The organism is Rhodococcus sp. S3 (assembly GCF_058211795.1).
Window position 1 is genome coordinate 3,563,032 of record NZ_CM177074.1, and the last position, 114,130, is coordinate 3,677,161.

A 114,130-nucleotide genomic window follows, 5' to 3' on the forward strand; every position below is an offset into this window, starting at 1 on the left:
GTCGCGTGAACACCGCGGCGGCAACGGTTTTCAGCTTGATAGGGCTGACACCCTCACCGAGCGCGTGGTAGATCGCGATGCGGCCCTGCATGGCCGCGACCGACGCGAGCGGCAGCAGTCCGGTGCAGTCACCCGCGGCGTAGATGCCGGGGACGGCGGTGCGGGAGACCCGGTCGACGGGAAGGTAACCGCCCCGGTCGAGTTCGAGTCCGACCTTGTCGAGACCGAGATTGCGGGTGTTGGGTACCGAGCCGACGGTCATCAGCACGTGGCTGCCCTCGACGATCCGACCGTCGGCGAGGAGCACGCGGACGCCGTCCTCCGTGCGTTCGACCCGGTCGGCGCGAGCGTGCTTGACGAGGGTCACACCACGCTCGGTGAGGACTTCCTCGAGCACGAGGGCCGCGTCCTCGTCCTCGTGCGGCAGGATCCGGTCGCGGCTCGAGACGACGGTGACCTGCACGCCGACCTCGGTGTAGGCAGAGACGAACTCGGCGCCGGTGACACCCGAACCCACGACGACGAGGTGCTCGGGCAGCTTCTCGAGGTCGTAGAGCTGACGCCAGGTGAGGATCCGCTCACCGTCCGGCTCCGCGCCGGGCAGGATGCGCGGGCTCGCGCCGGTCGCGATCAGCACGACGTCGGCGTCGAGCACCTTTTCCTCGCCGGTCAGCAGCTTGGCGCGCACCTGGTGGGCGGCCATGCCGGGCTGGGTGTCGACGAGTTCGCCGTAACCGGAGTACAGCTTCACCCCGGCGGCCTCGAGCTTGGTGCGGATGTCGGCGGACTGCGCGCGGGCCAGGCTCTTCACACGGCTGTGGACCTGCGGCAGCGACACCTCGGCGCGTTCGAGTTCGATGCCCAGGTCGGCGGCGCGGCGCATGTCGGTGCGCACGCCGGTCGAGGCGATGAACGTCTTGGAGGGGACGCAGTCGAAGAGCACGCAGGCGCCACCGATCCCGTCCGAATCGATCAGTGACACCGTCGCGCCGTACTGGGATGCCACCAGCGCCGCCTCGTATCCTGCGGGGCCGCCGCCGATGATGACGATCCGGGTCATTGTTCTCCTCTGTATCGATTCCGAAGGGTGCCGGGTCGGGCTGCACGTGGGCGCCTGGTGGGCACACACGTCGGTCTCAACGCTATGCCAATGCCCCCACCTCGCGCACAGGGACCGGTGGACCCGGCCCACCGGAGTCCTCCGACACTCCTCGCCTGTCCCTGCGCCGCCCCTCCGACGACTCCGGTGGACGACGGGTTAGCCTTATCCTCGTGCCGATCTACGCCGCCTACGGGTCCAACATGCATCCGGAGCAGATGCTGACGCGCTGCCCGCATTCGCCGATGGCGGGAACCGGGTGGTTGCACGGTTGGCGACTGACCTTCGCCGGCGCCGACATCGGCTGGGAGGGTGCCCTCGCGACGGTCGTCGAGGATCCCGATTCCAAGGTGTTCGTCGTGCTCTACGACGTGCCGGAGGACGACGAGCGCAGTCTCGACCGCTGGGAGGGAGCCGAACTCGGTTTCCACCGCAAGATTCGCGTGCGCGTCGACACGGCCGACGGCCCGGTCCTCGCGTGGCTGTACGTCGTGGACGGATACGAGGGCGGCCTGCCGTCGGCACGCTATCTGGGTGTGATGGCCGACGCGGCCGAGATCGCCGGAGCGCCCGCCGACTACGTTCGGGATCTAAGGACCCGTAACAGCCGCAACGTCGGACCGGGACGACCCGACAGCTTCTAGCGCTCTCGGCTCGCGCCGAGCGCCAGATTCGTCATCACCCGCACACCTACGGCGAGCGCCCGCTCGTCGAGATCGAAGGTGGGCTGGTGGATGTCGAGTTCGGGCCCGACCCCCGGCCACACCCCGAGCCGTCCCATGGCGCCGGGGACGTGTTCGAGATACCACGAGAAGTCTTCTCCCCCACCGGATTGCGGGGTGTCCGCGAGGGCGTCGGGGCCGGTCGCGCGGATCGCGTCCTCGAACATGCGCGCCGACGCCTCGTCGTTGACCACCGGCGGGACGCCGCGGCGGTAGTTCAGTTCGTAGCTGACGCCGGTGGGCGCGAGCAGACCGTGAACGATCTCGCGGACCATCGGTTCGAGCAGTTCCCAGGTCTCGTGGTCGCCGGTGCGCACGGTGCCCGCGAGCATGCCGGTGCGCGGGATCGCGTTCGGTGCCTTGCCGGCGCTGACCGCACCCCACACCATCACGGTGCCGGTGCGCGGGTCGATGCGGCGGCTGAGCATGCCGGGAAGACCCGTGATGACGGCACCGAGGCCGTAGACGAGATCGCCGGTCAGGTGCGGCCGGGAGGTGTGCCCGCCGGGTGAGTCGAGGACGAGTTCGACGGTGTCTGCGGCCGAGGTGATCGCCCCGACCCGCATACCGACCTTGCCCGCCTCGAGACGCGGGTCGCAGTGCAGCGCGAAGATCCGCGAGACCCCGTCGAGCCCGCCCGCCGCGACGACGTCGAGCGCTCCGCCGGGCATGACCTCCTCGGCGGGCTGGAAGACCAGCCGGACACCGGTCGGGAGTTCGGGCATCGAAGCGAGGGCCAGGCCCGCGCCGAGGACGACGGTGGTGTGGGCGTCGTGTCCGCACGCGTGCGAGACGCCGGGGACGGTCGATTCGAACGGCAGGCCGGTGGCCTCCTGCATCGGCAGGGCGTCCATGTCGGCCCGCAGGGCGATGCGCGGTCCGTCGGCGGGGCCGAGATCGCAGATCAGGCCGGTGCCGCGAGGCAGGACCTTCGGGTCCAGCCCGGCCGCGCGCAGGTGCTTCGCGACGAACTCGGTGGTGGCGTACTCCTGCCGGGCGAGCTCGGGATTCGCATGGATGTGACGGCGCCAGAGCGAGAGGTCCTCGGTGTGGCGGTCCAACCACTTCTCGACGTACGGGTTCATCGGCGGCCGACCTGTTCGAGGAGCCGTGCCCGGTGGACCGGGTCTGTCGCCGCGCGTACGGCGGTCGCTGCGAGCGCGCGCGCTCCGTCGAGTACTGCCCGATCGGCGGACTCGGTGACACACGCGGCCGCGAATGCAGCCTGATGTGTCACCGCGCCACCGGAGTCGAGTCCGATGACCGGATGGATTCCCGGCACCACGTTCGTCACGTTTCCCATGTCGGTACTGCCCAGGGGGCGCGCTCCTTCCTCCTCGACGGGCAGCGGTCGGCGCCCGAGATCGATGATCTCCTCACGATATGCCTGCACCAGCCACGGGTCGGGAGTGAGTTCGGTATAGGTCGGCGAGACCGTCCGGATCCGGTGGTTGCATCCGGTGGCCAGCGCCCCGGCGGCGAAGCAGTTGCGTGCGCGTTCGACGAGGTCGTCGAGGAGTTCGCTCGTCCCGGCCCGCAGGTAGTACAGCAGTTCGGTGTGGCTGGGCACGATGTTCGGGGCCGTCCCGCCCTGCGCGACGATCCCGTGGATCTGTTGCCCGGGATGCAGGTGCTGCCGCAGCAGTCCGACCGCGACCTGGGCGACGGTCGCCGCGTCGGCGGCGTTGAGCCCGTATTCGGGGGCCGCGGAGGCGTGCGCCTCGCGGCCGTCGTACTCGACGGCGATGTCGGCGAGGGCGAGCGAGGTCGCCCCGGTGATGTCGAACGGGCCGGGGTGCACCATCATCGCTGCACCGACGCCGTCGAAGACGCCGCGTTCGAGCATGAGGACCTTGCCGCCGCCGGTCTCCTCCGCGGGGGTTCCGATGACGCGGACGGTCACGTCGAGTTCGTCGGCGAGCGCGGCGAGGCCGATCCCGGCACCCACGGCCGACGCCCCGATGATGTTGTGGCCGCACGCGTGCCCGATGCCGGGCAGCGCGTCGTACTCGGCGCAGAACGCGAGGACGAGTTCGCCGCTGCCGAACCGCGCGTCGAAGGCGGTGGGCAGGTCGGCGATGCCGGTGGTGACCTCGAAATCGTGGGCGCGCAGCACCTCGACGATCTTCGCGGCGCTCCGGTGTTCCTCGAACGCGAGTTCCGGTTCGGCGTGGATGGAATGCGACAGGCCGACGAGGGTGTCGGAAGCAGCCTCGATCGCCGTGGCGTAGTCGGTCGTCACGGGGTCCAGTCTGTCATGCTCACCGCGCCCCGATCGATCGGCGCGTGCGACCGGTTCGTCGACTTCGCGGCGGGGGCGATCAGCCCAGCCGGAAGTTCGACGCGTCGGTCCGGATCTCCAGCGCCGAGATCAGCGGTGCGTGCAGACCGCGCTTGATGCCCGACAGATTCGGTCCGCGGGTGGCGGTGAGCGCCGCGGCCCGCTCGACCGCCGCGGCGAGCACGTCGTCACCGGTGACGGCCTGCTCGGCGATGCCCGCGGTCACGGCGTCCTCACCGCCGTAGCGACGACCGGTGGTGATGGCTTCGACCGCCGTCTGGATCGGCAGACGGGAACGGATCAGCGCGGACATTCCGACGGTGAACGGCATGTTCAGCTGCACCTCGGGCAGGCACCAGTAGCCTCGATCGGCGCGCATCACCCGGAAGTCGTGCACGAGCGCGAGCATCGCGCCGGCACCGAAGGCGTGTCCTTGCACGGCCGCGACCGTCGCCGCGGGGAAGGTGAGCAGCCGCAGGTAGAGGTCGTGGACGGAGTCCAGATAGCCGGGCAGATCCGGCAGGTTCGCGCCGACCCAGTCGATGTCGAGTCCGTTGCTCCAGAACTTGCCGGTCGCCGCGGTCACAAGAGCTGCGGGCCCGTCGTGCGCCTCCACCTCGTCGAGGAGGGAGTGGATCGCGACGAGGCGGTCGGGGTGGAACCGGTTCTCGGAGACCTCCACATCGCGGTCACCGAGATGCAGGACGAAGACGTCGCCGTCACGTTCGAGGTAAGGCATGCGCGTGAGCATACCGCGCCTACTTACCCGCGAGTAACATGCTGTGAGCGATTAGGGTCCGATGCCATGGGAGAACCCGATCACGTCTTCGACCCCGCAGCGGCCGCCGACGCCGCAGCCGCCGCTCTCGCCGAACGGACGGGGGTCGCCGAACACTCCGTCGCCGTCGTCCTCGGGTCCGGCTGGCGGGCCGCGGTCGAAAGTTTCGGCATCCCCGTCGCCACGATCCCGATGAGCGAGCTGCCCGGCTTCGCACCACCGACGGCAGCAGGGCACGCCGGGAACATCCACTCGGTGCGCGCCGGTGACAACGCCGTCCTCGTCCTCGCCGGCCGCGTCCACGCCTACGAGGGGCACGATCTCGCCCGCGTCGTCCATCCCGTGCGCACGGCGGTCGCAGCGGGTGCCCGCACCGTCGTCCTCACCAATGCGGCGGGCGGCATCGATCCCGAGTTCTCCGTGGGGCAGCCGGTTCTCATCTCGGACCACCTCAATCTCACCGGTCGCTCGCCGCTGGTAGGTGCCCAGTTCGTCGACCTCGTCGACGCCTACTCACCGGAGCTGCGCGCGCTCGCCCGCGAGATCGATCCGTCGTTGCGCGAAGGGGTCTACGCCGGTCTGCCCGGGCCGCACTACGAGACACCGGCGGAGATCCGGATGCTGCGCACCCTCGGCGCCGATCTCGTCGGCATGTCCACGGTCCACGAGACCATCGCGGCGCGCGCGGCCGGCGCGCGGGTGCTCGCGGTCTCGCTGGTGACCAACGCCGCGGCCGGCATCACCGGTGCTCCCCTCGACCACACCGAGGTGCTCGCCGCCGGACGCGCGGCCGCGACCCGGATGGGCGATCTCCTGCGCGATCTGGCGGCCCGGCTGTGACGCTGCGATTCGGCACCGCGGGTCTGCGCGGCCCGGTCGGCGACGGACCGGACTGCATGAACGTGCCCGTCGTCGTCCGCACCACCGCCGGACTCGCGGCGTGGCTCGGGGCGAACGGGCAGGGCGACGGCACCGTCGTCGTCGGCCGCGACGCTCGTACGGGCTCGGCGGAATTCCACACCGCCGCCGCGGAGGTTCTCGCCGCGGCCGGCTTCGACGTCGTCGCCCTCGGAGAGCCCCTCCCCACGCCGGTGACCGCCTTCGCGGTGCGGGCGCTGGGCGCCGTTGCGGGCGTGCAGATCACGGCGTCGCACAATCCCGCGGCCGACAACGGGTACAAGGTCTATCTCGCCGACGGAGCGCAGCTGGCCGCACCCGCCGATCGGGAGATCGAAGCGGCGATCGACGCCGTCGGTGCCGCCGCGGACGTGCCCCGGATGCCGGTCGCGCCGTCGGGGGACGACCTCGTCGACCGCTATCTGGCCCGGGTCGCGTCGCTCCCCCGCTCACCGCACCGAGGGGTGCGTATCGCCCTGACGGCCCTGCACGGTGTCGGCGGCGAGACGGCGGTCGCGGCCCTGCGCGCCGCGGGATTCGACGACATCCACGTCGTGGCGTCCCAGTTCGCACCCGACCCGGCGTTTCCCACCGTCGCCTTCCCCAACCCCGAGGAACCGGGCGCGACCGATGCTCTGCTCACGCTGGCGTCCGAGGTCGACGCCGACATCGCGCTGGCGCTCGATCCCGATGCCGACCGTTGCGCAGTGGGTGTCCCGGGCCCGCAGGGGTGGACGATGTTGCGCGGCGACGAGACCGGGGTCCTGCTCGGCGACCGGATCCTCGCGTCGTCGCCGCCCGGCTCGCTGGTCGCGACCACCATCGTCTCGTCGACCATGCTGGGACGACTCGCGGCCGCACGCGGCGCGCGCTATGCGCAGACGCTCACGGGCTTCAAGTGGCTCGCCCGCGCCGGTGACGGCCTCGTCTACGCGTACGAGGAGGCGATCGGGCACTGCGTCGATCCGGACGCTGTACGCGACAAGGACGGCATCGCGACCGCCGTGGTGGTCGCCGACTACGCCGCGGACCTGAAGCAATCGGGCCGGACCTTGCTCGACGCACTCGACGACCTGCATCGCGAACTCGGTGTCCATGTCGGCGATCAGGTGTCGATCCGCGTCGACGACCTGCAGCGCATCGGCGCCGTGATGACGCGGTTGCGTGCGGATCCGCCGACGACCCTTGCGGGTCTGGATGTGACCGCGACCGATCTCGCCGGAAGTCCGGGACCGATGAGCACCGATGCGCTCGTCTTCGTCAGTCGCGCGGACGCCCCGGACGGAACGACGGTACGCGTGGTGGTGCGACCGTCGGGCACCGAGCCGAAGCTCAAGGTCTATCTGGAGGTGGTCACGGAGCGAGACCGCCCGACCGCGGAGGCGACACTCGACGCCCTGCGCGGATGGGCGGCCTCGCTCGGTGACGAGAGCTCCTGACCCGGCCGGACTCGACCGGGTCAGGAGCCGATTCGATCAGACCTGCTGCGGCACACCGTAGGTGACGACGGTGTTCCGGTCGGCGGTGACCGCCTTCAGGTACGGACGGATCATCACCGGTCCGATGGCTCCCGAGACCGAACCGTGCACGCCGGCGATCCGGATGGTCGTCGAGCTGCCGTCGAACTCGAAGTCCTCGACGATCGGGACGGATGTGATGCCGCCCGGTTCGAGCGGGATCTCGATCTCCTGGGACGGGATGATGTCGCCACTGAGCGAACCACCCGACTCCAAGCCGAGATCGAGCGAGGCCCCACCTTCGTTGTCGAGCGAGAGGCCGATGGCCGCACCGTTCTCCACGCCCCACGACAGGCTCGGGGTGATGACGGTGACCGTCGCACCCGGCAGTGCGACCGGGTAGCCGACCTGGAAACCGACCTCCACCGCCGTCCCGGCGAAGTTCGCTGCGTTCGGACCGGTGATCCGAACGGTCGCAACCTCGTCGTGGAAGAACTCGACACTCAGCGGTGAGCTGTCGAGCGGCGGCACCGACTGTGTCGAGGTGTCGGCCTGGATCACTTCGATCGCGTGCCCTCCGTCCAGCGGGAGGATGCGCGAGTTGTCGACAGCGGCCGCAGCCGTGCCGTGACTCGTCACGGCGGCGAGGACGGCGACCGCGCCCACCGAAGCCGCTCCGACACTTCCACGAATCAGTTTGCGGGAGAAGATTCTTGCCATCCCGCCGACCCCATCTCTGGCTGTACCTACGCAGTGGACTTCACACGGAGCACACCGAGCGCAAGAAGAAATCGAGACCTGCGGGTTGTTTTTCGATAACGAGATGACTGCGGTCGGATGTCACATCCGTACCGCCAGTCACACGAGTAACACGCGATGCGCGATCTACCGCGGTCCGAACTGCCTGTCCCCCGCGTCACCGAGACCCGGCACGATGTACTTGTTCTCGTTGAGACCTTCGTCGACCGACGCCGTGACCAACCGGACCGGATGACCCGAGGCAGCAAGGGCCTCGACGCCCTGCGGCGCCGCAACGACACAGATCGCGGTGATGTCCGTGGCACCGCGCTGGGCGAGGATGTCGAGGGTGTGCACCATCGACCCACCGGTGGCGAGCATCGGGTCGAGCACGAAGACGGGAAGACCCGACAGGTCCTCCGGCAGCGACTCCAGATAGGGCACCGGCTCGAAGGTCTTCTCGTCGCGAGCGAGACCGACGAAACCGACCTGCGCCTGGGGAATCAGGGCGTGGGCCTGTTCGACCATGCCCAGGCCGGCGCGAAGGACCGGGACGAGCAGCGGAGGCTGCTGCAACCGCACTCCCGTCGTCACCGCGACCGGCGTCTTCACGTCGAACGTCGCGGTGGGCGCATCGCGCACCGCCTCGTAGACGAGCATCTGGGTGAGCCGCCTCAACGCGTGCCGGAAAGCAGCGTTGTCGCTGCGTTCGTCGCGAAGGATGGTCAGGAGCGAAGCAGCGAGCGGGTGGTCGACGACGAGCGAATCCATGTCCGAAGGATAGAACGACGGAACCGATCGACAGTCGGGTGCGTCGAACCCGACAGGGACGGAACCGCCCGAAGGTGCCGAATCCCACAGCGACGACGCGAGAGGCGACGAGGTGACCGAGTACTCCGGTAGGGACGCGATACGGATCGACACGAGCGCCGTCGGCAGGTTCGGCGACGACGCCGCCGAACTGGCCGCGCGCCTGCACGAGGCCGCCGACCGGACACGGCACGGCGACCCCTCGGCGCTGAGCGCCGCACTGGGCCCGATCGGAGCATCCCTGCTCGCCGCGCTCACCGCCACCCACACCGCCCACGTGCGCGATCTCGGCCGGCTCGGCGACCTGCTCGGCGGGATGGGAGACGCCGCGAAGGCCTCCGCGGCCGCCTACGAGCGCACCACCGACGACACCGCCGCACGACTCGACTCCGTCGCGGAGTCACTGTGATCCCGGCCGATGCGCTCGTCGCACCGCTGACCGGCCTGCTCGACGCGTTCGGCACCGCGGCGCCACCCGGCGTGGATCCGGGTGAGATGGTGCGCATCGGTGCACAGTGGGCCGAGGAGGTACACGCGGCCGGGCGCGACGCCGTCGCCGAACTCGCCTGGGCCTGGGGCGGCCCGGCCGCCTCGCAGGCGATCGCGAGTGCCGAGCAGGTGCTCACCGACGTCCTCGCGGCGGCCGATCGCGGGTCGGCACTGGCCGGGATCGCGCTCGAAGCAACCGTCACGGTGGTCACCGGTGCGGCCGAGATCGCTCGTCTCGTCGACTCGTTCGTCACCTTCGCCGACCAGGCCGCACCCGTGACGTCGCTTCCGCAGGGTCAGCTCGCACTCCTCGCGGTGGCGATCGACCACCTCGTCGCCGGGCTGGACGTGCTGACACGGGTGACCGGAACCCTCGCGGAGCTGACCGATCGGGCGTCCGCGCTCCTCCCACCCGAGCCCTCCGCTCCCCCGATCGGCTCCGGCGACCACCGCGGCACCGACCCGACCGGTGACGAGCCACGCACGCTGCGCACCTTCGGTGGAGGGTTCTTAGCGGGCGTGGAGGTGCGACTCCCGGACGGCAGCGTCAGCCGGGCACCGAACGAGACCGCGGCGGCAGCGGTGCGTCACGCCCTCGCCCAGCAGGGCACCCCGTACGTGTGGGGCGGCACGAGTCCGGGCTCCGGGCTCGACTGCAGCGGGCTGACGCAGTACGCCTACGCGCAGGCCGGCGTCGAACTGCCGCGGTTGGCCCAGGAACAGGACGTCGGCACACGGGTAGATCCTGCGGCCGCCCTGCCCGGAGACCTCGTCGTGTGGGACGGGCACGTGGCGATGGTGGTGGGCAACGGCCTCATGGTCGAGGCGGGGGACCCCGTCTCCGTGTCGCCGATGCGCACCACCAACGGCGCAATGGCCTTCCACGGCGTCTACCGACCGACCGCCGGTTGATTCCGGAGAATTCCGCACCGGAGGGGAACCGGCCGGACTCGCGCTGCGTCCAACCCGATATGGACAGCACGACGACGGAACCGATCACGGCCACCGCCCACAACCGGGCCGGGACGATCTCGGTGCGGACGACGGACGGTGGACTGCCGGTGGACCTTCGCATCGACCCCCGCGAGTTACGTTACGGAGCACGGCAACTGGCCGATCAGATCCTCGCCCTGAACCGGCAGGCCGCCCTCGAGGCCGCGGTGGTCCGCGGCGAACGCCTCGCCGCCGAAGGTGTCCCCCGCGAGATCCTCGACCGGATGCGGCTGCCGTCCCGTGCCGACCTGGCGGACGGACCGACCGATCGTCGAGGAGGTCTCGTCCGATGAGCGAACGGATGGTGGAGGCGATCGTCGATCGGGCCCATGTCCGGCTCGATGCGCTCGAACGCACGGTGGAGCGGCTCGGTGCGGTGCGGGGCACCGCGAGCAGTCCCGACGGACGGGTGACCGCCCGCGTGGACGGTTCGGGAGCGCTCGAAGGACTCGAGCTGGCCGAGCCGATCGGCGGCACCGACACCCGCGAATTGGCCACGTTGATCCTCGCGACCGTGCACGAGGCCGCGCGGCAGGCCGCTGCCGCGCGTGTCTCCGCGATGGACGAGCTCCGCGGGGCCCTCTCCGCGAGCGACGACGGTCCGGTCACCGTCGGCGACCGTCCGGTAACGCGATGAAACCGATAGCGAGCCGCCCCCGGCTATATTCTCGGCGCCGACATGGCTAGGCTTCGCGCCATGGCTGGAGACATCGTCCCGATCGAGCTCGGTCTCACCGACGGCAACCTCGTGACGCTCTGGGCGCCGCGCTGGCGCGAAGGCGACGACGAGTGGGAGGCATTCCTCGGCCACGGCGACGATCTGTACGCCTTCCCGTCGGTCCCCGAGCTCGTCGCGTTCGTGCGTTCGGGTGCCGACAACGACCTCGTCGAGCACGAGGCATGGCCGATCGTGTCCAAGCTCGCGGCCTCGGAGTTCGAGCCCGACGAGCCGCACACCTACGACCTCGTCGGCGTACCCGAGCTCGTGGCCGACGACCCGGATCCCGTCTCGGTGTCCGAGCTGCAGGACACCTTCGACATCGTGAGCATCCTCGGCGACGTCTGCGATCTCGACGTCGTGTCGAAGTTCTTCGAACGCGAGGAGATCGACCTCCTGCTGCAGCACGGTGTCTCGGCCTTCCGCACGCGTGAGGGCCTCGACCTGTGGAATCGCGTCGGCACCGCGGTCGCGCAGGACTGGGACGGCGTGATCGACGCGCTCGATGCCGTGATCTCCACTCCCGACGTCGACGCCGCAGTGGTCGCCGAGATCGAATCCGAGCTCGTCGCGGTCGACGAGAACGAGGTCGAGGCGGACGACACGGTCGAGGACGTCGACGACGACGACGAGTACGAGTTCATCGACGGTGACGACGACGAAGAGGACGACGGCTACGAGTTCTGGACCCGGGTCGGCATCGATCCCATCCGGATCATCACGACCGCCGGCACCTGGTACTCGCTGCGGTGCTACGTGAACGACGACGCCGTCTTCCTCGGCCACGACGGCACGATCGACGTCTTCCCGTCCGAGCGCGCGCTGGCCCGCCACCTCGCCGACAACCACGACCACGACCTCGCGACGCTCGAGCCGTACACGGAGATCCAGCTCGCGGCCGTCGACGGATCGCTCGACGTGACGGTCACCGACGACAACGTCTACGTGCTCACCGGCATCGCCGACGACATCGCCGGAGGTGTCGCGGCCGTCGATCCCGATCAGCTCGAACTCGCGGTCGAGTTGTTCGTCGACGCAGCGAACTTCGCGGACGACGACTCGACGGAGGCCGCGCTCGCCGCGTCCACGGAACTCGGCTGGTTCGTCAACCACGTGATCGAACCCGATTCGGGACGCACGGCACCCAAGCCGCCGTTCGACACCGAGTCCCTCGCCTGGCGCGAACTCGAGCGCGAGTTCGAGGCACGACTGCGCCGGCACTGACGCGGGTCGCGTCGGGTCGGCACTGACGCGGGTCGACTCGGGCACTCCGGCGCGCGAAGTGGTCACAAGAGCGCGTTGGAGCGCGCTCCGATGACCATTTCCCGCTCCGCGCCCCATAGAGGTATCTGCGGGTCGCGGTCTCTACCCGACGAGGACGGCGTAGCCAGGTTTGATGACGTCGTCGATCAGGTCCAGCCGCTGGTCGAACGGGAGGAAGGCCGACTTCATCGCGTTGATCGTGAACCGTTCGAGGTCGACCCAGCCGTAGTCGAAGGTCTCGACGAGCCGCACCATCTCCTGCGTCATCGTGGTGTCGCTCATCAACCGGTTGTCGGTGTTGACGGTGACGCGGAAGCGCAGGCGGGCCAGCAGGTCGAAGGGATGCTCGGCGAGGGTGCGCACCGCGCCGGTCTGCACGTTCGACGACGGGCACAGTTCGAGCGGGATGCGCTTGTCGCGGATGTAGTTGGCGAGCCGGCCCAGAGTGGCGGTTCCGTCGTCGTGCACTTCGATGTCGTCGACGATGCGTACGCCGTGGCCGAGCCTGTCGGTGCCGCAGAAGGCGACCGCTTCGTGGATGGACGGGAGCCCGAACGCCTCGCCGGCGTGGATCGTGAAGTGTGCGTTGGCCGCGCGGGTGTACTCGAAGGCGTCGAGATGACGGCTCGGCGGGTTGCCCGCTTCGGCGCCGGCGATGTCGAAACCTGCCACGCCGCGGTCCCGGAAGCGCACGGCGAGTTCGGCGATCTCCAACGAACGCGCCGCGTGCCGCATCGCGGTGAGCAGGCAGCGCACCCGGATACGTCGACCTCCCGCCGCCACCTCGGATTCCCCGGCGCGGAAACCTTCGAGGACGTGCTCGACGACCTCGTCCAGCGACAGACCTTTCTCCAGGTGCTGCTCGGGTGCGAAGCGCACCTCGGCGTACACCACGCCGTCGTCGGCGAGGTCGAGGACGCATTCGCGTGCGACCCGTTCGAGCCCTTCTGCCGTCTGCATCACGGCGACGGTGTGCTCGAAAGTCTCGAGATAGCGCTCGAGCGACCCACTGTCGGCGGATTCGCGGAACCACCGGGCGAGATCCGCTTCGGTGTCCGCGGGCAACGACCACCCGCACGCGTCCGCGAGTTCGAGGACCGTCCGGGGACGGAGGCCGCCGTCCAGGTGGTCGTGGAGGACCACTTTGGGTGCGGTGCGAACGAGTTCGGGAGTCAGACGGCCGTTCATGATCGGGACGGTAGTCGGCGGCGGCCGGTTCCGCTCGGTCTCCGGCCGCCGGGACCCTACGCCCGGATCCGTTCGATGACGAGCGGCTGCCGGTCGGGGGCCGTGTCGGAGATGCGGACACCGCCGCGGAGGGCGGCGAGCGCGTCGAGGATACGTCCCGGGGTGTCGGTGTGCAGCGTCGCGATCGGTTGTCCCGCGCGGACGCGATCGCCGAGGACCGCGTGCAGTTCGATACCGGCCCCGGGCTGGACGTCCTGACCCTGCCGTTCGCGGCCGGCTCCGAGACGCCACGCGGCGATGCCCACCGCGTACGCGTCGAGCTCGGAGAGCACCCCGTCCGCGTCGGCGTGGAAGGTCTCGATGTGGGTCGCGACCGGCAACGGCGCTGTGGGGTCGCCACCCTGGGCGGCGATCATCGCGTTCCACCGGTCCATCGCGGTGCCGTCGCGCAGCCGGTCGGCGGGGTCGACGTCGTCGACACCGGCGGCCTCGAGCATCTCGCGGGCCAGGGCCAGGGTCAGCTCGACGACGTCGTCGGGTCCGCCGCCGGCGAGCACCTCGACGGACTCCCGGACCTCGAGCGCGTTGCCCGCCGTACGCCCGAGCGGGCTGTCCATGCGGGTGAGCAGGGCCGTCGTGGGCAGCCCTTCGTCGGTGCCGAGCTCGACCATGGTGCGTGCCAGTTCGCGGGCCTCGCCGAGTTCCTTCATGAAGGCACCGCTGCCGACCTTCACATCGAGGACGAGGGCTCCGGTGCCCTCGGCGATCTTCTTGCTCATGATCGAGCTGGCGATGAGCGGGATCGATTCGACGGTTCCGGTGACGTCGCGCAGCGCGTAGAGCTTGCGGTCGGCGGGGGCGAGATCGGCGCTCGCCGCGCACACGACCGCACCGACGGCCGGGTCGCTGAGGATCTCGGCGATCTCCGCGGTGGTCAGATCGGCCTTCCAGCCGGGGATCGCCTCGAGCTTGTCCAGGGTGCCGCCGGTGTGACCGAGACCGCGGCCCGACAGCTGCGGGACGGCGACGCCGCACGCCGCGACGAGCGGGGCGAGCGGCAGGGTGATCTTGTCCCCCACACCGCCTGTCGAGTGTTTGTCGACGGTGCGCAGGCCGAGCGCGGAGAAATCGAGGCGACGACCGGAGTCGATCATGGCGGTGGTCCAGCGTGCCGTCTCGGCCCGGCTCATGCCACGGAACCAGACCGCCATCGCCAGGGCCGACATCTGGGCGTCGGAGACGATCCCGTGGGTGAACGCTTCGATGACCCAGTCGATCTCGGCGCCGGAGAGTTCGTGGCCGTCGCGCTTGCGGCGGATGACGGTGACGATGTCAGGCACGGCGGTCCTCGTTCTCCCGCACGGCCGCCAGATCGTCGGGGCCGAACGCATCGGGGAGGAGCTCGGAGAGACGACGCGGGCCGCCCTGCGCGTCGACCTCGAGATCGGGGCCGCCGTGTTCGAGAAGCACCTGCCGGCACCGGCCGCACGGGGTCAGGACGTGGCCTCGGGAGTCGCAGACGGCGACGGCCCGGAGGCGGCCTCCACCCTGGGCGAACAAGTTACCGACGAGTACACACTCGGCACACAGACCCAGTCCGTGTGAGACATTTTCCACATTGCACCCGAGGACCATCCGACCGTCGACGGTGAGGCCGGCGGCCCCCACCGGGAACCCGGAGTAGGGGGCGTAGGCTCGACCCATCACCTCATGTGCTTTGGCGCGCAACATTTTCCAGTCGATGTCCGGCATGGTTCATCATCCTGTCACGGTGGCGTGGGCGACGGTAGGCGACCCCCACCGCGCCAGATCACAGTTGGAAAGGCAAACCTAACTTCGCATTTGGAGCCCTGTACGAATGGGGGCGGAGATTAGTTCCCGAGTTTGGGATGGGTCTAGAGTCGATCCAAGTCGGTTCAGGTTCACGTCGGGCCCGTACTGCGGAATCCCCCACAGGTAGGAGCAGCTCGACGCGTCCACCATTGACGTTGGAGGCACAGCACTCGATGAGCAGCACGACTGAAGCCGCCCCCGCAAAGGCGGGGCGCACACGGTCGCTTTACCGGGGAGACCCCGGCATGTGGTCCTGGGTATTGCACCGGATCACGGGCGTGGCGACATTCTTCTTCCTTTTCGTCCACGTCCTCGACACCGCACTCGTCCGGGTCAACCCCGAGACCTACGACGCGGTGATCGATACGTACAAGAACCCGATCGTCGGCCTCATGGAGCTCGGCCTGGTCGCGATGGTCCTGTACCACGCACTCAACGGCCTGCGGGTCATGCTCGTGGACTTCTGGTCGAAGGGCCCGAAGTACCAGCGCGTGATGCTCTGGACGATCCTCGCGATCTGGTTCGTGGTGATGATCCCCGCGGCCGTTCGCATCCTCTTCAACACGTTTGCGGGGCACTGACATGACCGAAGCGAAGACTCTGGGTAAGGAATACGACCGGCCCGCCGGCCTCGACAACCCGCGCACGCCGCGGCGTGCCGCGAAGAACAACTTCGAGCTCTACGCCTGGTTGTTCATGCGCCTGTCCGGCCTGGCCCTGATCATCCTGGTCCTCGGTCACCTCTTCATCATGCTGATGCTCGATGACGGCGTGCACCGCATCAACTTCGCGTTCGTCGCAGGCCGCTGGTCCAGCCCGTTCTGGCAGGTCTGGGACCTGTCGATGCTGTGGCTCGCACAGCTCCACGGCGGTAACGGTCTGCGCACCGTCATCGCGGACTACGCACGTAAGGACTCCACCCGGTTCTGGCTCAACACGATCCTCGTCGTGTCGATGATCCTGATCATGGGCCTGGGCACCTACGTGATCTTCACCTTCGACCCGAACATCCCGGCGAGCTAGGGGAGCCGACCCTTCATGCAGGAACATCGTTACGACGTAGTCATCGTCGGCGCCGGCGGCGCCGGCATGCGTGCGGCCATCGAAGCCGGCCCGCGTGCGCGCACCGCAGTGCTCACGAAGCTCTACCCCACCCGCAGCCACACCGGCGCCGCTCAGGGTGGCATGTGCGCCGCCCTCGCGAACGTCGAAGAGGACAACTGGGAGTGGCACACCTTCGACACCGTCAAGGGTGGCGACTACCTGGTCGACCAGGACGCTGCGGAGATCATGGCCAAGGAGGCCATCGACGCCGTTCTCGACCTCGAGAAGATGGGTCTTCCGTTCAACCGGACGCCCGAGGGCAAGATCGACCAGCGTCGCTTCGGTGGTCACACCCGCGACCACGGTAAGGCCCCGGTCCGTCGCGCGTGCTACGCCGCCGACCGCACCGGCCACATGATTCTGCAGACGCTGTACCAGAACTGCGTCAAGCACGACGTCGAATTCTTCAACGAGTTCTACGCGCTCGACATCACCCTCACCGAGACCGAGAACGGTCCCGTCGCGACGGGTGTCATCGCGTACGAGCTCGCGACCGGCGAGATCCACGTCTTCCACGCCAAGGCCATCGTCTTCGCGACGGGTGGCTCGGGCCGTATGTACAAGACGACGTCGAACGCCCACACCCTCACCGGTGACGGCCTCGGCATCATCTTCCGCAAGGGCCTGCCGCTCGAGGACATGGAGTTCCACCAGTTCCACCCGACGGGCCTGGCCGGTCTCGGCATCCTCATCTCGGAGGCCGTGCGCGGTGAGGGCGGCATCCTCCGCAACGCCGACGGCGAGCGGTTCATGGAGCGCTACGCCCCCACCATCAAGGACCTCGCGCCCCGCGACATCGTCGCCCGCTCGATGGTGCTCGAGGTGCTCGAGGGTCGCGGCGCCGGACCGAACAAGGACTACGTCTACATCGACGTGACCCACCTCGGCGAGGACGTCCTCGAGGAGAAGCTCCCCGACATCACCGAGTTCTCCCGCACCTACCTCGGTGTCGATCCCGTCACCGAACTCGTGCCGGTGTTCCCGACCTGCCACTACGTCATGGGCGGTATCCCGACCAACGTCGACGGCGAGGTCCTCCGCGACAACGAGAACGTCGTGCCCGGCCTGTATGCGGCCGGCGAGTGCGCGTGCGTGTCCGTCCACGGCGCCAACCGTCTCGGCACCAACTCGCTGCTCGACATCAACGTCTTCGGTCGTCGCGCCGGCATCGCCGCCGCGGAGTACGCCAACAGCACGAAGCACGTCGAGATGCCGGAGCAGCCGACGAAGTACGTCGACGACTGGCTCGATCTGATCCTGCACCAGGGCGGCAAGGAGCGGGTGGCCGACATCCGTACCGAGCTGCAGCAGACGATGGACAACAACGCGTCGGTGTTCCGCACCGAGGAGACGTTGACGCAGGCGCTCAACGACATCCACGAGCTGAAGAAGCGCTACAAGGAGATCACGGTCCACGACAAGGGCAAGCGCTACAACAGCGACCTGCTCGAGGCGCTGGAGCTCGGCTTCCTCCTGGAGATGGCCGAGGTCACCGTCGTCGGTGCGCTGAACCGCAAGGAATCGCGTGGCGGGCACGCCCGCGAGGACTTCCCGAAGCGCGACGACGAGAACTTCCTCAAGCACACCATGGCGTACAAGGTGGGCGAGGAACTGATCTCCGACATTCGCCTGGACTACAAGCCGGTGGTCCAGACCCGGTACGAGCCCATGGAGCGTAAGTACTGATGACAACCATCGAGAAGACCGACACGGGCGCGTCGACACTGCCACCCGTGCCCGAGGGCGCGACGATGGTCACCCTCAAGATCGCCCGGTTCAACCCGGAGGACGACAAGGGTCAGCACTGGGATTCGTTCCAGGTGCCGGCACTGCCGTCCGACCGTCTGCTCAACCTGTTGGGCTACGTCAAGGGTTACCTCGACGGCACGCTCACCTTCCGTCGCAGCTGCGCCCACGGCGTGTGCGGCTCGGACGCGATGCGTGTCAACGGCGTCAACCGTCTCGCCTGCAAGATCCTCATGAAGGACATGCTGGACAAGAACGGCAAGGACGTCACGATCACGATCGAGCCGATCCGTGGCCTTCCGGTCGAGAAGGACCTCGTCGTCGACATGGAGCCCTTCTTCGACGCCTACCGCGCCGTGAAGCCGTTCCTCATCGCCTCCGGCAACGAGCCGACCCGCGAGCGTATCCAGTCGCAGGCCGACCGTGCCCGGTTCGACGACACCACCAAGTGCATCCTGTGCGCGTGCTGCACCACCTCGTGCCCGGTGTACTGGAGCGACGGCAGCTACTTCGGCCCCGCCGCGATCGTCAACGCGCACCGGTTCATCTTCGATTCGCGTGACGAGGGTGTCTCCGAGCGTCTGGACATCCTCAACGACAAGGAAGGCGTGTGGCGCTGCCGCACCACCTTCAACTGCACCGACGCGTGCCCCCGTGGCATCCAGGTGACGAAGGCGATCCAGGAGGTCAAGCGCGCGCTCATGTTCGCTCGCTGATCACCTCGCACGACAGCAGGTCCGTCCCTTCGGGGACGGGCCTGCTGTCGTCTGTGCCCACTCCCCTGTGCCCCACTCGGCTGTATTCACTCGAGGATCCGGCGGAGCTGGCGCGCCTGGGCGGCGAGTTCGCCGTCGGCCGTGAACAATTCGGTCTCGTCGACGCAGAGGTCCGCGGTCCACCAGACCGTCCGGTGCCGCAACCGGTACCAGGGCCCGGCGGTGGAGTGCGCAGCCGGGGTGAAGTGCACCGACAGTTCGACGGTGGGGATCGGCACGGACGTGGTGCGGATGGCGAACAGTCCCGGCGGCAGCGCGTCGAGCAGGACCGCTGTGCGTTCGGCTCCCGTGAACTCCGGATCGGACCGGAGCCTGATCCACACGTCGTAACCGGGGTCCTCTCCCCCGGCCATCGGGCGGGCCGCGTCGACGGGCCGGATCTCGATGTGCCGGGAGAACGGCACGAATTCGACGGGGATGTCGAGCACCGCGAAGCTCTCCGGATCGGCCCCGATATCGATCGTCGGGCTGTGGGAGGTCTCCGCCGAAGTGCGCGACAGACGTACCAGGGCGGTCGCCGCATCACCGATCAGCACACGCACCCCCGGAGAGCGACCGTCGCGGCCGGGTTCCACGGCGGGTTCGATCGGTCCCGGTCGGACGGGGGCGTAGAAGTGCGCGGCGGCCGCCATGGGGACGGCACCGGTGTCGACTGCCGCGGCACGCAGCATCGCGGCGAGCACCAGGCCGCCGTGGATGCCGTCGAAGGCGCGCCAGGTCTCGTCGAAGCGGACGGGGAACGGGGCGAGGGTCGTTGTCATGAGCGCAACTCCTGGGACGGAGGAGGAGCCCGACGACGAGCTGACTCCTGTCTTCCATAGTCAGGAGTGTGCATCCTGACTATGGATTACACAAGTCAGTAGTAGAGTGGATCCCATGGAGGCTGCACGGCTGGACGGATTCCTCTCGGACCGGGACGCGTGGCGACCCACCCAGTGCTCCATCGGCAAGGCCATGGACGTGGTCGGAACCCGCTCGGCGATCCTGCTGCTGCGGGAGGCCTATTACGGCACCACCCGGTTCGACCACTTCGCGCAGCGCGTCGGGATCACCGAGGCGGTGGCGGCGACACGTCTGCGCGAACTGACCGCCGAGGGATTGCTGGAGCGGCGGCCCTACAAGGAACCCGGGCAGCGCACCCGGTACGAATACGTGCTCACCGACAAGGGACGCGATCTGCTGCCGGCCGTCGTCGCGCTGATGCAGTGGGGGGACATGTATCTGCAGGGCGAACGAGGCGCCCCGCTCGCCCTGGCCGACGACCGGACCGGCGAACCCGTGCGGGTCGAACTGCGCACCGAATCGGGACGGCGGGTCGCGCTCGACGAACTGCGTATCGTCCCGAACTTCACCGAGGAACAGGCCCGCCGGTCGATGGAACAGGACTCCGCGCGCGGGTGAGCCGGAAGCGGGATCGGATCAGCGTCCGCGTTCGAACAGAAAGCCCGCGACCCACCCGACCGCGAAGACGACGACGAGCACCAGCCACAGCGGTGCCTGCAGCGAGATCCAGAAGAGGTCGATGCTCGTACTGTTGCGGTTCTGGAGGACGAACAGCGCGGCGAGCAGGACCAGGACGGCCGCGAGCACTCTGCGCGGAGTCACCCGGAACGAGCGTCGGGGCGCGACGGATCGCGTCTGTTTTGCCACGCCTCCATCGTCGCCCGTCCGCGGCACGATCGGCACCCCCGAACCGGGTTTTCACCCCGGGAGTTCGTTCATTTCCTCCGGAATCGCAGTCCGGCAAGGAGTCCACCGACCACACCCGCACCGAGGAGCGCAGCACCGCGGCGCGCATCGAGACCCTCGTGCACCTCGAGGCGGGGCGTGATGACCGCCCCCGAGGGCGCGGGATGGTGTGCGAGAGCGAGGCTCGCTCGGGACGTCGCCGCGAACGCGGTGCAGAAGAGCACCAGGCGGGCCGTGAGGTTACCGAAGACGAGGATGCCGAGGATCGGTCCGAACGCGACGCCGGCCGGTCCGTTGAGCACACGTTCGAGGTAGATCGAACCCGTCTGCTTGAGCAGTTCGAAACCGATCCCGGCGATCAGACCCGCGACGAGAGCGCTGCGGAACGGAACGGGTTCGCGGGGCAGGCGAGCGATCACCCAGGTGAACACCAGAGCGGTGGCGGCGGTGGCCGTCACCAGCGCCAGAACGCGCAGACCCACGCCGATACCGACGAGGTTCTCCATGTTGAGCAACTCGACGATCCTGCGCGCGATCGGCCCGCTGCTCAGCGCCGAGAGCCCCAACGACACGGTCATCGCGAGGCCGAGACTGAGGAGTGCGCCGCCGTCGCGCAGCTTCACCACGAAGAAGTTGCCCTTGTCGCGCGGGTGCTCCCACATGGCGGTGAGGGCTTCTCGGAGATTCGTGATCCAGCCCAGACCGGCATACGAGGCGGTGAGCAGACCGATGAGGCCGACCGCGCCGCGGGATTCGATCGCCGAGTCGATCAGGCTCTGCACGGTGCCGCCGAGCTGACCGGGAATGTTCTCGGAGATGATCTGGCGGATCTGGTCGAGCAGTTCGGGTCGCCCGGCGAGCACGAAACCGGCCAGGGAGAACACGACCATGATGATCGGGACGATCGCCAGCACCGTGAAGTAGGTCAGACCGGCCGCGTAGTAGTCGCCCTTGTTCTCCTGGTACCGCACCCCGGCCCGGAGGATGCGGTCGAGCACCGGATGGGCCGCGCGTTGACGCTCGAGAAAGCCCGGCTTCTCGTCGGGTTCGCCGGCCATCCGGGTGCTCCTTCGTCTAGGTCCGCGGCAGGAAACCCACCTTGTCATAGACCTGCGCCAAGGTGCGGGATGCGACCTCACGAGCGCGGTCCGCGCCGCCCGCGAGAATGCGGTTCAGTTCGGCCGGGTCGGCCAGGTACTCGTCGACCTTGGTGCGGATCGGCGTGACGAACTCGGTGAGGACCTCTGCGGTGTCGGCCTTCAGATCGCCGTAGCCCTTGCCCTCATAGCCGGCGACGAGTTCGTCGATGCTGCGACCCGACAGCGCCGACTGGATGGTGAGCAGGTTCGACACTCCGGGCTTGTTCTCGCGGTCGAAACGGATCTCACGCTCGTTGTCGGTCACCGCGGAGCGGATCTTCTTCGCCGAGACCTTCGGATCGTCGAGCAGGTTGATCAGGCCCGCGTCGGTCGCCGCGGACTTGCTCATCTTCGACGTCGGATCCTGCAGGTCGTAGATCTTCGCGGTCTCCTTCACGATCGTCGGCTCGGGGACGACGAAGGTCTTGCCGAAGCGGGAGTTGAAGCGCTGCGCGAGATCTCGCGTCAGCTCGAGGTGCTGACGCTGGTCCTCCCCCACCGGCACGTGGCTCGCGCGGTAGAGCAGGATGTCGGCGGCCATGAGGATCGGATAGGTGAACAGGCCGACGCCGGCGTGCTCGGTGCCCTGCTTGGCCGACTTGTCCTTGAACTGCGTCATCCGGCTGGCCTCACCGAAACCGGTGATGCAGCTCAGGACCCAGGCGAGCTCGGCGTGCTCGGGCACCTGGCTCTGCACGAACAGCACGGACTTCTCCGGATCGATACCGATCGCGAGCAGCTGCGCCACGGAGACGAGCACGCGCTTGCGCAGCAGCTTCGGCTCGTGCGGAACGGTGATCGCGTGCAGGTCGGGGATGAAGTAGAAGGCGTCGTTCTCGTCCTGCGCCGGAACCCACTGCGCCAGCGCCCCGAGAAAGTTCCCGAGGTGGAACGAATCCGAGGTGGGCTGGATGCCGGACAGCACACGGGGGCGGGCCTTCGGCTTCGTGGCGTTCTGTTCTGCAGTGCTCGACATGCCGTCGATGATTTCACGCAGGCCACGCCGCGCTGCGACCGAGGTGGGCACTTCTGCGGCGATCCGCAGAAGTGGTCAGCGATCGAAGGCCACCGTCACCGGTGCATGGTCGGACCAGCGCTGGTCGTAGCTCGCGGCGCGTTCGACGCGGGCCTCGGTCGCGCGGGCCGCCAGGCCCGGAGTCACGAGGTGGTAGTCGATGCGCCAACCTGCGTCGGTGTCGAATGCCTTGCCGCGGTACGACCACCACGAATAGGGACCGGCGACGTCTCCGTGGAGGTCGCGCACCACATCGCGCCAGCCCGCGTCGAGCAGGTCGCCGACCCAGGCGCGCTCCTCGGGCAGGAAGCCGGACTTCTTGACGTTGCCCTTCCAGTTCTTGATGTCCCGCTCGGTGGGGGCGATGTTCCAGTCGCCGCACACCACCATGTCGCGCCCTGCGGCCGTCACTACGGCGTACCGCTCGGCGAGATAGGTCGCGAAGCTCTTCATGAAGTGTTCCTTCTCGTCCTGCTTCGGCGTCTGCGCCTCACCGGTCGGCAAGTAGAGGCTTCCCACCGTCACGTCGCCGAAGTCGGCCTCGATGTAGCGGCCGGCCGACGCGAACTCGTCGACGTCGAATCCGACGCGAACGGCGTCCGCCGGTACGCCCGAGAGGATCGCCACCCCGGCACGGCCCTTGGCCGAGGACTCCGCGCCGACGCAGTGCCATCCGGCCTCGAGCGCCGGAACGATGGCGGCGTGGAACTGCTTCTCGGTGGCGCGCACCTCCTGCAGGCACACGATGTCGGCGGCCGACGAGGCGAGCCAGTCGACGAGACCCTTGGCTGCGGCTGCGCGCACGCCGTTGACGTTCACGGTGGTGATCACGAGAGGCACCGGGTCACCGTAGCCGACACCGGCGACGCGACTGTTTCACCTCAGGAGGAGCCTGCCGTGAGCATGGTGCACCCCACGGTCGGATGTTCCGTAGGACGGAACGGGTGCACCACTTTCTCTCATCCACCGGAACGCGCAAGAGTTCTTCCAGGGAAAACGCTTCAGTGATCCATTATGCGGATTGTCGAAACCGTTCTACGAACCTAGAGTGACTCGCATGACACAGGCATCGACGGTCACCGGAGCCGACGGCGGCGTGCGGAGCGTTGCCCGCGCGTTCGATCTGCTCAACGCATTCGACGCCGAGCACCCGATCCGGACGCTGCGCGAACTCGTCGAGATCACCGGACTCCCCAAGTCGACGGTGGTGCGCCTCCTGGGCACCCTCACCACGCAGGGGATCGTCGCCACCCGCGGTGACTCGACGACCTACAGCGTCGGCCCCGCCTTCCTCCGCTGGATCGGTCTGGCCGACGCGATGTGGGAAATCGGTGCCGAGGCACGGCGATCGATGACGCAACTGCGCGATCGATGCGGAGAGACCGTCAACATCTACATCCGCCAGGACCTGCACCGCCTCTCCGTCGCTCAGGTCGAGGGCACGACGACGGTCCGCAGTGTCGTCCAGGTGGGCGCGCAGTACCCGCTCGTCGTCGGCGCCGCCGGCCGGATCCTGCTCGGTGGCTGCCCGGACGACGTCCTCCAGGCTCTCGCCGAGCAAGAGGGCACGACGAGCACGGTGGACCTGAGGACCGAGGCCGCCGGAGCGTGGGAGGCGGGTTACGCCATCACCCACGGCGATCGGGAGCTGGGCGCTTCCGCGGTCGCCGCGCCGATCCTGTCCGCCGACGGGCGTGTCATCGCAGCCCTGTCGATCAGTGGCCCCACGTCGCGCTTCACCGCCGACCGGGTCGCCGCCTATGTCGATGCCGTAACCGACACCGCCCGGCAGATCAGTGCTGCCGGGCTCGGAACCGTGGAGGCCTTCCTGTGACAACAAACCTTCTCGAGGGCGTGCGCGTCCTCGACATGACCAACGTTCTGGCCGGCCCCTTCGCGGGTTACCAACTGGCCCTGCTCGGCGCGGATGTCGTCAAGGTCGAGACCGCCGGCAGCGGCGACCTGGCCCGCCAGCTCGGCGCCGATCCCGACCTCAGCGCCGAGTACATGGGGGTGTCCTTCCTCGCCCAGAACGCCGGCAAGCGCTCGGTCACGGTCAACCTCAAGACCGAGGGCGGCAAGAAGGTCTTCGAGCAGTTGCTCGCGGACGCCGACGTGCTGCTCGAGAACTTCCGCCCGGGCGTACTCGCCCGCCTCGGCTTCGACTGGGAACATCTGCACGAACTCAATCCCCGCCTGATCTACTGCGCGGTCTCGGGATTCGGCGCCACCGGACCGATGAGCAGCCGACCCGCCTACGACCAGGTGGTCCAGGGACTGTCCGGCATCATGAGCGTCACCGGCGACACCGAATCCGCACCGCTGCGCGTCGGATATCCCGTCTGCGACAGCTTCGGCGGTATGGCCGCGGCCATGACCGTGTGCGCCGCCATCGTCCGCCAGCGACAGACCGGGCAGGGCGCGTATCTGGACACGTCGATGCTCGACGCGGCCATCACGTCGATGGGCTGGGTGGTCTCCAACCATCTGGTGACCGGCAAGGAGCCGGTACCGATGGGCAACGAGAACATGACCTCGGCGCCGTCGGGTGCGTTCCGGACGGCCGACGGCGTCCTCAACATCGCGGCGAACAAGCAGGAACAGTACGAGATCCTGTGCAAGGTGCTCGGCCGCGAGGAGCTCGTCACCGACCCCCGTTTCGTCACCCGCGAGGACCGCAAGCGCAACCGCGAGATCCTGCGCGACGAACTCGAGATCTCCCTCAAGGAGAAGACGGCGGCCGAGTGGGACGAGATCCTGCTCGACACCGGTGTTCCCGCTGCGCCCGTCGCTCCGGTGTCGGAAGCGCTGCGCTCGGATCAGATCCGCCACCGCGGGCTGATCTCCGAACTGGACGTTGCGGCCGGATCCGGCACGGTCCAGGTCCTCGGTCTGCCCACGCACGTCGACGGCGAGTCGGTCCGTCCCGATACTCCGCCGCCGACGCTCGGAGAGCACACCGACGAGATCCTCCGTGAGATCGGTTTCAGCGACGAGCAGATCACCCGCTTCAGGGAAGAAGGCGCGGTATGACGACCGATCCCTTCCGGTCGCTGACGACCCTGGCCGTCGAGGATGGAACCGGCACTCCCCTGCACTACTTCAGCCTGGCCGAGGCCGAAGCGCACGGCGCCGGACCGATCTCCGACCTGCCATGGTCGCTGAAGACGCTCGCCGAAGGAATCCTGCGTCACCAGGGTCATCCGCAGGCGCTGCCCGAGCACGTCCACGCCGTCACCCGCCGCGACGAGACGGCCGCGATCCCGTTCTTCCCGGGTCGCGTGTTGTTCCAGGACGCCTCCGGGATCCCGGTGCTGGCCGACATGATCACCCTGCTCGAACGTGCCCGAGCCGAGGGTCTGGACACGTCCGCACTGGAACCGGCACTGCCCCTCGACCTGGTCGTGGATCACGCGCTCGAGGTGGACGAGTACGCGAATCCCGAAGCGGCACTTCGCAACATCGATCTGGAGTACGAGCGTCACCGTGATCGGTACCGATTCCTGCGCTGGGCGCAGGACCGGCTTCCCGGTCTTCGGGTCGTCCCTCCGGGGCTCGGAATCTGCCACCAACTGAACCTCGAGGTCCTCGCGCCGGTGGTGACCACGACCGAATCCGAGGGCCGTCACGTCGCAGCGCTGGACAGCCTGGTCGGCACCGACTCGCACACCACGATGATCAACGCTCTCGGCGTCACCGGCTGGGGCGTCGGCGGCATCGAGGCCACCGCCGCGGCTCTCGGGCAGGCCGTCATGATCCGCGTGCCCCGCGTCGTCGGCATCGAACTCACCGGGCGTCTCGCCCCCGGGGTGTTCGCCTCCGATCTCGCCCTCACCCTCGCCGAGAAGCTGCGCGCACTGAACGTCGTCGGCGCCGTCGTCGAGTTCCACGGTCCGGGCCTGGAGGCACTGTCGGTGCCCGACCGCGCGACCGTCGCCAACATGGCACCCGAACACGGAGCGACGATGGCGTGGTTCCCCGCCGATCGCCGGACGATCGAGTACCTGGCCGCGACGGGCCGCTCCACCGAGCGTGTCCGTCTCGCCGAGCAGTACCTGCGGGCCCAGGGACTGTTCCGCACCCCGAGCAGCCCGGCACCCCGGTTCGACAGCGGCCTGTCGATCGACCTCGGGAGCATCACCACCACCCTCGCCGGTCCGTCCCGACCGCACGACGCCTTGTCGCCTTCCGAGGTCCCGACCTCCCGCGGCGACGGCGGACCGCTCGATGGCGACATTGCGATCGCCGCGATCACCAGCTGCACCAACACGTCCAATCCCCGATCGCTGGTCGCGGCGGGTCTGCTCGCGCGCAACGCCGTCGCGGCCGGGCTGCGTCCACCGGTCTGGACGAAGACGTCGTTCACGCCCGGCTCGCGGGCTGCCGCCGACCTGTTGGCCTCGGCGGGTCTGCAGGACCACCTCGACCGGCTCGGCTTCCAGGTCGCGGGCTTCGGATGCGGCACGTGCATGGGCAATTCCGGGCCGCTCAGCCCGGCCCTGTCCGAGTCGGACCGGGCGAAGGACACCGCGCTCGCGGCGGTGCTGTCGGGTAACCGCAACTTCACCGGACGCATCCACCCGGCCGTCGCGCACGCCTACCTCGCCTCCCCCGCGATGGTCGTGGCCTACGCCCTCGCGGGCAACGTCCGCATCGACGTGACGAGCGAGCCGATCGGGCGGGCCGAGGACGGCACCGACGTCACCCTCGCCGACCTGTGGCCCTCCGACGAGGAGATCGACGCACTGCTGGCCGAGCACGAGGCCACCGCACTCGGGCGCGACGCGCACCGGGAACTGACCACCGCGCGCTGGCAGGAACTCGAGTACCCCCGCGGCGAGCACTACCGCTGGGACGGGGAGGCCGGCAGCATCCGCCGCCCACCCTTCACCGACCGGAGCTGACGTCGCCCACCCTCACCGGGGATCTGACCGCCCGGCCCCTGCTGGTCCTCGGCGATGCGGTCACCACCGACCACATCTCGCCGGTCGCCCGGGTCCTGCCCGACTCCGCGGCGGGGCGTTGGCTCCGCGAGCGCGGTGTGAGCGACCGGGCGTTGGGCACCTTCAGCTCCCGACGGCTCAACCACGACGTCATGATCCGGGGTGGCTTCGCCAACACCCGCCTCGCGAACCTGCTCGTGCCCGAGAAGCAGGGCGGCTGGACGCGCACCGCACCCGGCGAGGAGCCGGTGCCCGTCCACGAGGCCGCCGAGTACCACCGCCGGCAGGGCACTCCGGTCGTGGTGGTCGCCGGTGAACTCTACGGCGCCGGATCGGCGCGGGACTGGGCCGCGAAGGTCACTCGGCTGCTCGGCATCCGCGCGGTACTCGCCCGCAGCTTCGAACGCATCCACCGCACCAATCTGGTCGCAATGGGTGTCCTGCCGATCCAGTGGCAGGGACCTGCCCCGGAAAACTTCGACGGCAGTGAGGAGATCGACCTGCTCGGACTGGCCGATCTCGGATCGACCACCGAGATCACCGTCCGGGTCCGCCGTGCGGACGAGATCGTGTGGGAGGGCACGGCGCTCTGCCGGATCGACACTCCCCTCGAGTGGGAATGGCTGCGCGCCGGGGGTCTGTTCGGCCACCTGCTGACCGAGCAGACGGAGCGGCAGCGGGCAACGGAGCCCGAACCGGTGGGCGCGCACCGGTAGACGAGTGGATCGATGGGGACGTCCTCCGAGGAGGACGTCCCCATCGTCATGTCGGGTCCGCCGGAGCGACGCGGGCGACGGTGCGGGCCCGCACGATCAGATGACGGAGCGGCGGGACGGAACCCTCCGCTCGACCGTTCCTCCGGTCACCGTCGAGCTCGGCCCGCCGCACCCGGTACCGCTCGCGCAGCACCGCGGCGCGCAGGGCGGCGGTGACACCAGGGAAGCGACCGCGACGGCCCACTCCGACGGTGCCGAGGAGCAGGACGGCAGCCGGCAGCACTATCCAGGCGTACAGGACGGCGGCGGAGGCGATCGCCTCGGCGACGGCGTCCTCGTCGAGTGCCGCCCACACGATTCCCGCACCGACCACGACGTAGAGGGTGCCAGCCAGGGCCGCGGACAGGACGGCGCCGACGTATCGGCGGAGCAACCAGCAGCGGACCGTCCACAGCACGAGGACGACGGCCGTGAACATCGTGATCGCGGACGTGACCACCACGAAAGCGACGTCCGAGGAGTCCAGGAGGAGTCCGGAACCCGACTCGTCGTCGAACACCACGATCATGAGGAGCCCCGTCACCACCGTGACGACAGCCAGGATCGCGAGTTCGACGGCGAGCGCCGCGAAGGGGTGGCCGGCGACCCGCGGGTCGCCCGGTCGCAGCCTCGCTGCCGTGGCGAGCAATTCACGCCGGCGCAGCAGCGACGCCTCCCGGCGCAGACGACGGCGGGCACCGACGCCACGCTGGGTCGCGAGAAACAGGTCCTGGCTGAGCACGACGATCACGAAGACTGCCGGGAACAGCAGCAGCGCCGCCAGATCCACGGAGTGCGGGAGGCCGTCGAGCAGCGCAGCGACGAAGGTCATCGTCGCCCCGACGCCGAACACCGACCCGCACAGTTCGAGGTGTTCGAGGCGCAGCGCTTCGGTCGACCGGGACGAACCCTCCGCAGTGATGGCCGGTCCGAGCGACCACGCGATGAGATTGAGCGCGATGACGAGGGCGGCGAGCACCCCGAGGACGGCGGCGGCCTCACCCATCGTGAGGGTGGTGAGCACGCCGCTGCGCACCGGCGTGGACCGGTCGTAGGCCAGTTCGTCGGTGCGGCGGGCGACCGCGTGGATCAGATTCGGTGCGAGCGCGACGGGCAGGTAGGCGAGCGCCGAGCCGAACATCAGCATCCACACCCGGGTCCAGAACCGCCGGCGGGCGTGCGCTCCGCCGCGGGCTTCGGAGTCGGTGGCAGTGGTGGTCACGGCCGTCCTCCTCCCGGGCCTGACGGTGATGCGACTGACAGTGGTACACGAAACGGTAGCCGGTGCCGGGAGTGCTCGGGAACACGACACGGGACGCCCGATTCGGGCGTCCCGTGTACGTGCTGTCGAGAACGGAGCGGAAGGTCAGGCGCGAGCCTTCTGCAGGTTCTCGTCGAGTGCGGCGAGGAACTCCTCGGTGGTCAGCCAGCCCTGCTCGGGGCCGACGAGCAGGGCGAGGTCCTTGGTCATCTGACCGGCTTCGACGGTCTTGATGACGACATCCTCGAGCTGCTGCGCGAACTCGATGACCTCGGGGGTGTTGTCCAGCTTGCCGCGGTGCTCGAGGCCACGGGTCCAGGCGAAGATCGACGCGATCGGGTTGGTCGACGTCGGCTTGCCCTGCTGGTGCTGACGGTAGTGCCGGGTGACGGTGCCGTGTGCGGCCTCCGCCTCGACGGTCTTGCCGTCCGGGGTCATCAGGACGGAGGTCATCAGACCCAGCGAGCCGTAGCCCTGCGCGACGGTGTCGGACTGGACGTCGCCGTCGTAGTTCTTGCAGGCCCAGACGTAGCCGCCCTCCCACTTGAGGGACGATGCGACCATGTCGTCGATGAGGCGGTGCTCGTAGGTGAGACCGGCGGCGTCGAACTCCGCCTTGAACTCTTCCTCGTAGATCCGCTGGAACTCGTCCTTGAACATGCCGTCGTAGGCCTTCAGGATCGTGTTCTTGGTCGACAGGTAGACCGGGTAGTTGCGCTGCAGGCCGTACGAGAGCGAGGCGCGCGCGAAGTCCTGGATGGACTTCTTGTAGTTGTACATACCCATCACGACGCCGCCGTCCTCGGGGATCCGGCAGACCTCGTGCTGGATCGGCTCGCTGCCGTCCTCGGGCGTGAAGGTGATGGTGACGGTGCCCGGGCGGTCGACCTTGAAGTCGGTGGCGCGGTACTGGTCGCCGAACGCGTGGCGGCCGACGATGACGGGCTTGGTCCAGCCCGGCACCAGGCGCGGCACGTTCGAGATGATGATGGGCGCGCGGAAGATGGTGCCGCCGAGGATGTTACGGATGGTGCCGTTGGGCGACCGCCACATCTTCTTCAGGCCGAACTCCTCGACACGCGCTTCGTCGGGGGTGATGGTGGCGCACTTGACGCCGACGTTGTGCTTCTTGATGGCGTTCGCCGCGTCGACCGTCACCTGGTCGTCGGTGGCGTCGCGGTTCTCCACGCCGAGGTCGTAGTACTCGAGATCCACGTCCAGGTACGGGTGGATCAGCTTGTCCTTGATGAACTGCCAGATGATGCGGGTCATCTCGTCGCCGTCGAGCTCGACGACCTTACCTTCAACCTTGATCTTGGACATATGCGCTTCGTGTCCTCCTAGGACGTTTCTGTAGGTCCCCAATCGACCGCACTTTGTGGGTGCGGTCGCCGTCGGCTCGCGAGCAGCGAGCATGGCCGTGTCCACGTCCTGGACCGCGGCCAAACATGACAAGCGTACTGCTATTGCCGACGACCGCAAAGCACCTCGTCCCAGCCCCACGCCCTACCGACCGGTAACTTTCCTGCTGGTCAGGGATGTTCAGAGGGTGCATAAGACCCTGCGACGGAGAGTCGCTAGACTGCCGGGAAAGTCATGAGTGCCAGCGTCAAGCCCCGGCTTGCTGGCCGGCAACCCTCCGACCGGGGTGGGGTGCTCCGGGTGATGACACGGTCGGTGGAACCCCACCGACAAGCCTGTTGTCGGGAGGACTGAGATGATGATGTGCTGTCGCACCCAAGCCACGATCACACCTCCCATCACCGCCGGAAGGACACGATGACCGACATCCGCAGCCGGCGCTGCCAGCCCACCGCGAGCCTCGAGGCGGTCACCTCTTGACGGCGGGCACCGAGCGGCGTCGCGTCGAACTGCCCCCGGCGGATGGACGCCTCGACACCATCGACATCGGCGATCTCGCGCTCGAGAGCGGCGAGACGCTGCCGAACGTCACGATCGCCGTGCAGAGGTGGGGCGAACTCTCCCCCGCCCGCGACAACGTGGTGCTCGTCGAACACGCCCTCACCGGCGACTCGCACGTCACCGGCCCCGCCGGACCGGAGCATCCGTCCCCCGGCTGGTGGTCGGGCATGGTCGGCCCCGGTGCTCCGATCGACACCGATCGCTGGTGCGTGGTCTCGACGAACATCCTCGGCGGGTGCCGCGGCTCCACCGGGCCCGGCAGCACCGCGCCCGACGGCAAGGCCTGGGGGTCCCGCTTCCCGCTGATCACCGTGCGCGACCAGGTGGCGGCCGAGGTTGCGCTGCTCGACAAGCTCGGCATCGACGTCCTCGCCGCCGTGACCGGCGGATCGATGGGTGGCATGCGCACTCTCGAGTGGATCATCGCGTACCCGGAGCGGGTGCGGGCGTCGCTCGTCCTCGCCACCGGTGCCCGCGCGACCGCCGACCAGATCGGCACCCAGACCGCGCAGATGGCTGCCATCACGGCCGACCCCGACTGGCAGGGCGGCGACTACTACGGCTCTGGGCGGCGTCCCGAAGCCGGGCTCGCCATCGCCCGGACCATCGCGCACCTCACCTACCGGACCGAACTCGAACTCGACACGCGCTTCGGGAATCTCCCCCAGGACGACGAGGACCCGTGGCGTGGGGGCCGGTACGCCGTGCAGAGCTATCTCGAGCACCAGGCGCGCAAGCTCGTCGCGCGCTTCGATCCCGGTACCTACGTGGTGCTGTCCGACGTGATGAACCGGCACGACGTCGGCCGCGGACGCGGCGGCGTCGAGGCCGCACTCGCGTCCACCCCGGTCCCGACGATCGTCGCCGGCGTCGACTCCGACCGGCTGTACCCGCTGCGCCTGCAGCAGGAGATCGCCGATCTGCTCCCGGGATCGGGCGACCTGCGTGTGCTCGTCTCCCGCGACGGGCACGACGGATTCCTCACGGAGGCAGACGAGGTCGCGAAGCTCCTCGTCGAACTGATGAAGCTCGCCGAGGGCTAGTCGGTTCCCAGCGGGTCGATCGACGCGGCGAGCGCCACCACGATTCCGCCGACGACCATCATCGAGGCGACGTCGAACGCCTTGCCGCGTACCGCGAGGACACCGACCTTGTCCTCGTCGAGAGCCCAGCGGAACAGGCCGGCGAGGATCGTGGCGCCGCCGAAGACGAACGCTCCGCGTCGCCACCGGTCGGCGATCACCAAGATCACCGCTGCCGCGATCACCAGGGTGACCGCGAGCAGCGGCAGGTTCAGACGCGTGAATCGCAGAGCCTGAGCCATCTCGTCTCCCGGAGTCGTCGACCTGCTTATCGGGACGCGAGCTGCTCGGCCCGCTCCACGACGTTGGTCAGCAGGAAGGCGCGGGTCAGCGGTCCGACGCCCCCGGGGTTCGGGGACACGAAGCCCGCGACCTCACGCACGTCCGCGGCGACGTCGCCGCGCAGTCCGTCCTCGGTGCGGGAGACACCCACGTCCAGCACAGCGGCGCCGGGCTTGACCATGTCCGCCGTCACCAGGCCGGGAACACCTGCGGCTGCGACGATGATGTCGGCGCGGCGCACCTCTGCGGCGAGGTCGCGGGTGCCGGTGTGGCAGAGGGTGACCGTCGCGTTCTCCGAACGACGGGTCAGCAGCAGACCGATCGGGCGACCGACGGTGACGCCACGACCGACCACCACCACGTGCGCGCCGGCGATCTCCACGTCGTAGCGGCGCAGCAGGTGGATGATGCCGCGCGGCGTGCAGGGCAGCGGAGCCTCCTTGCCGAGCACGAGCCGGCCGAGGTTGACCGGGTGCAATCCGTCGGCGTCCTTGCCCGGATCCATGCGCTCGAGCGCCGCGTTCTCGTCGAGATGCTTCGGCAGCGGGAGCTGGACGATGTAGCCGGTGCAGGCAGGATCGGCGTTGAGCTCGTCGATCGCCTCGAACAGCTGTTCCTGGGTGATGTCGGCGGGCAGATCCTTGCGGATCGACGTGATGCCGACCTTCGCGCAGTCGTTGTGCTTGCCGCGCACATAGGCCGCGGATCCCGGATCGTCGCCGACGAGGATCGTGCCGAGACCGGGCGTGACGCCCTTGGCCTTCAGCGCATCCACGCGGACCTTCAGGTCCTCGAAGATTTCGTCGCGGGTTGCTTTGCCGTCCAGGATCGTCGCAGTCACGTCGTTCATTCTTCCAGGCGCCCGTCCGGCGTCGAATCGCGGCCGGTACCGGAAACCGTCCGCGCGCCCGGAGGCAGGCACTCCCGGGCCAGTTCCGCGAAGGCCTCGGCGAGATGCCGCTCGTACTGCCCGGGGTCGGGCATGCAGGAGTCCGAGGCCAGAAAAGACAAGGTGAGGGCCTCGCCGAGGGATGTCACGGAGTGGACGAGACCGTAGTTCCGGTTGAGCATCGGAGTACCGATCGCCTCGACGGCGGGACTGTCCCCGAAGCGGAGTCCCTCGACCGGCCCGCGGGGCACATTCGTCACGGTGGTGTTGGCCAGCGGCACCACGTCTCCCGTGGGCCCCACCCGCCCGCGGTGCGCTCGCCGGATCGTCATCGCCAGGTCGAACGCGGGCGATGCATCCACCGCCGCAACGGAGGCAGCCGCCTCCGGACGCCGGATGCGCTGTTTCTCGAGAGCGGCCGACTCGTGGACTCGGCGGAGCCGCTCGCGCGGATCAGCCCGATCGAGGTGCAGGTCGACATACATGAGCGTGACCTTGTTCTCCGACTCCGCTCCCGCTCCGTCCCGGAGGGATCCCGGAACGATCGCCGCCGGCGAGTCGGCGGGAATTTCCTCGTGGGATGCGAGGTAGGCGCGCAGTCCGCCCGAGACGACCGTCAGGATCACGTCGTTCACCGAGGTATCCGTGGCGCGCGCGACGGCACGCACCTCCGGCAACGGCATACGGACGACGCCGAACTGCCAGGGGCCGCCGGCGTCGGTGTCGAAGCGGGTGCGGGGACGCTGCGGCCGGGGCGCGGTGATCTCCCCCGAGGTGGTGAGATCACCCAGTGCTCGTCGAGCGCGACGTGCTGCGACCAGAGCCGGGAGCATCCTCGCGTACCGGAAGGGCAGCGAGACCGCCGCGCGGACCGGTCCCGGCACGGCGACGACGCGTCCTCCCGTCGAAGGGGCGGCAGCCGGATCGTCGAGCAGCGCACGAGCGATCTCGACGGCTCCGAGCCCGTCGGTCACCGAGTGGTGCAGGAGCAACGCGACGATGGTGGCGCCCTCGGGAAGGTCCTCGACACCGCGGATGTCGCTCAGGACGTGCACTTCCCACGGCGGTGCGGACAGATCGAGACGGCGTTCCTTCGTCGACGCGAGCAGCCGATGCAACTCGCTGCGCGAGGTCGGTCCGATCGTCTCGTACCGGACGTGATCGTCCGGATCGACGTCCGTCTCCACCCAGTAGGGGAAGTCGAGGTTCGCCGGCACGCGGTGCAGACGTCGGCCGAGCGCCGGTGCGCGATGCAGACGCTCCCCGATCCAGGTGACGGCATCCTCACGGGTGCGGATGGGGGCTTCGCCTGCCCGGGCGTCGAAGACGTAGAAACTCACCATGGTCGGCGGCGGGGCTTCGGGGTCGGTGTCCCCCACGAAGACGTGGAGCGCGTCCCGCGCGGCCAGTCGAATTCCGCGTCGGCGTGTCATCGCGATGGTTCTCTCCCGGGTCGCCCGCTGCTCGTGCCTCTCGATTGAACCAGTTACCGCTCGAGGTCACATCCGGTCGGCGATTCGCGTACAGGAACGCGGAGCGGTGTAATTCGGCCATGGCGCACCGAGTCGGATCGACGACCGGCAGCACACGAGGCCGGGCCGCGCGTCGCGTCCTGTTCTCGTTCGCAGGCGGCCTCGGCCATCTCGCACCGATGCTCCCGATCGCCGACGTCCTGCGCGGGGCCGGCCACCGTCTCGGCGTGTGCGGGGAGGCGGACGTCCTCGCAGGCGCCGAAGGCTTCGACGCGTACTTCCCCGAGGGGGACACGACATCTCCTTCCGGACGGTCCACGGGCACGCTCGCTCCTCCGGACCTCGACCACGAGTACTCGGTGATCGGCACCCACTTCGCCGGTGCGCTCGCGGCGCGACGATTCGACCTGGTCTGCGATGTCGTCGACCGTTGGCATCCGGATCTGGTGATCTGCGACGAGATGGACTTCGGTGCGATGACGGCGGCCGAACACGCCGCCGTTCCCCGCGTGGTGGTCGACGTGATCGCGTCCGGAGCGCTCACCCGGATCGACCGCATCCGTGAGCCACTGGGACGACTGCGGGCGACCCACGGACTCCCCTCGGATCCCGAGTTCTCCTTCCTGAAACGGGATCTCGTCATCTCACCGTTCCCGCCGTCGTTCCGCGATCCCGACTTCCCCCTGCCCGCCACAGCCGTCTCGATCGGGCCGGGCCCGTCGCTCGCGTCCCACGGACACCCCGCGATCGACTGGCTTCGTAGCGGCGAGAAGCCCCACCGCGTGTACGTCACGCTGGGTACCGTCTTCAACACCGAGTCCGGTGATCTCTTCGGCCGTCTCGTCCGGGGACTCCACCGACTACCTGCGCGCGTGCTCGTCACGGGCGGCCGCGACGTCGACCCGGCCACCCTGCCCTCACCGGGCGGCAACGTCCGCATCGAGCGGTTCGTGCCGCAGTCGGCGGTGCTCCCGCACGTCGATCTCGTCGTCAATCACGGCGGATCGGGCAGCGTCATCGGTGCGCTCACCCACGGCGTTCCGGTCGTCGCGCTTCCGATGGGCGCGGACCAGGAACTCAACGCCCGACGTCTGGTCGCGCTGGGCGCAGGGACCACGGTCGATCCCGTCACCGTAACCTCGGCGGAGATCGGAGGGATCACCCTCGACGCGCTGTCCTCGGGCTCTCTCCGCCGCGGGGCCGAGCAATTGCGCGTCGAGATCGCACGATTGCCTCCCCCGGCATCCGTGCTCGCGCTGCTCGAGGATCGGATGTTCCGGTCCCGGCTGCGCTGAACGTCTCCGCTCACACGACGGAATAACCGTCCGGTGGCGACGTCCGTCCGGTCAGGGCCCGCAGCACGGTCGTACCGTCGCCGAGTGCCAGCGCGATCCTCGTGGCCAGCAGGGTTGCCTCTTCGAGGACGTCGGCCGGAGGCGTGAAGGGGACGTCCGCCGCAGCTGCGATGTCGAGACCGTGGACGGCGAGCTCGAAGGTGCGCGTCGGCAGATAGGAGTGCAACCGGATCCCCTTGTCTCCGATCACCCGGATCAGACGGTCCTCGCCGGCACCGAGCCGTTCGATCACCGCGGTCGACAGGGCATCGATCGTGGCCACCGGGTCGTCGCCGAGGTCGGCACCGGCACGACGTCCGCGTTCGACGATGTCCTCCGCGCCGAGAACCGAGGTGAGTTCCTTGACGTGCACGTAGTACTGCTCCGCGCTCGCGAGGTCCTCGGTGTCGGCGGGACCGTCCAGATAGCTCGTGACGGTCGTCAACGAGCGCGAGGTGTGGCCGATCAGCGCTCGGAGGTCCCACTCACCCAGGCCGGGGCCGTCCCAGCGGTCGATCGGCACGACACGGACCAGCTCCGAGAAGCTGCGTACCGCCGAGACATACGTCGCTACCGGTGATTCCATGACATCTCCCGCGGTCGACCGGATCGAACCCGAGAATGAAAGCACGCGTCTCCCGGCTACACCGTCGGTGTGCGCACGCGGGTGAGCACGGATCGCTTGCGCAGCGTGAATCCCAGGTTCTCGTAGAGCCGGATGGCGGTCGTGTTCGCGGCCGATGCGTGGAGGAACGGGATCTCGCCGCGTGCGCGGATACCGGCACCGACGGCCTTGACCAGGCGCGTGCCGAATCCGCATCCCCGGAACTCGGCGTCCGTGCACACGGCACTGATCTCGGTCCATCCCGGCGGATGCAGACGCTCCCCCGCCATCGCGACGAGACGTCCGTTCACCCTGATGCCCAGATAGGTGCCCATCTCGACGGTTCGCAGCAGATACGGTCCCGGTCGGGTGCGGGCCACGAGTTCGAGGATCTCCGGGACATCCGCGGGGCCGAGGACCACGAGGTCCGGATCGGGTTCGACGACCAGGTCCGTCCCGTCCATCTGGACGAGCCCGAACGAGCCGAGCACCTCCCAGCCGGGTGGTGGTGTGTGCCCGGGTCCGCGCACGGCCACCTCGACCGACGGACCCACGAGCGCGGCCAGGTGCGTCCAGTCCTCGTCGGTCATCACTGCCGGGTGTCCGATGTGCCCCGCGACGTCGGGGTGGTATCCGCCGATCCGGCCCGACCACCGCGCGAAGCGCGCATGCACTCCACGCAGCGACTGCCGGATCGGATCGTCGAGCGGATGGACGTCCTCGTCCACCTCGACGGCGTCGACCGCCGGCGAAGCACCCGCAGTCATGTCAGAGACCGAGCCCGGTGCCGTGGACGCCGTACTCGTCGATGACGGCGAGCTCGTCGTCGGTGAGCGGCGGGAAGCTCAGCGCCTCGAGGTTGTGGTCGAGCTGCCAGGTCGAGCTCGCACCGACCAGCGCCGAGGTCACGGCAGGCTGCCGGAGCACCCACTGCAGCGCCAGTTGGGCCAGCGACTGCCCACGCGACCGGGCGAGCTTGTCGAGTTCGGTGACGCGCTGCCGGTAGGTCTCGTCGATCACGTCCGGGGAGAGGAACGCGCTGTCCACCGCTCGCGCACCGTCCGGGATGGTCTCGAGGTACTTGTCGGTCAGAAGTCCCTGTGCGAGCGGCGAATACACGACGAGTCCGAAGCCGTCCTGCTCGGCAGCATCGAGCAGACCGTTCTGCTCGATGCTGCGGTCGAAGATCGAGTAGCGCGGCTGATGGACGAGCAGCGGGGCACCGGCTTCCCGCAGGAGTGCCGCGGCCTCGCGCGCACGGTCCGGTTGATAGTTCGAGATGCCGACGTAGAGCGCCTTCCCCTGCTCGACCGCGGAGACGAGTGCCCCGACGGTCTCCTCGAGCGGCGTCGACAGGTCCGGGCTGTGGCTGTAGAAGATGTCGACGTAGTCGGTGCCGAGATCACGCAGGCTGTGCTCGAGCGAGCCCAGCAGCGACTTGCGCGACCCGCCCTTCTGGTAAGGACCGGGACCGATCGGGTTGCCGGCCTTCGTCGACAGGATGATCTCGTCCCGGTAGGGCGCGAGGTCCTTGCCGAGGATCCGGCCGAAGTTCTTCTGCGCGGCGCGGTGCGGCGGACCGTACCGGTCGGCGTTGTCGAAGTGGGTGATGCCGAGATCGAAGGCGTGGAGGATGATCTCCCGCTGCGTCTCGAACGGATAGTCCGTACCGAACTTCTGCCACAGGCCGAACGAGAAGGCCGGCAGGTCGAGCCCGGACCGCCCCGAGCGACGGTAGGGAATCGTCTCGTAACGGTCCTCGGATGCGGTGTACGGAGTTTCGACGGTGCCGTGCGACATCGGGCGGGGTTCGCCTTTCGGTTCCAGCGGAATTCGGGTCCACGCCACTCGATCACGGGCGCTTCCGGACTGTCACCGGTTCCGCTCAGGCTGCGCACAATGCACCGTCACCGGTGTTCGGATGTGACAGGCACACCCGAACACCGGAGCGCGCACTACTTGTCGCAGGCGATGCCGTCGTTGTCCTTGTCGAGACGCGATGCGTATCCGGGTTCCCCGCGCAGAATCGGGGCAGCCCCTGCTGCTTTCGCCTCGGAGCAGTTCTTGTACGACACCGACGGTTGCTGCACCGGAGGTGGCGTGTACGCAGGAGCGGGCGGGGGCGTGTACTGCGTGACCGGCGGCGGGGTGTACTCGGGCGTCGGGGGCGGCGTGTACTCCGTCGTCGCCGGCGGAGTGTATGCGGGAGCGGGCGGCGGGGTGTACTCCGTCGTGGTTTCCACGACGGTCGTTCCGACCTGGGGAACCAACGGCACCACGGCAGGTGAGTCGGAGGTCGTGGTGGGCGCCGGTGTCGTCGTCCGAGGCGTCGTCGTGGTCGGAGCCACCGAACTGCTCGTCGTGGACACCACCGAGGAGGTTTCCGTCTTCGGTTCCTCGTCACCGACAGCGGCACCGAGCGCCACGAGTCCGACGAGGCCGGCGCCGAGCGCCCACGGCCATTTGCGTCGCTTCTGCCCACCTCCGGCAGGAGGATTGCCACCCTGGCCGACAGCCCCGAACACCTGCGTGGGGTCGCCGCTGCCCTTGGGCCTGGTCTGGTTCGTCCACTGCTGACCGTCCCAGTAGCGATCGATGGACGGGTCGTAGGGGTCGGGATGCCAACCGGCAGGAGGATTCATGCTCGATCCGTTCTGAGGAATACGTTCCGCAGAACGTCGCCGGTACCGATCGGTGTGTTACACCGACGATTCGGAAACCTCACCGAGGCAGGTGGGAGGGGCGTGCGAGCCGGGCCACACAGTGCCGACTTGTTAACCTGCATCGTGTTCAGAGTGATGTTCCACGAGCCGCGCATTCCCCCCAACACCGGCAATGCCATACGCATGGTCGCCGCGACCGGCGCTGAACTGCACCTGGTGGAACCCCTCGGCTTCGACCTGTCCGAGCCGAAACTGCGCCGTGCGGGCCTGGACTACCACGATCTCGCGTCGGTCACCGTGCACAGCAGCCTCGATGCCGCGTGGGCGGCGCTGGCCCCCGAGCGGGTGTTCGCGTTCACCGCGCACGGCACGTCGAGCTATGCGGAGATCGAGTACCGGGCCGGCGACGTGCTGCTGTTCGGCCCTGAACCGACCGGGCTGTCGCCCGAGGTGCTCGCCGACCCGCACATCACCGAACAGATCCGTATCCCCATGCTGCCCGGGCGTCGTTCACTGAATCTGTCGAACGCCGCAGCCGTCGCCTGCTACGAGGCGTGGCGGCAGCACGGTTTCCCCGGAGGGGTTTAGGCGCCGCTCTCCACCGGACGACCCGAGCGGGCCCATCCGTCGGTGCCGCCCGCGACGGACACGGCGTCGACTCCGCGACCGGCGAGATACTGCGCGGCCTGCAGACTGCGGCCACCCACGGCGCAGACGACGTAGACGGTGCCCTCGGTGGGGATCTCGTCGATCCGCGCGACGAACTCGCTGAGCGGGATGTTCGTGACGCCGGGTACGCGCACCTGGGCGTATTCGTCGCGTTCACGCACGTCGATGACGGTCGCCCCGTCGGTGAGCGCGGATTCGAGTGCGGCCAGGTCGACCTCACGCATCGCTGTCGGTCCTCTCGGTATCGGGCGTCCCGGTGGTTCCGGACGAACGTTCCCGTCGGGTGATGAGCCGGATGACCAGGTAGAGGACACCTGCACACACGAACAGGAACGCCACCCACGGTAGCGCGGCGCCGATACCGACCACCGCTGCCCCCAGCGCGGCCCACAGGCTGTTCCATCCTGCGACCAGCCCGTCCCAGAAACTGTCCTGCTCGGAGGGAAGGCGATCGGTGGTGATGTCGACGGTGAGCGTGGACAGTTCGATCCGGTCGCCCAGCTGACGTCGCTGCGCCTCGAGACTGTCGAGTTCGGCCTGTCGTTCGGCCAGGGCGGTCTCGGCGGCGATCAGTGCCTCGACGTCGGCCGACGATTCGAGCAGTGCCCGCAGGCGGTCCACCGAGGCCCGCAACGCCCCTACTCGGGCTTCGAGATCGGTGTACTGCATCGTCACGTCGTCGCGGGTGGTGCTCAAGCTCGTGACACGGCCGAGCGTGCGGATCTCGTCGACGACCTCGTCGAGCCGCTCGGCGGGCACCCGCACCGTGAGCATGCTGCTCGTCTCCGGTTGTTCGGTGAGCGAGTCGACGCGCCCACCGGCCTCCTCGACGACCGTCACGACCCGGCGGCCGGTCGCCACGGGATCGCCGGCATCCATCTCGAGGTAGCCGGTGACGACCTCCTTGCGGTCGGACTCCTCGGCGGGTTGCGACTCGCGGAGACCGCCGTCGACGATCGCGGGTGCCGAGATCGCCGGCGCGGACGCCGAGGAGCCCTCGCCTCCCCCACCCTCGTCGCAGCCGGTGACGACCAGCGCGAACAGAGCCAACGACACCAGCGACAGGCGTTTCACACTCGGCGATGCTAGCGAAAGTCGCGTGATCTGCTCGGCATTCGCAGATCCATGGCTTCGAGATGGTCGGCGAGGAGCGTGACCACCCCCTCGGCGTTCTGGAGCCGGCCGCGGACGAGCAGGGCGGGAGCGGTGTGGGCCACCGTCCGGTAGCGCGCCCACAGGCCGACCGAGCACACCACGTTCACCATTCCGGTCTCGTCCTCGAGGTTGAGGAAGGTGACACCGGCGGCGGTCGCCGGTCGCTGCCGGTGGGTCACGGCCCCGCCGACGAGGATGCGTGTCCCGTCGGGGACCTGCAACAGGTCAGCGGCCGGGATCACCCCGAGTTCGTCGAGCCTCTCGCGCAGGAACTGCGTCGGATAGCTGTCGGGCGAGATTCCCGTGGCCCAGACGTCGGCGGCGGCGAGTTCGAGAGCGCTCATGCCCGGCAGGGCCGGAGCCGGCACCGTCCCGATCCCGGGAAGCCGTCCGGGGCGTTGTGCCGCGGCCGGGGCCGCACCCCAGAGGGCTTCGCGGCGGGTGACACCGAACGAGGAGAACGCTCCTGCGGTGGCCAGTGCCTCGACCTGCGCGGTGGTGAGACCGACGCGGGCGGCGAGGTCGGCGGGCGAGGTGTACGGGCCGTGGGCACTGCGTTCGGTCACAATGCGTTCGGCGAGATCGTCGCCGATGTGCCGCACCGTCGCCAGGCCGAGCCGGACCTCGCGACCCTCGTTCTCGAGGGTGGCGTGCGCGAGGCTCGCCCCGATGTCGGGGCCGTGGACGACCACACGGTGACGTCGGGCATCGGCGACCAGCGATTGCCGCGAGTAGAAACCCATCGGCTGAGCACGCAGCAGGCCCGCGCAGAACGCTGCGGGATGGTGCAGCTTGAACCACGCCGAATAGAACACCAGCGAGGCGAAGCTCTGCGAGTGGCTCTCGGGGAAACCGAAATTCGCGAAGGCGTAGAGCTTCTCGTAGATGCGGTCGGCGACGTCTCCCGTGATGCCGTGCAGGTCCCGCATGCCCTGATAGAGACGTCCTCGCAGACGCTCCATCTTCTCCGTCGACCGTTTCGATCCCATGGCGCGACGCAACCGGTCGGCCTCCGCCGCGGTGAATCCCGCGGCGTCGACGGCCATCTGCATGAGCTGCTCCTGGAAGAGCGGAACGCCGAGGGTGCGTTCGAGGGCATTCTCGAGGCACGGATGGTCGTAGGTGACGGGTTCGAGACCGTTGCGCCGCCGGATGTAGGGGTGCACCGAACCGCCCTGGATAGGGCCGGGCCGGATGATGGCCACCTCGATGACCAGATCGTAGAAGCAGCGCGGCTTCAACCGCGGCAGAGTGGCCATCTGCGCCCGCGACTCCACCTGGAAGACGCCCACCGAGTCGGCGCGGCACAGCATCTCGTACACCCCCGGTTCGGAGAGGTCGAGGTGCGCGAGATCGACTCGGACGCCTTCGTGTTCGTCGACGAGGTCGATCATGTAGTGCAGCGCGGAGAGCATGCCGAGGCCGAGCAGATCGAACTTCACGAGACCCGCTGCGGCACAGTCGTCCTTGTCCCACTGCAGGACGGTGCGCCCTTCCATCCGCGCCCACTCGACGGGGCACACGTCGGCGACGGGCCGGTCGCAGATCACCATGCCGCCCGAGTGGATGCCGAGATGCCGTGGGAGACCTTCGATCTGTTCGGCGAGATCGAGAACCGTCTCCGGGATCCGTTCGTCGGTCTCGACCCGCACCCCACCCCACCGGCCGATCAGCTTGCTCCACGCGTCCTGTTGCCCCTGTGAGTATCCGAGGGCACGGGCCATGTCGCGGACGGCGGAACGACCGCGGTAGGTGATGACGTTCGCGACCTGCGCGGCATTGATCCGTCCGTACTTGCGGTAGACGTACTGGATCGCCTCCTCGCGCCGGTCGGATTCGATGTCGAGGTCGATGTCGGGTGGACCGTCGCGTTCGGGCGACAGGAAGCGTTCGAACAGCAGCTTGTTGCCGACGGGGTCGACGTTGGTGATGCCGATCGCGTAGCAGACCGCCGAGTTGGCGGCCGACCCTCTTCCCTGGCAGAGAATGTCGTTCCGCTTGCAGAAGTCGACGATGTCGTGGACGACGAGGAAGTATCCCGGAAACCCCAGCCGGCCGACGACGTCGAGTTCGTGTTCGATCTGCCGATAGGCGTCGGGGCGGCGCTCGACCGGACCGTAACGGCGACGCGCCCCGTCGTAGGTGAGTTCGCGCAGCCAGGTGAACTCGGTGTGCCCGTCGGGAACATCGAAGGGCGGCAGTTTCGGTGCGACGAGACGCAGGTCGAAGGCGCATTCACGACCCAGTTCGGCGGCATGGTGCACGGCACCCGGAAAGGCCTCGAACAGCCGTGCCATCTCCTCCCCCGACCGCAGGTGCCCGCCGCCGGTCGGCGGGATCCGGCCGACGGCGTCGTCGAGACTCTGCCGGCCGGAGATCGCCGCCACGGCCATCGCCAGACGTCGCCGACGGGGGTGCGCGAAGTGCGCCGCCGTGCTCGCGATGCACGGAATGCCGTGTCGCCCGGCAAGTTCGAAGAGGGCTGCGTTGCGTTCGTGGTCGTCGGGATATCCGTGACGGGTGAGTTCGACGGTCACGCGGTCGGCACCGAACCGGTCGACGAGGTCGAGCAATGCCGCCTCGGCGGCAGGGACCCCGCCCGTGGCGAGCGCTTGTCGCAGGTGCCCCCGACGACAACCGGTGAGGATCTGCCAGTGCCCACCGGCAGCATCGGTGAGCGCGTCGTAGTCGTACGTCGGGTTGTTCTTCTCCCCTCCCGCGAGGTGGGCGTCGGCGATCTGCCGCGACAGGCGTCGATAGCCCTCCTGACCGCGGGCGAGGACGAGCAGGTGCGCATCGTCGAGGCCCAGCTCGGCTCCGAAGACGGTGCGGATGTCGAGTTCGCGTGCGGCTTCGGCGAATCGCACCGCTCCGTACAGTCCGTCGTGGTCGGTCACCGCGAGGGCCTCGAGTCCGAGTCGTGCCGCCTCCTCGGCGAGCTCCTCCGGCGTGGAGGCACCGTCGAGGAAGCTGAACGCGGAGTGGGCGTGCAGTTCGGCGTAGGGCACGACCGGTCCCTGCGGACGCCGGACCCGCGCCTCGTACTCGGTGCGGGTGCGCGACCACGCCGGGCTGTCGCTCCCGTCGCCGGGATGTTCGGCATCGCGACGGGAAGTGCCGGGTCGTCCCGAGAGCACACGTTCCATCTCCGACCAGGTCGGCGGACCGTTTCCCCATCCCACTCCGGCACCTCCTCGACCGGTCCAGTATCGCACATGTGTTCGAACAAGACGTTCGAACGCGTGCAGTTCTCGTCGACGTATCCCGGCGTGTCGCGACGAGAACTGCACGATCGACTGCAACCGGGGGGTTGCATCATAGGCGACATGGTGCAACCCTGGAGTTGCATTCCCATCGGAGGAGAAGTCATGACCGACGAACTCGACCGCATCGAACGCGACATCACCATCGACGCCCCCGTCGACCGGGTGTGGGCACTCGTGGCCGAACCCGGCTGGTACATCAACGACAACGAGTGGACCGAGCACCGCCTCGAACACGACGGAGATCTCACCACCGTGCACGATCCGGTCCACGGCGCCTTCGTCTTCCGCACCGTGACCCTCGACGAACCGCACTACGCGGCCTTCCGCTGGCTCGCCGACCACACCGATCCCGACAGTCCGTCGACCCTCGTCGAGTTCCGGCTCACCGCACTCGACACCGGCACGACCGAATTACGCGTCACGGAAAGCGGATTCGACTCCCTGCCCGGCGACGCGAGCGAACGCCGCACCCGCTTCGAGGAGAACTCCCGCGGCTGGACCACCGAACTGGAGATCGCCAAGCACCATCTCGAGAAGGACGGAAGCGTTGCCCGACGCTGAGTTCTCCGCCGACCTGCATCCCGTCTTCGCGGCCCTGGCCGACGACACCCGCTGGCGCATTCTGCAGCGACTGGGCCGGTCTCCGGCGTCGGCGTCCGGGCTCGCGGCCGAGTTCACGGTCTCCCGTCAGGCCATCGCCAAGCATCTGGCGGTGCTCGAACGGTGCGGTCTCGTGACCTCCGAGCGCGCCGGGCGGGAGATCCGTTTCTCCGCCGTCGGATCGCGGCTGAGCGCGGTCGGGCGTGCGATCGAGGCGGTGGGGGCCGGTTGGGACCGTCGCCTGTCCGTGATCAAGAAGGCGGCCGAACGGCCTCAGTAACCCGCGTTCGGATCGACCCGGGCGATCAACTCCTCGCCCGCGACGAACCGGCGCACGTTCTCCTCGAGGGTCGGCGCGAACGTCTGTGTCAGCCGACTGCGCGTGTTGGCGATGTGCGGCGTGATCACGGCGTTGTCGAGATCCCACAGCGGATGACCGTCGGGCAACGGTTCGGGATCGGTCACGTCGAGGACCGCCCCGGCGATCGCGCCGTCCCCGAGGGCCTTCACCAGCGCGTCGGTGTCGACGAGGTTGCCCCGCGCGACGTTCACGAGCCACGCCGACCCGGGCATCGCCGCGAGCGCGGCGGCGTCGACGAGATGATCGGTCTCGGCGGTCGCGGGTGCGGCGACGACGAAGTGATCGGCCATCGACCACACCTCCGAGGTGCGGTCGGCCGGCAGCGTGACCTTCGCGCCGTCGACGGGACGCCCCGAACGATTGACCGCGACGACGTCCGCGCCGAGGGCATGCAGGCGCGGGATCATCGCCCGGCCGATACCGCCGCATCCGACGATGGCCACCGTCGAGCCGTGGAGGGTCCGCACCCGCGGGTCGAGAACGTCCTTGGTCCACCGCTTCGCGGCGACCGAGGCGTGGAACTGCCGCAACCCCACGAGCAACGCTCCCACCGCGTACTCGGCCACGTTGTCGGCGTACACGCCGGACGCATTCGCCCACAGCCGCCGGTCGTCGATCACGCCCGCCCGGAAGAACGGTTCGATACCCGCGTAGGTGAGCTGCACCCAGCGGACCCGGTCGGGCAGATCCGGGAACTCCTCGGCGCTGCCGTCCCACACCAGGGCGTCGGCCTCGTCCAGTTCGGAGAGAGTTCCACCGCCGGAGACGATCGCGGCGGCGAGGTGTTCGTCGTGGCCCGGTCCGAGATGAATACGCATGCCGCGACCCTAACCTCGAATCGTTCGCGGAGGGATGTCGAGAATCCGGAAGCGACTCCGTCTCCTCCATGAACGCGGCCACAATGAGCCGTACCGCACGGAGGAGAACATCATGGCCAAGTACCTGCTGCTCAAGCATTACCGCGGCGCCCCGGCAGCGGTGAACGACGTCCCCATGGATCAGTGGGAGCCGGAGGAGGTGTCGGCCCACATCCGGTACATGCAGGATTTCGCCGCCCGTCTCGAGAGCACCGGTGAGTTCGTCGACGCGCAGGCACTCTCCCCGGAGGGTGCCTTCGTCCGCTACGACGGTGAGGGACGTCCCCCGGTCACCGACGGGCCGTTCCCGGAGACGAAGGATCTCATCGCCGGGTGGATGGTGATCGACGTCGACGGCTACGACCGGGCACTGGAACTGGCTGCCGAACTGTCGGCCGCGCCGGGAGCCGGTGGGAAGCCGATCCACGAATGGCTCGAGGTGCGCCCGTTCATGTCCGAACCGCCGACCGTCACGGAGTGACGTCATGGACACCGTCACGGAGTGAGATATGGACGACGCGTTGCTGCGCACGCTCGTCCCCACCGTGATCGGCATCCTCGTCCACCGCGGAGCGGATTTCGCGTCGGCCGAGGATGCCGTGCAGGACGCGCTCGTCGAAGCCCTGCGGGTGTGGCCGGAGGATCCGCCGCACGACCCGAAGGGCTGGCTGGTCGCAGTGGCGTGGCGCAGATTCCTCGACACCGTGCGCGCCGATGCGTCCCGCCGACGCCGCGAGATCCTCGTCGACACCGAGCCCCGGCCCGGTCCGGGCACACCGGTGGACGACACGCTCGCGTTGTACTTCCTGTGTGCCCACCCGTCGCTCACGCCCGGCTCGGCGGTCGCGCTCACCCTGCGGGCCGTCGGTGGGCTGACCACCCGGCAGATCGCGCAGGCCTATCTCGTCCCGGAGGCGACGATGGCCCAACGCATCAGCCGGGCCAAGCGCACGATCGCGGACGTCCGGCTGGATCGGCCGGGCGACGTCGCGACGGTGCTGCGGGTGCTCTATCTCGTGTTCAACGAGGGCTATTCGGGTGACGTCGACCTGGCCACCGAGGCCGTCCGGCTCACGCGCCGGCTGGCAGCGGTGATCGATCACCCGGAGGTGTCGGGTCTGCTCGCGCTGATGCTGCTCCACCACGCCCGGCGAGCGGCGCGCATCCGGCAGGACGGCAGTCTCGTCCCGCTCGCCGAACAGGACCGCAGCCTGTGGGACACGCGCATGATCTCGGAGGGCGTGGAGATCCTGCAGGCCGCGCTCGCCCGCGACCGGCTCGGCGAGTTCCAGGCGCAGGCCGCCGTCGCCGCCCTGCATGCCGACGCGCGCACCGCGGAGGAGACCGACTGGGTGCAGATCGTCGAGTGGTACGACGAGCTCCTGCAGTTCACCGACAACCCGGTGGCCCGCCTCAACCGTGCCGTCGCGGTCGGTGAGGCCGACGGACCCCACGCCGGTCTCGCAGCGATGGCCGAGCTCGACCCCAGCCTGCCCCGGTACACGGCGGCCGCGGCGTATCTCCACGAACGCGCCGGCGACACCGTCACGGCGGCCCGGCTCTATGCGGAGGCCGCGCACCTGGCGACCAGCATCCCCGAACGCGACCATCTCGTGCGGCAGGCGGCACGACTGCACCGCGTTTCCTGAGGTTCCGTCAGGGTTCTCCCCCACCACGAAATCCGGTGTCACGCCGGATGTGCCGACGGTGTGGGAGAACGAGCATGGGTGTCGTGAAACTCCTGGTGCGTCTGCTCGCCATACCCTTCGTGCTCTTCATCGCGTTCGTGGCGGTCATCGGTGGCCTGGCCGTCCACGCGTGGACCACGCGCGCGCTCGACACCACCGGACGCGTCGACTTCGACACCGCCCTGCGCATCCCTCCCGTCGAGTCGGGCACCGTCGACGCCGACGGCACGCGCGTGTTCGACCTGACCATGCGGCGCGGCACGACCGACCTCGGGCACGGCCCCGACACCCGGACGTGGGGCGTGAACGGCAGCTATCTCGGACCCACCCTCCGCGCCGTGCGCGGAGAGAACGTGCGCGTGAACGTCACGAACGAGCTCGGCGAGACGAGCACGATGCACTGGCACGGCATGCACCTGCCCGCGGCGATGGACGGCGGACCGCATCAGCCGATCGAGCCGGGAACGACGTGGTCACCGTACTGGACCGTCGATCAACCGGCCGCGACCCTCTGGTACCACCCGCACCTGCACGGTTCCACCGCCGCGCACGTGTACCGGGGTGTCGCGGGCATGTTCCTGATCGACGAGCCCGGCACGTCGCCGCTCCCCCACGACTACGGGGTCGACGACATCCCCCTCATCGTCCAGGACCGGAAGTTCGACAGCGACCAGCTCGACGACAGCAACGCGATCTTCGCCGATGTCGGCACGCTCGGCGACGAGATCCTCGTCAACGGCACACCGCGGCCGTTCCTGGACGTCGCTACCGAGACGGTCCGGCTCCGGGTGCTCAACGCGTCGAACGCGCGCGTCTACAACTTCTCGTTCGACACCGGGATGCCGTTCCTCGTCGTCGGCAGCGACGGTGGTCTGCTCGAGGAGCCGCGGGCCGTCCGCAGTCTCCAGTTGTCGCCGGGTGAGCGCGCCGAGATCGTCGTCCGGCCGGAAGCAGGTTCGAGGCACGTGCTGCGCAGCACCCCGCCCGAGCTGAAGGCCGGCTTCTGGCAGGACCGCTTCTCCGGTGGCGACGACCGCATGGACGTCCTCGAGCTGCGGGCGGCACCCGTCCTCAGGTCGTCGGCCGCGATCCCGGAGAGACTGACCACCCTTCCGGAGCTCGGGGAACCGAGCAGCACCCGCCGCATCGACCTGACCTCGTCGACGACCATCAACGATCGCGAGATGGACATGGGCCGGATCGACGAGGTGGTCGTCGCCGGCACCACCGAACTGTGGGAGGTGCGCAACGTCAGCGGCACGATCCACAACTTCCACATCCACGACGTGCAGTTCGAGATCCTCGGCATGACCGGGGTGAGTCCCGACCATCCGTCCCTGGCCGGTCGCAAGGACACCGTCTTCGTCCCGCCGGCGGCGACCGTACGGCTGCTCGTTCCGTTCGGTCGCCACACCGATCCGGCGATACCGTACATGTACCACTGTCACCTGCTCGAACACGAGGACAGCGGCATGATGGGGCAGTTCGTGGTGGTCGGCGCCGACGAGGTGCACGACGTGACGCAGGCGGCCGGCACGGCCCACCATGCCCACGACGGCGGGTGAACCCGGTCACGTCCGGCAGGGCCGGGAATGGATCCTTGCCCAGCCCTGTTGAGGAGTGTGGATCGGCGCGTCGCGTACGCCCCGGAGCCAATGAGAAACCGCCTTCGTGGAATACCGTCCGGCTGGAGCCACGTTGCGCAACGTGCCGTGAGGCATCCGGCGCGTCGGTCCACCTACTTCCTCCCCTGATCTCGCGGCCGTTCCGGCCGAGCAGAGTGAAGCCCTCCCACTCCACGCCAGTACAGTTGCCGATCGTCACAATCGTCAGCGGAACCGGGAGTGGGCATGAGTCGCTGGGCCGAGATCGTCGTCACCAGGAGCCGATGGGTACTGGCGATCGTGCTGCTCGTCGTGCTCTTCGCCGGCGCCTGGGGCGTCGGGATCTTCGGCAAGCTGACCGGCACGGGCTACTACGACCCGAACAGCGAGGCCGTCGAGGTCGAGCAGATCATCTACGAGAACTTCGGGTCGCAGGCCGCGGACATCATCGCGCTCTACACCGCACCCGAGGGACGCACGGTCGACGACATCCGTCCCGACATCGAGAGAACCCTCGCCGAGTTCCAGGACGCCGTCCCCGCCGAGTCGATTCAGACCTACTGGACCGCTCCGCCGCCGATGAACCAACTGCTGCTGTCCACCGACCAGCGCAGTGTCGCTGCCTCGATCACGCTCGGCGCGAACTCCGGACTCACCGCCGCGAGCTTCCCCGAAGCCCTCGACCTGCTCGAGGTGCCCGGCGTGGAATCGCAGTTCGCCGGCAACACCGTGGTCGCGATCGAGTTCACCGACACCCTGGAGAGCGATCTCGTCCGGTCCGAGCTCATCGCGGTGCCCATCACGCTGGTGCTGCTGGTGTTCATCTTCGGCGGGGTGATCGCCGCTGCGGTCCCGGTCTTCGTGGGTGTGCTCGCGATCTTCTCGTCCCTCGCCACCCTGCGCCTGCTGTCGAACTTCACCGAGGTGTCGTCGTACGCGCTGAACATCACGTCACTGATCGGTCTGGGTCTGGCGATCGACTACGGCCTGTTCATCGTCAGCCGCTACCGCGAGGAACTCGCGGCCGGTTCGGACGTCACCTCGGCGGTCAAGCGGACGATGTCCACCGCCGGTCACACCGTGATGTTCTCCGCTGCCCTGCTGATCTGCGCGTTCGCGGGCATGCTCGTCTTCCCGCAGACGGTGCTGCGGTCGCTCGGCCTCGGGGCCATGGCCGCCGTCCTCGGTGCCGCCGTCCTGTCGCTGACTGCCGTTCCCGCGCTGCTGACAATGCTCGGCCACCGCATCAACGCGTGGACCTGGGACCGTGAGACCTCCACCCGCGCCGAAGCGCGGGCGCGCCGCTTCTGGGGCGGGGTCGTCCGCAAGGTCGTGCGCCGTCCCGCCCTGATCGCGGTGGTGATCACCGGCGGTCTCCTCGTACTCGCGTCACCCGTGTTCGAAGCACGGTTCGGGGAGATCGAGTACACCGCGCTGCCCGAGGACAGCCAGGCTCGCGCGGCCACCCAGACCTTGCTCGACGAGTTCCCGAGCACCGGCAACGGCGCCACGCTCGTCCTGCGCGGTGAGAACGGACAGGCCCCGGACAGCGCTGCCGTGCGCACGGTGTCCACCGAGGTCGCCAAGGTCGACGGCATCTCCCAGACCGTCATCGTCGGGCAGGAGTCCGACGTGGTGGTCCTGCAGGGCCTCTACGCGCAGGGCGTGGACGGCACCGCACGGGCGAGCGAGATCACCGGCGAACTGCGCGCCCTGGACGTGCCGGAGGGCACCGACCTGCTCGTCGGCGGTGGCCGGGCCCTCGTCGACGACGCCAATCAGGCCGTCTCGGATTCGCTGCCCTGGATGATCACGATCATGGTGCTCTCGACCCTGGTGCTGCTGTTCCTGGCATTCGGGTCGGTGGCACTGCCGATCAAGGCGGTGCTCATGGCGGCACTGAGTCTCGCCGCGACCTTCGGCGTGCTGACCTGGGTGTTCCAGCTGGGCCACGGTGCTTCGTGGCTGCACGTCGTTCCCGCGGCGATGGAGCCGACCTTCGTCGTCCTCATCCTCGCCGTGGTCTTCGGCCTGTCGACCGACTACGAGGTCTTCCTCATGTCGCGCATGATGGAGGCCCGCGCGGCCGGGGCGAGCACGGTAGAAGCCGTCGAGTACGGCATCTCCCGCACCGGACGTGTCGTCACCGCCGCTGCACTGCTGCTGATCGTGGTCACTGGCGCCTTCACCATCTCCGGCCTGTCGATCATGCGGTTCCTCGGCGTCGGCATGATCGTCGCGCTGATCATCGACGCGACGATCGTGCGCATGCTGCTCGTGCCGTCGCTGGTCAAGCTCATGGGCGAGGCCAACTGGTGGGCACCGGCATGGATGAAGCGCGTGCACGCGAAGGTCGGGCTGGGTCATTAGACCGCAAGGCGGCCGGTGTTCGGGGTCGCTACAGCGGCGTGATCGTCGTCGCGACGACGGGACGCGCCGGCTTGGCCGCGGCACCGCAGCTCGCCGGCCGGGCCGGTAGTTCCGAGGTCTCCACCCCGACCCGCCATGCCCGGCCGTCGCGGTGACGCACGATCGGCTCGTCCCCGTCCTCGACCGTCACGGCGTCGATCGCGAACTCGTCGATCGCCTCGCGCACCGCGATCTCGGCGGACTGCCCGGCCGCACCCCAGGTGCTGCGACCCCGCAGGCCGGCCGCGTGGACGTGTCCGTTCCGGGCGTCGCGGACCGCGGCGAGACTGTCGTCCTCGTCGAGCCGTCCGTAGGTGTACCCGGTCGGCAGCATGATCATCGACGGCGCGAAACGGTGTCCGCCGGTGTGCGAGCACTCCCACACGTCCTGCCCGAACTCGGCGGTCAGAGCCGCCGCGATCGGACGCCCCAGCACAGCGCAGCACCGGTCCCGTTTGCCGTGGGCACACACCAGGGCGATCGGGTCCTGCACGGCGGCACCGATACCGGGGGCGGGACCCGCGAGCACGCGCGGGACGATGTCGAGCAGCTCCGCCGGCTCGGTGATCTCGAGCCGCTCGCACCAGGTGTTCCCCGGTTCGGTGCGGGCCAGCAGGACGGTCCGGGTCTCCCGCACCACGTCGCGGCCGGGTCTCCGGATGAACAGGATCCGCACGTCCGCGACCTTCGCCCGGGCGGACAGCTCGTCCGACAACTCTGTGCCGAGGGCGGTGCCGTCGAGCACGTCGCGTCCCCAACCCGTCGGCACCTCGAGACACACGTAGCCGGGCGCGGTGGCCGCCGTACCGGGCAGCGGCTCGTCGAGCGCGGACAGTGCGGAACAGGTGGGCGCGGCAATGGTGGTCACGCGGACATTGTGGCCCGGACACCCTCGTGACGGCCCGGCACCCCGCGGTGACCGGTCAGCCGCGGCGAAGAAGCCGCCGTGCCGCACCGCCCCACATCCGCAGGAATCCCTGCGACAGGTACGTGAAGCTGCCCAGCGCCAGCACCCACTTGGTGACGCTGACGGTCGAGGCGGCCCGGACCGTCCGGTCGTCGATCCGGGTGCGGTGATCCAGCAGGTACAGGCCGACGACGTTCTCGACGTAGTCCCCCGCCGCGGCGACGACCGGCGCCGCCATCAGGATCCGACGCGTGCGCGGCGACAGCGGGCGGTGCTTGTCGAGCGAGCGCGCACCGGCCCGCAGCGCGATCGCGAAGGTCGCCGGGTGGACCATGTCCCAGTAGTAGTGCTCCCGGTAGCGCTCGATCTCCTCGGGACCGAGATCGTCGAGGATCTTCCGGTACTTCGCGGCCGAGAAGGTGGTCTGGACGGTGCCCACCGTCGGCGCCGTGGAGCCGAGGACCCGGCCGATGTTCGCCTGGGACACGAGGAAGACGGCGGCAGCACCGATGAGGAAGCGGTCCGCCCGAGTGAGTGTCATGCTCGTGATGCTAGGGGCAGAGAATCCGCGACCCTACGGAAGGGAGACCCGTGCAGATCACCGGAGCAGTCCTGGAGGAGATCGGACGTCGACGCCGGTACGAGGAGTCCACCCCGCTCAGCGTGGACCTTCTCGAACTCGACCCACCGGGACCGGGTGAGGCGCTGGTCGAGATCGAATGCGCGGGTGTGTGCCATTCCGATCTGTCCGTGGTCGACGGCAACCGGCCCCGGCCGGTGCCCATGCTCCTCGGGCACGAAGCGGCCGGACGCATCGTCGAACTCGGCGACGACACCACCGGCTTCTCCGTCGGCGAGCGGGTCGTCATGACCTTCATGCCCCGCTGCGGCGAATGCGAGGGCTGCGCGAGCAACGGCATCCGCCCCTGCATCCCGGGATCGGCCGCGAACGCTGCGGGGACCCTGCTGTCGGGCGCCCGGCGGCTGCACCGCGACGGGAACGACGTCCACCACCACCTGGGAGCATCGGCCTTCGCGACCCACGCCGTCGTCGACACGCGGTCGCTCGTCGGTGTCGGCGACGACGTCCCCGCCGAGGTCGCCGCGCTGATGGGCTGTGCCGTGCTGACCGGTGGCGGTGCGGTCGTCAATGCTGCTCGTCCTCAGGCCGGGGACACGCTGGTCGTCGTCGGTCTCGGCGGAGTCGGCATGGCCGCGCTGCTCGTGGCGCTGGCCCACGACGACGTCACCGTGATCGCCGTCGACACCTCCCCCGACAAGCGCGACACGGCACGCTCGTTGGGAGCACAACTCGTGCTCTCACCGGACGAGGCCGTCGGACAGGGTGTGAAGGCACGACTGGTCATCGAGGCCGCGGGGAGCGTGCCCGCGCTCACCACGGCGGTCGCGCTCACCGGACCGGGAGGCACCACGATCACCGTCGGACTACCTGCGCCCGACGCCCGGCTCGAGATCTCGCCCACCGCTCTCGTCGGCGAGGGTCGCTCGCTGGTGGGCAGCTATCTCGGCTCCGCCGTCCCGGCCCGCGACATCCCCCGCTTCGTGGACATGTGGCGCGAGGGGCGACTGCCGGTCGAGCGGCTCGTCACCGACCGTCTGCCGCTGGACCGGATCAACGAGGCGATGGACGCCCTGGCCGACGGAACCGCCCTCCGTCAGATCCTCACCATGGACTGAACATCCATCCATGTCCCCGTCGGTTCAGATGTCGTAGTCCACGACGACCGGCGCGTGATCGCTGATCCTCCGGTCGGGCGCCGGATCGCGGTCGGTCCCTGCGGAGATCGCGGTCCGGGCCAATCGCGGGGTGGCGAGGTGGTAGTCGATCCGCCACCCTGAATCGGAGGTGAACGACTCCCCCAGCCACGACCACCACGAGTAGGGACCGTCGACCTCGGGATGATGCCGGCGGACGACGTCGACGAGCGTGCGCGGCGACAGCAGCGAATCGAACCAGGCGCGTTCCTCGGGCAGGAAACCCTCGGCCTGCCCGCGACGCCGCCAGTTGCGCACGTCGTAACGCGTGTGGGCGACGTTGAAGTCACCCATGATCAGGAACTCCCGCCCCTGGGCGCGCGCCGCGAGCCGGCTACGGGTCAGCTGCCGGGCGAAGGCCGACAGGAACCGCATCTTGCGCTGGTAACGCACCCCACCGTCCGGCTCGTCGCGCATGCGCCCGGGCTTCTGGAGGTGCGCCGGGAGCCCACCCTTCGGCAGGTACAGCGACGCCACGGTGATCGGCGCGTCGGCGAGATCCACCTCGACGTACCGCCCCTCGTGGGCGAATTCGGACAGTCCGCGAGCCAGCGGTCCCCGATCGAACTCGATCCGGTCGACGTGTTCCTCACCGGGAAGTCGCAGCAGTGCGGTGCCGCTCCAGGCGCGCACGGCGGCGGGTTCGTGCAGGGTCAGGATCCCGACGCCGTTGCGGCCGGGAAGGGTGCCCTCGTCGTAGGCGAGGTGGTACTTGCCGAAGACACCCTGCGGGATCGCGGCCGCCGGAGCACGTACCTCCTGCAGGGCCACTACGTCGGGGTTGCGCTCACGCAGCCAGTTCTCGAATCCGCGTCGCTGTGCGGCGCGGATTCCGTTGATGTTGAAGGTCGCGATGCGCACGATCGTCCAGTCTAGGCAACCGTTCGATCCGTGAGGAACGGGACGACCGCCGCCGCGAAATCGCGGGCACGGTCGCGATGGATGCTGTGCCCGCAGCCGACCTCCCGCACGGATGCCGAAGGCAGCGCCTCGACTGCCGCCGTCAGCAGGCGCGGGTCGACCATGCTGCCGCGCCGCACTCCGCGCAACAGCAGGGTGGGGGCGGTGAGGGACGGAAGGTGCTGCCACCACACCGGATTCGGCGTGTGGAACTGGGCGACGACCGACGGTGTCATCGAACGGTCGAAGGCGGTGACCGCGCGCGGGTTGAGCGCCATGCTGGTCGCGGCGTGCCACAGCTCCGCGGGAGTCGGGCGGTGGGCCGGCACCTCCGGAACCGGATCCCCCTCCCGCAGCGGCAGGGGTGTCTCCTCGAGGACGAGCCGTCGGACGAGGCCGGGATTCTGTTGCGCGACCAGCGATCCCACGTGACCGCCGAGCGAGTGTCCGACGAGATCGACGGCCTCGACGTCGAGGTGGGCGCACAAGCCGGCGACGTCGGCGGCGAACTCGCCGAAACGGTACGAGGGGGCCCGGCCGCTGCGTCCGTGCCCGCGCAGGTCGACGGTGACCACCCGTCGGCCCGCCTTCACCAGGGCTCCGGCGAACCGGGTCCACGTGCGCCCGTCGCCACCCATCCCGTGCACCAGCAGTACGGGCACGGAACGGGCGGCGGCAGCGGAGGGTGCGAACTCGCGATATGCGAGGGCGACCCCGTTCGGCGCGGCGGTGAGGACCGGAGATCTCATGATGCTCGAGCCTACTCAGTCGTAGACGCCCTCCACCCGCCAGCCGTCGGCACCGAAGAACACCAGCAGGGCCCGTGATTCCTCGAGCAGCACCTGCAGACGGGCGGCGCACCGGGCCGCGGCCGGATCCCACCAGTACTCGTCCACCGGCCACGGACCGGCCCATCCGATCACCGTCCAGCTGCGACTTCCCCATCGCAGCCGAGCAGGTGACCCGCTGAGCAGTCCGCGCTCGGTCACCGAGACCGGATTTCCCACGTCGTCGTCCAGCCGGATCGCGGGAGGTGTGTGCAACACCAGTGCGGGAGCCGGGGGCGGGAGCCGGCCCGGCCACGATGCGTCCGGGTCGGAGTGCGGTATCGCCTCGTCGCCGACGGGCACGAGGACGATCCGTTCGGTGGGTCCCCGGCCGCCGCCGAGCACCCCGATCCGGACGGCGTCCCCACCGAGCAGGCCCTGCACCCGGACGAGCGCCCGACGTGCCCGTTCGTCCTCGTCGCCGACACCGCCCCACAACCCGAGTTGCAGCGCACCGGCGGCGACGACCTCGACCGGTTCGAGACGCAGCAGCACGATTCCCGCCGTGGGCCGGTTCGTGTTGCGGCCGGTGAGCCATCCGTCGAGCTGCCAGCGCACACGATCGGCCGTGCCCTCGGGGGTGAGCGGTTCGGCGCAGCGCCAGGTGCGCGCGAGCTCCTCCCCGGCCCCGGTGCGTGCCGTCACGAGCAGTCGCGTGCACGCGACTCCCGCCGCCGCGAGCCGGGTGTGGAGCAGTTCGGCCAGTGCGCGACCGGCGAAGGCCGCGGCGTCGACGCGCTCCACCGGCGGGTCGCAGGGCTGCTCGACCGTCAGGTCCGGAGGGATCGGCCGTCCCGACGGAGGACGTTCCGGCAGGCCCCGTGCGCTCCGGTGCGCAGCGACGACGTCCGCGTCGAAGCGTGAGGCCACATCGATCGAGGACAACGCGGCGAACGCTCCGATGGTGCGGATACCGAGGCGACGCAACAGATCCACCGTGTCGGCCCGTCGAGGAGCCGCCAGCGCCGGTTCCACCGCGAGATACGAGACCGGCAGCGGCGCCAGGAACTCGGCGCATCTCCCCGTCGGGACCAGTGCGTTCCGTCGCGCGGCGAGGACCGCGGTGGACAGCTCGTCGGCGACACCGACCTGGCATTCCACGCCGGTCGCCGCGACCGCGTCGATCAGGGTCTCCGCGGCGGCCTCCTCCGAGCCGAACCACCGGACCACCCCGCGCGCGGCGAGGACCACCAGACCCGGGCGCAGCACCTCCACGCCCGGGGCCACCGCATCGATCGCGGCCACCACCGCCTCGAACGTCCGCGCTTCCAGGTCGGGATCCGAGCGGGCCACATGCAGTTCCGGGCAGCGGGCCTGCGCCTCACGCCGTCTCAGGCCGCGCCGGACACCCGCGGCCCGCGCCGAGGCCGAGCAGGCGACGACACGATTCGCCGAGACCACCGCCACCGGGACGGTCGCGGGCAGCTCCGCGGCGGTGGCGGCGGCGACCGCGGGCCAGTCGGGGCACCAGAGGGCCACGACCCGCGCGGGTGCCCGTCGGGAGGACGAGTCGTTCACCGGACCGCTTTACGGAAACGCCCGTCCTCCAGCCGATTCCGCTCCTCGCTCGCCCACTCGACGGCACTGCGGTCGGCGCACACCTCCACTCGGGTGGCGCGCGGAGGGAATGCCCGCCCGTGCGCTCGGACCGACAGACGGGTCGCGCACAGCCGGTCCCGGCCGGGACCGTCCACACCCCGGTAACCGTCGACCCGCGCCTCCAGTCGCACGTGGGCACCTTCCCAGCGACCGTCCGTGACCACGAGGACGGACTGCTTGCTCCGCGCCCGGGCGGCGACCGCACGAGTACGGGACGGGGGCACCGATGCCCCACCGAGTCCCAGCACCACCAGGTCGATCCCGTCGAGCAGCACCGCGGCGATCTCCACGGGATCCGGTCCGGGATCGGGGATCACGGCCAGCCGGTGCAGGCGGGCTCCCATCTCCGCGGCGGCGAGCAGACCCAGTCGGCGCTGACCGATCACGGCGGCATACCCGCCGGAGGCCGTCACGGACGCGAGCATCCCGAGGAGGAGGGAGGTGGCGCCGGACACCGAGACGACGCTGCCGCGCACCAGTCCGCCCTGCGGCAACAGTTCCGCGAGCGGAGCCGGGACGGGCAGGATGCGGTCGGAGGGGGCCTCGACCCGGCCTCGCGCGACGGACTGGATCTCGCCCCGCGCCGGCACTGCCGCGATCCGACGTCGCAGTGCCTCGATCCGCTCCGCGCGACCCGCTTCCTCGTCGTCCACCGGAAATTCGGCCACCTCGCCCACTGTCACCCCTGTCATCCGCCTGCCGTCTGACACACACGACCGGCCGACCACGGGGAAGTCGTGGCCCGGCTCGCACTCTATTCGAACATACTTTCGATCTTCATCAAGTAGAACCGACCCGAATCCTTCCCGTCAAGCCGGAAGCACCACCCCCGCCGGTGACCACAGTGCAGCTCACCCGTTTTTCGGCCGGGGCGAACACCTCCGATCGACTACTCTCGATCGAGTGGCGGAGCAGGCGTGGGTAGGACGGGCCGTAGGGCCGGATCACTTGGTGGCCGGTCGATATCGGCTCGACTCCAAGCTCGGCGGTGGCGGCATGGGTGCCGTCTGGCTCGCCCGCGACAACCGTCTGGGCCGCGACGTCGCCGTCAAACAGGTGATCTCCACCGCAGACCTCGATCCCGACGAGGCCGAGGATCTCCGCCGCCGCGCGCTCCGGGAGGGCCGGGCCGCCGCCCAGCTCGCCCACGAGCACGCCATCTCGATGTACGACATGGCTCTGCACTACGGCGAACCGTGGCTCGTCATGGAGCACCTGCCGTCCCGCAGCCTGGCGCAGGTGATGAACGTCGTCGACACCCTCCCGCCGTACGTGGTGGCGCAGATCGGCGCGAATGTCGCCGACGCCCTGACCGCCGCGCACGCCGCTGGGATCGTCCACCGCGACGTCAAGCCCGGCAACATCCTCATCGCCGAGCGCGGCCGCGACGCCGGCATCGTGAAGATCAGCGACTTCGGCATCGCCCGCGCGAAGGGCGACAACGACCCCGACGGCGTGATCATCGGCACCCCCGCCTATTTCGCGCCCGAGGTCGCGCGCGGCAACGACCCCACCGAGGCCAGTGACGTCTTCTCGCTCGGCGCGACCCTCTACACCGCGGTGGAAGGGCAACCACCCTTCGGTTTCGAAACCGACTCGATCGCGTTGCTGCACCGGGTCGCCCGGGCCGAGATCATCATGCCCACGCACACCGGTCCGCTCACCGAGCCCCTGCTCGAGATGCTCCAGCCCGATCCGGCGCGACGCCCGACGATGGCGCAGGCGCGCGATCTCCTCGCCCGCGTGGTCCTCGGACCGAGCGGATCGGCGGCGGCCCTGCGCGGCCGTCCCATCCAGAACGAGGACGGCACGATCCCGTCGTGGGCACAGCGTTCCGCGCACTTCGCCGAACCCGCACGTCCCCGCGGTTCCTTCGTCGACCGCCCCCTCGGTGCCGCGACGCAGGCCGCCGGTGGTCCGAAGAAGTCGGCGAAGGGTTTCGCCCCGGCGGATCTGCTCGACCGTCTGCTCCCGAAGGGTCCCGTGCCCGACAACCCGCAGGACCGCATCGTCGCCTATGCACCCCTGGCGATGGCGGCGATGGTCGCGGTGATCGTGGTGGCGCTGCTCATCGCCGTCATCATCGCGCTGATCGTCTGATCCGCCCCAGCTCCGCAGTTCTCGTCGACGATCTCGCGCGCGAGCGACGAGAACTGCACGCCGCCGGCATCGGCACGACGAGCACCGGTCACGCTCAGTCGATGCGGCGGCGGTGCGCCCAACGGGTCAGCGCGTTGCGGTTCGACTGCTGCGTCTTGCGCAGGACGTTCGACGCGTGGGTCTCGACGGTCTTCACCGAGATCACGAGTTCCTCGGCGATCTCGCGGTAGGTGTAGCCGCGAGCGAGCAGGCGCAGCACCTCGAGTTCCCGTGGGGTCAGCGAGTCGAGCTCGGGATCGAGGGGCGGTTCCGGCGCGGCCGACCGGCCGGTGAACGAGTCGAGCACGAAACCGGCCAGGCGCGGACTGAACACGGCGTCTCCCCCGGCGACCCGCCGGACGGCGTCGGCCAGATCCGGACCGGAGATCGTCTTCGTCACGTACCCGCGGGCGCCGGCGCGAATGACGGCGATGACGTCCTCGGCCGCGTCGGACACGCTGAGCGCCAGGCACACCGGGCCGTCCGGGATCCGCTGGAGGACGGCGACACCGCCACCGTCGGGCATGTGGACGTCGAGGAGCACGACATCCGGCTTGGTCGCCTCGATCCCGGCGACGGCCTCGGCGACCCCTCCGGCCTCGCCGACGATCTCCATGTCGGCCTCGCGCCCCAGTTCGGTGCGCACTCCGGAACGGAAGACCGCGTGGTCGTCCACCAGGAAGACACGATAGGGACGGTTGTTCTCGGTGGCATCGGACGATGTCGCCGGAATCGAAGTCACTGTGTCTGCTCCTCGGGGTGGGGGTCGTTCACCCCCCACTCTAAGGTCGACTCGGTGTCCTGTTCGCGTTCGGTCTCCGGCCGGCCGGCGCGCGGCACATGGATGCGCACCTCGGTTCCCTTTCCGGGACTCGACTTCACGACCGTCCGGCCGCCGCGACGTTCGATGCGCGCGCGGATGGACTTGGCCAGACCCTGCCGGTCGGCCGGCACCTCGTCGGGATCGAATCCGACGCCGCGATCGCGCACGAACACGCTCACCTGATGCGGTTCCACCTCTGCGAAGAGGTCGACGCTGTCCACTCCGGCGTGCTTGGCGGCATTGACGAGCGCCTCGCGGGTCGCGCCGAGCACGGCGGTCGCGGCCTCGGGGGTCAGATCGCTGTCGTCCGGCGCGACGTCGCCGACGATGACGGGTTGGACGGACAGGCCGTACTGGTCCTCCACCTCACCGGCGATGGTGCGCAGCGTCTCGGCGAGCGAGGTGCTCGGCGTCTCGTCCCCGCCGAACAGCCAGCGGCGCAGTTCGCGTTCCTGGCTGCGTGCCAGTCGCACGACCTCCTGCTGGTCGCCGGCCTGCTTCTGGATGAGCGCGAGGGTCTGGAGCACCGAGTCGTGCAGGTGCGACGCGATCTCCTCGCGCTCCTCGTTGCGCACCCGGGCGGCACGCTCGGTCTCGAGGGCACGCCACATCCGGATCCACAGCGGCACCGACAGCAGGGCCGCGCCGACCAGCGTGACCACCACGGCGACCAGCGACGAGCGCAGCGCCGCGACGTCGACCTGCGCGATGACCATCACCCCGAGTCCGGTGACTACGAGGGTCAGGCCGCCGAGTACGCGAGCCCACGTGAGGACCGTCGGATGCGCGGGCAGCCCGAGCACCGATCGGGGGCCTTCGACGTCGAATTCACGCCACACGAGCGCCGCACCGACGACCACCACGACGATCGGCAGCACCACGCCGGCGGCACCACCACTGAACAGCCACGAAAGACCCACCGCCAGCCCGATACCCATGAAGGCGAGACCGATGGCACGGCGACGTTCGGGGCCGGTGGGGCGATCGGTGTCGGAGCCGGGGGGCACGAACATCCACAGCAGGCCGTAGGCCGCGATCCCGAAGCCGCCGAGGGCGGCGAGCACCGTGAACGCGACCCGCACCTTGGTGGCGTCGATGCCGAGATGGTCGGCGACGCCACCGGCCACACCGCCCACGATGCGACCGCCCACCCGCCGTTCGAGGCGGGGAACGGTCACGGGTAGTCCAGGTACCGGTTGCACACCTCGATACTGGCACGGCGATCGCCGGCCCGGCATCGGGGACGAACCCTGATGTCCGGGTTCCGATCGGGCCCTCGGAAATCAGGGTCGGTCCCTGATGTGCCGCGCGCGGAAGCCCAGCAGGATGGGTGCCATGGACACGAGGAGCTTTCAGGACCAGGTGGCGGACATGTGGCGGACCCGCCCCGTGCGTCTGCCGAAGGAGGGGCACATCGCGGGTGTGTGCTCGGGTATCGGAGTGCGCTACGGCGTCGATCCCGTGCTGATCCGTGTCGTCTTCGTCGCGTCGGCGCTGTTCGGCGGTGGCGGTCTCGTCCTCTATCTGGCTGCCTGGCTGATGTTTCCCCGCCACGGCGACCAGGTCTCTCCGCTCGAATCGCTCGTCGGGCGGGGCGCGAGCTCGGACTCGACCACCAAGGTCGTCGTAATCCTCGTGGCCCTGGCGATCGCGGCGGGCGCCATCGGACCGGTGGGGGCGGGTTCGGGTGGTTCCGGATTCATCGGAACGCTCCTGTTGCTCGGCGGCTGGTGGCTGCTCTATCAGCGGCGTCCCGAACCGCCGGTGCTGCCGGCCCCCGAAGGAACATCCTTCCCCACCCAGGCGGCCTTTCCTCAGCCCCCGGTGACGAACTCGTACTGCTCCCCGTGGGGCGCACACACCGGTGCATGGAACATGCACGCGGGTCCGGCGGCCACGACGACACCGGGCGGGGAGACAGCAGGCACGGAGACAACCCCGCCTGCGCAGACCACCGATGCGACGGAGGTCGTGAACACCACCGACGCCTCGGGCACCGACACCCCCGCCTCGGGCACCGATACCCCTGCCTCGGGCACCGATACCCCCGCCTCGGGCACCGATACCCCTGCCTCGGGCACCGACGCCACAGCGCCCCCCGAGACGACGGAGAGGAAGACGTCCCCGATGCCCGACCTACGCAAGGACACCGACCGCACGGACACCGACGTTCCGCTCCCGGATGTCAACGCACTCTCGCCCCACCGTTCGGCACCGCCGGCATGGGATCCCCTCGGGGTCGCCCCGTTCGCGTGGGATCTGCCCGAACCGGCGCCGAAGCACGAACCCGCGGTCGTCACGAACAGGCGTTCGCGCCTGACCACGACGGTCCTCGGCCTGGCCGTGATCGCCGCTGCGGTGACCGGCGCGCTCGGTGCCGCCGCCGACCTGGCCTGGGTGACCCCCGCCCGGGTGGGCGCTGTGGCCCTCGCGGTCGTCGGTCTGGGCCTGCTGATCGGCGCGTTCCTGCACCGTGGTCACGGACTGCTCGTCGTCACCGGCCCCCTGCTGGGATTCGTCGTCCTCGCCTCGATCGCCGGACCGGTCGACACCTCGAACTGGGGCGACCGCACCTGGGCACCGACCAGCACCGACCAGCTCGAGTCCGAGTACAGCTTCCAGTTCGGGGCGATGACCCTCGACCTGCGGGGACTCGAACTCACCGAGGACCGCACCGTGCAGGTCGACGGCCGGTTCGGCAGCGTCGAGGTGCTGTTGCCGGAGAACCTGGACGTCCGCGCCGACTGCACGGTCGGCCCCGGTGAGATCAGGGGATGCCCCGCCCCCGGCATCGACGGCGGCGCCGACGGAGTCGACGACGGGCCGGTCCTGGACCTGAACGCGAACATGGAATTCGGATCTCTGGAGGTGCATCGTGGCTGATCACGAAACCGGAACACACACCGAGGATCGGACCGAGCGCACCCGCAAGGGACCGTCGCTCCTGCTCCTGCTCGCCGCACTGGCAGCGCTGGTCGTGAGCGGATGGGCCATGATCGGGCCGTTCTCCGTCGAGTTCCTCGCCGCCGTCGACCTCGGATGGGTCCTGGTGGGCGCGGCCCTGCTGATCGGAGCGGTGCTGGTCTTCCTCCCCACCCGCCGGAGGTAACCACCCCCACCTACGCGACGTCCCCCGGACCTGATCGGTCCGGGGGACGTTCGTCGTCTCACCGCTTCCGGCGAGCGAGGATCACTCCCACGCAGTCACACGCGAGTGAGGATCACTCCCACTCGGTCACACGCGAGTGAGGAATCACTCCCACTCGATCGTTCCCGGGGGCTTGCTCGTCACGTCGAGCACCACTCGGTTGACCTCCGCCACCTCGTTGGTGATGCGGGTGGAGATCCGCTCGAGAGTCTCGTAGGGCAGGCGCGTCCAGTCGGCGGTCATCGCGTCCTCGCTGGAGACCGGACGCAGCACGATCGGGTGTCCGTAGGTGCGGCCGTCGCCCTGCACGCCCACGCTGCGGACGTCGGCGAGCAGCACGACCGGGCACTGCCAGATCTGTCCGTCGAGGCCGGCGGAGGTGAGCTCCTCGCGGGCGATCGAGTCGGCGCGGCGCAGGATCTCGAGGCGGTCGCGGGTGACCTCACCGATGATGCGGATGCCGAGGCCGGGGCCGGGGAACGGCTGGCGGCCGACGATCTCCTCGGGCAGGCCGAGCTGACGTCCGACCGCGCGCACCTCGTCCTTGAACAGCAGGCGCAGCGGCTCGACGAGCTCGAATTCGAGGTCCTCGGGAAGTCCACCGACGTTGTGGTGGCTCTTGATGTTCGCGGTGCCGGAACCGCCGCCGGACTCCACGACGTCCGGGTACAGGGTGCCCTGCACGAGGAACTTCACGGTCTCGCCCTTGTCGGCACCCTCGCCGAGCACCTCGGAGACCGCGCCCTCGAAGGAACGGATGAACTCGCGGCCGATGATCTTGCGCTTGGCCTCGGGATCGGTGACACCGGCGAGCTCGCGCAGGAAGGTCTCGGACGCGTCGACGGTGACCAGGCGGGCACCCGTCGCGGCGACGAAGTCCTTCTCGACCTGCTGCCGTTCGCCCTCACGCATGAGGCCGTGGTCGACGAACACACAGGTCAGACGGTCGCCGATGGCGCGCTGCACCAGCGCTGCCGCCACGGCGGAGTCGACACCACCGGACAGGCCGCAGATGGCACGGCCGTCGCCGATCTGCTCACGGACCTGTTCGACGAGCGCGTCGGCGATGTTCGCTGCGGTCCAGTCGCCCGGGATCCCGGCGATGTCGTGCAGGAACCGGCTCAGCACCTGCTGGCCGTGGGGCGAGTGCAGCACCTCGGGGTGGTACTGGACACCGGCGAGGCGGCGGGCGCGGTCCTCGAACGCCGCGACCGGCGCGCCGGCGCTGGTGGCCGTGACCTCGAAGCCCTCGGGAGCCTCGGTGACGCCGTCGCCGTGGCTCATCCACACGGGCTGCGTCTCGGGCAGGCCGTCGTGCAGCACACCTCCGGACACCGACAGTTCGGTGCGACCGTACTCGCGCGAGCCGGTGTGCGCGACCGTGCCGCCGAGCGCCTGCGCCATCGCCTGGAAGCCGTAGCAGATGCCGAAGACGGGGACGTCGAGATCGAACAGAGAAGGATCGAGGCGCGGTGCGCCCTCCTCGTACACGCTGGCGGGGCCACCGGACAGCACCACTGCGCGCGGATTCTTCGCCGCGATCTCCTCGACACCGGCCGTGTGCGGCACGACCTCCGAGTAGACGTTGGCCTCACGAACGCGCCGAGCGATCAGCTGCGCGTACTGAGCTCCGAAATCGACGACGACGACCGGTCTGGACTGCTGGCTTTGCGACGACACCCGAACAGTCTAAGCGGCCGCGCCGGGTGTTCCCGACGCGGCCGCTCATCCGATCGTTTCCGGGTCGCTACGCGACGCCGCTGTGCTTGACCTCGACGACCGGCAGTCGCAACGCACCGGGCGCGTCGACGGGCACCACCGGGTTCTTCGGTTCGACCGGCGCGACACGACGGTAGGGCTGCCCCTGCTCGGGGCGCTGGTCGTCCTCACCCTTGTTGGGCCACAACGACGCAGCGCGTTCGGCCTGCGCCGCAATGGTGAGCGAGGGGTTCACGCCGAGGTTCGCGGAGACCGCGGCCCCGTCGACGACGCTCAGCGTCGGGTAGCCGTGGACGCGGTGGTACGGATCGATCACCCCGTGGTCGCGATCGGATCCGATCACGGCACCGCCGAGGAAGTGTGCGGTGAGCGGAATGTTGAAGATCTCACCCCACGTGCCGCCCGCGACACCGTCGATCTTCTCGGCGATGCGACGCGTGGCCTCGTTGCCGGCCGGGATCCAGGTGGGATTCGGCTGTCCGTGGCCCTGCTTGCTGGTGACCTTGCGACGGCCGAACAGACCCTTGGTCGTGTAGGTGGTGATGGAGTTGTCGAGGTTCTGCATCACCAGCGCGATGATGGTGCGCTCGCTCCATCGGTGCACCGAGAGCATCCGCAGCATCTTCACGGGGTTCCGCGCGACCTGCCCGAGGAACTTCACCCAGCGGGGAGTGCGTCCGTCGCCGTCGGTCATGAGCGTCTGCAGCAGGCCCATCGCGTTCGATCCCTTGCCGTACCGCACGGGCTCGATGTGCGTGTCGGGGGTGGGATGGAACGACGAGGTGATCGCGACACCGTCGGTGAGCTTCAGATCGGGGTCGATCCTCATCTTCCCGGCACCGACGATCGATTCGGAGTTGGTGCGGGTCAGTTCGCCGACCTTGTCGGACAGTTCGGGCAGCGCACCGGTGTCCTTGAGATGGTGCAGCAGGTGCTGCGTGCCCCACGTTCCGGCAGCGAGGACGACGTGCGCGGCCGTGTAGGTGCGCCGCCGCTTGCGGACCCACGCGCCGGTCCGTTCGGTGATCACGTCCCAGGTGCCGTCGGCGACCTGACGGAGATCGGTGACGGTGGTCAGCGGGACGATCTCGGCTCCCGCCCGCTCGGCGAGACCCAGATAGTTCTTCACCAGGGTGTTCTTGGCGCCGTGGCGGCATCCCGTCATGCACTCGCCGCACTCGATGCAGCCGGTGCGGTCGGGGCCCACACCACCGAAGTAGGGGTCGGCGACCGTGCGGCCGGGTTCGCCGAAGAACACGCCCACGGGCGTCTGGATGAAGGTCTCGCCGACTCCCATGTCGTCGGCCACCGACTTGATCACCTTGTCGGCGTCGGTCATCCGGCCGTACTGCACCACGCCGAGCATCCGCTTCGCCTGGTCGTAGTACGGGCTCAGTTCGTCCTGCCAGTCGGTGATGTGCGCCCACTGGCGGTCCTCGAAGAACGGCGCCGGAGGCTTGTACAGGGTGTTCGCGTAGTTCAGCGACCCTCCGCCCACGCCGGCACCGGCGAGGATCAGGCAGTCGCGCAGCAGGTGCACGCGCTGGATGCCGAAGCAACCGAACTTCGGTGCCCAGAGGAAGCGGCGCAGGTCCCAGCTGGTCTTCGCGAAGTCGGCGTCGGCGTAGCGGCGACCGGCCTCGAGAACGCCGACCTTGTAACCCTTCTCCACGAGGCGCAACGCCGTGACGCTTCCACCGAAACCCGATCCGACGATCAGGACGTCGTAGTCCGTGACCCGTTGCTTACCCATGGAACCTCCAGCGACGAGAGTTGTTACCGGCCAGTATGCACCTCGGCGGTGTGACTACAGGCACAGCCCCGACTCTACCCGTTACGTGGAGTTGCACGAAAACGAAGGGTGAAAATGCCGATGGCCGGTCACCGCGTCCTGCGACGCTGTGACCGGCCATCGGAATGTACCGGGAAGGTCCTTATCCGCGGACCGACAGACCGACCTTCTGGAATTCCTTCAGATCGGAGTAACCGGCCTTCGCCATCGATCGACGCAGACCGCCCACGAGATTGAGCGAGCCCGACGGGTCGTCGGACGGGCCGAACAGCACCCGGCCGAGGCCCGGTCGTCCGTCCTCGGCGACCCGGACGGCCGCGCCGCGCGGCATCGACGGATGCCCGGCCACGGACGGCCAGTACCAGCCCTTGCCCGCGGCCTCCTCGGCGAGAGCCAGGGGCGCGCCGAGCACGACCGCGTCGGCCCCGCACGCGATCGCCTTCGCGAGGTCGCCGGCATTCTCGATGTCGCCGTCGGCGAGCACGTGGACGTAGCGGCCCCCGGTCTCGTCGAGGTAGTCGCGCCGGGCCGCAGCGGCGTCGGCGATGGCCGTGGCCATCGGGATGCCGATGCCGAGCGAGGAGGACGTGGTGGTCGCCTGCTTCGTGGAGCCGAAGCCGACGATGACACCGGCCGCACCCGTGCGCATCAGGTGCAGCGCGGTGCGGTGGTCGCTGACGCCACCGGCGATGACCGGCACATCGAGCTCCGAGATGAACGTCTTGAGGTTCAGCGGCTCGTCCTCACCGTGGGCCACGTGCTCGGCCGAGATGATGGTGCCCTGGACGACGAGGAGATCGATGCCCGCCTTGACGAGCTCGGGTGTGAGGGCGCGCGCGTTCTGCGGGCTGACGCGGACCGCGGTGGTGACACCCGCATCCCGCACCTGTGCGACGGCCGCGGCCAGCAGATCGCCCTGCAGCGGAGCCGCATGCAGTTCCTGCAGGTAGCGGACGGCCGCACGCGGATCCGTGCTCGCGATCTCCGCGAGACGGGTGACGACGGCGTCGACATCGGCATGACGACCCCACAGGCCCTCGCCGTTGATGACGCCGAGACCGCCGGCCTTGCCCAACTCGATCGCGAAGGTGGGCGACACCAGCGCGTCGGTGGGGTGCGCCAGCACCGGGATGTCGAAACGGTAGGCGTCGATCTGCCAGGCCGTCGACACCTCCTTCGACGAACGCGTCCGGCGCGACGGGACGATGTCGACGTCGCCCAGCTCGTACGTACGTCGGGCCGTGCGACCCATGCCGATTTCAACGAGGTCGCGCACGCGCGCCCCTTTCTCCTCTTGGACGATGCTCCCGCCCTACTCGGAACGGGACCCTGCTGCGGACGCGAAAACTACCGGACCACGTAGTTCGGTGCCTCGGCGGTGATCGTGATGTCGTGCGGGTGGCTCTCCTTGAGGCCGGCGGCGGTGATCTGCACGAACTGTGCCTCCTGCAGCTGCTCGATCGTCGTCGCGCCGGTGTAGCCCATCGCTGCGCGCAGACCACCGATGAGCTGGTGCGTGACCTGCTGCAGCGGGCCGCGGAACGGCACGCGTCCCTCGATGCCCTCGGGCACGAGCTTGTCCTCGGAGAGCACGTCGTCCTGGAAGTAGCGGTCCTTCGAGTACGACTTGGCCTCGCCACGGCTCTGCATCGCACCGAGCGAACCCATGCCGCGGTAGCTCTTGAACTGCTTGCCGTTCACCAGGATCAACTCACCCGGGGACTCGGTGGTGCCGGCGAGCAGCGAACCGAGCATCGCGGTGGACGCACCGGCCGCCAGGGCCTTGGCGACGTCGCCGGAGAACTGCATACCGCCGTCGGCGATGACCGGCACGCCGTGGGCGCGCGCCACCGTGGACGCTTCGAGGATCGCCGTGATCTGCGGCGCGCCGACACCCGCGACGACACGCGTGGTGCAGATCGAGCCGGGGCCGATACCGACCTTGACCGCGTCGACACCCGCGCCGATGAGCGCCTCGGTGCCCGCGCGGGTCGCGACGTTGCCGCCGATGATCTGCACGCGGTCGCCGACCTCGCTCTTGAGCTTGGAGATCATCGACAGCACGTTGGCCGAGTGGCCGTGGGCGCTGTCGACGACGAGGACGTCGGCTCCGGCGTCGACCAGCGTCATGGCGCGGGTCCAGGAGTCGTCGCCGACACCCACAGCAGCGCCGACGAGCAGACGGCCGTCGCGGTCCTTCGTGGCGTTGGGGTGCTGCTCGGTCTTGACGAAGTCCTTGACGGTGATCAGGCCGGTGAGCTTGCCCTGACCGTCGACGATCGGCAGCTTCTCGATCTTGTGGCGACGCAGGAGACCGAGCGCGGCCTCGGCGGTGACGCCTTCGCGGGCCGTGACCAGCGGAGCCTTCGTCATGACCTCGGCGACCGGGCGGTTCTGGTCGACCTCGAACCGCATGTCGCGGTTGGTGATGATGCCGACGAGCTGACCCTCGTCGTCGGTGACCGGCAGACCCGAGATGCGGAATCGCGCACACTTCGCGTCGACCTCGGCCAGCGTGTCGGTCGGCTTGCAGGTGACGGGATCGGTGACCATGCCGGCCTCCGACCGCTTGACGGTCTCGACCTGCGCGGCCTGCACCTCGGTGGGCATGTTGCGGTGCAGCACGCCCATGCCACCGGCCCGGGCCATCGCGATGGCCATGCGGGACTCGGTGACGGTGTCCATCGCGGAGCTGACCAGCGGGATCCGCAGGCGGATCTCGCGGGTGAGCTGGCTCGACGTGTCGACCTGACTCGGGACGACGTCGGAAGCCGCGGGAAGCAGCAGCACGTCGTCGAAGGTCAGACCCAGCATTGCGACCTTGTTCGGGTCGTCACCGCCGGTGTGCACGCGCCCTCCGGTACTACTCATGCGGTTCGGACCCTCCGTGACAGTCGATGGGAGCGGACGGCAGAACCGTCCGGCAGCGGGAATGAATGAAGGCTGTGCACGCTCGTCGCACCGACGGGCGGTTGGAGAGCGGCACGCACCCATTCATGTTATCTGTTCCGGGGAACAAGCTCGGCTCCCACCCTGTTCCCCGATGTTCGTCACATCACCTCGTGTGATTTCACGGCGTGTCCCCTGGCGACCGCTGGCGCAGACCCCCTCGGTCTGCGTACCGTGGAGTCGTGCGTGATCAGTTGCCTCCCGGACTCCCACCGGACCCGTTCGCAGGAGACCCCGACGATCCGTCCGCAGCACTGGACGCGATCGAACCGGGCCAGCCCCTGGATCCTGCGGAGCGGCTCGCGGTGGAAGAGGACCTCGCAGACCTGGCCGTCTACGAGGCGCTGCTGGCTCCCCGCGGCGTCCGCGGACTCGTCGTGTGCTGCGAGGACTGCCACCAGGACCACTACCACGACTGGGACATGCTGCGGGCGAACCTGCTGCAGCTGCTCGTCGACGGCACCGTCAGACCGCACGAGCCGGCCTTCGATCCGTCCCCCGACGCCTACGTCACCTGGGACTACTGCCGCGGCTACGCGGACGCGTCCATGAACGAGGCTCTTCCCGTCGACCCCTACGGTCTGGATTCCTGAGTCCCCTGGATTCCTGAATTCCTCAGCCCACCGCGAACCACGCATCACGGCACTTCAACGAGAGAACGGGCCCGGCAGCATCTGCTGCCGGGCCCGTTCTCTCGTTGCTTCTACTCGCCTTCCGGCGTCGTGAGCGACGCCGGTGCCATATCGGCGGCCGGCCCGTCCTGCGTCGACCGCGGCGACGACGCGGTCGTGGTGGGTGCAGGGGTCTGGGACTCCGACGTCGCCGGCGGCGGCGGTTCGCTCGGCGCAGGTGACGGCTGCGTGCTGGACGACGACGACGGCGGCGGCGCGGTCTGCGACGGCGCGGACGTGCCGGTCACCGGCGGCGGCGCCTGCAGGATGGTCGGATCCACGGTCGTCGACGACGTCGGCGGCGCGGTGGTGCCCGTGCCGGTGCCCGTCGTGGGAGCGGGCTGCTGCCCTTCGGTGCCGGGCGTCGTGACCGGCGGGGGCACGACGGCACCGGGAACCACCGGAACCTCGGGTGCCACCGGTACCGCAGGCGGCGGAGGCACCTGCGGCACCAACCGGCCGAGTTCCTCGGCGAGGCGTTGCACCCAGTCGCCGAGCGCATCGCGCTCCTCCGCGTCCCGGACGTCGCCCGAACGGGACTCCGCGGACGTCAGCAACTCACGTGCTTCCTCCGTGTTGCCCTCGGCGATGAGTTGTTCGGCACGCTCCAGGGTCGATGTGGTGTCGATCCGGGCCTCGGTGGATTGCGCCTGCTCACTGAACACGACCTGCTTGACGCCCCACAACGGGTCGCCGGGCTCGGCGCCGTAGGACACGGCGGTCGCGCTGCCGACGGCGACGGCGACGAGCGCTGCTGCACCTGCGAGCGGACGGAGCAACCGGAGTTGCCCCTTCGATCTCGGGCGCAGAGGGGTGACCTCCGGGGCCGGAGCGAGCGTTTCCCGTGTTCCCAGTTCCCGGTGGACGGCGGCGACCACTTCGTCGAGGTCGGGGCCGGCGGGCATCGGTTCGGCGAGGATCTCTGCACGCCAATCGGCGAGCAGAGTGGCGAGTTCGTACTCCTCGTTGTCCTTCGTCTCGACGAGCCCGTTACCGGAGATCGCATCGATCAGCGCGTCGTCACGACGCACGGCGGCGAGGTCCACGGAGGTTTCGTCGTCGGGAAACTCGTCGTCGAAGCCGTCGCCCGAGAAACGCCCCCTACCCATTCCGCTCACCTGCTCTCGTGACTTCTTTCTTGAGTCTCGCGATGGCCCGGTGCTGGGCCACCCTGATCGCTCCTGCAGTACTTCCCACTGCTGCGGCCGTCTCTTCGGCCGACAATCCCATGACGAGACGGAGGATGAGGATCTCGCGCTGCTTCTCCGGGAGGATGCCCAGCAGCTGCTTCATCTGCCGGCCCGCCTCGGAGTTGATCGCGTATTCCTCGGGGCTGTCGTCGAGCGACATCACCTCCGGCACATCCGCCACGGGTTCCGCGCGGTTGCGGGCCGCACTTCGGTGCGCGTCGGCGACCTTGTGGGCAGCGATCCCGTACACGAACGCCATGAAGGGGCGGCCTTGGTCCTGATATCTCGGCAGAGCGGTCATCACGGCCAGGCACACCTCCTGTGCAACGTCGTCTGCAGAGAGCTGGCCGCGCTCTGCAGATCCGACCCGTGCGCGGCAGTACCGCACGACGAGGGGCCGGACACTTGCAAGAACCTGAGCGAGAGCCGCCCGGTCGCCTTGCGCAGCCGCAGCAACCGCGGAGTCCAACTCCTCACCCATAACAGTCATCGATTGCGCAAGTCCTGGCGTTACAGACGGCACCACCCCCCCGGGCGGGCTTCCACCTGACCGTGGAACACCCCCAGAGTAACTACAACGACCGACCGGTCGGGTCACCCCCCGCGCGCGAGTGGAACTCAGCAGGCGGACGAGGTCACGAACCGGCCCCCACGCCCGACGATGGTGGTCGCGCAGATATCACGGACGCGACCCGCATCGAGATCACGGACGCGACCCGCATCACCCCCTCCGAGTCCGTCGAGGAGCATCGCCGCGGCCCATTGCAACGGAACCAGTCCGTGTTCCTCCGCGCGCGCGAGGACGTCGGCGGCCAGTTCCACGGCCGGACCGTGGTCGGGCAGTCCGGTCAGAGAGGCCGCCCGCACGAGGTCGGACTTCACGGCGTGCCGGATCGATCCGAATCCGTCCGCGAGTTCCACCGCGCGGTCCGCCCGGCTGCGAGCACGGGTGAAGTCGCCTGCCGCGAGAGCGGATTCGGCCCCGACCCACGCGAGACGGATCCGCTGCCGAACGAAGGCCTTCTCCCCCGCTTCCGATTCGGCAGCGTCGAGCGCGGCTGCGCATCGGTCGAGGAGCGACCCGCAGACCGCGAGACGGCCCCGCCCGAGCGCATCGGCCGCCAACCCCGTGGCGGCGTCGCACCATGTAGCGACAGCAGCGGCGTCGCGCGATGCAGCGACAGTGTCGGCGTCGCGCCGTGCGGCGACAGTGTTCCCGGAGCCGGTTCGCAGCGACCCCGCCTCTACGAGAGCACGTCCGTCCAGCACTGCGGCGGCACGATGCCCACCCAACTGACGGAGGAGGGAGGCCTCGGTGCTCGCTCCGAACGACGACCACACTGCTCCGGTGCCACGCACTCGGGTGAGCTCGGCCCGCGCGGCGGCGTAACGCCCCTGCCCACCGAGCGCGACGGCCCGCAGCCAGCTCTGTTCGGGTCCGTGCGCCGCGGGGAGCGGATGTGCCCCCGGCGTCGGACCGAAGGCCGCGGCGACCAGGATCGCGTGGCGGTCGGACGGTGTCGGTGCCGCCTGCGGGCGGGCGTCGGGATGTGCCATCGCGGAATCATCGCACCAGCGGATTCCGGCGATACGCGGGGCTCCGGGGCCGACGCCGGGCATTTGTCGGAGAGAAATTCTCACCGTGAGCGCAAATAGTCTCGACGATTGGAACGCAGGGATGCACAGAAGACATTTCCGAACATTTTGTTAAACATCGCGTTAAAACATGCGTGGCGCATGTAAGGTGCCGACCCGGCCCTCCGAGCCCGAGTCGGAGCCACCTTCGGCCACCGAAAGTCCGGGTTACCAGCGAGTAAGGGACCTTCGACCCACGTCGGGAGCGGACAATACCCCGGATCGCCCCCGCCCGCAGCGCACAGGCACGACTCCTCACGAAAGTAAATATTTCCGCGGTTAAATCTTGGCCGTTCGGTTATGGACTATCCCACTCGTCGAAAATATTGACGACGAATCGATACAGATCCTACGGTGAGTTTGTTTGATTCGGATCACAGCGGGAATCCCGATGTGTCCACGGTCCGCTCGCACAACTCACGCGAGCTTGCTGCAAAGGAGTGCCACATGCCTGCACCACACACACTGCCCGGCCCCAACGCGGACCTCTGGGATTGGCAGATGCACGGCAAGTGTCGTGGTGTGGACTCCTCGGTGTTCTTCCACCCCGACGGAGAGCGCGGTCGTGCCCGCGCCCAGCGGGAGAACCGCGCGAAGGAGCTGTGCCGCACCTGCCCCGTGCTGGCCCGTTGCCGCGACCACGCCCTCGCCGTCGCCGAACCGTACGGCATCTGGGGTGGCATGTCGGAGACCGAACGGGAGATGTACACGAGGCAACGACGGCGGAAGATCGCCGTGTGAGGCGCTCACCCGCCCCGTGACGAAGCCGTCACGATCGTGACCATGTCGACACGACCGTGACGGTACGACCGGGAGGCCGGCTGGAGGAGATGCGTCGATACGACCGTCGATACGACGAAGGCCCCGCAGGGAATGCGAACATTCCTTGCGGGGCCTCGCTGTATCCGTGCCGACCGGAACGACTTTCACGTCCGGGGCGGCCTACGGACCCGCCGGGCGGGTCCGCGGCCGGTCGCTCAGTGAGCGTGACCGTGGCCGTGCCCGGCCTCTGCCTCTTCCTCCGGCTTGTCGACGACGGCGCTCTCGGTGGTGAGCACCATGCGTGCGACCGACGCAGCGTTGACGACGGCGGAGCGCGTCACCTTCACCGGGTCGACGACGCCCTCGGCGACGAGGTCGCCGTAGGAGAGTGTCGCGGCGTTGAAGCCCTGACCGCTCTCGGCAACCTTGCTCACGACCACCGCACCGTCGATGCCGGCGTTCGTGGCGATCCAGTACAGCGGCGCGGTGAGTGCGGAGCGCAGCGCGGCAACACCCGTGGCAGCGTCGCCGGAGAGGGACGCCTGGAGTTCCTCGAGCGCGCGCGAGGCCTGAACGAGAGCCGAACCACCACCGGGGACGATGCCCTCCTCGATGGCCGCCTTCGCGGCGTTGACGGCGTCCTCGACGCGGAACTTGCGCTCCTTGAGGTCCGTCTCGGTTGCAGCACCCACGCGGATGACGGCGACGCCACCGGCGAGCTTCGCCAAACGCTCTTCGAGCTTCTCGCGGTCCCAGTCGGACTCGGTGGCCTCGATCTCGCGACGCAGCTGGGCGGCGCGTGCCTCGATGTCCTCGGCTGTGCCGGCACCGTCGACGATCGTGGTGCTGTCCTTGGTGACGACGACGCGGCGGGCCGAACCGAGCAGGTCGAGTCCGGCCTCCTTGAGGGACAGACCCAGATCGGAGTTGATGACCGTACCCGCGGTGACGACGGCGAGATCCTCGAGGAAGGCCTTCCGGCGGTCGCCGAAGTACGGGGCCTTGACGGCAACGGCCTTGAGGGTCTTGCGGATCGCGTTGACCACGAGGGTCGACAGCGGCTCGCCCTCGATGTCCTCGGCGATGATCAGGACCGGCTTGCCGGACTCTGCGATCTTCTCGAGGAGCGGGAGGAAGTCGGGAAGCGAGCTGATCTTCTCGCGGTACAGCAGGACGAGCGCGTCCTCGAGGACGGCTTCCTGCGCGTCGATGTCGGTGATGAAGTAGGGCGACAGGAAGCCCTTGTCGAACTGCACGCCCTCGGTGACGACCAGTTCGGTGTGCAGCGTGGAGGATTCCTCGACGGTGACGACACCGTTCTTCCCCACGCGGGTCAGCGCCTCGCCGACCATCTCGCCGATCTCCTCGTCGCGCGAGGACACGGTGGCGACCTGCGCGATGGCGGTCTTGCCCTCGACGGGAGTGGCGGACGCGAGCAGTGCCTCGCTCACCTTGTCCGCACCCTGGGCGATACCGGCTCCGAGCGAGATCGGATTGGCGCCTGCGGCAACGTTCTTCAGGCCGGCCTTGACCAGCGCCTGGGCGAGAACGGTCGCGGTGGTGGTGCCGTCACCCGCGACGTCGTTGGTCTTGGTCGCGACACTCTTGACGAGCTGGGCGCCGAGGTTCTCGAACGGATCCTCCAGCTCGATCTCACGGGCGATGCTCACACCGTCGTTCGTGACGGTGGGACCACCGAATGCCTTGGCGAGCACGACGTGCCGGCCACGCGGGCCGAGCGTCACCTTGACGGCGTCGGCCAGCTGGTCGACACCGCGCTCGAGAGCCCGGCGCGCGGTCTCGTTGAACTCGATTTGCTTGGACATGTTCTGCGACTACTCCTGGACTCGGATGTTCCCCAACGTATTCCGCCCCGGGTCCGAAACGGGACACCGGGGCGGAATGCAAGCGGCCTACTTGGCGACGACAGCCAGGACGTCGCGCGCAGACAGGATCAGGTACTCCTCGCCGGCGTACTTGATCTCGGTTCCGCCGTACTTGCTGTAGATGACGACGTCGCCTTCCTTGACGTCGAGCGGGATGCGCTTGTCGCCATCTTCGTCCCAGCGGCCGGGGCCGACGGCGACGACGGTGCCCTCCTGGGGCTTCTCCTTCGCCGTGTCCGGGATGACCAGGCCGGAGGCAGTCGTCGTCTCGGCCTCGTTGGCCTGGACGAGGATCTTGTCCTCGAGCGGCTTGATGTTCACGCTCGCCACGATGAGCCCTCCACTTTCAGGGGTAATGGGGTCCGAGAACCGGTGTTCTCGAACACGGGTGTGTTCAGTCATCACGGTGACTCCGCACGCGTCCCGTCGTCGCGGGTGCCGGGCCGGCGCTCGGTGTCACTAGCACTCTATACACGCGAGTGCCAGCGCTCAAGGGCAACGGGTGCAAACACGCCGACCTGCATCGAACCCGGCGTCATGTTACGGTTGAATAACGGAAACCCATGAGCGTGATCGTTCGGTGGCCTCAGCCGAGGTAGGCCCTGGACGCCTGGTCGTCGATCACGCACGGAAGGTGAACAATGCCCACGTCGCTCGGCATCTCCGTCGGCGCCTCCGGCGTCGGCTCGGCCCTGCGCGTCGATGCTGCACACGCGCCCACAACGGAATTCCGCAGACTCGCCTCCGAGTCCCAGCCCGGGCGCGATCTCGGAGATCTCGTCTTCGACGCCGTCTCGCTCACGTCTCCTCGCGGAACCGCCCGCGGAGCCGACGGCCCCGACATCATCACGGTCGCATACCGCACCGAGGAGCAGGCGAACGAGATCCGCACGGCCGCCGAGCGGACGGGCCACATGGTCCGTCTCGTTCCGGAGACCACCGCCGCCCTCGAATACCTCTACACCGTGGGAGTCCGTCGCGAACCCGGCGCGATCGCGCTCGTGGACATCGGAGCCACCGGCACGACCGTCTCCGTCCTCGACCGCGAGACCGGCACCCTGCTGCGGTCCGCACGCACCGAGACCGTCGGCGGCGATGCCCTGACCGCACGTGTACTCGATCATGTCCGCAACGCCACCGAGCGGATGCGCACCCGGCGGCAGATCGACCCCGGCCTGCTGGCGGCCCGGTGCCAGGGTGCCCAGGAGGCCCTCTCCTCGGCGCCGACGACCCGCATCGACATCGCCGAGGCCGGTCCCGACGCGACGGTCACCCTCACCCGCGCGCAACTGGACGAACTGACGACCGATCTGGCCGACGAAGCGGCGGCGTTCACCCGGCGCATCTGCTCGAGCACCGATCCGGTTCCCGAGACCATGGCCCTCATCGGAGGTGCTGCCGCGTCCCCCGTCCTCGCCGCGGCGATCTCGGCGGAGTTCGACGGCGAGATCGTCACCGTCCCCGAGCCGGGAGCGGCTGCCGCGATCGGTGCGGCACTGTCGGCCGATTCCGCGTCCTCGGTCGGATACACCGTGGTCGGTGCCCTGTCGCGCACCGGCAACCGATCCTCGGGTCGTGTCTCCGGTGCGGTCGCCGGGCTCCTGGTGCTCAGTGCGATCATGGCCGGCTTCGCCACCCAGCACTTCACCGAACGCGAGAGCAGCGACGCCCAGGTCTCGCCGCGTTTCACGAGCGGCGACGTCCCCACGCAGGAGGCCGGTCCCGGCGAGTCGGCCGTCCCGTCCCACGACCCGCCGCCCGAACCCGTGACGTCCCGGAGCACCCAGGACGCACCCGCGCCGACGACGGTTCCCTGGCCGTTGCCGACCGTCGAGCACACCGTTCCGTCGACCCAGGATCCGTGGCCCACCGCGCCCGAGTCGACGAGCACCACGGTGACGCCCACCCCGATCGATCAGGTGCCGACTCCCGGGTCGACAGCGGAGGAAGAGTCCGAGACGGACCGACCGCTCACATCGCCGGATTCCGAGACCGCACCGAGGCCCGATCCGGACTCCACGGCTCCGGACACGACCTCTCCGGACACCACGGCACCGGACACCACCGCTCCCGACACCACCGCTCCCGACACCACCGAGCCGACGACACCGCCGGAGACGACGAGCCCTGCGCCCACCGATCCGGAGACGACCGAACCGAGCACCGGTGTGAGCCCGACACCCCCGTCGACCACATCGCCGACCGAGTCGCCGTCCGCATCGTCCACCGGTGCATATCCGACCGACGTGTCCTCGACGATCGCGTCCGTCACGGAGGAGAGCACGACCGTGCCGTCCACCGGACAGACCACGACGGGCGACACGACCACCGGAGAGACCACCACCGGCTCCGGGACCTCGGAGATCGCTCCCACCTAGGCAGCGCGCCCTCCTCGGGTGGCAGTCGGTCGGGAACGGTCAGGCCACGATCTGCGACACCGACACCGACAGGCCCGGATCCGTCGCAGCGCCCAGCGAGGACGGCTGCGCCCCCGCGGCGATGAGATGCGCGCCCAGCGACGCGATCATGACGCCGTTGTCGGTGCACAGCTTCGGTCGCGGCACACGCAGGGCGATACCTGCGGCAGCGCACCGTTCCTCGGCGAGTTCGCGGAGCCGGCTGTTGGCGGTCGCTCCGCCACCGAGGACGAGCGTGTCGACACCGAGATCCTGGGCGGCCCGCACGGCCTTCATGGTGAGCACGTCCGCCACCGCCTCCTGGAAACCCGCAGCGACATCGGCGACCGGCACCGGTTCGCCCGCACGTTCCTTCGCCTCGACGAAGCGGGCCACCGCGGTCTTGAGACCGGAGAACGAGAAGTCGTGACGCGCGTCGCGCGGACCGGTCATACCCCGCGGGAAGACGACCGCGGTGGGGTCGCCCTCCCGGGCCAGCCTGTCGACCTCGGGACCGCCCGGATAACCGAGTCCCAGAAGCCGCGCGACCTTGTCGAAGGCCTCACCCGCGGCGTCGTCGACGGTGGTGCCGAGTTCGACGATGGGCTTGCCGAGATGTTCGACGTGCAGCAGATGTGTGTGGCCACCGGAGACGAGCAGCGCCACGCAGGGCGGCATCGGTCCGTGCTCGAGGGTGTCGACCGCGACGTGGCCCGCGAGGTGGTTGATCGCGAAGAACGGCACGTTCCACGCTGCCGCGTAGGCCTTGGCGGCGGCGACACCGACGAGAAGTGCTCCCGCGAGGCCCGGCCCGATGGTCACGCACACCGCGTCCGGCTTCTCGATCCCGGCCTCGTCGAGGGCGCGCCGCATCGTCGGCACCATGGCCTCGAGGTGGGCGCGGGATGCGATCTCCGGCACCACACCGCCGAAGCGGGCATGCTCGTCCACGCTCGACGCGACGGCGTCGGCCATCAGCTCGAGGGTGCCGTCACCCACCCAACGGACGATGCCGACACCGGTCTCGTCGCACGAGCTCTCGATGCCCATCACGACGGGGCGCTCGGGCAGCTCGAATCGGGGGCTGATGGTGCTCACGCCGGTGACTCCTCTCGCGGGTCCGGACGACGCATCGTGTACGCGTCCGCGCCGCTCGGCTGGTAGTAACGCTTCCTGGTTCCGACGATCTCGAAGCTCTCACGCCGGTACAGGGCGATCGCCGCGTCGTTGTCGGTGCGTACCTCGAGGAAGACCGGCCCGCCCCAGCGGTCGGCGACGGCCAGTAGCTCCCCCAACAGGGCTCCGCCGATCCCCCGGCGGCGCGCCGCGGGGTCCACGCCGATGGTGTGCACCTCGGATTCGGGTTCGATGGCCGTACCGAGTCGCGCGAGTCCCGCGTAACCGATCAGCCGGCCCTGGGGGTCGCGCGCGGCGAAGTAGCGGTTGTGGGGCGAGGCCAGCTCCGAACGGAAGGCGTCGGCGCTCCACGGGTCGTCGCCGGGGAACAGGATCTGTTCCAGTTCGGCGCAGCGGGGTGCGTCCTCGGGGCGCAGTGCGTCGATGACGACCGCGTTCTCGGCGGCCGGATTCTCGTCGGGTGTGGCGTTCATGCTCGGCGGTTCGCGGTCTCCACCGCGTCGGGACGACGCAGGTACAGGGGCACGAGCGGCTCCGGTTCGGCGTCCGCGCACAGGGCGTCGGCGGCAACGGTCACCAGGCCCGCCGGGGACGGCGTCTGCACGTCCACCGCCGGAAGGTCGAACAGCGCGACGTGCGTCGGCGAGCCGGCCACCCGCACCGACGGCTCGGCGGGCACGTCGGCGGGCTTGCGCACCTCGGGTCCTTCGACGCGGCGGCCGCCGGAATAGCGTGCCCAGTAGACCTCGCGCCGACGGGCATCGGTGACGACGAGCAGATCGGCGTCCGTACCGTGTTCCCGGTGGACGTCCGCGGCGATCGCGTCGAGGCTGCACACACCGTGCACGGGGATGCCGAGAGCATCACCGAAGGCCGCAGCGGTGGCCATGCCGACGCGGAGACCCGTGAACGGGCCTGGTCCGATGCCGACGACGATCGCGTCGAGATCGGTGGGTGCGGCGCCGGCCTCGGCGAGACATTCGAGGATCTGCGGGGTGAGGACTTCGGCGTGCGCTCGCGGATTGTCGAGCACGCGCGCGGCGACCGTCTCGGGCCGGGGATCGTCCCGACCGCGGTCGAGACGGACGACTCCCGAGGTCACGGCGGGGGTGGCGGTATCGACGGCGAGCACGAGCACGATGTACCAGCCTACCCCGCACGACCTGCCCGGTCGGTGCGCAGTGACGGAAGCCACCGGCATGTGGGCTTCCGCTGGGTCAGCCGATCCACTCCCACGAGGCACGGCGGACGTCGGTGCCCGGGTCGCGCCGGAGCCGGACCCTCAGATGCCGTTCGGCGAGCTGTTCGACCAGGCCACCGCCCCATTCGACCACCACGACGGTGTCGGTCAGGTCGGTGTCGAGGTCGAGCGCGTCGAGTTCGTCGAGGGCGTCCGGGCCGTCGCCGAGACGGTAGGCATCGACATGGACGAGCCCGACCGGTTCGCGTCCCTCCGGACTACCGGGACGGTGTTCGCGGGCGATGACGAAGGTCGGGGAGGTCACGCGTCCCTCCACCCCGAGGCCGGCGGCTATCCCACGGGTCAACGCCGTCTTACCCGCGCCGAGCGGTCCGTCGAGCACGACGAGGTCGCCGGCCCGCAACTCGGCTGCAAGCCGCCGCCCGAACGCCTCGGTGTCCTCCACGGTCGGCAGTTCGATGGTCTGCTCCCCCACCTGTGGCCCACTCGATTGCGACTCACCCAATTGCGATCTGCCTTCCGTTCACTCCCTGCGTGAAACTCCGCTGGATCAGGCGATCGAGGGCACGGTCGACCACCTCGGGGAACTCCAGCTGCACGAGGTGCCCGGCACCGCGTACCCGCTTGAGTTCGACGTCGGGCAGTTCCTCCGCCAGCGCCTCGGAACTCGCGTACGGGATGACCATGTCGGCGTCGCCGGACAACACCAACACGGGCACGGTGCCCAGGACCGGAAGCGCCGCGGACTCGTCGTGCAGTTCGAGGGTGCGGAGGAAGTTGACGATGGTGAGCACCGACGTCTCGTCGAGCATTCGGTCGGACAACTTCACCAGGCGAGGGCTCACGACCGTACCGTAGGACGCCGCGCGCAGGATCGGGGTCACGACGGCACGGGCCGCGCCGCGCGCGAACTGCACGAATCCCGGTGCGGTACGCGCCGCGTACCGGAACGCGTCGATCACCGGGTTCTCGAGATTGCGTCCGATACCGGTCTTGCTCAGACCTGCTGCGGTGGTCGCGAGGAGACCGACCCCCACGATGCGTTCGCCGAACAGGTCGGGTCGCTGGGAAGCGAGGGCGATCGCGGTCATGCCGCCCATCGAGTGGCCCACGACCACCACCGGACCGGTGGGCGCGACCTCGTCGATCACCCGGCCCAGGTCGCGGCCGAGCTGCGCGATGGTGCACGTCGCGGCGCCGGAGAAACCGGATTCGCCGTGGCCACGCTGGTCGTAGAAGACGGCGCGCACGTCGCGTCCCCACTGTTCGCGCAGGTGCCGGTACTGCATGTGCCAGGCCTGCATGCGCAGGCAGTAGCCGTGGACGAACACGACGGTGAGCGGAGCCAGGGACGAGCCGCTCTCGCGGACCACGAGCGGGACACCGTCCTCGGTGGCCACGATGCGGCGCGGGAGCCGGAGGATCTCGTCGAAGTCCTCGTTCTGATAGATCTCGGGGGCGGGCGCGCCCGCGGTCCTGACCGCGTACAGTCCCGCCGACGATGCGAGCGTCGCGAGGCTCGCACCGAGGAGTCCCATCCTGTTCACGAGGGACATGACGTCACGCTCCCTTCGCTCCGACATAGGTCCGGACGGTCCGTCCGCCGATGCCGGTCACGATCTCGTAGTTGATCGTGTCCAGCTTGTCGGCCCAGTCCTGGGCGTTCGGCTCTCCGTGACGCCCGTCACCGAAGAACAACGCCTCGTCGCCCTCGCTTACTCCTGCACCGTCGGGGCCGAGGTCGACAACGACCTGATCCATGCACACGCGCCCGATCTGCGGGCACCGGCGCCCACCGAGCTGCACCTCGATGCGCCCGCTGAGATTGCGGCGGATCCCGTCCGCGTATCCCATGGGCAGCAGTGCCACCGTCGTATCCGCGGGAGCGGTCCAGGTGTGCCCGTAGGACACGCCGTCCCCCGCCTTCACCTTCTTCACCAGCACCACCCTCGCCCGCACGGTCATCACCGGCCGGAAGCCCAGATCTCCGAGTTCCGGGATCGGTGTCAATCCGTACATCGCAATTCCGGGCCGAACCATGTCGAATCGCAGGTCGGGACGGGTGACGGTGGCGGCGGAGTTCGACAGGTGCACCACTTCGGGAGCCAGCTGGTGCCGCCGCAGATCCGCGACGGCCTCGCTCAGCCGATCGCGCTGCTCGGCGTTACCCGGATGCTCGGGTTCGTCGCCGTGGGCGAGGTGCGAGAAGGCTCCGCGCACGCGCACGGCACCCTCGGCCTGTGCCCGGCCCAGGTCGCGCAGCATGTCGTCCCACTCGTCGACGGCGACACCGTTGCGGTTGAGACCGGTGTCGACCTTGACCGTGACGGTCGCGGTGGCCCCGACCCGACGAGCCGCCTCGACGACGGCCGCGAGGTGCCGCGGCGAGGACAGGCCCAGTTCGACCCCGGCCTCGACGGCGGGAGCGAAATCGGAGTCGGCGGTGTGCAGCCACGACAGGATCGGAGCCTCGATACCCGCGGCACGGAGTGCGAGGGCCTCGCCGAGCGTCGTCACACCCAGTTCGCGGGCGCCTGCGGCGAGCGCTGCACGCGCGACCGGCACGGCCCCGTGGTTGTAGGCGTCGGCCTTGACGACGGCCATGACCGCAGCCGGACCCGCGTACTCCCGGAGCGCTCGTACGTTTTCCGCCACGGCATCGAGATCGATGACGGCTTCGACTTGGGGAAGGACGGTACGTGCAGGTCGCGGGGTGCGTTGGGTCGTGGTCACATCTGTCGATCCTGCCACTGTGCCGTCGGACGCCGACGTCGTGTCCCCGTGTGCCACGTCACGATTCGGCAATGTGGGTGCGCAGCAGACGAATCGAGTCGCCGAGTCGCGAGAGGATCGCGCTCGCCGAGATCGGCGCCGCTCCGGGGGACTCCGGGTCCTGCGCGGCCAGGTTCGCGGCGAGCGCGTGGGCCCGTGCACCGGCCGCCGCGGCCAGGTCCACCGGCATGCCCGACGAAAGCAGCGACCCGATGACACCGGCCAGCACGTCCCCGGCACCCGCGGTCGACGCCCACGACCCGCCCGCATCGTTGACGAAGACGTGCCCGTCGGGCCGTGCCACGAGAGTCGCGCGCCCCTTGAGCAGCACGTGCACACCCCAGTCGGCGGCGAGGGAACGTACCGCCGCGACCCGGTCCGGTTCGGGGCGGTTCCCGGTCAGGCGTGCGAACTCGCCGGCGTGCGGGGTGAGCAGGGTGGGCGCGGACCGGCCCCGCACGAGACCGGGTTCCCGGGCGAGGAGCGTGAGCCCGTCGGCGTCGACGAGCACCGGCAGGTCGGTGGCGAGGATGTCGCGCAGGTTCGCGCAGGCCTCGTCGTCGGTACCGGCACCCGGCCCCACGGCCCAGGCCTGCACCCGCCCGGTCTCGGCCACCGAGGGCGACACGACGACCTCGGGGAACCGCGCGAGCACCTCGGAGGCACCCGACCCGGCGTAGCGCACCATGCCGGAGGTCGCGGCGACCGCCGCTCCCGTGCACAGCACACCCGCCCCCGGATACCGGGCGCTGCCGGCACGGATACCCACCACACCCTGGGAGTACTTGTCGTCCTCGGCGCCGGGCACCGGCCAGATCGCACCGATCTCGGACGGTTCCGCCGCGACCAGCCCGGCCTCCGGGAGTGTGAGTCCGATGTCGACGAGTTCGACACGGCCGCAGCGCGCGGCGGCGAGCGCATGGACCGGTTTGTAGGCGCCGAAGGTGACGGTCACCGCGGCCGTGATCGCAGGTCCGTCGACGGCACCGGTATCGGGATCGACACCGCTCGGGATGTCGACGGCGATGATCGGCGCGGTGATCTCGTCCACGACCGCGGCCGCTGCCGGTCGCAGCGGGCCGCGTCCGGAGATGCCGACGATGCCGTCGAGCACGAGGTCCGGGTCGCCGACGTGCTCGGGAGTCGCCGAAAGGATCCGTCCGCCGGCCTTCCGCAGTGCCCGCAGACCCGCCGGGTGCGCCCGATCGGGGGCGAACAGCAGCGCGGTGACGGACACGCCACGGCGACGCAGGAAGGCTCCCGCCCACAGCGCATCGCCGCCGTTGTCGCCGGACCCGACGAGCAGACTCACCCGCCGACCGGCGATCCCACCGGTGCGTTCGCGCAGTTCGGAAGCCACGACCCGCGCGAGTCCGTAGGACGCGCGCCGCATGAGCGCCCCCTCGGGGAGAGACTCCAGCAGCGGCGCCTCCGCCGCACGGACCACGTCGGACGGGTGAAAACTGCGCATCGTCCCTCCTGCACCGGCGGGTGGGCCGCTATTCGACGGTGACCGACTTGGCGAGGTTGCGGGGCTTGTCGACGTCGTAACCGCGGGCCTGCGCGACCTCCGCGGCGAAGACCTGCAACGGCACCGTCGACAACAGCGGCTGCAGCAGCGACGCCGACGACGGGATCTCGACGAGGTGATCGGCGAACGGCCGGACCGTCTCGTCGCCCTCCTCGGCGATGACGACGGTGACGGCTCCGCGGGCCTGGATCTCCCGGATGTTGCTGAGCAGCTTGCTGTGCAGCACGGCGCGGCCCTTCGGCGACGGCATCACGACGATGACGGGCAGCCCGTCCTCGATCAGCGCGATCGGGCCGTGCTTGAGCTCACCGGCGGCGAAGCCCTCGGCGTGCATGTACGCCAGTTCCTTGAGCTTGAGCGCACCTTCGAGCGCGACCGGGTAGCCCACGTGCCGGCCCAGGAACAGCACGGCCGGCGAGGCCGACAGCTCACGCGCCAGCGCCCGCACCGGCTCCATGCCGGTCAGCAACTCGGCGATCTTCTCCGGCATCGCCGCCAGGTCCTGGTACTCGCGGGCCACCTCGTCGGGATACTTCGTGCCGCGCGCCTGCGCCAGCGCCAGACCCACGAGGTAGTTCGCGGCCATCTGCGCCAGGAACGCCTTCGTCGACGCCACACCGATCTCCGGGCCGGTGCGGGTGTAGAGCACCGCGTCGGCCTCCCGCGGGATCTGCGCGCCGTTGGTGTTGCACACCGCCAGCACCCGCGCCTTCTGATCCTTGGCGTGCCGGACCGCTTCGAGGGTGTCGGCGGTCTCCCCGGACTGCGAGATCGCCACGACCAGCGTGGACCGATCGAGCACCGGATCGCGGTAGCGGAACTCCGAGGCCAGTTCGACCTCGACGGGCAGGCGGGTCCAGTGCTCGATCGCGTACTTGGCGACCAGGCCCGAGTGGTACGAACTACCGCAGGCGACGACGAAGACCTTGTCGATGTCGCGCAGTTCCTGATCGGACAGGCGCTGCTCGTCGAGCACGATGCACCCGTCGACGAAGTGACCGCGCAGGGTGTCGGCGACCGCGGCCGGCTGCTCCTCGATCTCCTTGAGCATGAAGTAGTCGTGGCCGCCCTTCTCGGCGGCGGCGAGATCCCAGTCGATGGTGAACGGACGCGTCGCCACGTCGGTGTTGCCGTCGAAGTCGGTGACCTCGTAGGAGTTGTTCGTGATCACCACGACCTGGTCCTGACCGAGCTCGACCGCCTGGCGGGTGAACTCGATGAACGCCGCGACGTCCGAGGCGATGAACATCTCGCCGTCGCCGACCCCGACGACCAGCGGCGTCGACCGGCGCGCGGCGACGATCGTGCCCGGATGATCGGCGTGCGCGAAGACCAGCGTGAACGCACCCTGCAGCCGGCGCAGCACACTGCGGGCGCTGTCGACGAAGTTGCCCGCCGTCGGGCCCTCGGCGTAGGCGCGGGCCACCAGGTGCACCGCGACCTCGGTGTCGGTGTCGCTGGCCAGCTCCACGCCCGACTTCTCGAGCTCCTCACGCAGCGGCGCGAAGTTCTCGATGATGCCGTTGTGCACCACTGCGACCTTGCCGGTCGCGTCGCGATGCGGGTGCGCATTGCGGTCGGTGGGACGACCGTGGGTGGCCCACCGGGTATGCCCCATCCCCGCGGTACCGGCGAAGTGCTCCTCGCCGATCTCGGCGAGCTCGGCCTCCAGATTGACCAGCCGCCCCGCCTTCCGCTCGACGGCCAGACCACCCTTGCCGTCGAGGATGGCGATTCCCGCCGAGTCGTAACCCCGGTACTCCATCCGCCGCAGCGCTTCCACCACGACGTCGAGAGCACGACGGTGCCCGACATAGCCCACGATTCCGCACATGCCTAGCAGGGTACTGGTCGACCCCCGTCCGGGAACAACACACCGGTGAGCCCGTACACCTGCATCGGGGCACGCCGTCCGGTACGCACCGACCCCGGCGGGCAGCGCCATCCGCTAACGTTCAGGCCGTGGCGGCGAACCCCAAGAAACTGGCTCAGGAACTCTCCCGGCGCGGCCCGCACTCGGTGCTGCGCGGCGACCTGGCGCTCGCCGGTCAGCCGGGTGTCGTGTACACCCCCGCGGAAGGCTTCGACCTGCCCGCGATCGCGTTCGGGCACGGCTGGCTCACCGGGGTCACGAAGTACACGAAGCTCTTCGAGCACCTCGCGTCCTGGGGAATCGTGGTGGGCGCCCCCAACACCGAGCGCGGACCGGTGCCGTCGGCGATCGGCTTGTCGACCGACCTGCTCACCACCCTCGACATCTGCACCGGCGTGCGTCTCGGCACCGGGCGGATCAGTGTCCATCCGTCGAAGCTCGCGCTGGTGGGCCACGGCTCGGGCGCCGGAGCGGCGGTGCTCGCCGCAGCGAGGCGTGAGGTGGCGGCCGTCGCCGCGCTCTACCCCTCGCCCGTCTCCCCTGCCGCCTCCGACGCCGCGGGCCGCGTGCGGGCACCGGGCCTCGTCCTCGTCGGTGAGAAGAGCATCGGGTCGATGACCAGCGATGCCGTCGCGGTCGCCCGGGGCTGGGGCAGCGACGACGTGCAGTTGCGGGTCGTCGACAAGGCGAACGACGAAGGACTCGTCGAGGGGCGCCGCCTGCTCGGCGCTCTCGGCGTCGGTGGTGCGGAGCGTCGCACCCAGGAACGCACTCGTGCGCTGCTCACCGGCTTCCTGCTGCACCGTCTCACGGGCGACAAGACGTACGCGATCTTCTCCGACCTCACCACGGAGCTGCCCGGCTCCACGGTGATCTCCGACCCCGACGTCGTCGATCGTGATCTCGGCACGCAGGTCAACCTGCTCCTCGGGCGCTGACGGACCTCCGTTCCGTCGTTCGCGTCACAGCGGCCCGGCTTCCGCGAGCACGACTCCCGTATCACCCTCGTCGTTCTCGTTCTGCCGACGGTCGTCCTCGAGCGGTCCGGAGGCATGTTCGCGTCTGCGTTCGCCCGGGCGGATCCCGGGAACCGTCAGCAGTGCACCTTGATTCGGCGGGTCGCTCGGTCCGTGCTGCATCGACCCGTCGTCGACGACGGGAGCCACCGTCCCGGTACCGGACGCGCCCCCGGCCGCCCCGGCACCCTCGGCGACGCGTTCGGTGGTCGTCGCCAGGTCGGTGACACTGCCGGCGATCCGGCGGCCGGCCTCCTCACACGCCCCGAGCACCACGTCGACGGCGTCCCGGACCGCCGGGACCAGACGTTCCTCGACCCATCTCCGACAGTCGGCGGCAGGGTCGGCCACGTCGCCACCGGGCGGGTCGCCCACGTCGCAACCGGGCGGGTCGCCGAACCAGCGGGCATGCTCCTCCGGGCTCGGTCCGTGCGGGCTCCCGCTCGCTCCGGCGACGATCGTGTCGATCTCGTCCCTCGTGCGACCGTCGACGGTGCCTTCCGCGAGATCCCCGACGACGCGGGCCTTCTCACGCAAGGCCGCGGCGATCGCGGTGGCGGCCGACTCCAGAGCGACCGCGAGATCGGTGAGCGACGAACACAGCGCCACTCCGGCACGGACGGTGGCCGTCAGCTCCGCGCGAGCCCGGTCGGCGGCGGATCCGTCCCACGACTCGTCGAGTTGCAGCAGGAGACGACGCTGTTCGTCGGTCCGACGACCGAGGGAGGTCGCCAGCGAGCGCGTCGTGGCGGCGTCGTCGGCGAGGGCGGGCAACGCGAGGGTTCGTTCCTCGTCGTAACGTGCCCGGACGTCCGCGACGCAACAGCCGGACTCGAGCCCGAGAGCATGCAGGGACTGCACGAGGTCGGTCAGACGGGCCAGGCCGGGCGCTCCTGCATCGAGGATGTCGCCTGCGCTCTCGGGAGGGGTCCTCACGGCTGCCGGGTCCCTGCGTCGCCGAACCCGACGCTGTCGAGTTCGGCGCCGGTCACAGCGGTGACGGCGATGCCGGTCGCGTCGTCCTGGTGGCGGTAGGTGTCCGCCGCGGCGCGCAGCGCATCGGCATGCGCCTGCACGGTCGCCGCCCAGGTCTCGCATGCAGCACGCATCCTGCGACAGCCGGTCTCGACGCGGACGCCGGCCGCCCGGTGCGTCGATCCGGCACCGGAGCCGTCGAAGACGAGACCGCCGAAGCCGCGACGGATCTCGTCGTCGGCGTCCTCGGCGACCTCCGCGAGTCGTGCCGCGACGGCGCGCACCGCCTCGCCGTCGAACCTGATCGTGCCGTGCTGTGTCGCCGCGCTCTGCTGCTGTGTGTCCATGTCCGCCCTTCGCCCACCGAACCCTCTCGAAGAGTTAGGACGCAGCGCAGGGCGATCCGGTTCCACCGCAGCGGGACTACCCGTGGAATGCGGCTACGAGGAGCCGGTGACCGCGCAGATCAGACGGCGGCGACGACTCCCGCGAGACGGTCGGCGACTGCCCGGGCATGATCGTCGTCGGCGGCTTCGACCATGACGCGCACGAGCTGTTCGGTACCCGACGGACGCAGCAGCACCCGGCCGGTCTCACCGAGTTCGCGCTCGGCCTCCGCGACCGCAGCCGCCACCGCAGGATCGTTCGCGACGGCGACCTTGTCGTGGACCCGCACGTTCACGAGAACCTGCGGGAGCGACGTCATCACCGAGGCGAGCTTCGCGAGCGGCAGGCCCGTAGTGGCGATCCGCTCCATCAGGCGCAGACCCGTGAGCACGCCGTCGCCGGTCGTGCCGTGCGCGGGCAGGACGATGTGACCGGACTGCTCACCGCCGAGGCCGTAGCCACCGCGGCGGAGCTCCTCGAGCACGTAGCGGTCGCCCACACCGACGGTGCGCACCTGGATTCCCGCCGCGCGCATCGCGAGATGCAGACCGAGATTGCTCATCACCGTGGCGACGAGCGTGTCGTCGGGAAGTTCGCCGGCTTCGTGCATGCCGAGGGCGAGGATCGCCATGATCGCGTCGCCGTCGACCACCGTGCCGGTCGCGTCGACGGCGAGGCAGCGGTCGGCGTCGCCGTCGTGCGCGAGACCGAGGTCGGCGCCGTGCTCGAGCACGGCCTGCTGCAGCACGGACAGGTGCGTGGATCCGCAGCCGTCGTTGATGTTCAGTCCGTCGGGTTCGGCGTTGATCGCGATGACCGTCGCACCTGCGGCCGCGTAGGCGGCCGGGCCGGCCTGTGAGGCGGCGCCGTGCGCGCAGTCGACCACCACGGTCGTACCGGTGAGCGGCTTGTGCACGGCCGTCGCGAGATGCGCGAGGTAACGGTCGAGGGCGTCGGACACGACGCGTACCCGGCCGATGGCCGAGCCGGTGGGGCGTGCAGCGCTCTCGGCGTCGCCGTGCAGCACCGCTTCGATCCGGTCCTCGACCTCGTCGTCGAGTTTGTGCCCGCCGGCCGCGAAGATCTTGATGCCGTTGTCGGGCATGGGATTGTGCGACGCGGAGATCATCACGCCGAGGTCGGCGCCGTAATCACCCGTGAGGTACGCGACCGCGGGCGTGGGCAGCACGCCCACCGAGACCACGTCGACTCCGGCTGCGGTGAGTCCGGCCGTGACGGCCGCCTCGAGCATCTCCCCGCTCGCGCGTGGATCTCGACCCACGACCGCGACCGGTCGCCGGTCGGCACCCTGAGGGGCCAGGACCGCTGCTGCAGCGCCTGCCAGACGTACTGCCAGCTCCAATGTGAGCTCGGCGTTGGCCAAGCCCCGGACTCCGTCGGTGCCGAACAACCGACCCATGTACACAGCCTCCCAGTCGTGTGCGGCCCCCGCCGCGGATGTCGATAGAGGTCAGAATGCACGAAAGCAGGCGCCGGTAGGAGATGTCTACCGACGCCTGCTCTCGTGGTGGAACAGGTGCCGACTCTGACGAAATCAGCGTCGGCGGCACATCAGCGCTTGGAGTACTGCGATGCCTTACGGGCCTTCTTCAGGCCGTACTTCTTGCGCTCGACGGCACGCGGGTCACGCGTGAGGAAGCCGGCACGCTTGAGCGCGGGGCGATCCTCGGGAGTGACCTCGGTGAGTGCACGCGCGATGGCGAGACGCAGCGCGCCGGCCTGGCCGGACGGGCCGCCGCCGTGCAGGCGTGCGTGGATGTCGAACGACTCGGTGCGCTCGACCGTCACCAGGGGCGACTTCACGAGCTGCTGGTGCACCTTGTTCGGGAAGTAGTCCTCGATGGTGCGGCCGTTGAGGGTGAAGTTGCCGGTGCCGGGCACGAGGCGGACGCGGACGACGGCCTCCTTACGGCGACCGACGGTCTGGACCGGACGGTCGAACACGATCGGGGCAGCAGGTGCCTCGACGACGTCCTCGACGTACTCGTCTGCAGCGACCTCGACGTTCTCGACGTACTCTTCGGGGTTCACGTTCTGTTCCTCGGGCGTCGTCACTGTGCCACCTGCTTGATCTCGAACGGCACCGGCTGCTGCGCGGCGTGGGGGTGGTTCGGGCCCGCGTAGACCTTCAGCTTCTTCGCGATGGCGCGACCGAGCTTGTTCTTCGGGAGCATGCCGGTGACGGCCTTCTCCACGAGGCGGTCGGGGTTCTTCTCGAGAACCTCGCCGACGGAACGAGCCCGCAGACCGCCCGGGTGACCGGAGTGGCTGTAGAGGAACTTGTCGGTCCGCTTGTTGCCGGAGACGGCAACCTTGTCGGCGTTGATGATGACGACGAAGTCACCACCGTCGACGTGCGGCGCGAATGTGGGCTTGTGCTTGCCGCGGAGCAGGTTTGCCGCCTGCACCGCGAGGCGGCCGAGCACCACGTCGGTGGCGTCGATGACGTGCCACTGATGGGTCACGTCGCCGGCCTTCGGTGTGTACGTAGACACAGATCTTCCTCGTCTATCGTTTCGCTGCTGGCCTGCATGCCGACGGTTGCCACGCCCGGCGGCCAGTTGGGACCCGGGAGAGGTGTTCGTCGCGCCACAGGGCACGACGACGTGCGACACGCCGAGGGGACACTCTACCGGGCGGACGTGGGGCCGGTCAAAGCGCCGCAGCAGCCCCGACCCGGCACACCCCCGGCCGCAACGCTCCGGAAGCAGCAGCACGTCCCGGCGGCCTCTCCACCACCGGGACGTGACAGCGCCGGATCGGTCCGGATCCGGCGGACCCGGATCAGCCCGGGAAACGCTGCTGGTTCAGTCGCTCGACCTCCTGCATGTTGTCGTTACCGGTCGAGACCACCCGACCGATGTCGTGCAGCACCTGGATGAGACCGGCCTCGGCCTCGTTCCAGCGGGCCTGCGTGGCGGCGTACCGCTCCTGCGCCCCGCTGTCCCAGGTGGCGATGAGGGGCGCGACCTGCCCCTCGATGCGGTCGAGCGTCGCCTCGATCGCCTTCTGACCGGACACGAGCTGGGCGTGCAGGTCGGCGACGCCGGCGAAGTTCTGATAGATCTCGGACACGGATCGTTCTCCTTGTTCTCGAATGTGTGCCGGAGGGGCTGTGTGCCGGAGGAACCGGGATCAGGTGAACGAGCCGTTGAGCACCGAACCGCCGTCGGGGTCGATCGCCGACAGGGACTGTGCCTGCTGGTCCTCGGCCGCGGCGTACGACCGTCCGCTGGTGCGCACGGCCTCGGCCAGTTCGTCCAGGGCGTTCGACAGCTTGGTGTGGTTGACGTTCCAGCGCTCCATGATTCCGGCGAACTGTTCCGCCGAGCGGCTCCGCCAGACCGACGGCGCGGACTGCACCACGCCCGTCAGTCGACCGAGGATCGCGTCGAGTTCGGCGCGGGAGTCCTGGAGTTGTCCCGCGACGACCTCCATGGTCGCCACATCGGTGGTGAGGTGATTCGAATTGCCGGTCGGTTGGGTCAACGGCGTACTCCTTCGCTTGTGCGTGGGTCGTCCGGCTCGGCGTCGAGCCGGTCCTGGCTCCTACATGTGGTTGGACGCACCCGATCCGGTATCGGTTCCACCCCTTCCGAAATTCGTGGACCTTCTTTCCTCACCCGACCCGGAGGGTGTGGACGGCCTGCTCGCATTCGCTGCGGATACGAGTCCATTCCTCCTCGAGGTACTGGCATCCCACCGACACCTGGAGGCCGCGCCCGGTCGGCGTCGCCGACGAGGGGAAGATCAGGACCGACCACCGCACCACCGAGTAGTCGTCGGGAACCTCGGTGTACGCCACGACCTTGCGGTCGGCGAAGGTCGTGTCGGTGTCGAGGTCGCGGATGACCGGTGCACGTTCGGCGGCCCGTTCCGCCAACGCGGCGGCGACCGAGTGCTCGTCGGTCCCGCCGGGGAGATCGCGGTACACGACCAGGATCCGACGATCGGTTCCGCCGACCGGTACGAGTTCCGCGCGACCCGTGGGCACGGTCGCGGGGTCGCGGACACGCCAGCCGTCCGGCAGGTCGAGGTGCAGTGGGCCGGCGTCGATCCGCGTCGACGGGGACGGACCGGTGTCGGCGGCCGGCTCGGACTCATCAACGTCGGTCGGCGTCTCCTCAGCAGCAACGACTTCCGGCGGATCCGGGGCCTCCGCATCTCCGCCTTCTCCGGCGAGAAGCGGCCACAGGAAGATCGCTGCGGCGAGCAGGGATGGAATCACCGCACCGGCGACGACCAGCGTGCGCACCGCGCCGGCCCGTCCGGCACGAGGGGGATCCGGGCGTGCGCGCACCTCGCTCAGCCATGGCAGTGTCCTGTCGGGTCCGTCGGTCGTCGACGCGACGGCCGGAGCCCTCGAGGTCGGTCCGATTCCGGCCGGTGGCGTTGGAGGACCGGTCACCGCGACGAGCATCTCCGAGGCCGCGACGGGCACGACCCGCCGACCCGCACCCACGAGATCTGCCACGAGAGCGAACGATTCGATACCGGACGGTTCGCCCGGCGCTCCGGTCACCACCACGACCTCCGGCCCGGCCCCGCTGCACACCGAGGTCAGCAGGTTCTCGAGTCGCGTCGCAGCGTCCGGAGAGTGCACCGACAGACCCGGATCACGCGCGAGTCGTTCGACGGTCGGCCCGTCGGGTCCGGGTGGACCGATGCTCACGGCGGTGACTCCCCCGGCGGCGAATTCGAGTACCGCACACCGCTCGTGCGGCGCAGGATCGGCGGCGCGCGCGGCGGCCACCGCGACCGGGAGCAGGATCGTATCGCCCGCGACCTGCCGCACAGCGGTCCGGAAGAGATCACGGCGCCGCTCGTTCCACCAGGTGGGGTGTATCGCGCACGCCAGCCCGCCGGTGTCCGGTGCACCCACGGTCGCTGCTGCGTAGGAGACGAGTCCGCTCAGCAGTTCTCCGAGTTCGGTTTCCCCTCCGACCGCGGCCGCATCCACGAGTTCCGTGACATCCACGACCCTTCCGAGGCCGACGGGATCCGACTCCTCCACCGCTGCCGCTCCGTACACCCGCCGGTCACCGAGATCCGCTGCGAGAGCAGGCACACTGCGCGTCGTTCCGGGCCACCCGATGTGGACGGACCCGGGCGTCAACGTGAACGCGACCGCGGCGACCGTCTCGTCCCGGACCGCCATCACACCTCCGGCACCCAGGCGGTCTGGACGAGCGCCGTGCCGTCGCGTCGTACGAGCGTGCCGCGACCCGGCGGCATCGGCGACGGACGGACCGCGCCGACGAGCGCTCCCTCGTCGCGGCTACCGCTCATGATCAGACCCGGAGTCGACAACTCCCGCAGACGTCCGAGGATCGGTTCGTACATCGCGCGTCCGGCACCACCCGAACGACGCGCGACCACCAGGTGCAGGCCGATGTCGCGTCCCTGCGGAAGGTAGTCGAGCAACGGCAGCAGCGGGTTCTGGCCCGAGGTGGCGACCATGTCGTAGTCGTCGATCACCACGAACACCTCGGGTCCGGTCCACCACGATCGATCGCGCAGCTGTTGTTGCGTCGTGTCGGGGCCCGGCAGCCGACGTTCGAAGATGCCGGCGAGTTCGCGGACCATGGCCGCGAGGACCGTCGCCGACGGCGCGTATCCCCCGAGATGGTCGCCGCCGACGACGCCGAGCATCGTGCGGCGGTAGTCGCCGACGATGATCCTGGTCTGCGCGCCTCTGCCGGCCTCGACCAGTCCGCGGCACAGTCCTCGCAGCAGATTGGTCTTGCCGCACTCCGAGTCGCCGAAGATCAGCAGGTGCGGATGGTCGGTGAAATCCACCGATACGGGCGCGAGCTCGGATTCGTCGATGCCGATCGGGACGGAGAGCCGGGCCGTCGGGGACGCCTCGGCCGGCGGCGGCCACCCCCTCGGCAGCGCTGCGAGGAGGTCGGGTCGGTCGATGCGTTCGGGCAGCATGCGCACCGGCGGCGCCGAACGCCCCGGGGTGGCCGCACGGACGGCCTCGACCGCCGCTGCGACGCCACTCGCGAGATCGGCCGGATCGGAGCTTCCGTCCACTCGGGGCAGCGCCCCCAGGATGTGCAGGCCGTCGCGGTCGATACCGCGTCCCGGCCGCCCTTCCGGCACCATCGCCGCTCTCTTGCGGCCGTACTCGGAGTCGGACGGGTCGCCGAGGCGGAGTTCGAGCCGCGTACCCAGCAGGTCGCGCATGGCGGGCCTGACGTCACCCCAGCGCGGGGCGCTGAGCACCACGTGGATGCCGTAGGACAGACCCTGGGCGGCCAGGATCCCGATCGTCTGTTCCAGTGCCTCGAAGTCCTGCCGGATGCTCGGCCAGCCGTCGACGACGAGGAAGACGTCGCCGAACGGATCGTCGGTGGCCGGTGCGACCGAGTCGGCGCGCATCAGCCGCAGCTGGGCCATGGACTCGATGCCGTTCTCGGCGAAGGACCGTTCGCGGCGACGCAGCAACGACATCATCTCCGCGACCGTGCGGCGCACCCGGTCGGTGTCGTGCCGCCCCGCGACGGAACCGACGTGTGGCAGGCCGGCCAGACCGGACAGGGTGCCACCGCCGAAATCGAGACCGTAGAACTGCACCTGCTCGGCGGTGTGTGTGAGGGCCATCGACAGGACGAGGCTGCGCAGCAGTGTGGACTTCCCGGACTGCGGGCCGCCGACCACCACGACGTTGCCGGCCGACCCCGACAGGTCGACCACCAGCGGATCGCGGCGTTGTTCGAACGGCCGGTCGACGACACCGACGACGGTGCGCAGGGTTGCCCGACGCGGTACGTCGCCGGTGAGCACCGATCTGGGCAGCAGTATGTCGAGCGACGGGGAGGCGTCGAGCGGAGGAAGCCACACCTCGTGTGCCGGTCTTCCATGGCCCTGGATCCGATCGACGACCACCTCGAGCACGCTCCGCCCGTCTCCGACGGGAAGAACCGGGAGCGGCTCCGTGACCGGGGCGGGCGGACCGGCATCGACCGGCACCGTCCGCGCGGTGAAGAGCCGGGGCCGGGACGTGCCGGCCGGCACCGCCGACCGGGCGCGCCGGGTGGGGCGGCCGGGCTCGTACGGTCCCGAGACGTACGCCGCAGAGAACCGCTGGATGTCGGCGGAATCGGTCCGCAGATATCCGGCGCCGGGTGTCGACGGCAGGTGGTAGGCGTCGGGAACACCGAGGACGCTCCGCGATTCGTTGGCGGAGAAGGTCTTCAGACCGATGCGGTAGGACAGGTGGCTGTCGAGACCGCGGAGGCGCCCCTCGTCGAGTCGTTGGCTGGCGAGCAACAGGTGCATGTGCAGCGACCGGCCCAAACGTCCGATCGCCGCGAAGAGGTCGGCGAATTCGGGCTGTTGCGAGAGCAGTTCGGAGAACTCGTCGACCACGATGAACAGCGCAGGCAGCGGGTCGAGAGGTGTACCCGCCGCCCTGGCCTTCTCGTAGTCCCCGACGTTGGCGAAGTTGCCCGCGGTCCGGAGCAGTTCCTGCCGTCGGTTCATCTCGCCTTCGAGGGCGTCCTTCATGCGGTCGACCATCGCGATCTCGTCGGCGAGGTTGGTGATCACCGCCGCGACGTGCGCGAGCCGCTCGAGACCGAGGAAGGTCGCACCACCCTTGAAGTCCACGAGGACCAGGTTGAGCGCCTCCGGTGGGTGCGTCGCCACGAGACCGAGGACCAGCGTCCGCAGGAATTCACTCTTCCCCGAACCGGTTGCGCCGATGCACAATCCGTGCGGTCCCATCCCGTTCTCGGCGGCCTCCTTGAGGTCGAGCTCGACGGGCGCACCGTCGATGCCGACACCGATCGGTACCCGCAGGCGGTCGCGTCCGCGGCGCGGCACCCACGCCTGGGCGGGGTCGAAACGGGCCACGTCCCCGAGTCCCAGCAGCTCCTGCCAACTCGACGGCCGCTCGTCACCGGCGCTCTCGTCCACCGCCCCGCTCACCACCCGGTACGGCGCGAGCCGCCTGGCCAGCGTCTGTGCCTGCGGTGTCCCGATGCCGTCGGCCTCGGCGAAGATGTCGACGTCGGTGCCGGTGGCGACCCCGACCCCTCCGTCCTCGACCACCAGGCGCAGGCCACGCGTCGCGCTGAGTCGTGTGGCGTAACCCGAGAGATCGAGCACGGTCACCGCGTCGAGACCGTCGTCGAGCACGCCCGAACCCGATCCCGTGACCCCGCCGTCGACGACCACGACGAGGTGCACGACACCTTCGCCGGCCGGGGTGTTCCGGACGAATCTGCTGCGACCGGCGAGGACCGCCGCGAGATCGGTCTCGAGTTCGAACAGCGAACCGAACACGGTGCGTGCACTGCCCGCACCGTCGCGCAGGACCGGGTTCTGCGCGTGCGGCAGCCACTTGATCCATTCCCATTCCGCGGCGGTGTCGGGACCGCACACGACGGCGACCTGCAGCGTGTCGGGACCGTGGAAGGTGCACGCCTGCGCGAGCATCGCCCGCGCGAGCGAGCGCGCTGCGCCGCGATCGCCCTCGATGCCGATCGCGGCGAAACCCCGCAGCGACACGGCCGTGGGCAGCGCCTGCACCACCGAGTGCGCGCGCACGAACCTGCGCAGCGACAGGGCGGCGACGGGTTCGAGATCCTCGACCGGTCCGGTGTCGGGAGGCACGAGCCGGGTCGCGAGTCGCTGCCCGCCGCGCCCCACCCTGAGGTGACCGAAATCGGGATCGCTGCCCCGCCGCTCCCACATCCGGACGGTGCCGGCGAGGGTCCACAACAGGGCCGGGTCGGGATGTGACCATTCGAGCGCCCGACGCTGTTCGTGTGCCGTCTCTGTGACCTCGCGCCGGAGTTGGTCGAGATAGCGCAGGTAGTCCTTGCGGTCCTCGTTCGCCTCGGCGGTCTTCGTTCCCCCGCTGCGACCACCGTTGGCGAGCATGCCCACCAGGGACACGACCATCATGAGCGGGAAGATCATCGCCATGGGGCTGCGTGCGGCGCCGGTGGTGAACATCAGCGCGACCATCCCGATCATCGCCGCGACCATCACGAGCGGGAGCAGCCTGGTCACCAGATTTCCGGGTGTGGCCCGGGGGATGTCCGGTGGCGGTTGGACACTCACCTCCCCGCCGGGAGCGCGCGGCGCCTCCCGCCGTGCTCTGCGCACGAAACGCACGGTACTCACTTCGCCAACCCCCCGGGACGCCGTCGGCCGCCCCCTACGGCCCCACGGTCGTGGAAGACTAACCCATGGCGGTGACCTTCCGTGCTCCTGCTCGCATCTCGGTCCCCCGACGGGCAACTCGGGCAGGACATTTGTCGGGACGATGTCGTATGGTCTGCGTCGTTCGGACTGCAGTGACGGGGGGAACCGAGGCCGATGACATCTGTGCGTGCGCGATCCGAGACCCCGGGGCAGGTGGGAGCCCCGGATCTGTGCCGGATCACCGTGCTCGCCCGCCACACCGAGGTCGATCTCGCGCTGCCCCTCGATGTTCCGGTGGCGTTGCTGCTCCCGGGGATCGTGGATCTCGTCGCCGGTCACCGGCCCGACAACGACTTCGACGCGACACCCGAACGCACGGAGCCCGACGGCTGGGCGCTCGCCCGGATCGGCCGGGCCCCGCTGTCCGGGGCACTGAGCCTCGACGAGCACGGTGTCCGCGACGGGGAGATCCTCGTCCTGGAGGATGCCGGATCCCCCGCTCCTCCACCGTTGTTCGACGACGTCATGTACAGCGTCGCGGCGTCGGACCGGACCATGACGCCGTGGGGTGCGGGCCCGTCGGGTCTCATCGTGGCCGTCCTGGGTCCGGTCGCCCTCGCTGCGGGCTGCGTACCGTTGCTGTTCCTGCCCGACGGTGCGAGTCGTCTCGCCCTCGGAGCCGTGTGTGCCGCGCTGTCTCTCCTGGTGCTGCTCGCCGCAGGCATCCTCGCCCGGCTGCACGACGATCGGCAGACCGCCACCGCACTGTTGTGGTGCATCTTCCCGCTCGCATCGACGGCCGGTGCGCTGCTCGTTCCCGGCGACTCGCCGGCGCCGCGTCTCGTCCTCGCGGCGGCTCTGACCGGCGCGGTCGCGGTGCTCGCCGTGCGTGTCACCCGCATCGGCCTCGCACCGTGCACGGCGGTCGCCGCGACCGCCGCGGGTGTCGTCGTGACGGCCTCCCTCGCATCGACCACCGATCTCGACGCGCGTGCGCTCGGGGCCGGAACGGTCGTGGCGGCGCTGCTGCTCGCCGGCACGGCACCGCGTCTCGCGGCGATGCTCGCCAAACTCCCCATCCCCCCGGTGCCCGCTCCGGGCGCTCCGCTCGAACCGGAGAGCACCGACAGCAGCAGCGTGTCCGGTCTGCCGTCACCGGCGGAGCTCGAAGACCGAGCCGACCGGGCACGCAGCGCGCTGACCGGGATCGTCCATGCCGTCGTCGTCCTCACGGCGGGTGGGGCGTGGTGCGCCGCATACCCGTGGGACGGAGAGGTCTTCGTCCCCGCGGTGGCACTGGCCGTCGCGTCGGCCGTGGTCCTCGTCTTCCGAGGCCGCACCTACACCGCGACCGCGCAGGCGGCTCCCCTCGTGGCGGGTGGCGCGGTACTGTTGCTCGGGCTGCTCGTCGGCGCGGCAGCGAGCGGTGCGTTGCCACCGTGGGCGGTGTTCGCATCCGCTACGGGTCTCACGTGTGCCGGTTTCCTCTTCGGTGTGGTCGCGCCGCGACGGACGTTCACCCCGGTACAACGCCGGATCGCCGAAATCGCGGAGTACGCAACCATCGCCACCGTCGTGCCGTTGGCCTGCTGGGTCGCCGGTGTGTACGCAGCGATCCGCGGACTGTGACGGTGCGGCTGTCACACCGGTTCGCGGTCCTGGCCCTCGCTGCCCTGGTAGCGACCACCACGCCGGGTCTCGCGACGGCCGCGCCGCCGGTACCCGATCCGGCGCAACTGCCCGCCGGCGCGACGCCAGCACCTCCCGAGGCCACCGAGATGCGGGTGCTGTGCGCGGAACTGCCGGATGCTCCGGACGGGCCACAGATCCCTCGGGCACAACGCATCCTCGACTTCGCGTCCGTGTGGCCGATCACCCGGGGAGCGGGGCAGGTGGTCGCCGTCATCGACACCGGGGTCCATCCGCATCCGCGGTTGCCGGCCCCGAGGCCGGGTGGTGACTACGTGTCCACGGGCGACGGCACCGAGGACTGCGACGCGCACGGCACGCTCGTCGCCGGCCTGATCGCGGCGCGACCGACACCCGGGTCGGGTTTCGCCGGTGGCGCACCCGACGTCGGGATCATCGCCATCCGCCAGTCCAGTGGCCATTTCTCCGATCGCTCCCGATCGGACGACGATGCCGCGCGCAACGCCTCCGGATACGGCGACGTACGGACCCTCGCCGCGGCCGTCCGGCAGGCGGTGGATCTCGGCGCCACCGTCGTCAACATCTCCGAGGTCGCTTGTCGGACGGTCGCCGAAGGCCTCGTCGACGGTCCACTGGGCGCGGCGGTGCAGTACGCGACGGATGTGCACGACGCGGTCGTCGTCGCGGCGGCCGGCAACACCGACACCTGCCGCGAAGGCAATCCGCGCTCGGTGGATCCGGCCGATCCCGGTGCGGATCCGTGGGATTCGGTCGTCACCCTGGCATCACCGGCCTGGTACGACGAGTACGTCCTCACCGTCGGTGCGGTCGAGGACGACGGCACGCCGGCCGAGTACAGCCTGCCCGGGCCGTGGGTCGACGTCGCCGCTCCCGGGAGTGGGCTCGTCTCGCTCAATCCCGGCACCGACGGTCTGGCCGACCTGATCCCCGGACCCCAGGGCGGCAGGCCGGTATCCGGGACGAGTTTCGCGGCGCCGCTCGTCGCGGCGACGGTCGCGCTGGTGCGCTCGCGGCATCCGCAGTTGTCCGCCCGGGAGGTGATGGCGCGCATCGAGAACACCGCCCACTCACCCGCGGAAGGATGGAATCCGCGGGTGGGGCACGGGGTCGTCGATCCGCTCGCCGCGGTCACCGCGCCGCTACCGGCCGAGCGCGCGCAGCCGGTGCCGGCGGTTGCCGTCGCCGAGCCGACTCCTCCCCCGGTACCGGATCATCGGCCGCGCGCCATCGCACTGATCTCGGCTGCAACCGTGATCGCCGCGACCGCCCTCGTTCTCGTCCTCACCGCACCGGCACGACGACTCGCCCGATCACGGACCTGAATCAGTTGCCCGCCCGGACGGGGACCGCCCCCGGGTCGGCGGCGACACCGTCGTGTGCCAGCAGCGCCTGCTCCCGGCCGAGCGCGGGTCCCGGAGCGAGCAACTGCAGGATCGGCCACGGGACCCGGGCGGGTGGATCCGTGAGGCCGAGCGCCGCAGCGGCGTCCGCATCGGTGATGCCGTACCGCACGCCGGTGTCGGCGACGTAGAACAACGAACCGAGACGGTCGGTGTCCGAGGTCAGCGAAGTGGTCTGCACGTATCTGCCGCGGCCCGGCGGGATGTGGATCGCGTCGACCTGCGGTCCGGCACCGTCGGCCTGGGCCGGGACCACGGGCACGGCGTCCTTGCCGGTGGGCAGGGCCGTCCCCGCGGACAACCGCAGAGCCGAGCGGTGCCGGTCGTCCTCGGCCGTGCCCGGCTGCCAGGTCGAGCACGCCACGGGCCTCTCCCCCGGATCGACGATCCGCGGGACGACCTCGGGAAAGGTGTCGACCGGCAGTTCGTGCACGACCGGCGCGGCCGCGAGGACGTCGGGTGGAACCACGGGGATCTCCGGTGCTCCTTGCGAATCCGAGAAGTGGATGAGATGTGCGGTGGCCCGCGAGACCTCCTGCACACCGTTCTCGAGCACCACGTGGAAACTCTGACCGTCCGGTTCGGACACCGAGACGACCGACCCGACGCGCGCACCCGGAATCGACACGCTCGGGACGCCTCCGGCGCCGGTGATGACGGGTGCCGTCAGCTTCGGTGCCTCCGGCACGGCGGCGAGCAGTCCGGGGCTCGCGGGGCGCGCGCGGGAGATGTCGATGCCCAGCAGGCGCACGAGGGACCGGTCGTTCGGGTCGATCTCGGCGCGCCTGTCCTCGTAGAGCAGGTGGTATCTGCCGTCCGCGGTCACGAGGAGCGCTTCGTCGTCGGCGAGCACCGAGCCTGCCCGGTGGTCGGGTGTGCCGGCGAGCACGGCGGTGGTCGAGGACTGCAGGCCGTTCGGATCGGCGACGTCGCAGACCGTCCACGGCACCACCTCCGCATCGTGGGCCAGGGAGGATGGCGCACCCGGGATCCCCACCAGCGGTCCGCGCGGTCGTGTCGTCAGTTCCTCGTCGGCCACGACCGCAGGTTCGGCGGGCGATCCGAGGATCAGCCGTGCCGACGCGAGGTTCAGGACGGGATGGAAGGTCGTGTCGATCGCGACGTAGAGCGCACCGGAGTCGCGGCCGACGACGACGGACGCATCACCGATCCGGTCCTGGGGCCGGAACAGGGCAAGGGCGGCACAGCCTCCCAGCACGACACACGCGACGACGACGCCGACGACGAGCGCCCGGAACTGGGAATGCATGGGGTCGTGGATCATTCGTACGTCACCCCGCACCAACGCATGATCCATGCGCCGCGCCAGGAAGCGGTATCCACTGACCTGCCATCGCGTGGTCGGTTGCGCTGCCATCGATCTCCCCCCGTACGGCACGCTCTCTGGCGCAACACAGTACAGTCCTGTCGGGCGCTCACCACACGCGCTCTGCGCGGTCAGGGGGAAGGTCGGCACCGCGCCGGAATCATTGCCGGCCGTCGTTCGGGGGGATCGATGCAACGGACCGTATCCGAGACGGAGGATTCACGGGTCAGCACAGCACCCGACAGTGCACGGGTCCGCACAACAGCAGGTGAGGCGAGAAGTCGCGTCGCCGTGCGGCTCGTGGGTGCGCAGTGCGTCGCCGTCCTCGTGTGGGCGCTGGCGGTGGTGTCGGGGGCGTCCGTGTGGGTGGCCTGCGCGATCGCCGTACCGCCCGCCGCGCTGTGTCTCATGCGGGTCGGCGGACGCGGCACGTCCGAGTGGATCGCGACCGTTCTGCGCCGACGCACGAATGCTGTCCCCGTCTCGGGTGTCCTCCGCGACTTCCATGTCGGGTCGGCGGTCCCGGTGGGGGTGCGATGGGACGGCCCGTACGCGACCGTCGTTCTCGAGCTGACCTCCCCGGCCGGCGCGATCGCCCGGCTCGGGCGCGACAGCGAGGAGACGGGGCGAACCCTTCCCCTCGACGCGATCGCCGCGTGCCTGTACCGGCACGATGTCGTCCTGGACGGGATCGATGTCGTGGTGCAGGGGCGCCGGGTTCGCGACTCGACCCCCGCGGGCCAGGCCTACGCGCAGTTGCTGGGTCCGCTTCCCGCCGCGGCCGAACGCACGGTGCGGGTGGTGCTCCGACTCGACGTCACGTCCTGCGCGAGCGCTGCCGCCCGTCGGGGCGGAGGCTCCGAGGGTGCGGCCCGGACCGTCGTCGCGGCGGCGCGGCGCGTGATCCGCGCGCTCGCCGACGCCGGGTACGGTGCGCGACTGCTCACCGCGAGCGAGATCGAACAGGCGGCGCTGCGCATCTCCCACGGGGTCCCGGCGACGGAGTGGGTCCCGACGCACCGGCATGTCTCCCTGTCCTCCGTCTTCGACTCGGGCGGCGCCTTCGACCCCCGGCGGATCGACCGCCACCACACGGCGGCGGTCTGGTCGCATCCGACCCTGGCGTCGACGCTGGTCCTCCGGTTGCGACCGGGTGATGACGGGTCGGTTCGGGTCGGGGCGCTGGCACGGTTCACCACGCGCGAGGCGGACGTCCCCTCGGTTGCCGGACTGCTCCCGGCGTACGGACGTCACGCGGAACTCCTCACCGCTGCGCTGCCCCTCGGGGTTCCGCAGCTGGAGGGCCGGGTTCCGTTGCGCGAATCGCGCCCCGGTGGACTCGACGCCCTCGCTCTTCCGGCCGGTGGGTGCGGGCAGCTCGTCGGATCGGACGACGCCGGCCGCGCCGTCACCGCGCGTCTCACCGGTCCCGGTGTCCGATCGGTCCACATCGCAGGCGAGTTGTATCTCGCCCAGCAAGTGGTCTTCCGCGCCGTCGCGGTGGGGGCGCGGGTCGTCGTCCACACCGACCGCCCCGGCGCGTGGCGCGGCCTGGTCGGATCCGCGGCCGGACCCGACCGGCTGCGTCTGGCGGGCGAGTACGCGGGCGACCGCGATTTCGACACGGTCGTCCACGACGGCGTCCCGCCCACCTCGTCCATGCCGCACGCGACCGCGATCCACGTGCACATCCACCCGGACGGATGGCCGCGCGAGCGTCCCACGGTGTCACTGCTGCAACCCGGAGCGGCCGGGGACCGCGTCGTGCTCACGGCGGGCGACGAACGCACGCCCCTCACACTCGTGACGATCGCGGCGGAGAGCACCCATCTCGGCCGGTCGCGCATGCCGGATCCGGCGCCTCAGCCGGGATAGCGGTCGAGAGCGGTTCCGGCGCGGACGGTGCGAGCCCACCACGCGATCTGGTCGAGCATGCGTTCCGCGCCGTCGATCGCGGCCTCGTCCGTGGTGGTGCCGTCGGCCGCGAATGCGTGCTTGACGCGGTGGAAGCTCACCGACTGCCGCACCGGCACCATGTGGACCTCGACGACGACCTGCCGCAACTGCTCGACGGCGCGCAGGCCGCCGGACAGGCCACCGTAGGAGACGAATCCGACCGGCTTGGTACGCCATTCACGTTTGACGGTGTCGATGGCAGTCTTCAGCGCGGCGGGATAGCCGTGGTTGTACTCGGAGGTCACCATCACGAAGGCGTCCGCGGCACCGATGCGACGGGTGAAGTCGTCGGCGACGGGCCCGCCCGAGAGGTCCTGCGGGAGCGGGGTCTCGGCGAGATCGAGAACGCCGACGTCGAACTCGGTGTGCTGTCGCGCGGTGGCCGCGAACCAGTCGGCGACGACCGGGGCGATGCGACCGGCACGGACACTGGCGACGACGACCTCGAGGCGGATCGGATCGTTCGATGCTGCCGTGGTCATGGAGTCGATCGTAGGTGCGGTGCGGCCGAGAGCCCGTGCGCGAGCAGCGCGGCGAGTTCCCGGTAGGCACGTGCGTCCTCGACACCGGTCGCCTCGGCCACCTGTCGTTGCTGGATGCGGACCATGACCGAGGCGACGACGTCGGCGACGAAGGCCGCGTGGACGTCGCGCAGTTCACCGGCCGCGACACCGTCGGAGATGAGCTGGCGGACGCGGTCGGCGGCGAACCGGGTGTTGCGTTCGTAGACCTCGCGCGCGACGGGCGTGTGGGCGATGTCCTCCATGAACCGCGTGGAGGCGGGTTCGAGTTCGCGCCCCACGGCCTCGAGATAGGCGCCGATGCGTGCCTGCGCGTCCGCGGCCCGCGCGACGTCGGCCTCCACCCGGTCGGCGGCGCCCTTGAAGAAGTGGACGGTCGCCGCGTAGACGAGCCGGTCCTTGTTCTCCGCGAGTGCGTAGAGCGTCGATTTCGAGCAGCGCAGACGCGCGGCGATGTCGTCGAGGGTCAGATGCGCGAAGCCTTCTGCCAGGAACAACGCGACCAGATCGTCGAACAGTTGCGCCTGCCGGGCGGTGGGCCGCCGGCTACCGACTCTTGCCATACCGAGAACAGTACGCCAGTATCGTTCTCAGTACTATTTTCGGTCCCCAGCCTTCCAGGAGAAACCACCGTGCCCGTCGAGCGTCTGCTTCCCACCCGCGAGGCCTACGACCTGATCGACCTCACCCGCGACGTCGCCGACAAGGTGCTCGCCCCGCGCGTCGACGAGCACGAGCGCAAGGAGACCTTCCCCGAGGGCGTCTTCCCCGCACTCGGCGCCGCCGGACTGCTGAGCCTGCCGTACCCCGAGGAGTTCGGCGGCGGCGACCAGCCCTACGAGGTCTACCTGCAGGTCCTCGAGGAACTCGGTGCCCGCTGGGCGGCCGTGGCGGTCGCGGTGAGCGTGCACGGACTGTCGTGCTTCGCGCTCGCCACCCACGGCACCGACGAGCAGAAGAACAAGTGGCTCCCGGAGATGCTGGGCGGCAACACCATCGGCGCGTACAGCCTGTCCGAGCCGCAGGCCGGATCCGACGCCGCCGCCCTCGCGTGCCGCGCGAAGCCCGTCGACGGCGGCTACCGCATCACCGGTTCGAAGGCGTGGATCACCAACGGCGGCAAGGCCGACTTCTACACCCTGTTTGCCCGCACGGCCGACACCGGCAGCAAGGGCATCTCGTGCTTCCTTGTGCCCGCCGGCACCGAGGGTCTGTCCTTCGGCAAGCCCGAGGAGAAGATGGGTCTGCACGCCGTCCCCACCACCTCCGCCCACTACGACGACGCCTTCGTCCCGGCCGAGCGCCGGATCGGCGCCGAGGGACAGGGACTGCCGATCGCATTCAGCGCACTGGATTCCGGACGACTGGGGATCGCCGCCGTCGCGACGGGCCTGGCCCAGGCCGCGCTCGACGAGGCGACGGCCTACGCCAAGGAGCGACAGGCCTTCGGCAAGCGGATCATCGACCACCAGGGCCTCGGCTTCGTCCTCGCCGACATGGCCGCCGCCGTCGACTCGGCCCGCGCCACCTATCTCGACGCCGCCCGGCGCAAGGACGCCGGTCTGCCGTACTCGCGGCAGGCATCGGTGGCCAAGCTCGTCGCGACGGATGCCGCCATGAAGGTCACGACCGACGCGGTCCAGGTCCTCGGTGGATACGGCTACACCCGTGACTTCCCGGTCGAGCGCTTCATGCGCGACGCGAAGATCACCCAGATCTTCGAGGGCACCAATCAGATTCAGCGACTCGTGATCGCGCGCTCCCTCGCGGGGTGAACGATCACGAGCCGGAAGCGACAGGGGTTCTCGCGGCGAAAGATCGCTAGAGTGCCTGCATGCCGGACGCCCTGGAGCGGCTCACTCCACAGCAACGCCACCTGCTGACGCAGCGGTTCGGCCGCATCGTCGTGGTCTCCGACATGAGTTGGGGGCTGGTGTCGACCACCGTCCTCGAGGTCGACACCGACGACGGGCGGCTGGTCGTGAAGGCGGGCAGAACCCCGGACCGGCACATCGGCCGCGAGATCAGCGCCCACGAACGGTGGACCGCTCCGTGGGTGCGGCGCGGCCGGGCCGCCCGGATGGTGTACGCCGACCGCGCGACGAAGCTCGTCGTGACGGAATATCTTCCGGGCCGCCTGATCCAGGGCACGGCGGCATCGTCCTGCCTGGACGTCTACGAACAGGCCGGCGCGCTGCTCGCGCAGTTCCACCGCCAGGAACGTGTGGTGGACGAGGGATACGAGCGATCGGCGAACACGAAGACGCTGCGGTGGCTCGCGGCGCCGCACCGTATCGGCCCCGATGTCGCCGGCCGGTTGCGCTCGATGGTCGAGGGGTGGCCGACGCCTACGGCCACCCTGGTGCCCACCCACGGCGACTGGCAGAGCCGGAACTGGCTCGCCGACGACGCGGGCACAGTGAAGGTGATCGACTTCGGCCGTGCCGCGATGCGCCCGGCGGGTGAGGACTTCGAGCGGCTCGCGGTGCGCGAGTTCCTCCGGGTCCCCGGGGCCGAGCAGGCCTTCCTGCGCGGTTACGGCGAGGACCCGCGCGAGGAGGACGCGTGGTTCCGCCAACGTGTCCGCGCGGCGGTCGCGGTCGCGGTGTGGGCCTTCCATGTGGGCGACGACTGTTACGAGGCCGAGGGGCATCGCATGATCGCCGAGGCGCTCGCTCGTGCGTCGACAGTCGCGCGTTAACAACTTCTCGACGGATATTTGTCACATTCGCCGAGGTTGCCCGTTACCGGCAGTTTCGCTTGAATCAGTTCTGGACATACGTCCGATTCGTTTTCGACATGGAGGTCACCACATGCTTCTCGGTTCGCTCGACGCCCTCATCAGCAACGTCCTCAATTTCCTGGACTGGCTGATCTGACGAGCATGTGAGAACGCCCGAGGGGGTGAGGTCGCGGACCTCACCCCCTCGGGTCTTTCTCGGCGCGTCCGGCTCAGGCGCCGATGGCCTCGCCGAGCACGGGCCACGACTCGTGCAGGGCCTCCTGCCAGTAGCCCCAGGTGTGGGTGCCGTCGGGACGGACCGAGTAGGTCGCCTCGACCCCGGCTGCGTCCAGCGCACCGCGCAGTCGCGTCGTGCAGTCGTTCACGCCGGCCTCGATGAGCCCGAGCAGAGCCACGTCGGGAAGGACGGCGACACCGTCCTGCTCCCATGCCTTCAGTTCGTACGGACCCGGGACACCGCTGCTCGTGGAGACGTATACGGCCTTGCCGCGCAGCTTCTCGGCGTTGAGCACGACGTCCTGTTCGGTCCAGTGCTCACCGGCGACCGGTCCCCACATGTTCTCGACTTCGCCCCCGCCGAACGCGACGACGATCTCCGCGTAGCGCGAACCGATCTCCGACGCGGTCTCGGCGCATCCGCTGTACGAACCCACCGCCTGGTAGAGATCGGGCGCCTGCTGCGCCAGAGCCAGCGCCGACGTCGCCGACATCGACACACCGGCGATCGCGTTGCGGCCGCTCGCGTCGAGCGTCTCGTCGACCACCGACGGGATCTCCTCGGTGAGGAAGGTCGTCCACTTGTTGCGTCCGAGAACGGGATCGTCCTCGAGCCAGTCGGTGTAGTAGCTGAACGCGCCACCGACCGGGGTGACGACGTTGACGTTCTTGTCGCCGAAGAACTCCACGATGTCGGTCTGCTCGCGCCAGGTCGCCCGGTCCAGTCCCCCGCCGGCACCGTTGAGCAGGTAGAAGACCGGTCGCGGCGCGCTCGTGTCGGCCGGGCGCAGCACCTGCAGCTCGATGGTGCGTTCCATCGACGGTGAGTACACGAACAGCGACCAGTCGCGGTCGGTGTGCTTCTCGATGCGTTCGACAGTCGCGCTCTGCGACCGGGTCTCGCCGGTCGCGGCGACCGGGAGGTCCTCGGCGTGGGCGACCGCGGCACCGGGCAGGACCAGCGACGAGACGGCGAGCGCCCCGATCGTCCCCATCAACGCAAACCGTCGTGCGCGCACATTCGTTCCCTTCATCCGCAACAGCCGGGCGTGATGGGCCCGCGCATCTCCCGCGTCGCAGCGTTGCGCGCGGCCAGTTCCTCGTCAGCAGGGTAGTCGACGCGGACCAGTGACAGGCCGTGGGCCGGTGCCACCGCGACGGAGGCCGCACGTTCACGTTCCTCCAGCAGAGCCGTCATCCACTCGACGCTGCGGCGCCCCTCCCCCACGGCCAGCGCCGCGCCGACGAGACTACGCACCATCGACCAGCAGAAGGCGTCGGCACTGACGTAGGCGGTGAGGATGTCACCCTTGCGGGTCCAGTCGTATCGCTGCAGTTCGCGTACGGTCGTCGCACCCTCGCGTCGCTTGCAGAAGGCAGCGAAGTCGTGCAGGCCGAGCAGCGACTGCGACGCGCGTTGCATCGCATCGAGATCGACGGCCTTGGGCCACGCGACGGTGTCGCGGGCACGCAGCGGCTCGGCGCCGTACACCGCTGTGGTGAGGCGGTATTCGTAGTGACGCCGGATCGCCGAGAACCGGGCGTCGAAATGTTCGGGGGCGACGGAGATCCCGGTGACCCGCACGTCGCGGGGCAGGAATCGTGCGAGACGGCGGACCCAGCGCGACGGATCGTCGGGCAGCGCCGCGGTGGGGACGTCGACGTGGGCGACCTGCCCGGACGCGTGCACGCCGGCGTCGGTGCGGCCGGCGACGGTGAGCAGCACGGGGGTACGGACGATCGCGGAGAGCCTCTCCTCGATCTCCCCGCACACGGTGCGACGTCCGGGTTGCCGTGCCCAGCCGGAGAAGTCGGTGCCGTCGTACGAGATGTCGAGTCGCAGACGGGTTGTCTCGTGAGAAGCCACGAGCCCGCCGCCCTCGGAAGGGACGGCGGGCTCGTGAGCTTCAGCAGATGCCGAAACCAAGTGGACTAGTCCTTCTTGGCCTCGTCCGCCTCGGGTGCGTCGGCAGCCGTGGCGTTGGTGTCCTCGACACCCTCGACGACGGCGTCGGCGTTCGCGACCTCGGCGTCGGTGGCCTCGGCCTCGACGGCCTGGACCGCGTTGTCCTCGGCGGGTGCCTGCGAGGCGGCGACGCGACGTGCGCGGTCGGCCTCGGAGGTGACGGTCTTCTCGCGCACCAGCTCGATGATGGCCATGGGGGCGTTGTCGCCCTTGCGCGGCATCGTCTTGATGATGCGGGTGTAGCCGCCGTTGCGGTCCTCGAAGGAGGGACCGATCTCCGCGAACAGCGAGTGGACGACGTCCTTGTTGCGGATGACCTTCAGCACCTCACGACGCGAGGCCAGCGTGCCGGCCTTGGCGTGCGTGACGAGCTTCTCGGCGTACGGGCGCAGGGCCTTGGCCTTGGCCTCGGTGGTGGTGATGCGGCCGTGCTCGAAGAGCGCGGTGGCCAGGTTGGCCATGAGCGCCTTCTGATGCGAGGCCGATCCGCCGAAGCGGGCGCCCTTCTTGGGCTTGGGCATGATTTTCTCCTAGTAACGGACCGTGAGCTGCTACAGCTGCTCGGTCTCGGCGTAGTCCTCGTTGCCGTCGTTGTCACCGAAGGAGCCGGCCTCGGTATCGCTCCAGGTACCGGTCGCGGCGTCGTAGCCGGCGACGGTGCTGGGGTCGAACGATGCCGGGCTGTCCTTGAGGGACAGGCCGAGCGAGTGCAGCTTGACCTTGACCTCGTCGATGGACTTCTGGCCGAAGTTGCGGATGTCGAGCAGGTCGGACTCCGTCCGTGCCACGAGCTCGCCGACGGTGTGGACACCCTCGCGCTTGAGGCAGTTGTAGGACCGGACCGTGAGGTCGAGGTCCTCGATCGGAAGTCCGAAGGAGGCGATGTGGTCGGCCTCGGCGGGCGAGGGACCGATCTCGATGCCTTCTGCTTCGACGTTCAGCTCACGAGCCAGACCGAAGAGCTCCACGAGGGTCTTGCCCGCCGAGGCGAGCGCGTCCCGCGCGCTGATCGAGTTCTTGGTCTCCACGTCGAGAATGAGCCGATCGAAGTCGGTGCGCTGCTCGACGCGGGTCGCTTCCACCTTGTACGTCACCTTGAGCACCGGCGAGTAGATCGAGTCGACCGGGATACGGCCGATCTCGGCGCCGGACGCCTTGTTCTGCACGGCAGGAACATAGCCGCGACCGCGCTCGACGACGAGCTCGATCTCCAGCTTGCCCTTGTCGTTCAGGGTGGCGATGTGCAGATCCGGGTTGTGGATGGTGACACCGGCCGGGGGCACGATGTCGCCGGCCGTGACGGTGCCCGGTCCCTGCTTGCGGACGTACATGGTGACCGGCTCGTCCTCTTCGGAGCTCACCACGAGACCCTTGAGGTTCAGGATGATGTCGGTGACATCCTCCTTCACGCCGGGAACGGTGGTGAACTCGTGGAGAACACCGTCGATACGGATGCTGGTGACAGCGGCGCCCGGGATCGACGAGAGCAGGGTGCGACGAAGCGAGTTGCCGAGGGTGTACCCGAAGCCAGGCTCGAGCGGCTCGATGACGAACTTCGAGCGGTTTTCAGCGATGACCTCTTCGGTCAGTGTGGGTCGCTGAGAGATGAGCATCTGTTGCCTCCTTGTGGGCGTCCGCCATATGACGCCCTAGTGGAATGGAGCGGTGTCCTCCCGCCCGGACGGACCGGAGGACACCACGACACCGAGGTGTCTTACTTCGAGTAGTACTCGACGATCAGCTGTTCCTGCAGCGGGATGTCGATCTGCGCGCGCTCGGGGAGCTGGTGGACCAGCACCCGCAGACGCGGGCCGACGACCTGCAGCCAACCCGGAACCGGGCGCTCGCCCTGGGTCTCGCGGGCGACCTGGAAGGGCAGCGTGCTCAGCGACTTCTCGCGGACATCGATGATGTCGTACTGCGAGACGCGGTAGCTGGGGATGTCGACCTTCTTGCCGTTGACCAGGAAGTGGCCGTGGCTCACCAGCTGGCGGGCCTGACGACGCGTACGGGCGAGGCCGGCACGGTAGACGACGTTGTCCAGGCGCGACTCGAGGATGACCAGCAGAACCTCACCGGTCTTGCCGGGGCGGCTGGCGGCCTCTTCGTAGTAGCGACGGAACTGCTTCTCCATGACGCCGTACGAGAAGCGGGCCTTCTGCTTCTCCTGCAGCTGGAGCAGGTACTCGCTCTCCTTGATCCGCGCGCGGCCGTGCTGGCCGGGCGGGTAGGGGCGACGCTCGAAGGCCTGATCGCCTCCGACCAGGTCGACGCGAAGACGACGCGACTTACGGGTAACGGGACCGGTATAACGAGCCATTATTCTTTACCTTCCTTTCCCGTTAGACGCGACGCCGCTTGGGCGGACGGCAACCGTTGTGCGGCTGCGGGGTGACATCGGAGATGGTGCCGACCTCGAGGCCTGCGGCCTGGAGGGAACGGATCGCCGTCTCGCGGCCCGAGCCCGGGCCCTTGACGAAGACGTCGACCTTCTTGACACCGTGTTCCTGCGCCTTGCGGGCGGCGTTCTCGGCGGCGAGCTGCGCGGCGAACGGGGTCGACTTGCGCGAACCCTTGAAGCCGA

Annotated in this window: 109 protein-coding genes and 1 riboswitch (2 of these 110 running past the window's edge); of the genes, 39 read left to right on the top strand and 70 right to left on the bottom strand. The window is 69.5% G+C overall.

The window, feature by feature from the left end:
• Positions 1-1,060, bottom strand: the 5' portion of a protein-coding gene (locus AC0LPE_RS16680) for an NAD(P)H-quinone dehydrogenase (RefSeq protein WP_160874330.1). The gene continues 338 nt to the left of window position 1, outside the view; the window shows 1,060 of its 1,398 coding nt (coding positions 1-1,060); it begins with the start codon at positions 1,058-1,060; its stop codon lies off the left edge, out of view.
• Between the two features lie 212 nt (positions 1,061-1,272).
• Here AC0LPE_RS16680 and AC0LPE_RS16685 point away from each other — a divergent pair, with 212 nt between their 5' ends.
• Positions 1,273-1,743 (top strand): gamma-glutamylcyclotransferase family protein, encoded by a 471-nt coding sequence (locus AC0LPE_RS16685; RefSeq protein WP_016692814.1) that lies wholly within the window; start codon positions 1,273-1,275, stop codon positions 1,741-1,743.
• On the opposite strand, the gene AC0LPE_RS16690 is transcribed toward AC0LPE_RS16685, so the two are convergent.
• The 3 genes from AC0LPE_RS16690 to AC0LPE_RS16700 all read right to left on the bottom strand — a co-directional run bounded on the left by AC0LPE_RS16690 (position 1,740) and on the right by AC0LPE_RS16700 (position 4,841).
• Entirely contained in the window at positions 1,740-2,906 is a 1,167-nt protein-coding gene (locus AC0LPE_RS16690; RefSeq protein WP_016692815.1) for a M20 family metallopeptidase, read from the bottom strand. The genes AC0LPE_RS16685 and AC0LPE_RS16690 overlap by 4 nt on opposite strands.
• On the bottom strand, positions 2,903-4,063 hold the full coding sequence (locus AC0LPE_RS16695) for a M20 family metallopeptidase (RefSeq protein WP_016692816.1): 1,161 nt from the start codon (positions 4,061-4,063) through the stop codon (positions 2,903-2,905). The genes AC0LPE_RS16690 and AC0LPE_RS16695 overlap by 4 nt, the downstream gene beginning before the upstream one ends.
• A gap of 79 nt (positions 4,064-4,142) precedes the next feature.
• Positions 4,143-4,841, bottom strand: coding sequence for an enoyl-CoA hydratase/isomerase family protein (locus AC0LPE_RS16700; protein ID WP_229565222.1), 699 nt, complete (start codon positions 4,839-4,841; stop codon positions 4,143-4,145).
• 66 nt (positions 4,842-4,907) lie between these two features.
• Here AC0LPE_RS16700 and AC0LPE_RS16705 point away from each other — a divergent pair, with 66 nt between their 5' ends.
• Together AC0LPE_RS16705 and AC0LPE_RS16710 are read left to right on the top strand one after the other, a co-directional pair.
• Positions 4,908-5,720: a purine-nucleoside phosphorylase gene (locus AC0LPE_RS16705; RefSeq protein ID WP_088897667.1), complete on the top strand. Its 813-nt coding sequence runs from the start codon at positions 4,908-4,910 to the stop codon at positions 5,718-5,720.
• Positions 5,717-7,216, top strand: a complete 1,500-nt coding sequence (locus AC0LPE_RS16710; protein ID WP_088897666.1) for a phospho-sugar mutase — start codon at positions 5,717-5,719, stop codon at positions 7,214-7,216. The genes AC0LPE_RS16705 and AC0LPE_RS16710 overlap by 4 nt, the downstream gene beginning before the upstream one ends.
• Before the next feature lie 36 nt (positions 7,217-7,252).
• Here the strand turns inward: AC0LPE_RS16710 and AC0LPE_RS16715 are convergent, their stop codons facing one another.
• Both AC0LPE_RS16715 and upp read right to left on the bottom strand, forming a co-directional pair.
• Positions 7,253-7,954 carry an MspA family porin gene (locus tag AC0LPE_RS16715; protein ID WP_202399490.1) on the bottom strand — a complete coding sequence of 234 codons (702 nt, stop codon included), beginning with the start codon at positions 7,952-7,954 and terminating at the stop codon, positions 7,253-7,255.
• Positions 7,955-8,119: 165 nt separating this feature from the next.
• Positions 8,120-8,743: a uracil phosphoribosyltransferase gene (gene upp, locus AC0LPE_RS16720; RefSeq protein WP_016692821.1), complete on the bottom strand. Its 624-nt coding sequence runs from the start codon at positions 8,741-8,743 to the stop codon at positions 8,120-8,122.
• Between the two features lie 112 nt (positions 8,744-8,855).
• Here upp and AC0LPE_RS16725 point away from each other — a divergent pair, with 112 nt between their 5' ends.
• The 5 genes from AC0LPE_RS16725 to AC0LPE_RS16745 are packed head-to-tail and all read left to right on the top strand — an operon-like array spanning position 8,856 to position 12,206.
• Positions 8,856-9,191, top strand: a complete 336-nt coding sequence (locus AC0LPE_RS16725) for a type VII secretion target (RefSeq protein WP_160874338.1) — start codon at positions 8,856-8,858, stop codon at positions 9,189-9,191.
• Positions 9,188-10,183: a C40 family peptidase gene (locus AC0LPE_RS16730; RefSeq protein ID WP_088897664.1), complete on the top strand. Its 996-nt coding sequence runs from the start codon at positions 9,188-9,190 to the stop codon at positions 10,181-10,183. The genes AC0LPE_RS16725 and AC0LPE_RS16730 overlap by 4 nt, the downstream gene beginning before the upstream one ends.
• Positions 10,184-10,242: 59 nt before the next feature.
• Positions 10,243-10,557 (top strand): hypothetical protein, encoded by a 315-nt coding sequence (locus tag AC0LPE_RS16735; RefSeq protein ID WP_088897663.1) that lies wholly within the window; start codon positions 10,243-10,245, stop codon positions 10,555-10,557.
• Positions 10,554-10,901, top strand: coding sequence for a YbaB/EbfC family nucleoid-associated protein (locus AC0LPE_RS16740; protein WP_145693336.1), 348 nt, complete (start codon positions 10,554-10,556; stop codon positions 10,899-10,901). Before AC0LPE_RS16735 ends, AC0LPE_RS16740 begins: the two co-directional genes overlap by 4 nt.
• Before the next feature lie 60 nt (positions 10,902-10,961).
• Entirely contained in the window at positions 10,962-12,206 is a 1,245-nt protein-coding gene (locus AC0LPE_RS16745) for a SatS C-terminal domain-containing protein (protein WP_229565223.1), read from the top strand.
• Between the two features lie 141 nt (positions 12,207-12,347).
• Here the strand turns inward: AC0LPE_RS16745 and AC0LPE_RS16750 are convergent, their stop codons facing one another.
• Genes AC0LPE_RS16750 through AC0LPE_RS16760 form a run of 3 tightly spaced genes read right to left on the bottom strand, consistent with a single transcriptional unit; the run spans position 12,348 to position 15,185 of the window.
• Complete coding sequence (locus tag AC0LPE_RS16750) at positions 12,348-13,433, bottom strand: adenosine deaminase (RefSeq protein WP_088897660.1); 1,086 nt, start codon at positions 13,431-13,433, stop codon at positions 12,348-12,350.
• A gap of 56 nt (positions 13,434-13,489) precedes the next feature.
• Positions 13,490-14,824 carry a thymidine phosphorylase gene (locus tag AC0LPE_RS16755; RefSeq protein WP_202399491.1) on the bottom strand — a complete coding sequence of 445 codons (1,335 nt, stop codon included), beginning with the start codon at positions 14,822-14,824 and terminating at the stop codon, positions 13,490-13,492.
• Entirely contained in the window at positions 14,766-15,185 is a 420-nt protein-coding gene (locus AC0LPE_RS16760) for a cytidine deaminase (protein WP_088897658.1), read from the bottom strand. Before AC0LPE_RS16760 ends, AC0LPE_RS16755 begins: the two co-directional genes overlap by 59 nt.
• Before the next feature lie 254 nt (positions 15,186-15,439).
• Between AC0LPE_RS16760 and sdhC the strand changes: the two genes are divergently transcribed.
• Genes sdhC through AC0LPE_RS16780 form a run of 4 tightly spaced genes read left to right on the top strand, consistent with a single transcriptional unit; the run spans position 15,440 to position 18,832 of the window.
• Complete coding sequence (gene sdhC, locus AC0LPE_RS16765; RefSeq protein WP_071935442.1) at positions 15,440-15,847, top strand: succinate dehydrogenase, cytochrome b556 subunit; 408 nt, start codon at positions 15,440-15,442, stop codon at positions 15,845-15,847.
• Position 15,848: 1 nt separating this feature from the next.
• Complete coding sequence (locus tag AC0LPE_RS16770) at positions 15,849-16,289, top strand: succinate dehydrogenase hydrophobic membrane anchor subunit (protein ID WP_088897657.1); 441 nt, start codon at positions 15,849-15,851, stop codon at positions 16,287-16,289.
• Positions 16,290-16,304: 15 nt separating this feature from the next.
• Complete coding sequence (gene sdhA / locus AC0LPE_RS16775) at positions 16,305-18,056, top strand: succinate dehydrogenase flavoprotein subunit (protein WP_016692833.1); 1,752 nt, start codon at positions 16,305-16,307, stop codon at positions 18,054-18,056.
• Entirely contained in the window at positions 18,056-18,832 is a 777-nt protein-coding gene (locus AC0LPE_RS16780; RefSeq protein ID WP_229565227.1) for a succinate dehydrogenase iron-sulfur subunit, read from the top strand. Before sdhA ends, AC0LPE_RS16780 begins: the two co-directional genes overlap by 1 nt.
• An 86-nt stretch (positions 18,833-18,918) precedes the next feature.
• Here the strand turns inward: AC0LPE_RS16780 and AC0LPE_RS16785 are convergent, their stop codons facing one another.
• Positions 18,919-19,653, bottom strand: coding sequence for an acyl-CoA thioesterase (locus tag AC0LPE_RS16785; RefSeq protein ID WP_145693339.1), 735 nt, complete (start codon positions 19,651-19,653; stop codon positions 18,919-18,921).
• 115 nt (positions 19,654-19,768) lie between these two features.
• On the opposite strand from AC0LPE_RS16785, the gene AC0LPE_RS16790 reads away from it, so the two are divergent.
• Complete coding sequence (locus AC0LPE_RS16790; protein ID WP_088897655.1) at positions 19,769-20,293, top strand: winged helix-turn-helix transcriptional regulator; 525 nt, start codon at positions 19,769-19,771, stop codon at positions 20,291-20,293.
• Between the two features lie 18 nt (positions 20,294-20,311).
• Here the strand turns inward: AC0LPE_RS16790 and AC0LPE_RS16795 are convergent, their stop codons facing one another.
• From AC0LPE_RS16795 to AC0LPE_RS16810, 4 genes are all read right to left on the bottom strand, one after another.
• Complete coding sequence (locus tag AC0LPE_RS16795) at positions 20,312-20,542, bottom strand: LapA family protein (protein ID WP_490604854.1); 231 nt, start codon at positions 20,540-20,542, stop codon at positions 20,312-20,314.
• 68 nt (positions 20,543-20,610) lie between these two features.
• Entirely contained in the window at positions 20,611-21,639 is a 1,029-nt protein-coding gene (locus tag AC0LPE_RS16800) for a YhjD/YihY/BrkB family envelope integrity protein (RefSeq protein WP_145693340.1), read from the bottom strand.
• Positions 21,640-21,655: 16 nt separating this feature from the next.
• Positions 21,656-22,696 (bottom strand): tryptophan--tRNA ligase, encoded by a 1,041-nt coding sequence (gene trpS / locus AC0LPE_RS16805; protein ID WP_026061260.1) that lies wholly within the window; start codon positions 22,694-22,696, stop codon positions 21,656-21,658.
• Positions 22,697-22,771: 75 nt separating this feature from the next.
• Positions 22,772-23,575 carry an exodeoxyribonuclease III gene (locus AC0LPE_RS16810; RefSeq protein ID WP_490604855.1) on the bottom strand — a complete coding sequence of 268 codons (804 nt, stop codon included), beginning with the start codon at positions 23,573-23,575 and terminating at the stop codon, positions 22,772-22,774.
• Between the two features lie 217 nt (positions 23,576-23,792).
• Between AC0LPE_RS16810 and AC0LPE_RS16815 the strand changes: the two genes are divergently transcribed.
• The 4 genes from AC0LPE_RS16815 to AC0LPE_RS16830 all read left to right on the top strand — a co-directional run bounded on the left by AC0LPE_RS16815 (position 23,793) and on the right by AC0LPE_RS16830 (position 28,394).
• On the top strand, positions 23,793-24,569 hold the full coding sequence (locus AC0LPE_RS16815) for an IclR family transcriptional regulator (protein ID WP_490604856.1): 777 nt from the start codon (positions 23,793-23,795) through the stop codon (positions 24,567-24,569).
• Entirely contained in the window at positions 24,566-25,768 is a 1,203-nt protein-coding gene (locus AC0LPE_RS16820; protein WP_088897651.1) for a CaiB/BaiF CoA transferase family protein, read from the top strand. The genes AC0LPE_RS16815 and AC0LPE_RS16820 overlap by 4 nt, the downstream gene beginning before the upstream one ends.
• Positions 25,765-27,639: an aconitate hydratase gene (locus AC0LPE_RS16825; protein ID WP_490604857.1), complete on the top strand. Its 1,875-nt coding sequence runs from the start codon at positions 25,765-25,767 to the stop codon at positions 27,637-27,639. The genes AC0LPE_RS16820 and AC0LPE_RS16825 overlap by 4 nt, the downstream gene beginning before the upstream one ends.
• A 137-nt stretch (positions 27,640-27,776) precedes the next feature.
• The gene (locus tag AC0LPE_RS16830) at positions 27,777-28,394 is read left to right on the top strand and encodes a hypothetical protein (RefSeq protein ID WP_490604858.1); all 618 of its coding nucleotides are present in this window, start codon (positions 27,777-27,779) and stop codon (positions 28,392-28,394) included.
• 46 nt (positions 28,395-28,440) lie between these two features.
• Here the strand turns inward: AC0LPE_RS16830 and AC0LPE_RS16835 are convergent, their stop codons facing one another.
• Complete coding sequence (locus AC0LPE_RS16835) at positions 28,441-29,655, bottom strand: hypothetical protein (protein ID WP_490604859.1); 1,215 nt, start codon at positions 29,653-29,655, stop codon at positions 28,441-28,443.
• A gap of 144 nt (positions 29,656-29,799) precedes the next feature.
• Entirely contained in the window at positions 29,800-31,017 is a 1,218-nt protein-coding gene (locus tag AC0LPE_RS16840) for an NADP-dependent isocitrate dehydrogenase (protein WP_088897648.1), read from the bottom strand.
• Positions 31,018-31,286: 269 nt separating this feature from the next.
• A riboswitch (SAM riboswitch) is annotated at positions 31,287-31,398 on the top strand.
• 134 nt (positions 31,399-31,532) lie between these two features.
• Between AC0LPE_RS16840 and metX the strand changes: the two genes are divergently transcribed.
• Positions 31,533-32,660: a homoserine O-acetyltransferase MetX gene (gene metX / locus AC0LPE_RS16845; RefSeq protein WP_088897647.1), complete on the top strand. Its 1,128-nt coding sequence runs from the start codon at positions 31,533-31,535 to the stop codon at positions 32,658-32,660.
• Here metX and AC0LPE_RS16850 read toward each other — a convergent pair.
• From AC0LPE_RS16850 to AC0LPE_RS16860, 3 genes are read right to left on the bottom strand one after another with little or no spacing between them, the layout of a single operon-like run.
• A complete protein-coding gene (locus tag AC0LPE_RS16850; RefSeq protein ID WP_016692847.1) occupies positions 32,657-32,941 on the bottom strand; it encodes a DUF3017 domain-containing protein in 285 nt (94 codons plus the stop codon). The genes metX and AC0LPE_RS16850 overlap by 4 nt on opposite strands.
• A 26-nt stretch (positions 32,942-32,967) precedes the next feature.
• Positions 32,968-33,822, bottom strand: a complete 855-nt coding sequence (locus AC0LPE_RS16855; RefSeq protein WP_186455312.1) for a bifunctional methylenetetrahydrofolate dehydrogenase/methenyltetrahydrofolate cyclohydrolase — start codon at positions 33,820-33,822, stop codon at positions 32,968-32,970.
• 5 nt (positions 33,823-33,827) lie between these two features.
• Positions 33,828-35,303, bottom strand: coding sequence for a wax ester/triacylglycerol synthase domain-containing protein (locus tag AC0LPE_RS16860; RefSeq protein ID WP_202399492.1), 1,476 nt, complete (start codon positions 35,301-35,303; stop codon positions 33,828-33,830).
• Positions 35,304-35,422: 119 nt separating this feature from the next.
• On the opposite strand from AC0LPE_RS16860, the gene AC0LPE_RS16865 reads away from it, so the two are divergent.
• On the top strand, positions 35,423-36,637 hold the full coding sequence (locus AC0LPE_RS16865) for a glycosyltransferase (protein WP_490604860.1): 1,215 nt from the start codon (positions 35,423-35,425) through the stop codon (positions 36,635-36,637).
• 10 nt (positions 36,638-36,647) lie between these two features.
• Here AC0LPE_RS16865 and AC0LPE_RS16870 read toward each other — a convergent pair whose 3' ends face one another.
• From AC0LPE_RS16870 to AC0LPE_RS16885, 4 genes are all read right to left on the bottom strand, one after another.
• Positions 36,648-37,262, bottom strand: coding sequence for a maleylpyruvate isomerase N-terminal domain-containing protein (locus AC0LPE_RS16870; protein ID WP_490604861.1), 615 nt, complete (start codon positions 37,260-37,262; stop codon positions 36,648-36,650).
• 56 nt (positions 37,263-37,318) lie between these two features.
• On the bottom strand, positions 37,319-38,047 hold the full coding sequence (locus tag AC0LPE_RS16875) for a GNAT family N-acetyltransferase (RefSeq protein ID WP_088897644.1): 729 nt from the start codon (positions 38,045-38,047) through the stop codon (positions 37,319-37,321).
• A gap of 1 nt (position 38,048) precedes the next feature.
• On the bottom strand, positions 38,049-39,080 hold the full coding sequence (locus tag AC0LPE_RS16880; RefSeq protein ID WP_088897643.1) for an aldo/keto reductase: 1,032 nt from the start codon (positions 39,078-39,080) through the stop codon (positions 38,049-38,051).
• Positions 39,081-39,235: 155 nt separating this feature from the next.
• Positions 39,236-39,922, bottom strand: a complete 687-nt coding sequence (locus tag AC0LPE_RS16885; RefSeq protein WP_490604862.1) for an excalibur calcium-binding domain-containing protein — start codon at positions 39,920-39,922, stop codon at positions 39,236-39,238.
• Between the two features lie 144 nt (positions 39,923-40,066).
• Between AC0LPE_RS16885 and AC0LPE_RS16890 the strand changes: the two genes are divergently transcribed.
• Complete coding sequence (locus tag AC0LPE_RS16890) at positions 40,067-40,531, top strand: tRNA (cytidine(34)-2'-O)-methyltransferase (protein ID WP_080597680.1); 465 nt, start codon at positions 40,067-40,069, stop codon at positions 40,529-40,531.
• Here AC0LPE_RS16890 and AC0LPE_RS16895 read toward each other — a convergent pair.
• From AC0LPE_RS16895 to AC0LPE_RS16905, 3 genes are read right to left on the bottom strand one after another with little or no spacing between them, the layout of a single operon-like run.
• Positions 40,528-40,836: a rhodanese-like domain-containing protein gene (locus AC0LPE_RS16895; protein ID WP_016692855.1), complete on the bottom strand. Its 309-nt coding sequence runs from the start codon at positions 40,834-40,836 to the stop codon at positions 40,528-40,530. The genes AC0LPE_RS16890 and AC0LPE_RS16895 overlap by 4 nt on opposite strands.
• On the bottom strand, positions 40,829-41,686 hold the full coding sequence (locus AC0LPE_RS16900) for a DUF4349 domain-containing protein (protein WP_088897641.1): 858 nt from the start codon (positions 41,684-41,686) through the stop codon (positions 40,829-40,831). Before AC0LPE_RS16900 ends, AC0LPE_RS16895 begins: the two co-directional genes overlap by 8 nt.
• 11 nt (positions 41,687-41,697) lie before the next feature.
• Positions 41,698-44,949 (bottom strand): error-prone DNA polymerase, encoded by a 3,252-nt coding sequence (locus AC0LPE_RS16905; protein WP_490604863.1) that lies wholly within the window; start codon positions 44,947-44,949, stop codon positions 41,698-41,700.
• Between the two features lie 186 nt (positions 44,950-45,135).
• Here AC0LPE_RS16905 and AC0LPE_RS16910 point away from each other — a divergent pair, with 186 nt between their 5' ends.
• On the top strand, positions 45,136-45,594 hold the full coding sequence (locus AC0LPE_RS16910) for an SRPBCC domain-containing protein (RefSeq protein ID WP_490604864.1): 459 nt from the start codon (positions 45,136-45,138) through the stop codon (positions 45,592-45,594).
• Positions 45,581-45,913 (top strand): ArsR/SmtB family transcription factor, encoded by a 333-nt coding sequence (locus AC0LPE_RS16915; protein WP_490604865.1) that lies wholly within the window; start codon positions 45,581-45,583, stop codon positions 45,911-45,913. The genes AC0LPE_RS16910 and AC0LPE_RS16915 overlap by 14 nt, the downstream gene beginning before the upstream one ends.
• Here the strand turns inward: AC0LPE_RS16915 and AC0LPE_RS16920 are convergent.
• Complete coding sequence (locus AC0LPE_RS16920) at positions 45,907-46,812, bottom strand: D-isomer specific 2-hydroxyacid dehydrogenase family protein (RefSeq protein ID WP_258258630.1); 906 nt, start codon at positions 46,810-46,812, stop codon at positions 45,907-45,909. The genes AC0LPE_RS16915 and AC0LPE_RS16920 overlap by 7 nt on opposite strands.
• 112 nt (positions 46,813-46,924) lie before the next feature.
• Here AC0LPE_RS16920 and AC0LPE_RS16925 point away from each other — a divergent pair, with 112 nt between their 5' ends.
• From AC0LPE_RS16925 to AC0LPE_RS16940, 4 genes are all read left to right on the top strand, one after another.
• Entirely contained in the window at positions 46,925-47,332 is a 408-nt protein-coding gene (locus AC0LPE_RS16925; RefSeq protein ID WP_160874362.1) for a YciI family protein, read from the top strand.
• 28 nt (positions 47,333-47,360) lie between these two features.
• Complete coding sequence (locus AC0LPE_RS16930) at positions 47,361-48,500, top strand: DUF6596 domain-containing protein (protein ID WP_160874364.1); 1,140 nt, start codon at positions 47,361-47,363, stop codon at positions 48,498-48,500.
• A gap of 74 nt (positions 48,501-48,574) precedes the next feature.
• Positions 48,575-50,104 carry a multicopper oxidase family protein gene (locus tag AC0LPE_RS16935; protein WP_490604866.1) on the top strand — a complete coding sequence of 510 codons (1,530 nt, stop codon included), beginning with the start codon at positions 48,575-48,577 and terminating at the stop codon, positions 50,102-50,104.
• A gap of 285 nt (positions 50,105-50,389) precedes the next feature.
• Positions 50,390-52,513, top strand: a complete 2,124-nt coding sequence (locus AC0LPE_RS16940; protein ID WP_490604867.1) for an MMPL family transporter — start codon at positions 50,390-50,392, stop codon at positions 52,511-52,513.
• A gap of 28 nt (positions 52,514-52,541) precedes the next feature.
• Here AC0LPE_RS16940 and AC0LPE_RS16945 read toward each other — a convergent pair whose 3' ends face one another.
• Positions 52,542-53,420: a ferredoxin family protein gene (locus AC0LPE_RS16945; protein ID WP_160874368.1), complete on the bottom strand. Its 879-nt coding sequence runs from the start codon at positions 53,418-53,420 to the stop codon at positions 52,542-52,544.
• A gap of 55 nt (positions 53,421-53,475) precedes the next feature.
• On the bottom strand, positions 53,476-54,000 hold the full coding sequence (locus AC0LPE_RS16950) for a hypothetical protein (protein WP_160874370.1): 525 nt from the start codon (positions 53,998-54,000) through the stop codon (positions 53,476-53,478).
• Between the two features lie 50 nt (positions 54,001-54,050).
• Between AC0LPE_RS16950 and AC0LPE_RS16955 the strand changes: the two genes are divergently transcribed.
• The gene (locus tag AC0LPE_RS16955) at positions 54,051-55,157 is read left to right on the top strand and encodes an alcohol dehydrogenase catalytic domain-containing protein (protein ID WP_160874372.1); all 1,107 of its coding nucleotides are present in this window, start codon (positions 54,051-54,053) and stop codon (positions 55,155-55,157) included.
• Between the two features lie 24 nt (positions 55,158-55,181).
• Here AC0LPE_RS16955 and AC0LPE_RS16960 read toward each other — a convergent pair whose 3' ends face one another.
• From AC0LPE_RS16960 to imuA', 4 genes are read right to left on the bottom strand one after another with little or no spacing between them, the layout of a single operon-like run.
• Positions 55,182-56,096, bottom strand: coding sequence for an exodeoxyribonuclease III (locus AC0LPE_RS16960; protein ID WP_160874374.1), 915 nt, complete (start codon positions 56,094-56,096; stop codon positions 55,182-55,184).
• Positions 56,097-56,107: 11 nt separating this feature from the next.
• Positions 56,108-56,884 (bottom strand): alpha/beta fold hydrolase, encoded by a 777-nt coding sequence (locus AC0LPE_RS16965; RefSeq protein WP_160874376.1) that lies wholly within the window; start codon positions 56,882-56,884, stop codon positions 56,108-56,110.
• A gap of 15 nt (positions 56,885-56,899) precedes the next feature.
• A complete protein-coding gene (locus tag AC0LPE_RS16970) occupies positions 56,900-58,480 on the bottom strand; it encodes a DNA polymerase Y family protein (RefSeq protein WP_490604868.1) in 1,581 nt (526 codons plus the stop codon).
• Positions 58,477-59,238, bottom strand: coding sequence for a DnaE2-dependent mutagenesis accessory factor ImuA' (gene imuA', locus AC0LPE_RS16975; RefSeq protein ID WP_160874428.1), 762 nt, complete (start codon positions 59,236-59,238; stop codon positions 58,477-58,479). The genes AC0LPE_RS16970 and imuA' overlap by 4 nt, the downstream gene beginning before the upstream one ends.
• Before the next feature lie 274 nt (positions 59,239-59,512).
• Here imuA' and AC0LPE_RS16980 point away from each other — a divergent pair, with 274 nt between their 5' ends.
• Complete coding sequence (locus AC0LPE_RS16980; RefSeq protein ID WP_051033010.1) at positions 59,513-60,661, top strand: serine/threonine-protein kinase; 1,149 nt, start codon at positions 59,513-59,515, stop codon at positions 60,659-60,661.
• Positions 60,662-60,755: 94 nt separating this feature from the next.
• On the opposite strand, the gene AC0LPE_RS16985 is transcribed toward AC0LPE_RS16980, so the two are convergent.
• Together AC0LPE_RS16985 and AC0LPE_RS16990 are read right to left on the bottom strand one after the other, a co-directional pair.
• On the bottom strand, positions 60,756-61,442 hold the full coding sequence (locus AC0LPE_RS16985; protein ID WP_120279934.1) for a response regulator: 687 nt from the start codon (positions 61,440-61,442) through the stop codon (positions 60,756-60,758).
• A complete protein-coding gene (locus AC0LPE_RS16990) occupies positions 61,439-62,761 on the bottom strand; it encodes a PspC domain-containing protein (protein WP_202399494.1) in 1,323 nt (440 codons plus the stop codon). The genes AC0LPE_RS16985 and AC0LPE_RS16990 overlap by 4 nt, the downstream gene beginning before the upstream one ends.
• Positions 62,762-62,858: 97 nt before the next feature.
• Between AC0LPE_RS16990 and AC0LPE_RS16995 the strand changes: the two genes are divergently transcribed.
• Together AC0LPE_RS16995 and AC0LPE_RS17000 are read left to right on the top strand one after the other, a co-directional pair.
• Entirely contained in the window at positions 62,859-64,406 is a 1,548-nt protein-coding gene (locus tag AC0LPE_RS16995) for a PspC domain-containing protein (RefSeq protein WP_490604869.1), read from the top strand.
• Positions 64,399-64,632: a hypothetical protein gene (locus tag AC0LPE_RS17000; RefSeq protein ID WP_160874384.1), complete on the top strand. Its 234-nt coding sequence runs from the start codon at positions 64,399-64,401 to the stop codon at positions 64,630-64,632. Before AC0LPE_RS16995 ends, AC0LPE_RS17000 begins: the two co-directional genes overlap by 8 nt.
• A gap of 144 nt (positions 64,633-64,776) precedes the next feature.
• Here AC0LPE_RS17000 and guaA read toward each other — a convergent pair whose 3' ends face one another.
• The 4 genes from guaA to guaB form a co-directional block, all read right to left on the bottom strand.
• Positions 64,777-66,351: a glutamine-hydrolyzing GMP synthase gene (guaA, locus tag AC0LPE_RS17005; RefSeq protein ID WP_490604870.1), complete on the bottom strand. Its 1,575-nt coding sequence runs from the start codon at positions 66,349-66,351 to the stop codon at positions 64,777-64,779.
• Positions 66,352-66,418: 67 nt separating this feature from the next.
• Entirely contained in the window at positions 66,419-68,143 is a 1,725-nt protein-coding gene (locus tag AC0LPE_RS17010; protein ID WP_160874386.1) for a GMC oxidoreductase, read from the bottom strand.
• Positions 68,144-68,324: 181 nt separating this feature from the next.
• Entirely contained in the window at positions 68,325-69,458 is a 1,134-nt protein-coding gene (locus AC0LPE_RS17015; protein ID WP_016690950.1) for a GuaB3 family IMP dehydrogenase-related protein, read from the bottom strand.
• Positions 69,459-69,529: 71 nt separating this feature from the next.
• Positions 69,530-71,053 carry an IMP dehydrogenase gene (gene guaB, locus AC0LPE_RS17020; protein WP_026060895.1) on the bottom strand — a complete coding sequence of 508 codons (1,524 nt, stop codon included), beginning with the start codon at positions 71,051-71,053 and terminating at the stop codon, positions 69,530-69,532.
• 260 nt (positions 71,054-71,313) lie between these two features.
• Between guaB and AC0LPE_RS17025 the strand changes: the two genes are divergently transcribed.
• Positions 71,314-71,724 carry a DUF5319 domain-containing protein gene (locus tag AC0LPE_RS17025; protein ID WP_006550077.1) on the top strand — a complete coding sequence of 137 codons (411 nt, stop codon included), beginning with the start codon at positions 71,314-71,316 and terminating at the stop codon, positions 71,722-71,724.
• A gap of 110 nt (positions 71,725-71,834) precedes the next feature.
• Here the strand turns inward: AC0LPE_RS17025 and AC0LPE_RS17030 are convergent, their stop codons facing one another.
• From AC0LPE_RS17030 to AC0LPE_RS17040, 3 genes are all read right to left on the bottom strand, one after another.
• The gene (locus AC0LPE_RS17030; RefSeq protein ID WP_088897631.1) at positions 71,835-72,911 is read right to left on the bottom strand and encodes an anti-sigma-D factor RsdA; all 1,077 of its coding nucleotides are present in this window, start codon (positions 72,909-72,911) and stop codon (positions 71,835-71,837) included.
• Positions 72,904-73,482 (bottom strand): sigma-70 family RNA polymerase sigma factor, encoded by a 579-nt coding sequence (locus tag AC0LPE_RS17035; RefSeq protein WP_019288580.1) that lies wholly within the window; start codon positions 73,480-73,482, stop codon positions 72,904-72,906. Before AC0LPE_RS17035 ends, AC0LPE_RS17030 begins: the two co-directional genes overlap by 8 nt.
• 128 nt (positions 73,483-73,610) lie before the next feature.
• Positions 73,611-74,549: a hypothetical protein gene (locus AC0LPE_RS17040; RefSeq protein ID WP_490604871.1), complete on the bottom strand. Its 939-nt coding sequence runs from the start codon at positions 74,547-74,549 to the stop codon at positions 73,611-73,613.
• A gap of 525 nt (positions 74,550-75,074) precedes the next feature.
• On the opposite strand from AC0LPE_RS17040, the gene AC0LPE_RS17045 reads away from it, so the two are divergent.
• On the top strand, positions 75,075-75,368 hold the full coding sequence (locus AC0LPE_RS17045) for a WhiB family transcriptional regulator (RefSeq protein WP_106199152.1): 294 nt from the start codon (positions 75,075-75,077) through the stop codon (positions 75,366-75,368).
• A gap of 236 nt (positions 75,369-75,604) precedes the next feature.
• Here the strand turns inward: AC0LPE_RS17045 and groL are convergent, their stop codons facing one another.
• Positions 75,605-77,215, bottom strand: a complete 1,611-nt coding sequence (gene groL / locus AC0LPE_RS17050) for a chaperonin GroEL (RefSeq protein ID WP_160874390.1) — start codon at positions 77,213-77,215, stop codon at positions 75,605-75,607.
• A gap of 87 nt (positions 77,216-77,302) precedes the next feature.
• The gene (groES, locus tag AC0LPE_RS17055; protein ID WP_006550071.1) at positions 77,303-77,605 is read right to left on the bottom strand and encodes a co-chaperone GroES; all 303 of its coding nucleotides are present in this window, start codon (positions 77,603-77,605) and stop codon (positions 77,303-77,305) included.
• A 311-nt stretch (positions 77,606-77,916) separates the two neighbouring features.
• Between groES and AC0LPE_RS17060 the strand changes: the two genes are divergently transcribed.
• Entirely contained in the window at positions 77,917-79,653 is a 1,737-nt protein-coding gene (locus tag AC0LPE_RS17060) for an Hsp70 family protein (protein WP_490604872.1), read from the top strand.
• Positions 79,654-79,692: 39 nt separating this feature from the next.
• Here the strand turns inward: AC0LPE_RS17060 and tsaD are convergent, their stop codons facing one another.
• The 8 genes from tsaD to glmS form a co-directional block, all read right to left on the bottom strand.
• Positions 79,693-80,721, bottom strand: a complete 1,029-nt coding sequence (gene tsaD, locus AC0LPE_RS17065) for a tRNA (adenosine(37)-N6)-threonylcarbamoyltransferase complex transferase subunit TsaD (RefSeq protein WP_490606364.1) — start codon at positions 80,719-80,721, stop codon at positions 79,693-79,695.
• 44 nt (positions 80,722-80,765) lie between these two features.
• Complete coding sequence (gene rimI / locus AC0LPE_RS17070) at positions 80,766-81,281, bottom strand: ribosomal protein S18-alanine N-acetyltransferase (RefSeq protein ID WP_145693357.1); 516 nt, start codon at positions 81,279-81,281, stop codon at positions 80,766-80,768.
• A complete protein-coding gene (gene tsaB / locus AC0LPE_RS17075) occupies positions 81,278-81,946 on the bottom strand; it encodes a tRNA (adenosine(37)-N6)-threonylcarbamoyltransferase complex dimerization subunit type 1 TsaB (RefSeq protein WP_106199146.1) in 669 nt (222 codons plus the stop codon). The genes rimI and tsaB overlap by 4 nt, the downstream gene beginning before the upstream one ends.
• Positions 81,947-82,025: 79 nt before the next feature.
• Positions 82,026-82,484, bottom strand: coding sequence for a tRNA (adenosine(37)-N6)-threonylcarbamoyltransferase complex ATPase subunit type 1 TsaE (gene tsaE, locus AC0LPE_RS17080; protein WP_088897626.1), 459 nt, complete (start codon positions 82,482-82,484; stop codon positions 82,026-82,028).
• Between the two features lie 22 nt (positions 82,485-82,506).
• Positions 82,507-83,565, bottom strand: coding sequence for an alpha/beta fold hydrolase (locus AC0LPE_RS17085; protein ID WP_016690938.1), 1,059 nt, complete (start codon positions 83,563-83,565; stop codon positions 82,507-82,509).
• Positions 83,566-83,569: 4 nt separating this feature from the next.
• Positions 83,570-84,742, bottom strand: a complete 1,173-nt coding sequence (gene alr / locus AC0LPE_RS17090) for an alanine racemase (protein ID WP_490604873.1) — start codon at positions 84,740-84,742, stop codon at positions 83,570-83,572.
• Between the two features lie 58 nt (positions 84,743-84,800).
• Positions 84,801-86,252 carry an NAD(P)H-hydrate dehydratase gene (locus AC0LPE_RS17095; protein WP_088897624.1) on the bottom strand — a complete coding sequence of 484 codons (1,452 nt, stop codon included), beginning with the start codon at positions 86,250-86,252 and terminating at the stop codon, positions 84,801-84,803.
• A 28-nt stretch (positions 86,253-86,280) separates the two neighbouring features.
• Complete coding sequence (gene glmS / locus AC0LPE_RS17100; protein WP_229565270.1) at positions 86,281-88,146, bottom strand: glutamine--fructose-6-phosphate transaminase (isomerizing); 1,866 nt, start codon at positions 88,144-88,146, stop codon at positions 86,281-86,283.
• Positions 88,147-88,274: 128 nt separating this feature from the next.
• On the opposite strand from glmS, the gene AC0LPE_RS17105 reads away from it, so the two are divergent.
• Entirely contained in the window at positions 88,275-89,123 is an 849-nt protein-coding gene (locus AC0LPE_RS17105; protein ID WP_016690935.1) for an alpha/beta hydrolase family protein, read from the top strand.
• A gap of 24 nt (positions 89,124-89,147) precedes the next feature.
• Here AC0LPE_RS17105 and AC0LPE_RS17110 read toward each other — a convergent pair whose 3' ends face one another.
• The 9 genes from AC0LPE_RS17110 to eccCa form a co-directional block, all read right to left on the bottom strand.
• Positions 89,148-90,137, bottom strand: coding sequence for a hypothetical protein (locus AC0LPE_RS17110; RefSeq protein ID WP_088897621.1), 990 nt, complete (start codon positions 90,135-90,137; stop codon positions 89,148-89,150).
• Complete coding sequence (locus AC0LPE_RS17115) at positions 90,134-90,523, bottom strand: hypothetical protein (protein ID WP_088897620.1); 390 nt, start codon at positions 90,521-90,523, stop codon at positions 90,134-90,136. The genes AC0LPE_RS17110 and AC0LPE_RS17115 overlap by 4 nt, the downstream gene beginning before the upstream one ends.
• Positions 90,524-90,642: 119 nt before the next feature.
• Positions 90,643-91,983: a phosphoglucosamine mutase gene (gene glmM / locus AC0LPE_RS17120; RefSeq protein ID WP_160874400.1), complete on the bottom strand. Its 1,341-nt coding sequence runs from the start codon at positions 91,981-91,983 to the stop codon at positions 90,643-90,645.
• A gap of 152 nt (positions 91,984-92,135) precedes the next feature.
• Complete coding sequence (gene rpsI / locus AC0LPE_RS17125; protein WP_006550056.1) at positions 92,136-92,639, bottom strand: 30S ribosomal protein S9; 504 nt, start codon at positions 92,637-92,639, stop codon at positions 92,136-92,138.
• Positions 92,636-93,079, bottom strand: coding sequence for a 50S ribosomal protein L13 (gene rplM, locus AC0LPE_RS17130; RefSeq protein WP_006550055.1), 444 nt, complete (start codon positions 93,077-93,079; stop codon positions 92,636-92,638). The genes rpsI and rplM overlap by 4 nt, the downstream gene beginning before the upstream one ends.
• Before the next feature lie 289 nt (positions 93,080-93,368).
• Positions 93,369-93,659 carry a WXG100 family type VII secretion target gene (locus AC0LPE_RS17135; RefSeq protein ID WP_016690931.1) on the bottom strand — a complete coding sequence of 97 codons (291 nt, stop codon included), beginning with the start codon at positions 93,657-93,659 and terminating at the stop codon, positions 93,369-93,371.
• 60 nt (positions 93,660-93,719) lie between these two features.
• Positions 93,720-94,073, bottom strand: a complete 354-nt coding sequence (locus AC0LPE_RS17140) for a WXG100 family type VII secretion target (RefSeq protein ID WP_229565273.1) — start codon at positions 94,071-94,073, stop codon at positions 93,720-93,722.
• 130 nt (positions 94,074-94,203) lie between these two features.
• Positions 94,204-95,742 (bottom strand): type VII secretion-associated protein, encoded by a 1,539-nt coding sequence (locus tag AC0LPE_RS17145; RefSeq protein WP_490604874.1) that lies wholly within the window; start codon positions 95,740-95,742, stop codon positions 94,204-94,206.
• On the bottom strand, positions 95,742-99,725 hold the full coding sequence (gene eccCa, locus AC0LPE_RS17150; RefSeq protein WP_490604875.1) for a type VII secretion protein EccCa: 3,984 nt from the start codon (positions 99,723-99,725) through the stop codon (positions 95,742-95,744). Before eccCa ends, AC0LPE_RS17145 begins: the two co-directional genes overlap by 1 nt.
• A gap of 195 nt (positions 99,726-99,920) precedes the next feature.
• On the opposite strand from eccCa, the gene eccD reads away from it, so the two are divergent.
• Together eccD and mycP are read left to right on the top strand one after the other, a co-directional pair.
• Positions 99,921-101,375, top strand: a complete 1,455-nt coding sequence (gene eccD, locus AC0LPE_RS17155; RefSeq protein WP_490604876.1) for a type VII secretion integral membrane protein EccD — start codon at positions 99,921-99,923, stop codon at positions 101,373-101,375.
• A complete protein-coding gene (mycP, locus tag AC0LPE_RS17160; protein WP_160874406.1) occupies positions 101,372-102,739 on the top strand; it encodes a type VII secretion-associated serine protease mycosin in 1,368 nt (455 codons plus the stop codon). Before eccD ends, mycP begins: the two co-directional genes overlap by 4 nt.
• Before the next feature lies 1 nt (position 102,740).
• On the opposite strand, the gene eccB is transcribed toward mycP, so the two are convergent.
• Positions 102,741-104,195: a type VII secretion protein EccB gene (gene eccB / locus AC0LPE_RS17165; RefSeq protein ID WP_229565283.1), complete on the bottom strand. Its 1,455-nt coding sequence runs from the start codon at positions 104,193-104,195 to the stop codon at positions 102,741-102,743.
• 240 nt (positions 104,196-104,435) lie between these two features.
• On the opposite strand from eccB, the gene eccE reads away from it, so the two are divergent.
• Positions 104,436-106,019, top strand: coding sequence for a type VII secretion protein EccE (eccE, locus tag AC0LPE_RS17170; protein WP_490604877.1), 1,584 nt, complete (start codon positions 104,436-104,438; stop codon positions 106,017-106,019).
• On the opposite strand, the gene AC0LPE_RS17175 is transcribed toward eccE, so the two are convergent.
• Both AC0LPE_RS17175 and AC0LPE_RS17180 read right to left on the bottom strand, forming a co-directional pair.
• Complete coding sequence (locus AC0LPE_RS17175) at positions 106,007-106,582, bottom strand: NADPH-dependent FMN reductase (protein WP_272267130.1); 576 nt, start codon at positions 106,580-106,582, stop codon at positions 106,007-106,009. The two genes, eccE and AC0LPE_RS17175, sit on opposite strands and share 13 nt — an antisense overlap.
• Positions 106,579-107,184, bottom strand: coding sequence for a TetR/AcrR family transcriptional regulator (locus AC0LPE_RS17180; RefSeq protein ID WP_160874412.1), 606 nt, complete (start codon positions 107,182-107,184; stop codon positions 106,579-106,581). The genes AC0LPE_RS17175 and AC0LPE_RS17180 overlap by 4 nt, the downstream gene beginning before the upstream one ends.
• A gap of 69 nt (positions 107,185-107,253) precedes the next feature.
• Here AC0LPE_RS17180 and AC0LPE_RS17185 point away from each other — a divergent pair, with 69 nt between their 5' ends.
• Together AC0LPE_RS17185 and AC0LPE_RS17190 are read left to right on the top strand one after the other, a co-directional pair.
• Entirely contained in the window at positions 107,254-108,396 is a 1,143-nt protein-coding gene (locus AC0LPE_RS17185) for an acyl-CoA dehydrogenase family protein (protein WP_016690921.1), read from the top strand.
• A 59-nt stretch (positions 108,397-108,455) separates the two neighbouring features.
• Entirely contained in the window at positions 108,456-109,322 is an 867-nt protein-coding gene (locus tag AC0LPE_RS17190) for a phosphotransferase family protein (RefSeq protein WP_490604878.1), read from the top strand.
• Positions 109,323-109,573: 251 nt separating this feature from the next.
• Here the strand turns inward: AC0LPE_RS17190 and AC0LPE_RS17195 are convergent, their stop codons facing one another.
• From AC0LPE_RS17195 to rpsK, 6 genes are all read right to left on the bottom strand, one after another.
• Positions 109,574-110,575 (bottom strand): alpha/beta hydrolase, encoded by a 1,002-nt coding sequence (locus tag AC0LPE_RS17195; protein WP_490604879.1) that lies wholly within the window; start codon positions 110,573-110,575, stop codon positions 109,574-109,576.
• 35 nt (positions 110,576-110,610) lie between these two features.
• Entirely contained in the window at positions 110,611-111,447 is an 837-nt protein-coding gene (truA, locus tag AC0LPE_RS17200) for a tRNA pseudouridine(38-40) synthase TruA (protein WP_229565288.1), read from the bottom strand.
• 65 nt (positions 111,448-111,512) lie between these two features.
• Positions 111,513-112,067, bottom strand: a complete 555-nt coding sequence (gene rplQ / locus AC0LPE_RS17205) for a 50S ribosomal protein L17 (protein WP_006554582.1) — start codon at positions 112,065-112,067, stop codon at positions 111,513-111,515.
• 30 nt (positions 112,068-112,097) lie between these two features.
• On the bottom strand, positions 112,098-113,159 hold the full coding sequence (locus AC0LPE_RS17210; protein WP_016694607.1) for a DNA-directed RNA polymerase subunit alpha: 1,062 nt from the start codon (positions 113,157-113,159) through the stop codon (positions 112,098-112,100).
• Positions 113,160-113,260: 101 nt separating this feature from the next.
• Entirely contained in the window at positions 113,261-113,866 is a 606-nt protein-coding gene (rpsD, locus tag AC0LPE_RS17215) for a 30S ribosomal protein S4 (protein WP_006554584.1), read from the bottom strand.
• Between the two features lie 22 nt (positions 113,867-113,888).
• A protein-coding gene (rpsK, locus tag AC0LPE_RS17220) for a 30S ribosomal protein S11 (protein ID WP_006554585.1) crosses the window boundary here: on the bottom strand, positions 113,889-114,130 show its 3' portion. Its footprint extends 172 nt past the window's final position; 242 of the gene's 414 nt are visible here — the last part of the coding sequence; its start codon lies off the right edge, out of view — the gene reads right to left on this strand; the stop codon is at positions 113,889-113,891.

Bases quoted from the DNA above. Each gene is read 5' to 3' on its own strand.
- AC0LPE_RS16690 (WP_016692815.1), bottom strand. From the start codon at position 2,906: ATGAACCCGTACGTCGAGAAGTGGTTGGACCGCCACACCGAGGACCTC.
- AC0LPE_RS16700 (WP_229565222.1), bottom strand. From the start codon at position 4,841: ATGCCTTACCTCGAACGTGACGGCGACGTCTTCGTCCTGCATCTCGGT.
- AC0LPE_RS16705 (WP_088897667.1), top strand. From the start codon at position 4,908: ATGGGAGAACCCGATCACGTCTTCGACCCCGCAGCGGCCGCCGACGCC.
- AC0LPE_RS16715 (WP_202399490.1), bottom strand. From the start codon at position 7,954: ATGGCAAGAATCTTCTCCCGCAAACTGATTCGTGGAAGTGTCGGAGCG.
- upp (WP_016692821.1), bottom strand. From the start codon at position 8,743: ATGGATTCGCTCGTCGTCGACCACCCGCTCGCTGCTTCGCTCCTGACC.
- AC0LPE_RS16735 (WP_088897663.1), top strand. From the start codon at position 10,243: ATGGACAGCACGACGACGGAACCGATCACGGCCACCGCCCACAACCGG.
- AC0LPE_RS16740 (WP_145693336.1), top strand. From the start codon at position 10,554: ATGAGCGAACGGATGGTGGAGGCGATCGTCGATCGGGCCCATGTCCGG.
- AC0LPE_RS16745 (WP_229565223.1), top strand. From the start codon at position 10,962: ATGGCTGGAGACATCGTCCCGATCGAGCTCGGTCTCACCGACGGCAAC.
- AC0LPE_RS16750 (WP_088897660.1), bottom strand. From the start codon at position 13,433: ATGAACGGCCGTCTGACTCCCGAACTCGTTCGCACCGCACCCAAAGTG.
- AC0LPE_RS16755 (WP_202399491.1), bottom strand. From the start codon at position 14,824: ATGCGTTCGGCCCCGACGATCTGGCGGCCGTGCGGGAGAACGAGGACC.
- AC0LPE_RS16760 (WP_088897658.1), bottom strand. From the start codon at position 15,185: ATGCCGGACATCGACTGGAAAATGTTGCGCGCCAAAGCACATGAGGTG.
- sdhC (WP_071935442.1), top strand. From the start codon at position 15,440: ATGAGCAGCACGACTGAAGCCGCCCCCGCAAAGGCGGGGCGCACACGG.
- AC0LPE_RS16770 (WP_088897657.1), top strand. From the start codon at position 15,849: ATGACCGAAGCGAAGACTCTGGGTAAGGAATACGACCGGCCCGCCGGC.
- sdhA (WP_016692833.1), top strand. From the start codon at position 16,305: ATGCAGGAACATCGTTACGACGTAGTCATCGTCGGCGCCGGCGGCGCC.
- AC0LPE_RS16780 (WP_229565227.1), top strand. From the start codon at position 18,056: ATGACAACCATCGAGAAGACCGACACGGGCGCGTCGACACTGCCACCC.
- AC0LPE_RS16785 (WP_145693339.1), bottom strand. From the start codon at position 19,653: ATGACAACGACCCTCGCCCCGTTCCCCGTCCGCTTCGACGAGACCTGG.
- AC0LPE_RS16790 (WP_088897655.1), top strand. From the start codon at position 19,769: ATGGAGGCTGCACGGCTGGACGGATTCCTCTCGGACCGGGACGCGTGG.
- AC0LPE_RS16800 (WP_145693340.1), bottom strand. From the start codon at position 21,639: ATGGCCGGCGAACCCGACGAGAAGCCGGGCTTTCTCGAGCGTCAACGC.
- trpS (WP_026061260.1), bottom strand. From the start codon at position 22,696: ATGTCGAGCACTGCAGAACAGAACGCCACGAAGCCGAAGGCCCGCCCC.
- AC0LPE_RS16815 (WP_490604856.1), top strand. From the start codon at position 23,793: ATGACACAGGCATCGACGGTCACCGGAGCCGACGGCGGCGTGCGGAGC.
- AC0LPE_RS16825 (WP_490604857.1), top strand. From the start codon at position 25,765: ATGACGACCGATCCCTTCCGGTCGCTGACGACCCTGGCCGTCGAGGAT.
- AC0LPE_RS16840 (WP_088897648.1), bottom strand. From the start codon at position 31,017: ATGTCCAAGATCAAGGTTGAAGGTAAGGTCGTCGAGCTCGACGGCGAC.
- AC0LPE_RS16850 (WP_016692847.1), bottom strand. From the start codon at position 32,941: ATGGCTCAGGCTCTGCGATTCACGCGTCTGAACCTGCCGCTGCTCGCG.
- AC0LPE_RS16860 (WP_202399492.1), bottom strand. From the start codon at position 35,303: ATGACACGCCGACGCGGAATTCGACTGGCCGCGCGGGACGCGCTCCAC.
- AC0LPE_RS16865 (WP_490604860.1), top strand. From the start codon at position 35,423: ATGGCGCACCGAGTCGGATCGACGACCGGCAGCACACGAGGCCGGGCC.
- AC0LPE_RS16870 (WP_490604861.1), bottom strand. From the start codon at position 37,262: ATGGAATCACCGGTAGCGACGTATGTCTCGGCGGTACGCAGCTTCTCG.
- AC0LPE_RS16875 (WP_088897644.1), bottom strand. From the start codon at position 38,047: ATGACTGCGGGTGCTTCGCCGGCGGTCGACGCCGTCGAGGTGGACGAG.
- AC0LPE_RS16880 (WP_088897643.1), bottom strand. From the start codon at position 39,080: ATGTCGCACGGCACCGTCGAAACTCCGTACACCGCATCCGAGGACCGT.
- AC0LPE_RS16885 (WP_490604862.1), bottom strand. From the start codon at position 39,922: ATGAATCCTCCTGCCGGTTGGCATCCCGACCCCTACGACCCGTCCATC.
- AC0LPE_RS16895 (WP_016692855.1), bottom strand. From the start codon at position 40,836: ATGCGTGAGGTCGACCTGGCCGCACTCGAATCCGCGCTCACCGACGGG.
- AC0LPE_RS16910 (WP_490604864.1), top strand. From the start codon at position 45,136: ATGACCGACGAACTCGACCGCATCGAACGCGACATCACCATCGACGCC.
- AC0LPE_RS16920 (WP_258258630.1), bottom strand. From the start codon at position 46,812: ATGCGTATTCATCTCGGACCGGGCCACGACGAACACCTCGCCGCCGCG.
- AC0LPE_RS16925 (WP_160874362.1), top strand. From the start codon at position 46,925: ATGGCCAAGTACCTGCTGCTCAAGCATTACCGCGGCGCCCCGGCAGCG.
- AC0LPE_RS16930 (WP_160874364.1), top strand. From the start codon at position 47,361: ATGGACGACGCGTTGCTGCGCACGCTCGTCCCCACCGTGATCGGCATC.
- AC0LPE_RS16935 (WP_490604866.1), top strand. From the start codon at position 48,575: ATGGGTGTCGTGAAACTCCTGGTGCGTCTGCTCGCCATACCCTTCGTG.
- AC0LPE_RS16940 (WP_490604867.1), top strand. From the start codon at position 50,390: ATGAGTCGCTGGGCCGAGATCGTCGTCACCAGGAGCCGATGGGTACTG.
- AC0LPE_RS16950 (WP_160874370.1), bottom strand. From the start codon at position 54,000: ATGACACTCACTCGGGCGGACCGCTTCCTCATCGGTGCTGCCGCCGTC.
- AC0LPE_RS16965 (WP_160874376.1), bottom strand. From the start codon at position 56,884: ATGAGATCTCCGGTCCTCACCGCCGCGCCGAACGGGGTCGCCCTCGCA.
- AC0LPE_RS16990 (WP_202399494.1), bottom strand. From the start codon at position 62,761: ATGCCGGGCCGGCGATCGCCGTGCCAGTATCGAGGTGTGCAACCGGTA.
- AC0LPE_RS16995 (WP_490604869.1), top strand. From the start codon at position 62,859: ATGGACACGAGGAGCTTTCAGGACCAGGTGGCGGACATGTGGCGGACC.
- AC0LPE_RS17010 (WP_160874386.1), bottom strand. From the start codon at position 68,143: ATGGGTAAGCAACGGGTCACGGACTACGACGTCCTGATCGTCGGATCG.
- guaB (WP_026060895.1), bottom strand. From the start codon at position 71,053: ATGAGTAGTACCGGAGGGCGCGTGCACACCGGCGGTGACGACCCGAAC.
- AC0LPE_RS17030 (WP_088897631.1), bottom strand. From the start codon at position 72,911: ATGGGTAGGGGGCGTTTCTCGGGCGACGGCTTCGACGACGAGTTTCCC.
- AC0LPE_RS17035 (WP_019288580.1), bottom strand. From the start codon at position 73,482: ATGACTGTTATGGGTGAGGAGTTGGACTCCGCGGTTGCTGCGGCTGCG.
- AC0LPE_RS17040 (WP_490604871.1), bottom strand. From the start codon at position 74,549: ATGGCACATCCCGACGCCCGCCCGCAGGCGGCACCGACACCGTCCGAC.
- AC0LPE_RS17045 (WP_106199152.1), top strand. From the start codon at position 75,075: ATGCCTGCACCACACACACTGCCCGGCCCCAACGCGGACCTCTGGGAT.
- groL (WP_160874390.1), bottom strand. From the start codon at position 77,215: ATGTCCAAGCAAATCGAGTTCAACGAGACCGCGCGCCGGGCTCTCGAG.
- AC0LPE_RS17060 (WP_490604872.1), top strand. From the start codon at position 77,917: ATGCCCACGTCGCTCGGCATCTCCGTCGGCGCCTCCGGCGTCGGCTCG.
- tsaD (WP_490606364.1), bottom strand. From the start codon at position 80,721: ATGGGCATCGAGAGCTCGTGCGACGAGACCGGTGTCGGCATCGTCCGT.
- rimI (WP_145693357.1), bottom strand. From the start codon at position 81,281: ATGAACGCCACACCCGACGAGAATCCGGCCGCCGAGAACGCGGTCGTC.
- AC0LPE_RS17085 (WP_016690938.1), bottom strand. From the start codon at position 83,565: ATGTCCCTCGTGAACAGGATGGGACTCCTCGGTGCGAGCCTCGCGACG.
- AC0LPE_RS17095 (WP_088897624.1), bottom strand. From the start codon at position 86,252: ATGCGCAGTTTTCACCCGTCCGACGTGGTCCGTGCGGCGGAGGCGCCG.
- glmS (WP_229565270.1), bottom strand. From the start codon at position 88,146: ATGTGCGGAATCGTGGGCTATGTCGGGCACCGTCGTGCTCTCGACGTC.
- AC0LPE_RS17115 (WP_088897620.1), bottom strand. From the start codon at position 90,523: ATGGACACACAGCAGCAGAGCGCGGCGACACAGCACGGCACGATCAGG.
- glmM (WP_160874400.1), bottom strand. From the start codon at position 91,983: ATGGGTCGGTTGTTCGGCACCGACGGAGTCCGGGGCTTGGCCAACGCC.
- AC0LPE_RS17145 (WP_490604874.1), bottom strand. From the start codon at position 95,742: ATGGCGGTCCGGGACGAGACGGTCGCCGCGGTCGCGTTCACGTTGACG.
- eccD (WP_490604876.1), top strand. From the start codon at position 99,921: ATGACATCTGTGCGTGCGCGATCCGAGACCCCGGGGCAGGTGGGAGCC.
- eccB (WP_229565283.1), bottom strand. From the start codon at position 104,195: ATGGCAGCGCAACCGACCACGCGATGGCAGGTCAGTGGATACCGCTTC.
- AC0LPE_RS17175 (WP_272267130.1), bottom strand. From the start codon at position 106,582: ATGACCACGGCAGCATCGAACGATCCGATCCGCCTCGAGGTCGTCGTC.
- AC0LPE_RS17180 (WP_160874412.1), bottom strand. From the start codon at position 107,184: ATGGCAAGAGTCGGTAGCCGGCGGCCCACCGCCCGGCAGGCGCAACTG.
- AC0LPE_RS17190 (WP_490604878.1), top strand. From the start codon at position 108,456: ATGCCGGACGCCCTGGAGCGGCTCACTCCACAGCAACGCCACCTGCTG.
- AC0LPE_RS17195 (WP_490604879.1), bottom strand. From the start codon at position 110,575: ATGGGGACGATCGGGGCGCTCGCCGTCTCGTCGCTGGTCCTGCCCGGT.
- rplQ (WP_006554582.1), bottom strand. From the start codon at position 112,067: ATGCCCAAGCCCAAGAAGGGCGCCCGCTTCGGCGGATCGGCCTCGCAT.
- AC0LPE_RS17210 (WP_016694607.1), bottom strand. From the start codon at position 113,159: ATGCTCATCTCTCAGCGACCCACACTGACCGAAGAGGTCATCGCTGAA.
- rpsD (WP_006554584.1), bottom strand. From the start codon at position 113,866: ATGGCTCGTTATACCGGTCCCGTTACCCGTAAGTCGCGTCGTCTTCGC.